Origin of the sequence: Photobacterium sp. Hal280 (assembly GCF_037162255.1) — a bacterium.
In the GTDB taxonomy this organism is placed as follows: Bacteria; Pseudomonadota; Gammaproteobacteria; order Enterobacterales; family Vibrionaceae; genus Photobacterium.
In genome coordinates this window covers 2,689,756-2,805,098 of record NZ_JARLUO010000005.1, presented here as the reverse complement: position 1 = coordinate 2,805,098, position 115,343 = coordinate 2,689,756, and the positions used below count along the sequence as shown (strand labels likewise).

The window sequence follows — 115,343 nt, the reverse complement described above, 5'->3', positions numbered from 1 at the left end:
TTTCGGAACGCGTGGCGTCTTGCTGTGGGGAAATATTGGATTCTGGTTCTTCCTGTTTCTCTAACTTGATCCAAAAGACAAACAGTTCATACCAAATCGCCAGAATGACTGCGCCGAGAAACAGGCCGGTCATACCGTAATACATCATGCCGCCAATGGCACCAATCAGGATGATGGGCATGGGGACAGCGACCCCGCGGCCCATTAACATCGGTTTGAGCACGTTGTCCGCCAGCGAACCGATAACGACCCAGACGGTAAACAGTGTTGCTGTGGTGGCATCCTGGGTCAGGTACATGTAAATGATCACGGGCAGCACGGCTATCAGAGCCGGCAACTGTGCGATACATAAAATCATCAGGAGCAAGGTCAACAGGCCTGCCGCCGGGATACCAAACACAAAGAAGCCGGCACCGATCAGCAGCGCCTGAATGGCCGCCACACCGACGACCCCAATCAAGACGCTTTTGATGGTTGCGGCAATCAGTGATGTCCAATGCGCGGCGTTGGTACCTGCGGCACGCACAACCACTGTTTTTAACGAGGCGGTAATCTTTTCTGAGTAAGTCATAAACCCGGCAGCAATCACCAGCGAGAGGATGAAGATCAGCATGTCGCCCAAGGCACCGCCCAGCACACCCACGAAAGCGGACAGGGCTGATTTGACTTGCGGCAGGAAGGTTTGAATGGCTTTTTCCAGGTTACTGGCAAACAACCCCCACATGTCGAACAGCTTCTCGCCAATCACCGGAATTTCCGCAATCCTGCTGTCTGGCCCCGGAAGAGCCACCTGGCCTTGTTGCAGTGTCTCCAGTACCTGGATTGACGCGTGGTAGACGGAAACCGAGATCATCACGAGCGGCGTCACCAAGAGCACAATCCCCAGCAGGGCAACGGTCGTCGCCGCTAATCCCCGGCGATTGCCATACCAGCGCTGGATTCTCAGCGTCAGTGGCATCAGCGCAACAGCGATAATCGCCCCCCAAATCACAGGGATGATAAACGGCCTGATGATGTCGTACGTGAACATCAGCAGTACCAGCAGCAAGCCGATACGGATCGCGGACTCCACCATATTACCGATGAAAACTTTGCTTTGATGCGGTTCCGGTTGTTTATCCATGTTGCTTCCTGCTGTTCAATGTTCGCGCTGATGGGGCTGGAAACGATTTTGCCTACAGTGGCCGTAATGATTCATGCTCACGACAGTGTTATCAGAATTTGATATCAGCACATTTCAAATGCAGGCTCAGGCAGATGGTAAAGGTCAGTACGTTAAACGGTATTAGTTCAGACTAGATCTGATACTTTCATTTGAAAAGAAGAGAGAATTGTAAAAGCAGAAAGCTGGAGACTACGCGGCATTCTGGGTGTTCAGCTGAGCGCTTTCGCCAGGCCAAAATACTTGCTGAAAGCATTCCACCCTTTTTCTGTCACTGTGACTTCTCTGTATCCCGGTACTTTTTCAATCCATCCGCTCTGTTCAAAGCACAGGAAGAGTGCCGCCCCGGCATGGCCGCCAAGGTGAAATTTCCGCTCACTCCAGTCTAAACACGCGCAGCACTGTTTACGTTTGGTCTTTGCATCCAGCATGCCCCCTAATTGACTGAATTGCGCCTTGCCTAAGGGAGTGAGTACATTGCCATCGCCGGTAATCCATGCATTCGCGAAAAGGTAATCGTAAATACCGACGGCGATTTCGCCTGCAAGATGGTCGTAGCAGGTTCTTGCCCGTTGCAACTCGGCCGGCACCCGTGTTTTGGGTGACTGCACCGCGCCAAAGGAAACGCCCATCATATTTTCAAGCAGGGCAGCAATACTGGCACTGTAGAGACGAAAATACCGGTGACGCCCTTGTGATAAACAAGTCACGAGATTGGCTTTCAGCAATCGGGACAGATGCGCGCTGGTGGTGGACGGTGCGATATCAGACACAGCGCTTAATTCAGTGGCTGTCCAGGCGCGGCCATCCATGAGCGCACAAAGAATTTTCATCCGTGACGCATCAGACAGAGCAGCCGCAAGGGCTGCCATGGATAATTCCTGCTGAAATTCTTCGTGTTCCTGCGGGACTTGCGGTTGAGGCTTCACAATCAGACAATCCAGTGTCGGGTTACTTTTTCAGCAACCTTATCGTCATCAGTGATGAGGATCAAACGGTTTGCGTGGTCGCTGTATTGGGTAATGATGTTGACGCCATTATCGGCCAGCACTCTGGCAATGGCCCCTAATTCGCCCGGCTGTTCCTGCTTGAGTTTTCGAATCAGTGGCCTGGAAATACCGATGACCTCAAAACCCTGTTCGATGAGTACCGCTCTGGCTTTTTCGCCCTCTTCTACTAAAAAGTGGGCGTGACTTTGCTGGTTGACGGAAAAGACGCCGCCACCTTCTAAGCCAACGTGATTCGCACCGAGTGTTTCGCCTAATCGCGCCAGCTCTCCCGGCAGATTCTTCAAAACGACATGAATGTCATACATAGCAATAGTTTCCTTGCTTACTGGGATGATGAATATTCTCTGATCAGGCTGAGCACCTGAATTTGATAAACAGAGAAAATGGACTCCTTTCCTTCATGCTGCGCCGATCGGTGCATCATGTTGTGCTTCCATTGCAAAATGGCCGCTTCGCTTTCCCACCACGACAGCGAGAGAAACTTTTCTGGGCTGGAAATGCTTTGAAAGCGCTCCACAGAAATGAATCCCTCCGCATGGCTCAGCAGCGGCTTTAACTGTTCAGCCAGTTCGAAATAACGAGCCTGCTTTTCAGGTACGGCTGTCGCTTCAAAAAGAACCGCGATCATTGTCTTATCCTTCTGAATGTCAGTGTGTTGGGCTCAATATAGCGCGGTGAAAAAAGGATACTTCGGTGATGGGCGAAATGTGGGTTTCTATCTTTTTAAAGAGAGGCTAATTATGTACGTAAATAATTAGTGACTGTTTTCCGAAAGTGTATAGATAGTTTTATTTTTTTAGGGTTAATTATTATATTGTTTGCATTGGTGATTTGTAAGTTTAGGAAATATTTTTGAAAATATAAGATCATTTTATATATGACAAGTAATATTATCCTGGTAATTAGTTGCTTTACAAAGAGGTTTTTAATATTCGATCATATAAATGAAGAGTTTTATTTACTTGGTTAAGGTTCAAGTGTAATGTTTTTATCTATCATGGTTATTTAAAGTGGCTAAATAACCAAAGAGATTTTCGAAGTGTTCCCTTGCAATTTATTGTAATAATCACTTAGCTTATTTGCTTTTGTTTTGTCGACGCTTTTTACGTATGCGATTATTCCCATACAGATTGATTCAAAACCTGGATCTTGATTCTTTTTTAATAGAAACATCTTTGTTCTATAATAATTAAATTTTTTTTTGCCAATCCCAAGCTTTTCATTTACAACGAGTCCAGTAACCTCTCTACGAACTCTTGGGCCAGAAAGTTTATTTTTTACTGGGTGGATAGTGAAACCTTCTTCGGAAATAATTTTGGAAACCATAGATCTCGCTTTCTTTATTATCGATAATTTATTGCCAGATATAGTAATGTCATCAGCGTATCGGGTATAAGTTAGAGCAAATTTTTCGCAATACTTCCCTATTCTATAGTCAAGTCTGATTGTTACTAAATTTGAAAGTGATGGTGAGGTTGGAGCGCCTTGTGGCAAGCTACCTTCTAATGTGCATATATTAGCTAACTGGAATGATAGGAGTGGGGAATAACCTAATGACTTGAATAATGCACATACGTTTTTAGCAGGCACCGATGAAAAAAATCTTTTAAATCAACATTTAAAACATACTGTTTGCTTTCGTGAGGTTTTGCATTCGCAATAAGATTTTGACCACGTATAAATCCTTTTGCGTAAGGTGATGGTTTTAACTTATCGAGAATATTCCGAAGTATCCAACGCTGAATTGCTTTAAGTTCTTGATTTGGCTTGCTTATGTCTCTAAACTGACCAGGTGTTTTTTTCTCTTCTTTAAAGTGGAAATAGTGGTGTTTATTGTTAGATACATATTTACATATGAGTTCTGGAGTAACTCGTATTAATTTTGCTAGATCATCAACGTCTTGTAATACAGGAAGGGATAGCAGACGTTGTGTGTATAATCCACTGTCAGAACTTTTAACCATAATATTCTTATCAGCTCGCTTCATGTAATTTACTTAAAGAGTTGAGTGGCTGGCTTCTAACGACTTAGTTAGTGCTAAGATACCCAAACACGACGAAGAGGAGTGTTTGGGGAGCGAAGCTCTCAGCAGGAAGTACAAGACGTACAATTGCTGAGAAAGCAAGTGTACGGCTTGATCATCCTGCCAAAGTTAAAGCTTCGAAGGGGGCGTAGAGAAATCTCTATCCGCTAAACTCTGTCAAATACCGATAAGGCCTTTGGTTTAGGACATCGTTTCTGCTTAGAAGCCAGCTAACTAAATCTAACAATTATTAGTCTGAATGTCTAGGTAACTTGCATTTGCATGTTCATTAATTTTATTCTAAGAGCCATTATTTTCGAAATATAGTGATATTTGTCATTGATGTATTTATAACCGAGTTCTGTAATCAAATAATGTGAGTCTAGTCGTTGTATGTGGCTTTTTCTAAGAAGTGAATGTAAAGCAGCTTTGTATGCTAATCTGTCTTTCGATGTTGTTTTTTCTTTAACATGTATTTTTATCATTAATTTTTCAATTGAATTTGTAGTCAATCCGTCAATTAGATAGACAAGAAGCAGTATTTGACTTGGGTAAGCCAGTAAATTATCTATCTTTTTCTTTTTTCTTCTTGTTCCAATCTTATCTTTAATAGACGTTATCAGTAATTGACTATGTTCTGGTTTTGCACTATCAAAATCGGGAGGGATGTCTACTACTGTTCCTTTATGTTTTTTTATCAGCCTTATTGGCCCATGATTGATGAAGCTTTTATGTGACTTAAATTTTGAGTTTCTAAAAACTATTGTTTTACTTGCAAGTGATTCTTGAGTAGAAAATGCACCTAACTCTGCAAACGAGCCTGGACTTTCAGGAATTAAAGCTATTAAATCTACTGCTTCAGCAAGTTGCTCCTCTAATGAGAGTAAGCTGTTCTCACCCTGACCCTCCAAAAGGTCTTCAAATAAATCTTCTGGATAAGTAAGTTCATAGCGGCGCTGACTTTCTAGAACTTTAGAAAATTTGAAACGAAGGCTTTCTCTATCACTTTTATCTGCACCACAAAGAAATATTATTCGGTTGTTCTCATTGATTCCTTTGTCGATGATATATTTAATCTCTTGTATTATGGTATCTAATTTTAATTCTGGAATACCTACTAATAAACTCATGATAGTTAGCCGAAATGATGTTTTGGCTATGTTACTGCTTTGTCGGGTATCAGCAAGTTTTTTAACATAGTTTTGCGGATACAACCATATAATGTCGAATTGACTGCAAATGAGAGCTACGAATTGCTTAAGGAATAAAAAAGCCGGATCAGTTTTCACTGTTCCGGCTTCTCTGCATCTGGTGGCCCCTCCCAGACTTGAACTGGGGACCAAGCGATTATGAGTCGCCTGCTCTAACCACTGAGCTAAGGGGCCAAATGTGCCACCGATTATATGGGATGGGTGGGGTATTGTCTACCTGCTAAGGGGCAAGTTTTGTTTGTTTCTTAGGCAGTTAAATGCAGGGCAAGCCCTTGCGCGGCAAGGGGTGTGAGCGGGGTCGCATGTGCGGCGGGCAAAGAAAAAGCGGGCTGTTGAGCCCGCTTTTTGGTGTGGTGTTACTGGTGAGTGGCTTACTCGTCCAGGAAGCTGCGCAGCACGTCGGAACGGCTTGGGTGGCGCAGTTTACGCAGGGCTTTGGCTTCGATCTGACGGATACGCTCACGAGTCACGTCAAACTGTTTGCCCACTTCTTCCAGTGTATGGTCTGTGTTCATGTCGATACCAAAACGCATCCGCAGGACTTTGGCTTCACGTGGCGTCAGGCCAGCCAGAACTTCGTTGGTAGCCGCACGCAGGTTGGTTGCCGTGGCAGAATCCATTGGCAGCTGCAGCGTGGTATCTTCAATGAAATCACCCAGATGTGAATCTTCATCATCACCGATTGGGGTTTCCATCGAGATTGGCTCTTTGGCAATCTTCAGCACTTTACGGATCTTGTCTTCCGGCATCTGCATGCGTTCAGCCAGTTCTTCCGGCAGGGGTTCACGGCCCATCTCCTGAAGCATCTGGCGAGAGATACGGTTCAGTTTGTTGATGGTTTCGATCATGTGCACAGGGATACGAATCGTCCGTGCCTGGTCAGCGATCGAACGTGTGATTGCCTGACGGATCCACCAGGTGGCGTAAGTCGAGAACTTGTAACCACGACGGTATTCAAACTTATCGACCGCTTTCATCAGACCAATGTTACCTTCCTGGATCAGATCCAGGAATTGCAGGCCACGGTTGGTGTATTTCTTGGCAATCGAAATTACCAGACGCAGGTTGGCCTCAACCATTTCTTTCTTGGCGCGGCGTGCTTTGGCTTCACCAATCGACATACGGCGGCTGATGTCTTTGATACGCTCAATCGACAGGCCGGTTTCATCTTCCAGGATGCGCAGCTTGAGCGAGGCACGACGCAGATCTTCTTCGTAGTTCTTCAGGCGCTCGGCATACGGTTTGCCTGAGTTCAGTGCTTGATCGATCCACGCAGAAGAAGATTCATTACCGCTGAACAGCTGAACGAAGGTCTTCTTCGGCATTTTGCTGTTGTCGACACACATACGCATGATCAGGCGCTCATTGGTACGCACCTTATCCATGGAATCACGCAGTGAGCTGACCAGACGGTCAAACTGTTTCGGGATCAGACGGAACTGTTTGAAAATTTCAGACAGCTCGGCAATCGCGACTTCAGTGTCCGGGTGATGACGGCCATTGGTATCGATGGCTTTGGCCATATTTTCGTAAGAGACACGCAGTTCTTTGAACTTCTCGCGTGCTACTTCCGGATCGATGCTGCCGTCGTCTTCTTCGCTTTCTGAATCGTCGTCATCGTCTTCAAGATCTTTGTCTTCATCTTCAAGATCAGTTTCGCTTAACTCGGAACCGATGTGCGTGGCTGTCGGAGCGGCTGTCTCTTCTTCGTTCGGATCCACGAAGCCTGAAATGATATCAGTCAGACGCAGCTCTTCTGCTTCAACCTTGTCAAACTGCTCAAGCAGATGCGAGATTGCTGACGGGTACTCAGCAACAGAACACTGAACCTGATTGATACCATCTTCGATGCGTTTAGCGATGTCGATTTCGCCTTCGCGGGTCAACAGCTCAACTGTACCCATTTCGCGCATGTACATACGAACCGGGTCAGTGGTACGGCCGATTTCGCTTTCTACGCTCGATAATGCCTGAGCCGCCGCTTCAATGGCGTCTTCATCGGCATTGTCTTCAGTCATCATGAGTTCATCGGCATCAGGGGCGGTTTCCACCACCTTAATACCCATGTCGTTGATCATCTGAATAATGTCTTCAACCTGATCAGAGTCAACAATGTCTTCTGGCAGGTGGTCATTAACTTCGGCATAGGTCAGATAACCTTGCTCTTTGCCTTTGGCAACAAGCAACTTTAGCTGTGACTGCGGATTTTGCTCCATAGACGATATCCAACTTAGGGTCTGAGTGAGAAAAAAGGATGCAGAAATGCAAACCAGTAATTATAACAAATGTCAGAATTGTTGACTACTTTTTAGACGGGGCGATTTAACAGCAATAGCTGAAGCTCCCGCTTCTCTTCGACTGATAAGCCGACGGTGTTCGATTTAGCCTGCAACTTCTCAATTTGTTGTGTGACGCATTGATCGATAACTTTATCCATCGCGTCAAAAAATACAGTGTGTAAACTGTCTTCATCGCTGCCGAGCGGTATGTCCCAACTGGCCAGACGGGCCATCATTGAGGCTTGCTCGGTCTCACGCCAATCTTCAAGCAACTGTCCAGTTGTGATATTGGGATGAAGTCGACATTTATCAACTATTGTCAGTAATAATTTTAAGCCAGCCAGTTCTGTGCCGGCGAAATCCTGGGTGTTTAAGCCCAGTTCAGCGGCAAAGCCCGGGTTTTGCAGCAGCAGCGCAATTGCGATCCGCATCGGCGTTCGTTTGATCGCGGGCTGAGCCGCTCTGACCGGCTTATTGTCTCCGTGTTCGCTGATCAGCTGTTTCAGCTGCGCTTCATCAGGAAGACCGAGTTTTTGTCCTAAAACTTTCCGTAAGTATAGTCTCAGGGTGCCGCCCGGCACTTTGTCAATCAGTGGCACTGCCAGCGTACTGAGCTTGGCTTTGCCTTCCCGGCTGCTGGTATCCACCTGTTGCAGCAGGGTGGTGAACAGAAAATCGGACAGGGTCATTGCCTGAGTGATCGCCTGCTCGAACGCTTCTTTGCCATGCTGGCGCACGTAACTGTCCGGGTCTTCGCCGTCGGGCAGGAACATAAATTTCAGCTGGCGGCCATCGTTCATATACGGCAGCGCTTGTTCCATCGCCCGCCAGGCCGCATCACGACCGGCGCGGTCACCGTCATAACAGCACACCACAGTACCGGTTTGCCGGAACAGGGTCTGAATATGCTCCCCTGTGGTCGAGGTGCCCAGCGAGGCGACGGCATAGTCGACGCCGTATTGCGCCAGGGCGACGACGTCCATATAACCTTCGACGACCAGAACGCGCTCAGGTTCCCGGTAAGTTTGCATCACCTGATACAAACCGTAGAGCTCACGGCCTTTGTGAAAAATCGGTGTTTCCGGTGAGTTGAGATACTTGGGCGTCCCTTCGCCCAGGACCCGGCCACCAAACCCGATCACCCGGCCGCGGCGGTCGTGGATCGGAAACATAATCCGGCCACGGAAACGGTCATAGCGACGGCCTTGTTCGTTTTCGATCAGCATGCCGGCGCTGACTAAATCTTGCTGTGCCTGTTCGTTGCGGCCAAAACGGCTGCGCACCAGATCCCATTGGTCAGGCACATAGCCGATGCCGAACTGTTTGACGATCTCGCCAGACAGTCCACGTCCTTTCAGGTAGTTAATGGCCACCTGCGCATCGCTCTGACGCAACAGCGACTGATAATATTGGGCGACCTGACCCATGAGGTCATAAAGGCTTTGCTTCTCTTGTCGCTTGATGCTGCTCTGGCCGCTGGTGCCTTGTTCGCGCGGAACTTCAAGACCCAGCTGAGATGCCAGTTCTTCAACGGCATCCACAAAGTCCAGCCGGTCGAACTCCATCACAAAATCGAGCACGTTGCCTTTCGCACCGCACCCAAAGCAATAGTAGAACTGTTTGTCGGGACTGACAGAAAAAGACGGGGTTTTCTCATTATGGAAAGGGCAGCAGGCACCGTAGTTCTTGCCTTGCTTTTTGAGTTTCACCCGCGCATCAATTACATCGACTATGTCATGCCGTGAGATGAGGTCATCGATGAATGAACGAGGGATCTTTCCTGCCATACAATGAGTGTTACCTGAAATTAACTGGGAAGAGATACAAACAAGCCGCGCATTCCCGAGAGGATAGCACGGCTTGCTGTAGAGTTGGGGCAGTTTTAGCCGAGTTTGGCTTTGACCAGTTGGCTAACTTTCCCCATATCGGCGCGGCCCTGCAGCTGTGGTTTAAGCACAGCCATCAGTTTGCCCATGTCCTGCATTGAGCTGGCCCCCGTGCTGGCGATAGCGTCTTCCAGCAGAGCGGCAACTTCGTCGTCGCTCAGCGGCTGAGGCATAAATTCTTCCAGTACGGCAATTTCAGCATGCTCAACATCGGCCAGATCCTGACGGCCTGCGGCTTCATACTGAGCCACAGAGTCACGACGCTGTTTTACCATTTTCGTCAGTACTGCCACGATGTCGTCGTCGGTCAGAGTGATCTTCTCGTCGACTTCACGTTGTTTGATGGCAGCAAGAACAAGACGGATAGCACCCAGGCGAGCTTTATCCTTCGCCTTCATGGCTGCTTTTTGTTCGTTCTTTATACTTTCGATCAGGGCCATTACGCTGTCCTTGTTCTCTGTAAATTAGTACAGACGAACGCGACGTGCGTTTTCGCGAGCCAATTTTTTCAGGTGACGCTTAACAGCCGCTGCTTTAGCGCGCTTACGTACAGTTGTTGGCTTTTCGAAGTGCTCACGACGGCGAACTTCAGAAAGGATACCTGCTTTTTCGCAAGAGCGCTTAAAACGACGTAGAGCTACGTCGAACGGTTCGTTTTCACGTACTTTGACTACTGGCATGTAATACTCACCTCAGAGTGATTCGATTAACGCTGATGATCAAAATTATCAGCTGATTAAAAATGGTGCGAAATTCTAATCTGATCCGGGGTCATTTGTAAAGCATTCTGCAAGTCAGAACTGGTGAAATTCTGTCAACAGCGGTAACATGCCCCTCCGACGTTCCGCACCGGCTTCGGCTTTCAGTGTGTAAGTATATAAGTATAGAGGTTGATATGCGTATCCTGGGCATCGAAACGTCCTGTGATGAAACAGGCGTGGCGATTTACGATGATGAGAAAGGCCTGCTGGCTCATGAGTTGTACAGCCAAGTGAAGCTGCACGCCGATTATGGTGGCGTCGTACCTGAACTGGCCTCACGGGACCATGTCAAAAAACCATCCCGCTGATCAAGCAGGCGCTGGCCGATGCCGGTTTAACCCCGGCGGATCTGGATGGTGTGGCTTATACCGCCGGCCCCGGCCTGGTCGGTGCTCTGTTAGTGGGCGCGACCATCGGCCGCAGCCTGGCGTATGCCTGGAATCTGCCTGCGGTGGCGGTACACCATATGGAAGGCCATTTGCTGGCCCCGATGCTGGAAGACAATCCCCCTGAATTTCCGTTTGTGGCGCTGCTGGTGTCTGGCGGCCATACCATGATGGTGGAAGTCAAAGGCATTGGCGAATACCGCATTCTGGGTGAGTCGATTGACGATGCCGCCGGTGAAGCCTTTGATAAAACGGCCAAGCTGATGGGACTGGATTATCCCGGCGGACCGCTGCTGTCGAAACTGGCCGATAAAGGCACCGCAGGGCGCTTTACCTTCCCGCGTCCGATGACGGATCGTCCGGGCATGGATTTCAGCTTTTCCGGCCTGAAAACATTTGCCGCCAACACCATCCGCGGCAACGATGATGACGAGCAGACCCGGGCAGATATTGCTTATGCGTTTCAGGAAGCCGTGGTGGATACGCTGGCAATCAAATGTAAGCGTGCGCTGAAAGAAACCGGCTTTAAACGTCTGGTGATTGCCGGCGGGGTGAGTGCCAACAAGCACCTGCGTGCCGAGCTGGCCGCCCTGATGGCAAAACTGGGCGGCGAAGTCTTTTATCCGCGGACTGAGTTCTGTACCGATAACGGCGCCATGATTGCTTATGCGGGCATGCAGCGTCTGAAAAATCAGGAAATCATGGATTTGAGTGTCAAAGCCCATCCGCGCTGGCCGATTGATACCCTCAAGCCCTTGCGCTGATCCGGCTGAAGCCGGGTCAGTGATCCCCAAAGAACACTGAACCGCCAGGACGAATCAGGGTTTCGACTGGCGGTTAAATTTATGCCATATCTTATATTCTTTGCCGTCCAGCAAGCGGCGGACATTCTCGTGATGGCGCAGAATGATCAGGCACGACAGCATCGCCACCGGCATGGTGTACTGAGGTTTGACCCACCAGGTAAACATGGGCGCGATTAGCGCGGTGATCATGGATGCCAGCGAAGAATAGCCGCACAGCACGGCCACCACCATCCAGGTTGCAATCAGCATCCCGCTTAAATCCCAGCCAATCGGGGCCAGCGCGCCCAGTGCCGTCGCCACGCCTTTGCCGCCACGGAAGTGGAAAAACAGCGGGTAAATATGCCCCAGACAGGCGGCAATGCCGATGATCCCCAGCAGAAAGGGATTAATCCCCAGAAAATAGCTGATCCAGACCGGCAGCATGCCTTTGAGGATATCGCAGACCAGCACCAGTGCCGCGGCACCCCGGCCGCCGATACGCAGGACATTGGTTGCCCCCGGATTCCCCGAACCGCTGTCTCTTGGATCAGGCAGGCGGAACAGGCGGCAAATCAGCACCGCACTGGACACAGAGCCCAGCAGGTAAGCAGCGATAATGATCAGCAGCACCAATGGTGTCATAGCATCTCCAGTAAGCCCCTGACGTTACTGTCATCCGGGGAGCGGGTGTTGATGAGCCTGTACGCCGTGGCCTTTTGGGTACCCATAAAAGTGGCAAAAATGTGATTACTCAGCGCCCACGTCTGATGACATTAGGTATAACAGCTGTGGTATAGTGCATCCACTTTCAGGAGGCTGGCGTGTTTGAAACGCTGGAAGCCTGTTTTCTGTCATCAATATGATGAACTCGTCCCGATAATACGCACTTTTGCTCACATTGGGTATCCGACCTCTACACAAAATTAGCGATGGAACATGGATTCAGTATTTATCGAACATCTTGATGTTATCGCCTCTATCGGGGTGTATGACTGGGAGCAGGAAATTAAGCAGAAACTGGTGCTGGACCTGGAAATGGCCCATGACAATCAGCCCGCGGCGCTCGCCGATGATGTGTCACTGGCGCTTGATTACGCCGCCGTCAGCCAGACAGTGACTGAGTTTGTGGAACAGGGCCGATTTCTGCTGGTTGAACGGGTGGCAGAGGAAGTTGCCAGCCTGATCATGACACGTTTCAACGTCCCCTGGATCAAAGTGACAGTGACCAAACCGGGCGCAGTGCCGAATGCGCGCGGTGTTGGTGTGGTCATTCAGCGGGGACGCCGTGACTGAGGTTTACATCAGCATCGGCAGTAATATCGATCGTGAGCACTATGTGCGCGCGGCGGTTGCTGAGCTGAAGCAGTTAGGATCCCAGTGTCGCGTTTCCCGTATTTTTGAAGCGGAACCTGTCGGCTTTGACGGTCCCGTTTTTTTCAATGGTGTGGTGGCTCTGAAGACAGATTTGTCGCTGAATGCCCTGCAGCACAGGCTGAAAGCCCTGGAAGTGCAGTATGGTCGCCAGCCGGATGCGGTGAAGAATCAGAACAGAACGCTGGATTTGGATCTGTTGCTGTTCGGTGATTGGATCAGCCCTGAAGCGCCTGCGCTGCCGCGGGCGGATATCTACAAGTTTGCTTTCGTCTTACTGCCGCTGTATGAGCTGAGCCCGCTGCTGGTAATACCGGGAGATGGACGCACGGTGGCGCAAATCTGGCAGGCCTTCGACAAGCAACAGGTATTAAGGCCGGTTGCACTGGATTTTGACACAGTTTGACAGCAATGCACTGAACTGTCAGGGAAACCAGGGGTCAATCCACTGGCGATACACTTTCTCGTATTATGTTTTCGAAGAGTTAAAGGTAAACAATGAGTCATTTTGAAGCGTTCATGTTGGCATTGATCCAGGGGCTGACTGAATTTTTGCCGATCTCCAGTTCGGCGCATCTGATCCTGCCGTCGCAGGTATTTGGCTGGGCAGATCAGGGTCTGGCTTTTGATGTGGCCGTGCATGTGGGGACGCTGGCGGCGGTTGTGATGTATTTTCGTAAAGAAGTGGTGTCTTTGCTGGCGGCCTGGTTGGCGTCTATCTTCAAAGGCCACCGCTGTCGTGAAGCCAGTCTGGCCTGGATGATCGTGCTGGCGACCATTCCGGCTTGTGTGTTTGGTTTCTTTATGGCTGATATCATTGAAGTGTATCTGCGCTCTGCGTGGGTGATTGCGGTCACCACCATAGTGTTTGGTCTGCTGTTGTGGTGGGTGGATCGCCGTGCGAGTCAAACCCGCGATGAGTACGATGCGAACGCCAAGCGCTCACTGTTTATTGGTCTGGCGCAGGCGGCGGCCATGATTCCCGGTACGTCGCGTTCAGGGGCGACCATGACAGCCGCGCTCTATCTGGGTTTTACCCGTGAAGCCGCTGCCCGTTTTTCGTTTCTGATGTCGATCCCGATTATCCTGCTGGCCGGCACCTATCTGGGGACCAAGCTGGTTGAGAGCAGTGCCCCGATTGATTTTGGCGGTTTAGGCATCGGTCTGGCGGTGTCTTTCATCAGCGCTTATGCCTGTATCCATGTGTTCCTCAAACTGGTCACGCGCGTGGGTATGCTGCCATTTGTGATTTACCGGCTGTTGCTGGGCTTTGGTCTGATCGCGCTGCTGTTGAGCCAGCAGTAATTCAGCCCGAGCGAAATCAAAGGAAGCCGGACTTTGCTCCGGCTTTTTTGTGCGCTGAGATGATGGACAGAGGTTGTGCGCTGAAATTCAGCGCTTTTTTAACGCCCCAGCACCTGCGATGCTGCCTCGGCGCGGCGGATGGCCAGTTGTTCCTTGATGGCTGCGCCCTGGTAGCCCGCTTCAATGATGGGTTTTACTTCGACGGTCTGTACGGCCGCGAAGACATCCTGAAGGATATCGGCCTGCGGGTAGGGATCGTCTTCAAACCCGGTCCGACCGCGGATATCCGCCCGGCAGCAAATGGCTAACTGTGCCACACGCTCTGGTTTTCGCCAGGCGTCTATCTGATCAAAGAGTCTGATAAAGGTAGCGGGGCGCATCTCTTGCGCGCGGTGTACTTTGGTGTGCTGCGCACAGACCATGAGCGCGGTATCGCGATAATGGTTCGGCACTCTCAGGCGCTGGCACAGCTGGCGAATCACATCCATCCCCAGCTGGCAGTGCAGCTTATGGCTGGGCAGCTCGGCTTTGGGCGACAAGGCTTTACCCAGATCATGCACTTGGGCACTAAAGCGGATCACCGGATCGTCACTCAGCAGGGCCGCCTGATAGGACACCATCAGGGTGTGGATACCAGTATCGATTTCCGGGTGCCACTTCTCGGGCTGCGGAACGCCAAACAGCGCGTCGATCTCAGGCATGACGATGCCCAGTGCGCCGCACTGGCGCAGCACGGTCAGAAAGATATCCGGGCGCTCGGTATGCAGGGCGCGTTCCCATTCCTGCCACACCCGCTCGGGCGTCAGGGCTTCCAGCTCACCGTTCGCCACCATTTCCTGCATCAGGGCCAGGGTTTCCGGTGCAACAGTGAAGCCCTGCGGGGCAAAACGGGCAGCGAAGCGGGCGACCCGCAAGACACGCAGCGGATCTTCAACAAACGCCTGCGACACATGGCGCAGCTGGCGTTTTTCGATATCCTGCTGGCCCTGATACGGGTCGAACAAGGTGCCGTCCTGCGCTTCGGCAATGGCGTTGATGGTCAGATCCCGCCGCATCAGGTCCTGCTCCAGCGTCACATCCGGCGCGGCATAGCATTCAAAGCCGGTGTAGCCTTTGCCCGATTTTCGTTCGGTACGGGCCAGGGCGTATTCTTCTTTGGTTTTGGGGTGCAGAAAGACAGGAAAATCGCTACCGACCTGGCTGAATCCTTGGTCCAGCATATGCTGAGGCGTGGTGCCGACGACCACCCAGTCTTTGTCTTTGACGGGTAATCCCAGCAGCCGATCCCGTACCGCGCCGCCAACCAGATAAATATCCACTTTTCTCTCCTCGTCTTTTGTCAGTCTTGCCCCCGAAGGGTATACAATCGGTGTCACGAACGCTAATGTATCTCAGTTATTTTACTTCATCCCGGACGAAGACATGTACAAGGCATTTTTTGGCCTGACCGAAGCCCCGTTTTCAATTGTGCCTAGTGCACGGTTTCTTTATCTCAGCGATCGCCACCGTGAAGCGCTCAATCACATGCTTGCCGGACTGGCTGATGGCGGGGGTTTTGGGCTGCTCACCGGCGAAGTCGGTACCGGCAAAACCACAGTGCTGCGCGCCTTGTTATCCAAACTGGGTGAGGAGACTCAAGTGGCTGTGGTCCTGAACCCGGCGTTATCGGCCCATGAGTTGCTGGAAAGCATCTGCGATGAGTTAGGACTGCCGGCGTCACCGCAAGACAGCTATAAGATCCTGACCGACAGATTGTACGCCCACCTCAAAGCCAATGATCAGGCCGGTCGCCATACGCTGTTGCTGGTCGACGAAGCGCAGCATCTGCTGCCGGATGTGCTGGAGCAGCTGCGCCTGCTGACCAACCTGGAAAATGACCAGCGCAAACTGCTGAAAGTGGTGCTGGCCGGTCAGCCTGAACTGCAGCAGTTACTGCAGCAGCCGGGATTGCGCCAATTGGCTCAGCGCATTACCTCACGCTATCACCTGCTGCCGTTAACCGAAGTGGAAGTGGCGGCTTATGTGCGTTTTCGGCTCGATCAGGTCGGTTGCGCGCACCAGATCTTCTCGCCTCAGGCGCTGAAGACACTGGCCCGGGTATGCGGCGGCATTCCGCGCCAGATCAACCTGGTGTGTGATAAAGCCCTGCAGCTTGCCTGCCGGGACAGCCGGTATCAGATTAATCCTGAGCACATCCGGCAGGCCAGTGAACTGGCGCTGGGATGGGCGGTCGCACAGCCGACACAGGTTGCGGGCCCCTCGCGCAACCGGCTGGGCTGGGCGATTGCCGCTGTACTGGCACCGGCGTTAATTGCGGCGGGCTACTGGGGCGGCGGCTGGGTAGCAGAAAATCAACTGGGCGTGGTCGTGCAGGAAACGGCTGTGGTGTCTGCGCCTGCCACTTCGGGCCCTTCGCCGGAAACGGATCAGGCCCAGGCACTGGAAAAACGCTGGCAAGCTGTGCTGGCCCTGCAGCCGACGGAAAGGCAAGCCATGCAGACCCTGTACCAGCTGTGGGGCTATGAAGTCTCGCCCAGTCAGGCGAACTGCCTCAGCAGCACGCGTATCGGTCTGACCTGCCAGCAAAGCAAAGGCGATCTTGCGCAGCTCAGTCTGATCAACCGGCCTGCCATCCTGCCTCTGACCAATGACGATGGCGAGCGCTTTTATGCGGTACTGTACGCCCTCTGGCCGGGCGAAGCCGAGCTGATGCTGGGCGGAGAGCGGCTCAGAGTCAGCCGGGAGTGGCTGCAGGCGCACTGGCAGCAAGACTTTACCCTGATGTGGCGTCCGCCCATGGGGGAGAGCACCAGCATTCGCTATGGTCAGCAAGGTGGCCGGGTGGCCTGGCTGGATCAGCAGCTCAACCGTTTGCTGGGCGAGCCGGGTATGGCCAGCAGAGACTTTGATCAAACTGTGCTCGAGAAGCTGCGCCGTTTTCAGCAGGCTCAGGGCTTGTTTGCCGACGGGATTGCCGGCCCGATGACGCTGATGGTGCTGGACACCGCCTTGTCGCTGCCCGGGCCGACACTGCATCAGGAGTACCGTACCGATGGGGATACCGTGAACGGCAGACACCCGATGTCCTTTTTACCGTTCCCCAAGTTAACGACTGAGTCCTTGCCTGCGCCGGGTTTGCCCTTATACGGCAATGCTGAGCGCAGTGCTTCTGAGGCCAGGCGGCCGTTCTACCATTCTGACGGTGAACAGCCCGCTGGCACAGCTGCCAGTGAGACAGCCATGGACACAGTCACCATGGATACCGCAGCCGGTGACAGCCAGATGAACTTTCTGGATTTGGATAAACTGGATTTGTCGGGCCTGTCGCCTGAGCTGGCCAATCGACTGCATCAGGCGATTGCTGCGACCGATCAGGCCGATACACCGGCTTTGGTTGATCCCAGAACGGTCACTGCGGCGGTGGTGAAAGAAAAACCGCATGTCGCAGAAAATGTCATGACGCTGGCAGACTTGCCTCAAGGCGTTCAGGCGCGTTTACCGGCCATCAATCTGCAGACTCATATCTACTCATCCAGTGCGGACAGTCGCTGGGTGAAGGTGAACAACCGTGAAGCTTACGAAGGGGATGAGGTCGCTCCGGGTGTGACACTGGAGAAGATTGAGCCGCGTAAGGTGATTTTAGATTTTGAGCATATCCGCTTTGAGATGGCGGCATTGTCTCAGTGGCCGTCAGGATAAGGCTCACCAGCATGACGGACACAAAAAAGGCAGCTCAGCTGCCTTTTTTGTGTTTGGAATGGCTATTAGCGTATGGCCTGGCAATCATGCCCAGCCATTGTTGCGTTTCTTACGACGTGGGATCAGGTGCGGTAGTACCAGACCAAACAGTAGCCCGCCGCCTGCAACCATGCCACCGTAGGTAAACCATCTCATCAGCAGATCGTCTGCCTGGGTATCCAATTTAGCGCGCAGTTCGCGGATTTCAGACTGGGAAGTCGACAGCTGGTCATTCAGCTTGGTGTTTCGATCTTCCAGGTCGGTGATCTGCTCAGTACGGTTCTCCAGTGATGACTGAAGCGTTGCATTGCGTTCATCGCTGGACTGCTTGGCATTGGCCAGGGCTTTTTTCACTTCGGTCAGTTCTTTTTCTAATTTTGGCAGGCGTTCTTTCAGGCCAACCTGGTTAGAAATGAAATCACTTTTGACCCAGCCTGTGCGGCCACGGTCGTCAACCACTTTACTGAAACCCGATTCTTTGTTGACTTCCAACAGGGTTACTTTCGTGCCAGCGTCTACGCTGCCCATAATTTTGAATTGCGTACTTGGCCCGCGATGCATGTAAGTAAACAGGTCATCGGAGATGTAACGCACCTGCTGAGCGTGTACCTGAGCTGTCATCAGAACGGTGATAGCGGCAAAAACTAAGCGGATAAGTTGCTTCACTCTGGGATCCTTGAAGGAGCTTGATTAATCGATGGAGCACAGATACTAAGAATTTTGCGGCGATGGCGCAAGAGGAGAGGGAGGCATAGCCTCCCTCTTTTGACCTTGTGCTACTTTTTTGTAAAGTTTACGGAAGACTGACAGAAATCAGCCAAAAGCCGCTTGCATTACATAGAAGAAAATGACTGCTAGCAGGGCGCCTGCTGGCAGGGTGACGATCCAGGACGCCACGATGTTACGCACAACACCCATGTTCAGGGCGGCAATACCGCGGGCAAAGCCTACACCCAGTACCGCACCGACCAGTGTTTGCGTGGTCGAGATAGGCAAACCGGTGCCCGACGCCAGTACCACGGTCGAGGCGGTAGCCAGCTGTGCCGCAAAGCCGCGGCTCGGTGTCAGCTCGGTAATACCAGTGCCCACAGTCGCCATGACTTTGTGACCCATGGTCGCCAGACCCACGACTATACCCAAACCGCCCAGCGGCAGAATCCACCAGGCAATGGCGGTTTTCGCAGACAGCTGGCCCATGTGCTCAACCGTCGAGACCACAGCAGACAGGGGACCAATGGCGTTAGCCACATCGTTGGAGCCGTGTGCAAAGGCCATAGCACAAGCGGTGACCACCATCAGCAGGCTGAATACGCGCTCAACGCCCGCGTAACCATTACTGCCGGACGATTGCTCAGCATCGGCATAGTTGCGACGGATGTATAGATAGCCGAATACCATCACGATCAGTGAAACCGCGATCGAAGCCAGCCAGGCTTCACCGGTCGACAAGTGCAGGCCAACATGTTTCAGACCTTTTTTGATCGTCACCAGTGCGATGACCATAGTGGTCAGGAACATATAGACAGGCACAAAGCGCTTGGCGTTGATGAGCGGGGTATCGGTATCAAATATCAGCCTCTGTGCACTGATAAAGATGACATAGGCAAAGATACCTGAGATCAGCGGGGTGATAATCCAGCTGCCCACGATGCCCTGTACCGAGCCCCAGTCAACCGCTTCCGTACCAACAGATACACAGGCAAAACCGATGATGGCACCGATGATAGAGTGCGTCGTGGAGACCGGCCAGCCCATGTAGGACGCCAGCAATAGCCATGAACCTGCCGCCAGCAGCGACGCCATCATGCCGTAAACCAGAACTTCAGGCTGATTGACGTAGTGAGAGGTGTCAATGACCCCTTTACGTATGGTATCTGTGACTTCGCCGCCTGCCAGATAGGCGCCGGCAAATTCAAAGATCATGGCGATAATAATCGCCTGTTTGACGGTCAGCGCCTTGGAACCGACAGAGGTACCCATTGCGTTAGCCACATCATTGGCACCAATACCAATAGCCATTAGAAAGCCAAAGAGGGCCGCCACCACGATGATCATGGTGCCATAATTAGCCAGGATTTCCATTGTAAAACCTTGTTGTATTTACCTTGCTCGTTATGAGCGGGATAGCATGATTTCGAGTCGCGAACCGACACGCTGAGCCTGGTCGGCGATACCGCCAATCCATTCGAAGATCTTATACATAAACATCACATCGATTGGATTGTACTGGTCTTCGACCTTACGGAGTTGCTGACGCAGGATAATCTGCATGCTGTCGGTATCATCTTCGATAACGTCAAGCTGATTGATCATTTCCGCCACCAGAGTCACTTCACGACCCTTAAAGCCGGTTTCCAGCAGTTCATCCAGTTCATGGATGACACGACTGGCCTGATTGGCAGCATCAAGGCAGCGTTGAACGTAGGCAAGAAAGTCTGGATAAAAGTGCTCAGGGATGTCTAACTGACGTCCGTAGACACGACCTGCAATATCTTTGGCCAGATTTGCGAGTTTGTCCTGCTGAGTGAGGAGATCCAGCATGTCAGTCCGGTCGACTGGCATGAAAAGACCACGAGGAAGCTTGAGACGGATTTCACGTTTGAGCACATCCGCATCTTTTTCAAGCTGCGAAATCTGTTCACGATACTGTCCGGCTTTTTCCCAATCTTTGGCGTGACACGCCTCGAAAAACGGAACAAGCAATTCACAACATTCATTCACACGAGTGACATGGCGTTGCAATGGTTTGATTGGGGATTTAGCAAAGAGCCCCATAATTGTATTTACTGGCATAGCCGATCAACCTAAAGATACCTGTAATAAAGGCGAAATCTTGAGCGATGGATCAGAGCCTGTTGCCTTTGGAGTATCGACCCGAAAAGAGGCGAGTTCTATGCTTTAAACAAGGCAGATATGATGTGGCGGAAAGAGAGCTAGAGAAAGAGGGTAACGTCATGAGCCAGAATTGTCCCCACCGCCCCATCAGGTTGAGGAGAACAAGCGCTTCTCTGCGTTACTCATCATTTATTTAGCGCACTAAACTCCATGATTCGTGCCTTGATTAGCGCTTTTTCAGCACTGGTTAGAGCTAATAGTCCAAAGGTCAACAGGCCCTATGGCGCGCATGTTAACGTATAACTTAGTACAGGGAAACACATTTTGTACGCCTATTTCTGGAGATTTCTTGCTTGCTACAGGCCGGATTAGCCAATATCCTTGGCTGGCTACCGTTTATAGGGACAATTATGGAAACCGAGATAGAACTGAAGTTTTTCGTCTCAGCGGATTTTTCGGGTCAGTTATTGCGGAAGATTGCTCAAGCCAAAATCTTGCAGCAAAGCAGTAAACGACTGGGTAACATTTACTTTGATACCCCTGAGCAAATTCTTCGTCAGCACGACATCGGCTTGCGGGTTCGCCGCATTGATGATGTTTATATTCAGACCCTTAAGACAGCCGGACGTGTGGTTGCAGGACTGCATCAGCGCCCCGAATACAATGCTGAACTCAACGGCCCGCAACCGGATTTAGCCTTACATCCGAGCGATGCCTGGCCTGAGCACTTTGATATTGCGGCTATTTCCAGCCAAATCTCGCCTTTATTCTCTACCGACTTTGAACGCCAGCAGTGGTTGATTGCCATGCCGGATGGCAGCCAGATTGAATTGGCATTCGATCAGGGTGAGGTGCGCGCCAATGACAGCAGTGAGCCGATTTGCGAAGTGGAGCTGGAACTGAAATCCGGCCAGACCGATGCCTTGTTCACCCTGGCTCGCGAACTGTGTGAAGACGGCGGTATGCGCCTGGGGAACCTGAGTAAAGCGGCCAGAGGCTATCGTCTTGCTGCCGGGCATCAGGGCGATGACGTGCTGCCTCTGTCTTATGTGCCCCTTGCTGCGGATGTTTCATCAGAAAATGCGTTAGTGATTGCCATGGAACATGCGCTGGCGCACTGGCATTACCACGAGCAGATCTATGTTGAGCGTCAGGCATTGCCGGCACTGACCGAGATCAGCCATTCGATTTCCCTGATCCGCCAGACCCTGGTGGTGTATGGCAGCATGATCCCTCGCCGGGCCAGCGCGCAGCTGCGTCAGGAACTGACCTGGCTCGAAGGTGAGCTGAGCTGGCTGCAGGAAGCAGATGCGATCCAACGCTGGCTGGCCGAAAAAGGCCATGCGCTGAAAAAGCTCAATGCCAGAAAATCGCTGGTCAAACAGCTGAAAGAGCGTCAGGAAGAACTGCCGGAGCCGGACGATATTCTGCGTCTGTTCAAATCGGCGCGTTACTGTAATTTGCTGCTCAACCTGAGCAGCTGGCTGCTGAGCCGCGGATGGCAACCTTTCCTGGACGAAAAAGCCAGAGAGCGGCTGGCGGCATCGGCGAAATCGTTTGCCGATTCGGCCTTGTCGAAAGCCTGGGAAGAGCTGGCAGAGGCCTTCAGTGAGAAGCGTGCGCTCAGCCGGGCAGATTATCTCGACCAGCAGGCAAGACTGCTGCGTAATCTGGTGGGCGGCCTGTGTTTTGCTTCTTTATATGAAGATGAGCGCCGCGAAGTGTTCCGCAGCCCGTGGCTGGATATTCTGCAGGGCATGGAAGACTTGCGTCAGCTTGAGCCGATTCGCTCTCTTCAGCCTGACTACGAAGATGAAGAAGATCGCAAGCAGATCGATAAATGGCTGCACCGCAAGGAAGACTCCTTGCTGCATGCGATGGATCAGAGCCGTCAGATAGGTCTGGCACAGCCGCCTTACTGGCCATAATCATTATCCCAACCGCCATTGCAGCCGTTAACGCCTTCTGATTCAGAAGGCGTTTTTTGTTGTTTCCCCTAAACCACCGCCTTTGGTGGTGGCTGGGCTATTTTTCTTTTTCGTTTTCTTTTCCGCGGTGCTGAGTCGATTCAGCCAGGCGCTGCTCAAGATCGTTAATCCGCTTGAGCAACAGATCCTGGTTATCAAGGATTTTGTTCCAGTGCGTTTGATCGTGGTGATGGAGGGAAGGTTTGTGTCTGTCGGGGTCTGACACAAACGAGCTGATCAAACCGGCCACCATACCGAACAGGCCAACGCCGCAGGTAATAATCAAAGTCGCCAGTATTTTACCCAGTGTGGTCACCGGATAGTGATCCCCGTAGCCCACAGTGGAGATGGTGACAAAGACCCACCAGATCGCATCATCGGCCGACAGAATATTGGCATTGGGATCGTGACTTTCAATGATAAGGATCAAAGAGGAACCGACGGTAACCAGTACAGTGAGAAGCAAGACAATAGTGGCTATGGTGGCTTCACGCCGGAATTTCAGGATATGCTGCAAAAGCTGCTGGCCGGAGCGGATCAGACGTATGACCCGGAAGATCTGCACCAGGCGCATAAAGCGTAACGGCTCTATGATAGGTATGCTGGCAAGGTAATCGGGCCAGTGTGTTTTCAGGAAGGCTTTTTTGTTTTGGCTTCGCAGCAGATCTCCGGTGAGCTGGAGCCAGAATACCAGACAGATCAGCGTATCTATGGTGATAAACAGTGAATAGACCCTGTCGCCACGCGGAATAAAGAACAGGCTGGTGACCAGAGCCAGTGACACGAATGACAATACGAGTGCCACTAGGCTCATGGGATTCAGTTCATGTTTGACACCATCGATCTTTTTCATCATTCAATTTCAGATATTTAATACAGGCATATATGATACTCGGTACCGCTGGCAAGTTGAATTTACTGGTGTTGTTGAGTCAATTGCAAGCCTGTTCTGAGCGCAGACGACGTTTTTGTCGGTTTGCAGACAACTGATTCAATACTGGTGCCTTGCCGCCAGGCCGATGATTCGAAGCGTTCGAGGACGGAACCGCTTGAGGATCAACAGATCCTAGGACAAAGGAGAGATAATAATGATGGCTGACATGGCTTTCAAACCCTGGGAAAAAGGGCTGAGTAATATCAGGTTAGTGCCCAAACTCATCGTACTGATGGTATTCAGTACCTGCTTACTGGTCGGGAAACAATTGTGGGACGCCAGTATTTTCTACCAGTCAGTCATTGATATTCAGAAAGAGCAAGTCAGGGAGCAGGCGCAAAAACAAGCGGCTATGTTTAGCAGCCTCTTGTCTCAGGGCGAGCAGGGACAGGCGATGGCCCTGGCTGCGGTACAGGCGCAAAAAGTGCGGATGGGGCGTATTACTATCTGGTCAACACAGAAAACGGCCGGGTACTGGGTCACCCGGGCGCTGAGCAGATCAAGGCGCTGAACCGCTCCGCCGAAGATGGTCAGCCGCTCGGCTCTGTGCTGTCTCAGTTAAGCAGTGAGCGCGCACTTATCCTGGACGGCGGCAAGCGATTTGAATATGCCGTGCCTCTGGGCGGCAGCACTCACTGGTTCGTGATTGCTTCGCAGTCTGCCGATGATGCGGACAGTTACTACAGTGCCTATATGGTGCAGATAGCCTGGCAGACGGCCCTGATGATTATCGCTTTCATGGTGTTGCTGTTAGGGGCAGCCAGCCTGATGCTGCGTCAGACCGGTTATCTGGCCGATGCCATTAAGCGTCTGGCCAACCGTGATCTTTCTCAGCCGATCGTGATGAACTGTCAGGATGAATACGGTGATTTGGCGCGCGAGCTGGAGCGTACCCGCATCCAGCTCAAAGAGGTGATTCAGAATCAACGCAGCGTTTCGGGTGAACTGCATGAGCTGGCGGATGTGATGTCCATGAGCATGCAGGAAACCAAAGAGTCGGCACAGGAAGAATTCCATGAGATTGACCAGCTGGCTTCAGCCATGAGCGAAATGACCTCTACGGTGCAAACCGTGGCCGAGCATGCGCGTGAAGCCTCCGGCGCCACTGAAGGGACGGCGAAACAGGCCCATCAGGGGCAGGAATTTGTGGTGAAAACGATCGCCACCATCGATCAGCTGTCCACCGATATCCGCGCCTCTGCTGAAGCCGTGACCCAGGTCGAAAACCGGGTTGAAAAAATTGGCAGCGTGATTGTCACCATTCAGGGCATTTCCGAGCAAACGAACCTGCTGGCACTCAATGCCGCGATTGAAGCCGCACGGGCCGGTGATGCCGGACGAGGATTTGCCGTGGTGGCCGATGAAGTGCGTAACCTGGCGCAACGCACCCAGGTAGCCACCGTCGAAATTCAGGACATGATTGGTCAGCTGCAAGACAGTGCCAAGCAGGCTGTCGGCCTGATGGAGCAAAGTGTGGTTGAGGCGGCAGAAGGGGTGGATCTGGTGACCAGCGCAGGCGGGGAGCTGGATAAGATTGTTCAGCAGGTTCAGCGCATCAATGATATGAACTTCCAGATTGCAACGGCATCTGAACAGCAAAGCGCGGTGGCGGAAGAGATGAACCAAAACCTCAATAATGTCAGGGAACTAGTAGAAGCTTCTGTGGTGGTCGTCACTGAGCTGACAGAAACGGCGGATACGATGAAAGGCCAGTCAGCCGATTTGGAACAGAAAATTCAGGCCTTCCGCATCTGACCGATCCCGGACTGTTCCTCGCTCCATGATTAGACTCAGACGCCCACCGACAGGTGGGCGTTGTTGTCGTAATCCGTTATCTTATTGCTTATACCTGAGAAACCTGACCAGGCTCGGGTGGTTGACTGCGATGCTGGGCGGGCAGCCCTGACTGATTGCCAAGGAATTGATATGACACACGCACTCTTGCAACACGCTGCTGAACGGGCTCTGGAAAAGCTGCAGCAGGCTCACCCTGATGCAGTGGCCCAGTGGCCATCGGATTTGAACGACGAACTGAATGCCGTACTCGGTCTCAGCGATTTCATACAGACTTCCCTGGTGCAGGATGGCGATTTACTGTCCTGGCTGCCTCAAACTTTGGCTGTCGCGGAGCGCGCCGAGCAATATCGTTCTGATCTCAAAGAGATCTTGTCAGCCGTGGCTGATGAGACAGCGCTGTTAAGGGCGCTGCGCGCCTTTCGTCGTCGTGAAATGGTGTGGATCGCCTGGCGCGACTTTACCGGCCGCGCCACGCTGAGCCAAAGCCTGTCGCACCTGTCCAGCCTTGCCGAAGCGCTGATTATGGAAGCGTATCACTGGCTCTATTCGCAGTGTTGTCAGGAATATGGCACCCCAGTCAATGCTGACGGTGAGCCCCAGCCGATGCTGATCCTGGGTATGGGCAAACTGGGTGGCGGTGAGCTGAATTTCTCTTCAGATATTGATTTGATTTTTACCTATCCGGAAAACGGCGAAACCCAGGGCGGACGCCGCAGCATTGCCAACGCCCAGTTTTTCACTCGCCTGGGACAAAGACTGATCAAGGCGCTGGATCAACAGACAGTGGACGGCTTTTGCTATCGGGTCGACATGCGCCTGCGCCCGTTTGGCGACAGTGGTCCGCTGGTGATGAGCTACGCGGCACTGGAAGATTACTATCAGGAGCAGGGCCGAGAGTGGGAACGCTACGCCATGATCAAAGCCAAAGTCATGGGGGATGAAAGCGCCGGCCATTATCAGACGCTGCGTCAGATGCTGCGTCCTTTTGTCTTTCGCCGCTATATTGATTTCAGTGCCATCCAGTCACTGCGCCGAATGAAATCGATGATCAGCTCAGAGGTTCGCCGTCGCGGTCTGAGCAATAACATCAAACTCGGCGCGGGCGGGATCCGCGAGGTGGAATTTATTGCGCAATCCTTCCAGTTAATCCGTGGCGGGCGGGAGCCCAGCCTGCGGCACCGTGGCCTGCGGGAAACGCTGGATGCCGTCAACGCCCTGGGATTATTACCGCCCGCACAGGTGCAGCACCTGGAACAGGGATATGCCTTTTTGCGCCGTCTGGAAAACCTGTTGCAAGCCATCAATGATAAACAGACGCAGACGCTGCCGGATACCGAGCTGGACAAAATACGGCTCGCGACCGCGATGGGATGCCCAGACTGGCACGACCTGCAGCAGCAGATTCAGCAGCACATGACTGAAATCCATCAAGTGTTCGACGAGATTATCGGCGTCGATGAGGAAGACAGTCAGGACGCCGCGGCGCAGCCTTATCATGAACTGTGGACCATGATTGAGGATGAGGAGCTGGTGACAGCAATTCTCAATGATGTTGCCGCCCCGGATACCGCCCGTCAGGCCGAAGTGCTGAGCCATATGAAAGCGGAGCTGGCCAAGCGCACCATCGGGCCGAGAGGCCGTGAGGTGCTTGCCCGCCTGATGCCGGAAGTGCTGGTGCGTATTGTCACCCGAGCAGATGCCCCTGTGGTGCTGGATCGTGTTGCCCGCCTGATTGTCCGCATCGCCACCCGGACCACCTATCTGGAATTGCTGAGCGAACACCCCGGCGCGCTGGATCACCTGGTCAGGCTCTGTGCGGCCAGCTCTATGGTGGCAGAGCAGCTGGCTCAGTATCCCATTCTGCTCGATGAATTGCTCGACCCTCAGCACTTGTACAATCCCGTGCCTTTGGATCAGTACCAGCCTGAGCTGCAAGAGTACCTGGCGCGCATCCCGGAAGAGGACATGGAGCAGCAGATGGAAGCCATCCGCCAGTTTAAGCAGGCGCAGTTATTGCGCATTGCGGCGGCGGACATTGCCGATGTGCTGCCGCTGATGAAAGTCAGCGATCACCTGACCTACCTGGCGGAAGCGATTATCAGTGCTGTGGTCAAGCAGGCCTGGTTACAGATGGTGGCGAAGTATGGCGAACCGTCACATCTGGCCGATTGTAACAGTACCGGGTTCGGTGTGATTGGCTACGGCAAGCTGGGTGGGCTGGAGCTGGGCTACGGTTCCGATCTGGATCTGGTCTTCCTGCATGACTGCCCGACCGAGGTATACACGAATGGCGATAAAGCCATTGACGGCCGCCAGTTCTACCTGCGGCTGACGCAGCGTATCGTCCATCTGTTTTCTACCCGTACCTCATCCGGTGTCCTGTATGAGGTGGATGTCCGTTTGCGTCCGTCCGGCGCATCCGGCTTGCTGGTCAGCCCGCTGGACGCCTTTGCGGCCTATCAGGCACAGGAAGCCTGGACCTGGGAGCATCAGGCACTGGTGCGTGCACGTATCGTGTATGGCGATCCGGTACTCAGGGCCGGTTTTGATCAGGTCAGAGCGGACATCCTGTCCCGCCCGCGTGACGCCGAGGCGCTGTGCCAGGAAGTGATGGCTATGCGCGAAAAAATGCGCCAGCACCTTGGCACGAAAAAACCGGGGCAGTTTGGCCTGAAACAAGATCCCGGCGGCATTACGGACATTGAATTTATTACCCAGTATCTGGTGTTACGCCATTGCGCCGATCAGCCGGCACTCACCCGCTGGTCGGATAATATTCGCTTGTTTGAAACCATGGCAGCCAAAGGGGTGCTGGAAGAGGATCAGGCGATGGCGCTGATTCAGGCCTACTGCACGCTGCGTGATGAAATTCACCGCCTCAACTTGCTCGGCCATGATGCCTATGTCGAGGACAGCCAGTTTACGGCAGAGCGACAGCTGGTGACGCAACTGTGGCAAACCATTTTTCGGCCTGAACCCAACACGGCACCCGAGTGTTAACCCGATGCCAGTGACAGGTCCTGCCTGTATGCAGTACAGGCTTTTATGCTAATATTCCGCTGTTTTTACCGTTCCGGAGAGAAGAATGAAACTGACACTGCCTGATTATGACCAAGCCAGTGTGCTGGTTGTGGGTGATGTAATGCTGGATCGCTACTGGACTGGCCCGACAGGACGGATTTCACCGGAAGCGCCGGTACCCGTTGTGAAAGTGGACCAGATTGAAGAGCGTCCCGGCGGTGCAGCCAACGTAGCTATGAACATTGCCGCCCTGGGCGGGCACGCCCGTCTGGTTGGCCTGACAGGCATTGATGATGCCGCACGGGCGCTCAATGAAAAGCTGTCATCGCTCAAAGTGCGTTGTGATTTTGTCTCCCTGCCGGATTATCCGACCATCACGAAACTGCGCGTGATGAGCCGCGGGCAACAACTGATCCGCCTGGATTTTGAAGAAGGTTTCCACGACGTGGATGCCGACCTGATTCTGCCACGGCTTGAACAGGCATTGCCGAACGTGAAGGCAATGATACTGTCCGATTATGCCAAAGGGGCGCTGGAACATGTCCGCGCGATGATCGAACTGGGGCGCCGTGCCGGCGTGGCAGTGCTGATCGACCCGAAAGGGACAGATTTCGAGCGTTATCGCGGCGCGACGATGCTGACCCCCAATCTGACTGAATTCGAAGCGGTTGCCGGTAAAGCGAAAACCGATGAAGAGCTGGTGGAGAAAGGGCTGGCATTGATCGAGCAGTTTGATCTGGAGGCCTTGCTGGTCACGCGTAGCGAGCATGGCATGACCTTGCTGCAGAGAGGCCAGGAGCCGCTGCACATGCCGACACAGGCAAAAGAAGTTTATGACGTCACCGGTGCCGGCGATACCGTGATTTCGGTACTGGCGGCGTCGCTGTCGGCCGGTAAATCCCTGTCTGATGCCTGCAAGCTGGCTAATGCCGCCGCCGGCGTCGTGGTCGGTAAACTGGGGACTTCAACCCTCTCGACCATTGAGCTGACCAATGCGGTGCACGGCAGCCAGGACAGTGGGTTTGGGGTGATGGCCGAAAGCCAGCTCAAACAAGCAGTGCTGGCGGCCAAGGTCCGTGGTGAAAAAGTGGTGATGACCAATGGCTGCTTTGACATCCTGCATGCCGGGCACGTTGCTTATCTGAACGAAGCGGCCAAGCTGGGTGATCGCCTGATTGTGGCGGTGAACGCCGACAGTTCAGTGCGGGCTCTGAAAGGGGCAGGACGACCGGTGAACCCGGAGGATCGCCGCATGGCCGTACTGGCCGGTCTGGCCGCGGTAGACTGGGTGGTGCCGTTCAAAGAAGAGACGCCTCAGCGCCTGATCAGTGAGATCCTGCCGGATCTGCTGGTGAAGGGCGGTGATTATAAACCTGAGCAAATTGCCGGTGGCCAGGAAGTGATTGCCAACGGCGGTGAAGTACGTGTACTGAACTTTGAAGACGGCTGTTCAACCACTGAAATTATCGAAGCAATTCGCGGCGGGAAAGGCTGATAGCCTGATCATCAAAACAAAAAAAGCGCCGTGCCGGCGCTTTTTTTGTTTCAGTATTGCAGTCTTTTTTGCGGTCTTATTTTTTGACCGGGATAAGACCTGTGTTGACATCCAGAATGTCCTGCTCATTGAGCGAGCCGACAGCCTGCTTGAGCTGCAGCTGGCTGATGATGTAATCGTAGCGGGCTGTGGCCAGCTGACGGTTGGCATCATATAAACGGCGGGTTGCGTCCAGCACGTCAACAATCGTCCGGGTACCGACATCAAAACCGGCTTCGGTGGCTTCCAGTGCTGAACGGGCTGAGATCACCGACTGCTGGTAAGCTTTCAGAGCGCCGATCGAGGCATTGATGTTGTTATAGAAAGCCCGCACATTTTTGACGACGCCGCGGTAAGTTTCTTCCAGGGTCTCACTGGAGGAGACGTAAGCGTATTGGGCTTGTTTCACTTCAGAGGTGACCCGACCACCCGTGTAAACCGGCAGATTCAGGTTAATGCCTGCAGAAATGGTTCCCTCATCGCTGCTTTGGCCTTGCTGCATGTCGTTGTAGCTGTAGCCGGCATCAAAGCTCAGGGTTGGCAAATGACCCGATTCAGCCAGTGCAATCCGGTCGCGCGAGACGTCCTGGGCAATACGGGCGCTCAGCAGTGTCAGGTTTTCGCTTTCTGCGTTTTCAAGCAGGGTGCGCACTGTATTGTTCGGGCTGCTGGCGGAGAAGCGCTGGGTATCCAGGACAGAAAGATTTTTATGGGCCTGACCTGTGATTTCACGCAGTTCTTCATAGCTGTTGGTCAGGGCGTTTTCTTTCAGGATTTCATCGGCCAGCACGCTGTCGTACTGAGCCTGCGCATCGTGCACGTCCGTGATGGCAGACAGGCCGACTTCAAAACGCTGTTTGGTCTGTTCCAGCTGACGGCCAACGGCCGCTTTTTCAGCACGAACGAATTCTAAATCGTCCATCGCACGCAATACTGAGAAGTAAGCGGTGGATACACGCAAAATCAGGTTTTGCTGCGCGACGGCATAGCTGGCATCACTTTGACGGGCTTGTTTCTCGCTGATATCAAGGTTGACCCAGCTGGCGCGATTATACAGCGACTGGCTCAGGCTCAGGCCACCGGTAAACCCTTCATCATCATAGTCCAGGCGGGTGGCCTGCAATCCGGCAGTCAGATTGATTTGAGGCAATAGTGTACTGCGGGATGAATTAATCGCTTCGAAAGCGGTATCTTTATCAGCCGCGGCCCGTAGCAGCTGAGGGTCGTTCTGTTTGGCTTGTTCATAGATATCGGCAAGATCGTCAGCCATGGCAAATGGGCTGAGGCTACCCAGTGCTAAGCCTAGATAAAGCGGAAGCAATTTTTTCATGAATGCTTTTTCCTGGTCCTGACAAAATAATGTGCAATGTTCAGTTTACCTGATGATACCTTGCTTGAAACTGATCAATTGTGATTTTTTTGTGCAAATTTAACAAAAGAACATGCTGTTTATTGAAGGAAATTGCAATCTTTTTGTACAAGCGTCGCAACGGTAGTGGTTGATTTCCATCATTAGCCAGCAAAAATTTACTTGTAAGAAAGTAATATTGTACCAGTTTAACATTAGTCGCCAGATCACGGGTGTTCATTTTCGAGTCTGGTTAAATATTACTGCAACATTTATCAAAAAAGTTGAGCTTAGCCATTGCGTCATAATAGCGATGAATGAAAAAATGCCGTTTTGGTTTACTGTGACCCCGAGTGAGCCTGAGCGATAATCGTGAAAGGTCCATGACATGGAGATGACTGATGTCTGACTCGTCCAGAAATAATCCGGGAGCGCTCGGCGTGAAGGATGTCGAAGTGGCGCATGAAGAAACGCTTTATCAGGGTTTCTTCAGCCTGAAGGGATTCCGTTTCCGCCATCGCTTGTTTGCCGGCGGCTGGAGCCAGACTCTGAGCCGGGAACTGCTGGACCGCGGTCATGCGGCGGCCCTGCTGCCGTATGATCCTGTGCGCGATCAGGTGGTCCTGGTGGAGCAGTTCCGAATTGGCGCCCTGGCTGGCGATTGCCAGCCCTGGCAGCTGGAAATTGTGGCCGGGATCATTGAGCCGGGCGAAAACCCGGAAGAGGTGGTCAGCCGGGAAGCGGTGGAAGAAGCGGGCATCCAGGTTGATCAACTTGTTCATATCACCCGTTATCTGTCCAGCTCAGGCGGGTGCTCGGAAACCCTGAGCGTCTATGCCGGTTGTGTCGACAGCCGCCTGGCTGCCGGTATTCACGGGCTTGAAGACGAAGGTGAAGATATCAAGGTGCATGTGGTCAGCCGTGAAGAAGCGTATGATTGGGTGGTGTCTGGTAAAATAGAAAATGCAGCCAGCATCATTGCGCTACAATGGTTGCAATTACACTATCACCAACTGCAGGCCGATTGGGTTAAGGACGAGTTGTGAACAGAAGGTACACGGTCGATCTCGCGGGTATCATGCGTTTATATGAAACCAACTATGCGAAGTTGCTTCCATTACTGCCAAAAAGTGAAGCGGTAGGGGAGGAGTGTGCCTATCAGGTCGGCGGCCATGATTATAAGCTCAGGATATTGGAATCAACCCGCTACACCACGCTGATTCAGCTGCAAATGGAAACCGATGCAGGCTTGCCTGAATATCTGGTGCCTACCTTTAAAGTGCGGCTTTATCATGACGCCAGGGTGGCAGAAGTGTGTTCTATTCAGCAGATTTCACGTTTGAAGCCAAGGTATGATTACCCCAATATGCGGATGCACCAAAAAGATGAAAAACATCAGGTTAATCGCTTTTTGGGAGATTGGCTGGCTTACTGCCTGAAGAACGGTCTCAGTAAGCAATCGGTTTATTAACGATTTCATTCAACAAGGTTTTGACGTTTTGCAGACCTATTCTCTGCCGCAGGATAATTCAGATAGTGTACTTTTGCTGCAACTGACCGACACCCATTTGTTTGCGGATGCCAAGGGCAGCCTGCTGGGCGTCGCAACAAAAGACAGCTTTCATGCCGTACTCGACGAAGTGGCGGCCCAGTTACGCCCGTTTGATGCCATTATTGCGACGGGTGATATCTCGCAGGATCACACACCGGCCTCCTACCAGCGCTTTGCCGATGGGATCGGACGCTGGGTGCAGCCCTGCTTCTGGCTGCCCGGTAATCACGACTATCAACCCAGCATGAAAAGCGTGCTGCCTTCACCGCAGATCAAAGCCTGTGATCAGGTGCTGGCCGGTGAGCGCTGGCAGGTGATCCTGCTCGACAGTCAGGTGGTGGGCGTACCGCACGGTGAATTAAGTCAGGAACAGCTTCAGATGCTGGATCAGGCTCTGGCCGCCCACCCGGACCGCCATGCGCTGGTGCTGCTGCACCATCATCCGCTGGCAGCCGGCAGCCGCTGGCTGGATCAGCATCAGCTGAAAAATCATCAGGCTTTTTGGCAGGTCGTTTCTGAGTATCCTCAGGTGAAAGCCGTCTTATGCGGACATATCCATCAAGAACTGGATGTGCTGCATCAGGGGGTTCGGGTGCTGGCCACGCCGTCGACCTGTATCCAGTTTAAACCTGACTCCAACGATTTTGCTCTGGATCAGTCTAATCCCGGATGGCGCTGGCTGCGCCTGCAAGCGAACGGCGAGATTGATACCAAAGTCGAGCGGGTGCGCCAGCGCAGTTTCTCGCCGCAGTTTGACGCCGCAGGTTACTGATGGAATCTTTGCTGCTTTATCTGCACGGTTTCAACAGCTCGCCGCAATCAATGAAAGCCCGGCTGATGGCAGAATACTGCCAGGCGAGCCGGCCTGATATCCGGCTCGAGATCCCACAATTACCCGCTTACCCGAGCCAGGCAGCACAGTCTATTGATACATTAGTGACTGAATTAAAGCCGACGTATCGCATTGGCCTGGTGGGTAGCTCGCTGGGCGGCTATCTGGCCACCTGGCTGAGCCAGCGGCATCATTTGCCGGCTGTGCTGGTCAACCCGGCCGTGAAGCCTTTTGAGCTGCTGGCAGATTATCTGGGTGAGCAGGTCAATCCGTATACGCAAGAAAAGTACGCCTTGTCGCCGGTTCACATGGATGAGCTGAAGCTGCTTGAGATGCCTGAGCTGGTTCAGCCGGATTTACTGTGGTTATTGCAGCAGGAAGGTGATGAGGTGCTGGACTACCGTCAGGCGGTGGAAAAGTATGCAGCCTGTCGTCAGACGGTAGAACCGAACGGCGATCACAGTTTCATTGGATTTAATCGTTATCCCGCCGATATTGTCCGCTTTTTAGGTTTATAACTGTTTCGCAGCGTGCTTCTTGGCACGGCATTGTTTATTGACTCGTATTAGCCTCAGCTTGACATCAAGGCTGAGGTTACTGACTATTGTGGCAACATTTTCTCGTAACTTTCCGAATCTATGACAGACCAAAGCTATAACGCTGGAGCCATTGAGGTTCTGAACGGCCTAGAGCCGGTTCGACGTCGCCCTGGCATGTATACCGACACGGCGCGGCCAAACCACCTGGGTCAGGAAGTCATCGACAACAGTGTCGATGAAGCCCTGGCTGGCCATGCCAGGAAAGTCGAAGTGATCCTGCACGATGATCAATCGCTTGAGGTGATTGATGACGGTCGGGGTATGCCTGTGGATATTCACCCGGAAGAAGGGGTATCCGGGGTCGAGCTGATCCTGTGTAAACTCCACGCAGGCGGCAAATTCTCGAACAAAAACTACCAGTTCTCAGGCGGCTTGCACGGGGTCGGTATCTCTGTGGTGAACGCCCTGTCTAAGCGCGTCGAAGTCACGGTCAAACGTGACGGACAGGTGTATCAGATTGCGTTTGAACACGGTGACAAGGTCAGTGAACTTGAAGTCATTGATACCTGTGGTCGCCGCGCCAAGGGAACGCGTGTCCATTTCTGGCCGGACGGTCAGTATTTCGACAGCCCGAAGTTTTCAGTCAGCCGCCTGAAAAGCGTGCTGAAAGCCAAGGCGGTATTGTGCCCTGGCCTGGAAATTGTCTTCACTGACAAATTAGCCAACGAAACCTTGCGCTGGTGCTATGAAGATGGCCTGAAAGATTACCTGTTTGAAGGGGTGAAGGGTTATACCCTGCTGCCGGAATCTCCCTTTACCGGCGTTTTTGCCGGACAGACTGAAGCGGCCGACTGGGCCGTGGTCTGGTTGCCGGAAGGCGGTGAACTCATCACTGAAAGCTATGTCAACCTGATCCCGACAGCGCAGGGCGGCACGCATGTGAACGGCCTGCGCCAGGGCTTGTTGGATGCGATGCGGGAATTCTGTGAATTCCGTAACCTGCTGCCGCGCGGCGTGAAGCTGACGGCGGACGATATCTGGGAGCGCTGTGCCTATGTGCTGTCGGTGAAAATGCAGGATCCGCAGTTTGCCGGCCAGACCAAAGAACGCCTGTCATCCCGTCAGTGTGCGGCCTTTGTTTCGGGCGTGGTCAAAGATGCATTCAGCCTGTGGCTCAATGAGCGCCCGCAAATCGCGGAACAGCTGGCGGAATTGTGCATTGCCAACGCCCATCGGCGGATGCGGGCCAGCAAGAAAGTGGTGCGCAAAAAAGTCACCAGCGGTCCGGCGCTGCCAGGCAAACTGGCCGACTGTTCACAACAGGATCTCAGCAGAACGGAACTGTTTCTGGTGGAGGGGGACTCCGCAGGCGGTTCCGCCAAACAGGCTCGTGATCGAGTGTTTCAGGCCATTATGCCGTTGCGCGGTAAGATTTTGAACACTTGGGAAGTGTCGGCGGATCAGGTACTGGCCTCACAGGAAGTCCATGATATTTCAGTGGCGCTGGGGATTGATCCGGACAGTGATGATCTGAGCGGCCTGCGCTACGGTAAGATCTGTGTGCTGGCCGATGCCGACTCGGATGGTCTGCATATCGCGACTTTGCTGTGCGCACTGTTCATGAAGCATTTTGAAGCCCTGGTACGAGCCGGTCACGTCTATATCGCCATGCCGCCTTTGTACCGGATCGATCTGGGGAAAGAAGTGTATTACGCCCTGGATGAGGCGGAGAAAGAAGGCATTCTGGATCGTCTCAGCGGCAAACGCGGCAAAGTGAATGTGCAGCGCTTTAAAGGTCTGGGCGAGATGAACCCCATGCAGCTGCGTGAAACCACGATGGATCCCAATACGCGCCGCTTGGTGCAGCTGACTGTCGACGACGACGAACAGACGCTCCAGATGATGGATATGCTGCTGGGTAAAAAGCGCGCGGAAGACCGCCGCAGCTGGCTGCAGAGCAAGGGTGATCTGGCCGACGTGGAAGTCTGAGCCTCGCCAATTGATGATTTCCGCCTGCCGGTCAGACCGGCAGGTATCAGGACAACACGGATTTAGCCACCATGACTGATGTCTCAATGGAAGGTATCGAGCAGCTGCCGCTGCGCAAGTTTACTGAAGATGCCTATCTGAATTACTCCATGTACGTAATCATGGACCGGGCCCTGCCGTTTATCGGCGATGGCCTGAAACCGGTACAACGCCGGATTATTTACGCGATGTCAGAGCTGGGCCTGAGCGCCACAGCCAAATACAAGAAATCGGCCCGGACCGTCGGTGACGTACTGGGTAAGTACCATCCGCACGGCGACTCGGCCTGCTACGAAGCCATGGTACTGATGGCGCAGCCCTTCTCATACCGTTACCCGCTGGTGGATGGTCAGGGGAACTGGGGTGCCCCGGATGATCCGAAATCCTTCGCCGCGATGCGTTATACCGAATCGCGCCTGTCCCGTTTCTCTGAAATCCTGCTGAGCGAGCTGGGCCAGGGCACGGTGGAGTGGGGGCTGAACTTCGACGGCACCATGAAAGAGCCGACTATGCTGCCAGCCCGGCTGCCGCATATTTTACTCAATGGGGTGACAGGGATCGCCGTGGGGATGGCGACTGATATTCCGCCGCACAACGCCCGCGAAGTCGCCAATGCCGTGGTGCATCTGATCGAGCATCCGCAGGCGGATCTGGATGCCCTGATGGCTTTCGTCAAAGGCCCGGATTATCCGACGGAAGCGGAGATCACCTCCTCCAGCGAAGATCTGAAAAGAATTTACCGGACCGGTAAAGGCAGCGTGAAGATGCGAGCTGTGTGGTCGAAGGACAACGGTGAAATCATTATCACCGCCCTGCCGCATCAGGTGTCCGGTTCTAAGTTGCTGGAGCAGATTGCCGGCATGATGCGCGCCAAGAAGCTGCCGCTGGTGGAAGACTTGCGTGACGAGTCGGATCATGAGAATCCGACCCGCATTGTCATTGTCCCGCGTTCCAACCGTGTTGATGCCGAGCAGCTGATGGAGCACCTCTTTGCCTCGACCGATCTGGAAAAGAGCTTCCGGGTGAACCTCAATATGCTGGGTCTTGATGGCCGTCCTCAGGTCAAAGGCCTGGTGACTATCTTGTCAGAATGGCTGGTGTACCGCCGTGAAACCGTGCGCCGTCGTTTGCAGCACAGGTTGGATAAAGTGCTGGCGCGCCTGCACATTCTCGAAGGCTTGCTGGCGGCTTATCTCAATATCGACGAAGTGATTGAGATTATCCGTACGGAAGACGATCCGAAAGCTGAGCTGATCAGCCGCTTCGGGCTGAGTGCGACGCAGGCCGAAGCCATTCTTGAGATCAAATTACGCCAGTTAGCCAAGCTGGAAGAGATCAAGATCCGCGGCGAGCAGGATGAGCTGAGCAAAGAGCGTGAGAAGCTGGAACAGCTGCTGGGCTCTGAGCGACGCATGAACACTTTGCTGAAGAAAGAAATTCTGGCCGATGCAGAAACCTACGGCGATGATCGCCGTTCGCCGCTGGTTGAGCGGGCTGAAGCCAAAGCAATGACTGAGCGTGATTTGCTGCCGAGTGAAGCGATCACTGTGGTGCTGTCTGATAAAGGCTGGATCCGCCACGCCAAAGGGCACGATGTGGATCCGAGCAGCCTGAACTTTAAGTCCGGCGACAGTTACCTGAGCCATGCCCGTGGGAAGAGTAACCAGCCTGCGATCTTGATTGGCAGCGATGGCCGCAGCTATGCGCTCGAATCCCATACGCTGCCCTCGGCACGAAGCCAGGGGGAACCTGTGACCGGTCGTCTCAATATTACGGCCGGCAGCAGCGTGCGTCAGGTGCTGATGTCCGAAGAGGAGCAATACTGGCTGATGGCCTCAGATGCCGGTTATGGCTTTGTCTGCAAGGCCAGCGACATGATCTCCAAGAACCGCAATGGGAAGGCTTTGCTGTCGGTACCTGCGGAATGTGAGGTGATGCCGCCCCAGCCGATCTCGGATCTGAGCAAAGATCAGGTGCTGGCGATCACCAATGAAGGTCGCATGCTGATCTTCCCGATCCAGGATCTGCCGCAACTGGGTAAAGGCAAGGGCAACAAGATCATCAACATTCCTTCGGCCAGAGCCAAAGCCAGGGAAGAGTTTCTGTCTCACTTGCTGGTCTTACCGGCAGGCAGCGAGCTGACCCTGTACGCTGGTAAACGCAAGCTTGGCCTGAAAGTGTCGGATCTTGAGAATTTCTACGGTGAGCGTGGCCGAAGAGGCGCGATGTTGCCTCGCGGGCTGCAGCGGGTCACCAGTTATGAAATTGCGTATCCGGACCAGAATGAAGACAGCTGATTGCCATTTGCCGTCAGCGCATCAAACCCGATAAGCCTCGTTCAGAGGCTTATTTTATTTGCGCTTTACCGAACGGAAATGGCGTCAGGATCAAACAAAAAAGCTGTGATAAGGGTGTAATTTCCCTTTGACTGAGTATACTAGCGCACGCTTGTACGCTGAGGAGAATCTGATGATTGCTGTATTACGACTGTTGGCACTGACGCTGTTTGCCATCGTCATGTTTGTGTTTGGCTGTGGTTACTGCCTGTTCAGTCCGCGTAACCCGAAACACGTCCACACGATTGCGCTGTATTTCGCGAAAATGGCTCGCTTTCTGGGCATTAAACTGGAATTACGGGTTGCGGACGCCGCGCGGGAAGTCGGTCCGAGCGTACATATAGGCAACCATCAGAATAACTATGATCTGTTTACGATTTCAGGCGCCGTGCTGCCACGCACTGTGACGGTTGGTAAGAAAAGCCTGCTGTGGATGCCGTTATTTGGCCAGTTATACTGGCTGACCGGCAACATTCTGATAGATCGCGCCAATCGCAGTAAAGCGATGGGGACGATTGGTCAGGTGGTGGCTAAAATTAAAGAGCGCAAGGTCTCGGTCTGGATGTTCCCGGAAGGGACCCGCTCCCGTGGCCGCGGTCTGCTGCCTTTCAAAACCGGTGCTTTTCATGCCGCCATCGCGGCCGGTGTGCCTGTGGTGCCGATTGTGTGCAGCTCTACCGACAAGGTGAAGTTTAACCGCTGGAATAACGGCGTGGTGATTGTAGAAGTGATGCCGCCGGTCTCAACAGACGGCATGAGCAAAGAAGATGTCCGTGAGCTGTCAGAGCATTGCCGCAATCTGATGGCGGCTAAGCTGGATGATCTGAACGCCGAAGCGCAGGCCCGCTCAGCCAAATAACCGTCTTGGATTGCGTCAAATTGTCAGGAAGGCAGGCCATCAGGGCCTGTCTTTGTTTTTTCAGGGCAGTACGCCCTGAGCCGTCGGAGGGGTGAGTGATGAGCCGGGAATATGTGATATTAGTGAATCAGGCCGGTGAGCATCTGGGCCTGGCGGAAAAAATGCAGGCTCATCGTGACGGCAGGCTGCATCTGGCGTTCTCTGTCCTGCTTTACCGCCAGACGGAATCCGGCCTTGAATTTCTGCTGCAACAGCGGGCGTTAGGTAAGTATCACAGCGGTGGGTTATGGACCAATACCTGCTGCTCACATCCTCGCGACGGTGAGAGTCTGCAGCAGGCTGCAATACGCCGGTTGGGCGAGGAAATGGGGATACGCGAGGTGGCGCAGTTGGAACAGGTCACCCGCTTCATTTACCGCGCTGAACTGGATAACGATCTGACAGAGCATGAACTGGATTATGTTCTGGTGGCGGAAACCCCGGATCTGCACATCGTACCGAACCCGGAGGAGGTCATGGCTTATCGCTGGTGGCCGCAAGCGGAGTTAACGGCATGTCTGAACCGCCAACCGCAGCAGTTCACGGCCTGGTTCGGTCCGGTGTACCACAAGGTGCTGGCAGCACTTAAATAAAAAAAGACGGGCTTACCCGTCTTTATTTGTATTTTTTACTGTGCGGGGAAGCCTCAGGCTTTGCGAACCGCAATGGCTTCAATTTCGATTTTGACATCTTTTGGCAGGCGAGCCACTTCCACACAAGAGCGCGCCGGGTAGGAGGCGTGGTTTTCATCAAAGAAATTGCCGTACACTTCATTGACTGTGCCAAAATCGTTCAGATCCTTCACAAATACCGTCATTTTCACAATATCCGCCACTTTCAGCCCTGATGATTCGACGACCGCTTTGACGTTCTCCAGCGACTGGCGAGCCTGAGCGGCGATATCTTCCGGCACTTCTCCCGTGACCGGGTTGACCGGGATCTGGCCCGAGGTCAGAACCATGTTACCGAGATCAACACCCTGAACATATGGTCCGATAGCGGCAGGTGCTTTGTCTGTGTGCAGTACTTGAGTCATGTTTGATCCTTTTTGGCTTCAACAGAAATGCTTACGGCCTCTAGTGTGCAATGCCTTGACGAACAGGTCAAAAGGTTTGCTAGCGGAACGTGGGATCATTGCTCAGGTTTTGGATGACCTCGGCCGGCGAGCGGCTGGTATCGGTTTTTTCTTCCTGATAGATAGTCGTTCTACTGTGCTGCAGGGCGACATGATGACTGTTTTCATCCGACGGCGGGAATGAGCCGGACACTGGCGTAGCATAGCTGGTGAGCGGGGAGGCGGCCGCTGCATTGTGAGGGGTGTTAAGGGGGGCCAGGCCATTGCTGCCGGGGTTCTGCTCGGGCAGCCCCAGTGAATCGGGCACCTTTGTACTGCGGTTGAGGCGATTAACATAAGGCGAGACCTGGGCGCTGGCCAGCGCCGGACTGGCAGAGACAGGCCGTATGCCCAGTTCCTGCAGCCAGTCAAAAATCAGCGTGGCAGGGACAAACTGGCTGTATCGTGCGGCCGGGCGCAGGTTAGCGAGATCTTCCGGGTTATCGACAATGGCGACTGTAATCCCGACAATTTCCCCGGCGTCATTGAACACAGGGCCGCCGCTCATCCCTGACATGACCGGCGCATCACTCAGTGAATACAGGCAATTGTTATTGGTGTCTATAACATCCTGCAGGTACTTGCCTTTCCCTTCAATGCTGGTTCCGAGCAGAGAGTGGCCCTGATGGACCACGGGCTGATCCGGAAAAATTAACCCCCAGGTCGGTACCTGAGCAGAATCGGTGCGGATCAATGCCAGATCGCACAGCGGGTGATAAATCACATCCCGGTTCCAGGAATAACGTGCCACATGCTTGGCCGTCACCTGCAAATGCGGGGTGACAGGCACGGCTGAGCCAAATCCGCCCAGCAAAATGGGCACGCCGATCACAACCTGCTGGTTGGCCAGATGTTCCGGTGCATCAAAGACGTCCCCGTTTGTCGTCACGCAACCGGACAGGATCAAACCGGCCAGAATGGCAGGCCGGACGGGGACAAAAGGCCAGAGATAACGATGACAAAACTGCGCACAGATATTCATGCTATGTTCTCGTTGTTGGTCACACTTTCTTTTACAGAACGGGTCGATATCCGTTCGGTACGGATTTTGACATTAAGCGGCACTCTGGCTGTCAAAGAGGCCAAAAGTGGCACTTTTCCTGAGTCTAGAGACGGGGTGCGGGAAAGTATGTTGTCGAACTGAGAATGGCGGAACGGAGGCCGTAAAAGGGGAAAAACGTGAAAGCCGGCTCAGGGCTGAGTCGGCTTTCTTATTTTTGTCACAAGCGGTTTTTCAGGCATGAATGCCGGAAAATCAGTGGTAATCGGTCACGATGTCGCGCGCGAATACTTTTTCACAGTACTTGCACTTCAGGCGGACTTCATCATGTTTGGTCACCACTTTAAAGCTGCTGTCCACCGGCTCATTGTGAGTAATGCAGTTTGAATTCGGGCACTTAAAGACGGCGTTGATCTGTGACGGCAGCGACAGGGTCAGCTTCTTCACTACTTTATAGTCTTCTATCTGGTTCACTGTCGCCTTGGGGGCGTAGAGCGCCAGCTGGTTAGCCAGCTCCTCATTGAGGAACACATTTTCGATTTTGATCAAATCTTTGGTGCCCTGTACCGAGGAAGGCAGATTGAGGCCAATCGTGACTTTTTCTTCGGCCTGATGCAGTTGGAACAAACGCAGCACTTTAATCCCGACATTGGCAGGGATGTGGTCAATGACAGTACCGTTCTTAATGGCTTCAACCTGAAGTTGGGACTCTTTTGTCATGTGATATTCTCCTGCTTAAATGTCTTGATTGAGGACCAGTGCCAGCAGTGCCTGCCGGGCATAGACGCCATTTTCCGCCTGCTGGAAATAATAGGCATGCGGGGTTTTATCGACATCCGTGGTGATTTCATCCACCCGTGGCAGCGGGTGCAGTACTTTGAGGTTTTCACGGGCATGGGCCAGCATGTCAGCACTCAGGATATAAGCCGCTTTCATGTGCGCATATTCGGATTCATCAAAGCGCTCTTTTTGCACCCGGGTCATATACAGCACGTCCAGCTCGGGGATCACTTCTTCCATCTGGGTGTGCAGGCTGTACGCAATACCGGCCTCATCCAGCTCTTCGCAGATGTAATCGGGCATCGCCAGCGCTTCCGGGGCGATGAAATAAAAACGGATGTTGTTGAACTTCGACAGCGCCTGCGTCAGTGAGTGCACCGTCCGGCCGTATTTCAGATCGCCCACAAAGGCGACATTGAGATTGTCCAGGCGGCCCTGGGTTTCGGCGATACTGAACAAATCCAGCAGGGTTTGGGTCGGGTGCTGGTTGGCACCGTCACCGGCATTGATCACCGGCACTTTGCCAGAGAACTCTGACGCCAGACGGGCGGCCCCTTCTTGCGGATGGCGCATCACGAACGCATCCACGTAAGAGGTAATGACCTGAACCGAGTCGATCAGGGTTTCGCCTTTTTTCGCCAGTGAGGTATTACCGCCATTATCGAAACCAATCACGCTGCCGCCTAAACGCTGAATCGCCGTTTCAAACGAAAGGCGGGTACGGGTAGATGGCTCAAAGAAACAGCTGGCAATCACTTTGTGCTTGAGCAGCTCAGGATTTGGCTGTTGCTTCAGCTGGGCCGCGGTAGCTACGATCAGCTCGAGTTCGCTGCGGCTAAGCTCGGGGATGGAAATAATGTGCTTATGATATAGCGAATTCGCCATGGCGCTCTTCCCTCTTTTGGTCTGGATCAGGTGGCTTTGGGTCTGTCTTGGCTATCGTACGGGTAAAAAAAGCCCCCTGAGATCAGGAGGCTTTCGGATGACGATCCGGAGTAACAAAAACGGCACGGCACACCGTTAACCGGCGGCGTCGCTGCACAACTGTGATCGCGGATTGGGCCATTTTTGGTACTCGCTAGACAAATTGCGGAGGATTATACCGCCATTTCTCTATGGCGCAAGCGTTTGCCTGTACCGAATCTGGCCCTGTCGGTTACGCATATGTCAGTGCTATTGACCTAAAGTCGCGACCATCACGGCTTTAATGGTGTGCATTCGGTTTTCGGCCTGATCGAAAACGATAGAGTGGGCTGACTCGAAGACCTCTTCGGTCACTTCCAGGCCAGACAGACCGTACTTTTCGGCCACCTCTTTACCTATTGTGGTTTCATCATTGTGAAACGCAGGCAGGCAGTGCATGAATTTCACATTGGGATTGCCGGTTGCCTTGAGTGTTGAGGCGTTCACCTGATACGGCAGCATGGTTTTGACCCGCTCGTCCCAGGCCGATTGTGCTTCACCCATTGAAACCCAGACGTCGGTATACAGATAATCACAGCCTTGCACACCTTCCTGCACCGACTCAGTCAGGGTAATACGGGCACCTGTCTCACTGGCAATCGCCAGACACTGGGTGACCAGATCGGCTTCCGGCCAGTAGTCTTTTGGGGCAACCAGCCGGATGTCCATGCCCATTTTGGCCGCGCCGACCATCAGGGAATTGCCCATGTTGTTACGGGCATCACCCAGATAGGCAAATTTGATGTCCTGCAGCTGTTTGTCCGGGCAGTGTTCCTGCATGGTCAGAAAATCGGCCAGAATCTGAGTGGGATGGAATTCATCGGTCAGACCGTTCCAGACTGGCACACCAGCATATTGCCCCAGCTCTTCAACCACAGACTGACCGAAACCCCGGTACTGGATACCGTCGTACATCCGGCCAAGGACACGCGCCGTGTCTTTCATGGATTCTTTGTGGCCGATCTGACTGCCGGACGGGCCTAAATAAGACACACGGGCACCCTGATCAAAGGCGGCGACTTCAAAGGCACAACGGGTACGGGTTGAGGACTTTTCGAAAATCAGGGCGATGTTCTTACCGCTCAGGCGCGGCTGTTCATAACCGCCGTATTTGGCTTTTTTCAGTTCTGCGGAAAGCGACAACAGGTGCCCGATTTCGCGCGGGGTGAAATCCAGCAGCTTGAGAAAATTCCGGTTGCGCAGATTAAATGCCATATCTCGTCCTCGTGTTCATGACTTCAGCGAACACTGATCGCTGCGTTATGTATGAAAATTGATGCTTTATGAATAATTACCCATAAAATATGAAATTATATATACCTGTGTCAATCGTAAAGCCGTAAGTAAATGCGGGAAAAATCGCCTTCTGAATGAGAGAAGCAGTATTGTGACTTTCGCTGAACAGAGAATGGGGCGGGAAATCGTGACTGAGGATGGAAATTCGCGGGGATCCGTGCCATATTGGCGGCCAATTTCATACATACTAGTGTGGCTGGTGCCCCTATTTGGAGAGACCTTATGTCTTACGCAGAATTGATTGAAGAGCAGAAGGAAGAGACTCGCGAGATCATTGAGTCCCTGCTGGAAGATGGCAGTGATCCGGATGCGCTGTATTCGATTGAACACCATTTTTCTGCTGATTCATTTGCTCAGCTGGAAGGTGCCGCTGCTGAAGCCTTCAAGATGGGCTTTGAAGTGATGGATGCCGAAGAGCTGGAGCTGGATGAAGAAGACGGTGGCGGTACAGTCGTTTGCTTCGATGCAGTGATGGAGTCAGCTCTGGATGCAGAACTGATCGATGAGCAGGTACTCAGGCTGGTAGAGCTGGCGCAGAAGTACAACATCGATTACGACGGCTGGGGAACGTACTTCGAGTCTGGTGAAGACGACGAAGATTAATCCCCCTCAGTGCTCAGGAAAAAGCTGGCTTGCCAGCTTTTTTCTTGTCTGTCATTTGCGAAATAGCCGAGGGTCAAAACCACTTCACCATCCGGATCTCACAGGCGTCGTGCCCTGTGTTGCCCATAGGTTCTTTGGTGTGTTCAAAACCTAACGATGCATACAGCGCGATGGCTTCTGTCAGATTGGCTGTGGTTTCCAGATAGCAGGCCCGGTAGCCGTGTTCCCGGGCAAAACGCAGGGCTTTGACCGCGAGCTTACGTGCCAGTCCCAAGCCGCGTAACTCAGGCAGGAAATACATTTTCTGCAGCTCGCAGATGTTTTCTTCGCCTGCCAGTCTGGCGATACCGCCGCCCCCAAGTACCCGGTGACGGTGTTCAATCACCCAGTAAGCATGCCCTTCAGGCTGGTAAACCTCACTCATGCTGTCCAGGGTGGGATCGGCCACGCCATAGCCCTTGTCTGCTGTCAGTCCGTATTCAGCAGAGACTTTTCGGATCACGGCTGCAATCGATGCATTGTCCAGTGGCGTCAGCGGACGTATCTCGTAATTTTGCTGTCTGCCCGCCATCACCATGGCTTTGCGGTATCGCTCCAGACTTTTGCCCAGCTGTTCGATTTCATCCATGTCCATTTGCGCCAGAAAGCCATCGACCTGCTGATTGAGCCTCTGGTGCAGTTCAGCCAGTCTGGACTGGCCTGCCGCGGTCAGGCTGGCAATCTGGCTGCGTTTATCCTCAGGGTGCGGATGACTGACGATCAACCCGCTGTTGCTCAGTACCGCCAGTGTGCGGCTGGCGTTGGATTTATCCACATTGAGCAGGGCGGCCATCTCATTGACTGTGCAGGGATTCGCGTCCAGTTCAATCAGGGCATGGGCCTGAACCGGGGTGAGATCCATGTTGCCGCACTGGCTGTCGAGCATGCCGAGCTGGCGCACAAGCTGACGGGATAACTGACGAAGTGTCTGGGCATCCATGTTGATTTGTCCATATTGTTGTGGTTTGCAACTAAATGTAATTGCGAATCACAACTATGTCAACAGGGAGCAAGTTAATGGATGAGCGAGTGATGCGGGCAGGATGAGAAAGCGGCTTTTTGCCGGCTTTGTTCTTTTCGTTGCCAGACCGTTTCATGCGCCAGATAAGCCAGCGTATTGATTGACGGTTCGATCAGAGCCATCACGCCACCGACCATCCAGCTGCCACTCAGCAAGTACGCCACACTGAAGGCCACACTGAAGTGGATCACCGCAAAACTCAGGGTTTTATTGGCAGGTTTGCCAAAGCGGGACTGTTTCAGCGCCGGCCATTGCCAGGCTTTCTCGTGAAAATAAAAAGCCACTGTATTGACCATAGGCTCAATCATGGCGATCAGGCTGCCCAGGATCACATCACCCGTCAGCAAATAGGCAATGCTGAAGGCAACAGTAAAGTGAATGGCAGCAAAGCTGAGTGTCTTTTTCATAGTCAAACCCTCTGTAGATGTTCTCAGTATGGGGGCTACCATTCAATCAGTAAAAGCGTTTGATTCTATCCAATCAATAGTTAGATTCTATGGCTTGATATAAATAAACATGAATAATGACTTATCGTCGCTTTATGATTGAGAGTGCTGTTTCTGAACTCAACGGCGAGCAACAACTTTATGCTGTCAGTTGCATTTGTTTGATTTATATTGAAGCACCACTTTTTCCAGCGATGGGCTGGTTTTTTCACATTTTTTGCGAAGACTTAGGATAAAACAATGGAAAACAAGGTTAGGTTTCACGGTCAGGGAGGCGAATTTTTCGGTATCTGGATCGTGAACATTCTGCTCTCTGTCATCACTCTTGGGATTTATTCTGCCTGGGCGAAAGTCCGCACCAAGAAATATTTTTACGGGAACACTGAGCTGGCCGGGGATCGGTTTGATTATCATGCGACCCCGAAGCAGATCCTGATTGGCCGTGTCATTGCCTCTGCCTGTGTACTGGTGTGGTTTACGGCCAGCAATTTTATGCCGCTTTTTGCCCTTGTGCTGATGCTGGCTTTTTTTGGCGTGTATCCATTGCTAGCCCGCAATAATGCCCGTTTTGATGCCCGCATGAGCAGCTACCGCAATGTACGTTTCAACTTTAACGGCTCGGTGAAAGGGGCATATTGGGCCATGATGGGATGTGGTTTGGTTTCCATGATCCCGCTGGTGATCCTGTTTGCGATCACTGCCATAGTGTTTGATAAATCTATGTTAGTCGGCGGGCTGTTTGCGTTGCTTTCGGTCGCGGCATACCTGTATGTCTTTGCCAATGTTACGGCCACGATCACCCGCTATTTTGCCAATGGCTACCAGTATGGTGATCGTCAGTTCAGCGCCGAGATAGGCACAGGTTTTTTTGTGAAAACCACTGTGCTGGCGGCTTTGCTCGGGTTGGGGCTGTTTGTGGCACTGATTGGCTTGTTTGTGCTGGTGGCAGGTGCGGGGGCGGTGTCATCCATTGCCAGCGGGCAGTTTGCAAATCTGCAGGGCGGGGCACTCTGGCCTTTCCTGGCAATATTTATCGTCTACACAGGTATGCTGCTGGTGATGGTTGCCGTATCGGCATTTGTCAAAGCCCGCACCCGCAATTACACCTTTGCTCAGCTGAAAGCAGCCGGTGAGCCAGAGTATGGCTTTTCCTCTTCGCTGCGAACCCCGGCGTTTGTCTGGCTGATTGTGTCGAATATCCTGATGCAACTGCTGACACTGGGACTGGCACGCCCCTGGGCCATGGTGCGTACCCAGCGTTATCTGGCCGATAATACGGCTGTGATCGGTGATTTGTCTCTGCTTAACGTGACGGGTGAAGCCTTCGATGACGGTGCGGCCATTGCCGACGAAGTGGCTCAGGCCTTTGATGTCGGAGTAGGCATTGGATGATCATCAAAGGCTTCTGCCACCCGCCGCTCAGTTCTGAGCGGCGGGAAGCTGAGCTGGACTGTACTCAGACAGGTCAGGTGACATTGCGCTGCGGCGAGCATGTTGTCATGACTTCCGTGGCCGAGTTGCAGATCTCGCCGCCTTTGGGCGCCTTGCCCGCCAGCATTGATTTTGCTGATGGCTGGCAGTTTAAAGCGGCTCAGGATCATGAGCTGGTTGAGTGGGTTCGCCTCAACACGGTTCAGCCGCAGCGCTGGGTACATCGGCTGGAGCGAAACTGGCTGGCAATCGTGGCCAGCGCTGCACTGGTCGCCGTATTGTGTCTGGGCGCTTATCGTTACGGTATTCCGGCCGCCGGTCATATGCTCACCCGTTTACTGCCGCAAGCTGTGCCTGTTTATCTGGGTGAGCATGTCCTGGAAACGCTTGATGATCACATGCTGTCACCTTCCCAGCTCAATGCTCAGGAGCAGTGGCAGATCCAGGACAGATTTGCTTTATTGCAGGACAACCTGCCGCCGTTGCCTTTTGAGCTGAACATCGTGTTTCGGACCTGGCCCCATGGCCCGAATGCCTTTGCCCTGAGCGATGGTACTGTGGTCGTGCTGGACTCACTGGTGGAAATGGCCACCACACCCGCCGAGTTGGACAGTATTTTGTTGCATGAGGTCGGGCATGTGTATCATCAGCATGTGATGGAATCTGTAGTGCAATCGGCGCTGATTTCTGTGGCCACCGCACTGATAGTCGGCGACAGCTCTGGGATGGCGGATATGCTGACCAGCACGGGGGTATTCGTTGCCTCCAGCGGCTACTCGAGGGATGCCGAGCGCGAAGCGGATCAGTTTGCGGCCGAGCAGATGTTGAAAAACTATGGCACCACAGAACCGATGGCCGCCATGTTTAACCGTTTTATGGAACACTATGGCGACAGCGATTTACCAGAATGGCTGCAAAGTCACCCCGAACTGGAGCAACGGATTCAGGCCTTGAAATAGTATTCATCCGATTCAGGCCGGAGATTCGGCTGAAAATTGTGGCATAAAAAAGCGACCGAGATCGGTCGCTTTTTTTGTCTGAGTAAACCGAAACTGCTTACAGCGCTGCGATGGTCGCTTTGTGTTCAGATAAGAACGCAAAACTCAATCAGGTGCATCAATCAGATATTGCAATGCATTGTATATGCAAGGTATCTTTCGCCTCCGGAATATTAATAAATCAGTAGCATATTTAAATACCAAGCCTTTCTCCTGATAACGCAGGGGACGTGCTGACTATCCTGTTGCTGAATAAGGGTTTATCACTGTGCTTTCTTATTGGATTGCGTCATAAAACGGAAATGGCGATGCTGACATATTCAAACATCAAACAAATAGTGTTACTTGCAAGTGTGATTTTTCTGACTGCCTGTAACGGCGGAGGCAGTGACAGCACCAGTGGTGATAAAAAATCGGATAAACCGCCGGTTGAAGATGCATCAACCAGGGTAAGCGGGCAGGTATTTAAAGGTCCGGTTGCATACGCGACCGTCACCGCGTTTGATGCCGATGGCAAAGAATTGGCCAGTACGGTGACCGATAATCAAGGTTTTTACACCCTGTCGCTGGACGCGTCTTATCGTGGGGTTGTGCAGATTGATGCGACCGGCGGGGACTACATTAACGAAGCAACGGGCATACGAATGCCTCTGACTGAAACGCTCCGCTCCGTGAAAGTACTGACAGAGAAAGACTCTGTCATGAATGTGACGTTACTGACGGAAATGGCTGTGCGCGAGCTGCCTTTTTTAGTGCCTGAGTTTGTCGCAGCAGCAAACCGCAAGGTGGCAAAAGCCATGCTTTTAGATCTGGACATTGTCAGCGAAGCGCCAGTCGATCTGCTGGATGAAGCGAACGTGGGCGAAACGGGCGGAAGAGTCGACTATGCGCTGGTCATCGCCGGGATGACGAAAGCCGCCGAAGCGGAGGAAATGAAACTCAGTCACTTGATGTTCGAACTGAATCAGGATATTGCGGACAACAGCAAGCTTGATGATGAGCTGCAACTCACCCGGTTAAATCAAGGGATCAATGCTTTCCTCGATTCAGCGCAGAACAAAGTGGTGGTGAACAAGGCGCAACATTATCGCAATACTTATCCTGTTGTGGCCCCGTTAGACATGCTGTCTGTCTATGCAAATCATCAACTGCGCATAGCACCTGACATCACCGATGATAAAGGGCAACTGTTTTATCACTGGCGTCAGGTGATGGGGCCGACAGTGTTGATGGAAGGTGCTCACACCGAGGCAATGTTTTTCAAGGCAGCGGACACGGTAAAAAAACAGACTCTGGCATTCGAGTTAACCGTGACTGACATAGATGGCTTAAGTGTCAGTCAAACTTACTATGTCAGGGTGTTGCCGATTCCTGTGATTTCCGGTGTGGCGTTCAAAGGGCCCATTAAGGGGGCAAGGGTCAAAATCACCCAAGTTGACGGTACCCTCATCGGGGAAGCCACTACTACATCGGATGGCTGGTATCAGATCAGGAATAACAATGTTTATCAGGGATTGGTCATCGCTGAGGTGACGGGTGGTACGTACGTCAGCGAAGCGACGGGAAAGACAGTGCCGCTAGAGTCAACTTTACATGCTGTCACCCACCTGAAAGCCACTGATCAATCGATTCATATCACTCCCTTCACTGAGCTGGCGTTTCGCCGGGCCAAAAACTTGGGGGAGCACTTTACTCAAACCACGGTAGAACAAGCAAACCAAGAGGTGACAAACGCATTGAGTGGGTCAAGTGTGGTCGGCACTGAACCTGTAAACCTGATGGATCCCTGGAACAAGATCGAGCGCTTCAGTGCTGAGTCTGATTATGCACTCTCTCTGGCTGCGGCTATGGTTGCCATGCACACACATTCACAGAGTTTAACCGACTGGCTGGATCGGGTGTCTGAAGACTTATCCGATAACGGACAAATAGATGATATTGAGACACTGAATGCTTTGTATCGAGGGGTAAACAGTTTTATCCGCTCGCCTCACAATCATGTCAGAATTACAGAGCTGGACAGTAATCTAACGCGGAGATTTTATCGCAGTACGTCACCTGAAATACTGTTAATTTCTTCCAGTGATGGTTATGAAAGGGCGCAAATCAATGTGTTGGTGCAGGCTCAAGACACAGGGATAGGTGGGATCCATTTTTATTCTTTACGGCAGCTCAGTGGGCCGGCAGCGAAATTCACAGAGAAGCAATCCAGAAACTCTTTCAGAATTAGCTTGCCTGAACTCAATGGAGAGCTCGCTGAAACTCTGACCTTCGAAGTCACGGTCAGCGATTGGGATGAACTGACCGCTTCAGAGATCTTTTCGATTGAGGTACAGCCTTACCCCAATGTTGTACTGGATAAAATTATCGATCCGCAACTTCGCCAATGTATTGAGTCACACTCTTCGAAAGTCCTCGATATAGAGGATATCAGGCGTCTTGAATGCGGTCCGGATTACGCGGGGATCAGCCAGTTGGATGGGATGGAACAATTGACCTATCTGACTTATTTGGGCGTGTTGGCGCAAAACCAGATCACGGATGTCACCCCCTTAGCGAGCTTACCCAAACTGCGTAGTCTCGCTATTGAACAGACAGTGATGACGGATCTCACGGCATTCACTGTCCTGAAACTGGGGCAGTTAAGCCTCAAGAACAGTCCGTTGTTGACCGACTTTAGTGCTCTGCCTCAACTGACTGAGCTGTATACCGCGAATTTTTATGGCACAGGACTGACTGATGGCTATCTTCTGGATAAGTTCCCCGGCCTGAGATATCTCAATGTCGGTCATATACAGAGCACAGATCTGGGTTTTATTTCTGACTTATATGATTTGTACGGATTGGTGATTGCGGACTCAGGGCTCACCCGGCTTGATCCTCATTGGTTTGACAATAAACCGGACCTCTTAATTTTGGATATTTCCGGTAACCCAATCACGGACATTTCAGAACTGTTTGGGTTAACGAGGTTACGTAAGCTGAATCTATCGAAGACTGACATTTCAGATTTATCGCCTTTGCGAAAATCAATGAATTTAAGAGAAATCGATATTTCATATACTGAGGTAACGGATTTGTCTGTTTTTCTCCGTTTTACACTCGCGGAGCAGATTCTCTTGCAAGGTTTTCAGGGGAGGGATATCAGCCCGCTGATTGAACTGAAGAAAGGGGATATCGACAAGGTTTTAAGAAGGGTAGATCTCACCGGGGCGGTTGTTGTGCCTTGTTCACAAATGACTGAACTGAGAGGTTTGGGCGTCAATATTGCTGTTGATGTCCAGCCCGGGGTGACGTGCCCAGCAGACTTTCCTGCGGATTTATAGCGTCGTCAGCATGCCGAAAACGGTATAAAAAAAGAGGCCATCCGGCCTCTTTTTGATGTCTTGATGTCAACCGAAAACCGCTTACAGCGCCGCGATGGTCGCTTTCTGCTCTTCCAGTTTAATCAGGGTTTCTTTGTAACCTTCCAGCTTCTCGCGCTCTTTGGCTACGACGGCTTCCGGGGCTTTGGCCACGAAACCTTCATTGCCCAGTTTGCCCGCGATGCGCTTGATTTCACCCTGTGTTTTGGCCATTTCTTTGTCCAGACGCGCCAGCTCGGCGTCTTTGTCGATCAGGCCGGCCATTGGGATCATCAGGGTCGACTTGCCGACCAGCGCCGTAGCGCAGGCTGGGGTTGCTTCGCCGTCTGCCAGTACACGCAGGCTGTCCAGTTTCGCCAGCGCCACCAGAACGGCCTGGTTTTGCTGCAGGCGGGCCGCCTCTTTGTCGTCAGCAGCTTTGAGCATCACATCCAGGCCTTTGCTTGGTGCGATGTCGTACTCGGCACGCAGGTTACGGATGCTGGTGATGAATTGCTTCACCCACTCAATATCAGCCAGGGCATCCGCATTGAAGTTTGCATCATCATACTGAGGCAGTGCCTGCGTCATGATGGTGTCGCCTTCAACACCTTTCACCAGTGGCTTGACGCTCTGCCAGATGGTTTCCGTGATGTACGGGATCACCGGATGGGCCAGACGCAGGGTCTTCTCCAGCACCGTAATCAGAGTACGACGGGTTGCACGTTGCTGCGCTTCGCTGCCTTTCCACAGAACTGGCTTGGTCAGCTCCAGATACCAGTCACAGAACTGGTTCCAGATGAACTCGTAGATCGTGTTGGCGGCCATGTCCAGACGGAAATTGTCAATGTGGGCATTGAACTCTTTCGCGGCCAGCTCGAACTGCGACTCGATCCACTTGTCTGCCAGTGAGTATTCCAGCTCGGCACCGTCGGCAAAACCGCAATCCTGATCTTCAGTGTTCATCAGTACGTAGCGGCTGGCGTTCCACAGCTTGTTACAGAAGTTACGGTAACCTTCCAGGCGTTTCATGTCCCAGTTGATGTCACGGCCGGTAGACGCCATGGCTGCCAGGGTGAAACGCAGGGCATCGGTGCCGTAAGGTTCAATGCCGTTTTCGAACGTCTTGCGGGTATTTTTTTCGATCTTCGCCGCCAGTTGCGGCTGCATCATGTTGCCGGTCCGTTTCTGTACCAGGGACTCCAGATCAATCCCGTCGATCATGTCGATCGGGTCCAGCACGTTGCCTTTCGATTTCGACATCTTGTCGCCGTTCTCATCACGGATCAGACCGGTGACATAAACGGTTTTGAACGGAACCTGGGCTTTGCCGTCTTCGTCTTTGCAGAAGTGCATGGTCATCATGATCATGCGGGCAACCCAGAAGAAGATGATGTCGAAACCGGTTACCAGCACATCTGACGGGTGGAAGACTTTCAGAGCGTCCGTCTGCTCAGGCCAGCCCTGGGTGCCGAAGGTCCACAGAGCCGAGGAGAACCAGGTGTCCAGCACGTCATTGTCTTGTTTCAGGACCACGACAGGCGCCAGGCTGTACTTCTCACGCACTTCTTCTTCGGTACGGCCCACATAGACCTTGCTGTCGTTGTCGTACCAGGCCGGGATGCGGTGACCCCACCACAGCTGACGGGAAATACACCAGTCCTGCACGTCACGCATCCAGGAGAAGTACATGTTCTCATACTGCTTCGGCACAAATTTGATATCGCCGTCTTCAACCGCTTTCACGGCGGGGGCTGCCAGCGGGGCAGTGCGCACGTACCACTGGTCAGTCAGCATCGGTTCGATCACCACGCCGCCACGGTCGCCATAAGGGACGGTCAGGTCGTGATCTTTGACTTCATCCAGCAGACCCAGCTGATCGAACTCGGCCACGATGGCTTTACGCGCTTCGAAACGTTCCATGCCCTGATAGGCCGCCGGAATGTCGGTGCTGTAGGCATCTGTGGGTTCGCCATTGGTGTTAAAGACTTCAGCTTCGTTGCGGATGTTGGCATCGAAGGTCAGGATGTTAATCATCGGCAGGCTGTGACGTTTACCGACTTCATAGTCGTTAAAATCGTGCGCCGGGGTGATCTTGACACAACCTGTGCCTTTTTCCATGTCGGCGTGCTCGTCACCCACGATCGGGATACGACGATTCACGATCGGCAGCAGGACGTGCTGGCCAATCAGATCTTTGTAGCGAGGATCTTCAGGGTTCACCGCCACACCGGTATCACCCAGCACAGTTTCCGGGCGGGTGGTCGCAACCACGATGTAGTCTTTCCCGTCTGCGGTTTTGACACCGTCGGCCAGCGGGTAGCGGAAGTGCCACATGTGGCCCTTCTTGTCTTTGTTCTCAACTTCCAGATCGGAAATCGCGGTGTGCAGTTTCGGATCCCAGTTAACCAGGCGTTTGCCGCGGTAAATCAGATCGTCTTCATACAGGCGCACGAAGACTTCACGCACGGCGTTCGACAGGCCTTCATCCATGGTGAAGCGTTCGCGATCCCAGTCAACTGAGGCGCCCAGACGGCGCAGCTGCTTGGTAATGGTGCCGCCGGATTCGCCTTTCCATTCCCAGATCTTGTCGATGAAGGCATCACGACCGTAATCGTGCTTGGTTTTGCCTTCTTCTGCGGCGATCTTACGCTCCACAACCATCTGAGTCGCGATACCCGCGTGGTCAGTACCGACCTGCCACAGGGTGTTTTTACCTTTCATGCGCTCACAGCGGATCAGGGTATCCATGATGGAATCCTGGAACGCGTGGCCCATGTGCAGGCTGCCCGTGACGTTTGGCGGTGGGATCATGATGCTGTAGGCATCTTTCGTCGTGTCACCGTGAGGCTTGAAGTAACCTGCCTCTTCCCAGCGCTTGTACAGCGCTTGTTCAATCGATTGTGGGTTGTATGTCTTTTCCATAGCGCTCTTGATGGATCTAGGTGGAATTAGGGCGATTCAGGCGCAGGTGTGGTCTGCAATTGAATGCCTGCCAACCGGTACGCTTTATAGCGTTCGCGGGCCTGCTGCTTGAGTTTTTCATCGCAAGGCACGAAGTCTACCACTTGTGCAAAGGTCACGGCAAAATTTGGTGCATCCTGACTGAGATTGATCAGGATTGCCCGGCGGCCGCTGTGTCGCAGGCCGGGCCAGCCGATTTCAACCGGAGAACCCTGTCTGGGGCCTTCTCCAATCAGGTTGTGGGGCACGAAGTTGTCGGGATCTTGCTGCCAGAGGTATTCGTCCAGCCATTCGGCCTGCGCACGGGTTTCCGCCAGCAGGAACACAGACTGGCCTTGCTGATACCACCATGCTGCTTGCTGACCGGCCAGTTTCAGCCTCGCCTCCGGTGCGGCGTCGTCAATGATATAAAAGGTAGCATGGCTCATAATGTCTTATCCGAAAAAGGGGCCGGCTGGCCCCTCTGTCGATGATGGTTAATCGAGGTTTTCCAGCCCGGCCCGGTTGAGCAGGAACTGGACCAGCAAAGGGACCGGACGTCCGGTGGCGCCTTTGTTTTTGCCGCCTGTCCAGGCCGTCCCGGCGATATCCAGGTGCGCCCAGTTATACTTCTTGGTGAAGCGCGACAGGAAGCACCCCGCGGTAATCGTACCCGCGCCCGGTGTACCAATGTTGGCCAGATCTGCAAACGGACTTGCCAGCTGTTCCTGGTATTCATCGTTCATTGGCAGACGCCATGCGCGGTCACCGGCCTGTTCAGAGGCGTTGACCAGCTCATGGGCCAGCGGGTTATGGTTCGCCATCAGACCGCTGATGTGATTGCCCAGGGCGACCACACAGGCGCCGGTCAGGGTGGCGACGTCAATCACGCACTCAGGCTCGAAGCGCTCAACGTAAGTCAGTGCGTCACACAGTACCAGACGGCCTTCGGCGTCGGTATTGAGCACTTCCACGGTTTGTCCTGACATGGTGGTCAGAATGTCACCCGGACGGTAGGCATTGCCGCCCGGCATGTTTTCACAGCCTGCCAGCACGCCGATCACATTGATGGGCAGATTCAGTTTCGCCAGGGAGCGCATGGCACCGAAGACGGTTGCCGCGCCGCACATGTCGTATTTCATTTCGTCCATGTTGGCTGACGGTTTGATGGAAATACCGCCTGAGTCAAACGTCAACCCTTTACCGACCAGCACCAGCGGCTTGGCATTCGGGTCCGGATGGCCTTTGTACTCAATGATCGACATCATGGCTTCATTTTTCGAGCCCTGGCCCACGGCCAGATACGAGGTCATGCCCAGCTCTTTCATTTCCTGCTCGCCAATGATTTTGGTGCTGACGGTGTCGAAGTCGTCTGCCAGTCGGCGGGCCTGGGAGGCCAGGTAGGCTGGATTCGCCACGTTAGGCGGCATATTGCCCAGATCTTTCGCTGCGCGGACACCTGAAGCGATCGCCAGACCATGGCTGATAGCACGCTCACCCAGTGACAGTTCGCGGCGGGTCGGCACATTGAACACCAGCTTGCGCAGCGGGCGGCGGGTTTCCGGCTTGGTGCTCTTGAACTGGTTAAAGGTGTAGAGGCTGTCTTTGGTGGTCTCAACCGCCTGACGGACTTTCCAGTAGGTATCGCGGCCTTTAACGTGCAGTTCAGTCAGGAAGCAGACGGCTTCCATTGACCCGGTTTCATTCAGCGTGCTAATAGTTTGCTTAATAATTTGTTTGTACTGACGTTCATCCAGTTCACGCTCTTTACCACAGCCAACGAGCAGAACACGCTCGGAAAGAACATTCGGGACATGGTGAAGCAACAGCATCTGGCCAGGTTTTCCTTCCAGATCACCACGACGCAGCAGGGAACTGATGTAACCCTCACTGATCTTATCCAGTTGTTCAGCAATTGGAGAGAGGCGGCGTGGTTCAAAGACGCCAACGACGATACAGGCACTGCGCTGTTTCTCGGGGCTACCACTTTTTACACTGAACTCCATGCGTACTCCTACATCCTATAAAGACAATTAGGGCTAAATGTTAGATAATGCCGCACTTACTTGTTGGTTCTTGAATTCAGGTTAAGATCAAAGTGCAGGCTGACAGTTAGCCGAAAGATAAAAAAATAACTGATTTACCGGAAAATTATAGTGATTCCAGCAAAAAAACAAGTTTTCTATGGGTATATAACGCGTGATTATTGTTCGTTATTTGACACGTGAGACAATCAAGAGCCAGGTCGCGGTCCTTTTTGTATTGTTTCTTATCTTTATCAGTCAGAAGTTTATCCGCATTCTGGCTGATGCGACAGACGGATCCATTCCCGGTGATCTGGTCCTGACCCTGATGGGGCTTTACATGCCCTCGATGGCGATGCTGATGCTGCCGCTGAGTTTATATATCGGGATCCTGCTCACTTTTGGACGATTATATGCCGAAAGTGAAATCACAGTCATGAATGCAACCGGTATCGGTAATACTTTCCTGATCCGGGCAGCATTGTGGCTGGCGATTATCACAGGGGCCATTGCGGCGTTCAATGCGCTGTGGCTGGCTCCCTGGAGTGCCGAAAAAGAAACCCAGGTCATGGAGAAGGTGGAAGCCGATTCGGGGCTGGATCTGCTGGTCAAAGGTCAGTTTCAGGGCGCGCCGGATGGCCGTGGCGTGGTCTTTGTTGATGATATTACCGACAAGGGCGGCAAGCTGCATCGTGTCTTTGTGGCGCAGCCGACCGCCAGTGACACCTTGCGCCCGAGTGTGATGTTTGCCAACAGCGGCACTGTGGATGTGCTCAAAGATGGCCGGCAAGTGCTCGATCTGCAGGACGGCGTCCGTTATGAAGGGCTGCCGACCCGACTGGACTATTCCATTACGGATTTTGACAATTATCAGGCGGTGATTGGCCAGCGTGCGATCAAAGAAAAAAACCGCGACTGGGATGCGCTGCCCACTCTGGCCCTGATGCAGCGGCCAGAACTGGCGGCACAGGCTGAGTTTCAGTGGCGGATGTCCCTGGTGATCTGTATCCCGCTGCTGACTATGGTGGTGGTGCCTTTATCGGCGGTGAATCCGCGTCAGGGCCGTTTTGCCAAACTGGTGCCTGCAGTGCTGATCTATCTTTGTTATTTCCTGGCGATCAGCGCGGCGAAATCGGCGGTGGAAGATGGCGGACTGCCGGTCGGTATTGGCTTGTGGAGTATTAATATTCTCATGCTGTTCGTGGCGATTGGACTCAATAGCTGGGATTCGCTGCCAATGCGACAATTCAGAGACAAATTCCGGAGACGCGGCTGATGTTTAAAATTCTCGACTGGTACATTGGCCGTACCATTATTGCCACTTCTGCCCTGACGCTGTCGACCCTGGTGGGCCTGTCAGCCATCATCAAATACGTGGAACAGCTGCGTAAAGTGGGCGACGGGACGTACGATCTCTGGAAAGCGCTGCTCTTTGTGCTGCTCAGCGCGCCACGTGATATCGAAATGTTCTTCCCGATGGCGGTGTTGCTGGGAGCGCTGATCGGTCTGGGGACACTGGCGTCCAGCTCAGAGCTGGTGGTTATGCAGGCCGCAGGCTTTTCTAAGCTGGATATCGGCTTGTCGGTACTGAAAACCGCCGTGCCACTAATGCTGCTGGTCATGGTGCTGGGGCAGTGGGGAGCACCGGAGGCGCAGAAAGCGGCCCGGGAATTACGGGCGATCTGGACCTCTGGCGGTAATGTGTTTTCAGTACAGCGCGGGGTCTGGGCTAAAGATGATAACGACTTTATTTACATTGGCCGGATTCACGAGCAAACCAATCTCAACGCGATAAACATCTGGGAATTTGATGAAAAAGACGTGCTGAAAGACAGTTTGTTCGCCCGCTCTGCGACTTTTCTCGACGGGCAAGGCTGGGAGCTGAAAGATGTCACTGTGACCCATATTGGCGAAGAAAAGCAGGAAAATACCCATTACGATACCAAAATCTGGCAGACCAGTCTGACCCCGGATAAGCTGGCGGTGGTCACAGTCAAACCGGAGGAACTGGCCCTCTCTGGCGTCTATGACTATGTGCAGTATTTAAAAGACACCAAGCAAGATGCTTCCCGTTACGAGCTCGCTTTCTGGCGTAAAGCCCTGCAGCCGTTCTCAATCGCCGTCATGATGCTGCTGGCGCTGTCTTTTGTTTTCGGTCCGTTACGTTCCGTAACGATGGGCGCGCGGGTGCTGTCCGGGGTGATCTTCGGGTTTGCTTTCTACATTTCTAATGAAGTGTTCGGCCCGCTGAGTATGGTGTACCGTTTGCACCCGGTGATTGGCGCGTTGGGGCCGAGTTTAGTGTTCCTGTTTATTACCCTCTATCTGCTGCGGCGCAAGCTTTAGATGCAATCGCAGTAACGCAAAAGGCGCCGTTTGGGCGCCTTTTTTGTGCATTTGATCTGCCGATCAGTTGGGCTTTGGCAGTAACAGCATTTCACATTCGGCCATCAAATCCTGCAGCGACTGTTTGGTGTGGCTGAAAGGCACCAGCAAATTGCCCAGACCAAAGGCTGATGTTGCCATGCGGATCAGGGCCTGGGTAAAACGGATATTCGAACCATCGGCATTTTGAATGCGCAGCTTCCAGGCGCGCATGCCCAGCGTCTGGCCAGCCTTACACCAGAAATAGCCAAAGAAGGCGACGATGGTTCCCCCCAGATACACAGAGTATATCGGTGCAGCAACCGGGTGTCGGGTGAGGTATTCACTGGCATCGGCATAGTTCCCCAGGCTCAGTGCGCCGCTGCTGAGCAGCAGCGCAATCACGGCCATGGCAAGACCACCTGCCAGCATCAGCACCGCAGCGACGACCAGTGCGTCATAAATCCAGGCCCCGATGCGGCGAAACAGCCCCGGGTATTGTTTGGTTTGCGTCATGTCCTTTTTCACTGTTGTTGCCATGGTTCCACCACAAAGAGTAAAGAGAGCAGGCAAGCCTACCTGCCCTAAAAAACTGCGGCACAGTGTAGCAATAGTTCCAGGCTCAGGGTACTCAAGTTGCGCGTTACCGTGCGATTGCAACAGATAGTGTCGATTGGATTGGCAACGGAATGCTGTGAAAAATGCCGGAGCGACGAAAAAGCAGCAAACGATCGATCGCTCTTCATAAAGTCGCTTGCACATCAACACCGTATACGTATAATCAGCGTCATTGCCCGGGTGGCGAAATTGGTAGACGCAGCGGATTCAAAATCCGCCGGTGGTAACACTGTGCCGGTTCAAGTCCGGCCCCGGGCACCAACTTCAACGACAAAGCCTCGACGAAAGTCGGGGCTTTGTCGTTTCTGCCGCTCAAAAACTTACGCTCGCTTTTTTCTTGTCATCAACCTGCGAGAAGCGAGCTTAAGCCCTTCTGGTTATCTGCTCACTCATTGCTGTTCTTTGTGTATATATTGGTTATCTGACCTTAGTTATTTCTATTCAATGTGTTAGCTTTTATTCTATTGTGAGAATTGATTTTTCTCTGTATTTAGTCGTACACACTTAGTAGGCGCTGGGTTAAAAACTAATGGATGAAGTCTTTTTTGAAAAATTTCATTTTTGCGATGGGTGAGCGAATGAATATCCTCCCATGTGGAGGTATTTTAATCAGTTCGAGTGACATAAATTAATTATATTTGGAGTTATTAGGATCATGATGAAAGCGTTAGTATTTTCTTTAATGTTGATGATGAGTTGCTTAGTTCAGGCTGCAGATACAATTGATTGTGGAAAGGTAGATTTGCAAACTGTTTACGTTCAGGCTGACCGTGGCGATGGCTCTTTCCATGCAAACAAAATGCTTATTTTGATGGGGGCGGGCAAGGAAGCGGCTTGTAGTGATATCACTTTTGCTTTCCTTGAAAATAATGATGATGCTTACGATAGTACATTGTCGATGGCTATTTCTGCTTATATGGCAGGCAAGAAGCTCAGAGTTGTTGTTGAAGATATACCAGCCCAGGCTGATGCAAAAAGGATTGCTTGGATTAATTTTTGAGTTGCACCGAAAAGGCCTAGTGGTGGGAGATCGGATCAGTCCGTCATGATCCTCTAGATATGTGGAAGCCCCGGCTTGGAATCGCCGGGGCTTAAGTGTTTCTGCGGGCCACTGACCTGTGGCCGTTGATGACGGAATAAACACCGCATCTTGTTGATAAGTGAATTAATGACAGTGCTGTAGCGCACAAAACTGATTCCCAAAAAGCATATTTATGCAAATATCAGATCAGGGCGAAAGAATGTGCAATGCCAACACCCTAAGATGTTTATACATTGATTTACATGAATTTATTAAAACTCTATGCATAGGATGTGCAGGCAGTTGGCTGCTTTAGGGATGAAATACATGGTCTTCTTAATGGGTATGCTTGTGTTCGGTAAACACTGTGAGTGCCCATGAGTAGCGTTTACTGTATGCCTGACCTGCATCATGGACTTGATGAGGAAGAATGATGCTAAGAATGTCGGGCCGTTATCTGGTGCTTTTTGCGTGTTTGGTCGCTGTTCTGGGTTACTTTGCTGATCAGATCTATGCCAAACAACTGGCCTTAACCAAGAATAAAGCCCGCAGTGAAATCATCGTGGCGGGCAACAATATCCGCACCGTGATGGAGCAATCGCTCAATGCATTACATACCCTGGTTGCTGTGGTAGATCAAAGCCATGGTAAGGTGGAGCAGTTTGAGGCACTGGCAGCCAGACTGCTGCCGCTTCATCCGGGCATTCTTTCGCTGCAACTCGCACCGCAGGGGCGTCTGAACTACATTTACCCGCTTGAGGGTAATGAAGCCGTCCTCGGGATGGATTTGTTTGCGTCCGCCCGAACCCGGCCTGGTGCCATGCAGGCCTACCGCTCAGGGACGATTGTCATGGACGGTCCTTATCAGTTGCTGCAGGGCGGCTATGGTGTTCTGGCGCGTTTACCGGTTTATGTTTCATCGCCTTCTCTGCCGAATTCTCAGTCCGAACAGGCATCCCGAACTTTCTGGGGGCTGGCGATTGCCCTGATCCGTTTCCCTCAGGCGCTGGAAGGCAGCTCGCTGGCTGATCTAGCACAACTGGGATATCAATATCAGCTCTGGACCCAAAATGCACAGACAGGTCAGCCTTTAGTGATTTCAAACAGCCAAGGCAATCTGCAGTGGCAAGCATTAGCAGACAGCATTCATTACGACTTTCAGATCAGTGGCCGCACCTGGTCACTGGCGATGACCCGGTCGCAGGGCTGGGGCAATCCATTGCTGTTCAGTTTGTTACTGTTACTGACCTTGTTGCTGGCTTTTATCGTGACCCGTCTGGTCTATAGCGCTCAGCATTCGAAAATCAGTGCGCGTCATTTTGAAGGGCTGGTGAGCATCAGAAATGAGCAACTACGCCAGAGTGAAAAAGAATTGCACCGGGCGCAGGAAGTCGCCGGCATTGGCTCATGGTGCTACGATTGTGTTAAAAACGGCCGTGTGCTGACGCCGCAAGCCAGAGCTGTGCTGAACTGGCCTTCTGAGGTCATGACATTCAGGCAACTAATGGCACGAGTTCCGGAAGCCTACCATGATACTGTGGCGGCGGCCTGGTTTCATGAACCCCCTCAAAAGCAGAAATTGGTGGAGTATCCGGTTGTGGTGAATCAACAGGAACGGTGGCTCAGAGAGTTTTCTGAAAGCCGGGTCACCACTGTGGGTGTTGAGCTGATAGGTACAGTGCAGGACATCACCGAATCCAAATCGCAACAGGAAATGATTTGGCGACAGGCTCATTACGACAGCCTGACGGGGTTACCCAATCGCTATTATCTGCTCAAGCTCATGAAAGAATATATGGCGTGGGCGCAGGAAAGCGGCCAGTCTTTCGCCATCATTTTTGTTGATATTGATGACTTCAAATGGGTGAACGATGCCTTGGGGCATTTGGAGGGCGATAAAATACTGCAAATACTGGCTGAGCGTTTGAGCCTGTTATTGCCGCCAGACAATGCAGTCGCTGCACGGGTCAGCGGGGATGAGTTCGTGATTCTGATGCGTCTGGTGCCGACAGGCGGTGATGTGGAAGTATTTCTAAGCGCCTTGCTATCGGCTTTTGAACAGCCGGTGCAAGCGGTGCATCGCCAGGTACAGGTGTCCTGCAGCGCCGGTATCGCTGTTTATCCGGATGACGGTTTAAGTGCTGAAGAGCTGCTGGGTAAGTCTGATTTAGCAATGTATCACGCGAAAAATCAGGGCAAGCACAACTTCAGCTTCTTTACCCGTGACATGGCGGCAGAGGCTAATGAAAAGCGCCACCTTGAGGCGGAGCTGAAAGCCGCGATAAACAATCAGGATTTTGAGCTCTATTATCAGCCGATTATAGAAGCCGACACCGGACGCATCGTGGCTGTGGAATCCCTGATTCGCTGGTTTCACCATGAAAAAGGTCCGATCTCACCGGGCTGGTTTATTCCTGTTGCAGAGGAAAAGGGATTTATCCTTGATATTGGCCGTTGGGTGTTGAAGCAGGCGTTGTCAGATATCCATGGGTTAAATGGTGAATTGGGCACACAGCTGGCAGTGACGATCAATATATCCAGACGTCAGTTACAGGATGAAACCTTTTATTTACAGCTGCAGGGCTTGATGGCGGAGCTGCCTGTGTCTGCCCAACAAATTGTCTTGGAAATCACCGAGTCTGCCCTGGTTGACAGTCACCAGAAACTGATCGAACAGCTATACCGGATTCAGCAATTGGGTATCCAGTATGCGCTGGATGATTTCGGCACGGGCTACTCTTCCCTGGCCAGTGTGCGCGATTTCCCATTATCTACCCTTAAGATAGATAAATCTTTTATCAGGGACTGTCCGCAGGATGAGCAGGCCAATAAAGTGGTTGAAGCTATCATTCATATGGCGAATGCGCTGGGTATTCAGGTGGTGGCTGAAGGGGTTGAGCAGATTGACCAGGTCAGGTTTTTAAAGAGGCTTCAGTGTACCTACGCCCAGGGCTTTTATTACCACAGGCCGATGCCGCTGGATGAACTGCGTCATCTGATGCAATCGGGCACAGCCGCCCGGAAGCATCACGAGAGTGGGCCCGAATCCGCCGCTTTGGCAGATATGATCGAGTGATCCAGCAATGATCAGTGAACGTCAGGATAAAAAATGACATGGGTTTCTGCACGCTGAAGACAAGGAAGCGATATGATCGATCTGGTGACTTTGGGGGTAACTGTGTTCATGGGCTTTTTTGCCATCATGAACCCGATTGCCAATACGGCGGTATTTACCGGGCTGACCGCCAGCCAATCCCCGCATGAAAAGAAGCAAACGGCCATCAAGGCGCTGACCGCTGCGTTTTTCATTGTTGCGGCGTTCAGTCTGCTCGGAAAAGGGATATTCCAGCTGTTCGGGATCACTTTACCGGCGCTGAGAATGGCCGGGGGAATATTAGTCTTTATGGTGGGTTATCACATGCTGCAGGGAAGCAGTTCTTCCTTGCAGACACAGAGCCCCAGCAAGGCGGCTGAGGACGTCTCTATTTCGCCGCTGGCGATCCCGATTCTGGCGGGGCCGGGCACCATAGCAACCGCCATGAACTACTCAGCCGCAGAAAGCCTGCTGCATATTCTGATCACGATTTCTGCGTTCGGGGTGCTGTGCCTGATTACCTTGCTGTGCTTTTTGTATGCCCCAAAGCTGGTGGCATTTCTGGGGAAAGACGGCGTGAATGTGATCACCCGAATCATGGGGTTACTCCTAACGGTCATTGCGATGCAGATGCTGATTCAGGGGGTGCATGATGCGATGCATCTGTTTACGCCTGCGGGCGGGCCGTGAACTTCAAAAATCATGAACACTGAGAAAAGATAATGAGCGACAGATCTGAGCATGCGTTGTATTGAAATTGGGATTGTGTGAAAGGCAATGACATTCTTTCGTCTGTTACGAATAAAAACCCCTGTGTTTTATTTTTTTATTTATTTGATTTTATTTAGTTTTATATTTTTATCGCCTGAGTTTGATTTACATCAAGTCTGATGCCTGACGCATTTCCTCCCTCTTATTATACTTATACCTGATCAAATCGTCGGGGGTGAATCTTCTGTGTGGAAGGAGGTTGAAAATGCGTACTGACGTTAAAAAAAGTGGTTTCCCTTCACTGCTGGACAATGATTTTGACAACTTGTTTCAAGGCTTCTTCCGGCCGGTGCTCGGCGGTGATTTTTTGAATCAAGCCAGTCAATTGCCTGCGGTGGATATTCATGAAACCCAAGACAATTATGTTCTGACTGCAGAGCTGCCTGGATTCAGTAAAGAGGATATTCAGGTATCGTTCCACAACGGTAAATTAACCATTGCCGCTGAACATAAGGAAGAAACCGAGAAAAAACAGGAAGGACAAGCTGTTTTGACAGAACGGCGCTACAACAGCTATTCGCGCACTTTCCAGTTCGGATCGAATATTGCTGAGCACGACATCGATGCGGCCTATCAGGATGGTGTATTGCGTCTGGTGATGCCAAAAACAGCGATAAGTGAGCCTGAAGTCCGGAAAATTGAAGTCCGTTAAACTTAGGGCGATATCATAAACATCAGGTGCGGGCAGCAATGCCGGCACCTGCTTCCAGTCAGACAGGGCGTTTGCCCTGATATCGGAGGTCTGGAAAATGAAAACTTTTGTTCTCACCGCGTTATTTGTGACGATTGCAGGGCTGTCGGGATGTGACAGATCCAGTCAGGGCTTTAGCTTACCCCAGGGCAATGCTGAGCTGGGCGAACAGGTTTTTGTGAAGTACCAATGTCTCAGCTGTCATACGATGGCCGGTTATGAAACAGATACGGAGAACCTGCCCGGTTCGATGGAAACGCCGGTAGCGCTTGGTGGACAGGTGAGCCGCATCCGGACTTATCCTGAGTTGGTGACTTCGGTGATTAACCCTTCGCACAGACTCGCCGAAGGTTATGAGGCAGAGAGTGACCAGTCTGTGATGCCGAGTTTTAACGATGTGATGACGGTGACTGAGCTGGTGAATCTGGTGTATTTTCTGGAAGACCATTATGAGTTAGAACCCTATCCGCGTACAGACTATGTCAGCCCTCACTGAGTGTGTGTCTGCGTGGCTCACTGCTATTGCTACAGCGATTCGGCTGGAATAGCAAAAAGCACCACCAGCGCCAGAATGATGACCAGCAGAGTGAAAGCACACCTGAGCCATCTGCGCTTTGTGGTTGCCTGAATTTCCCCTGCCAGTAACCAGGCAGTCATGCATTGGGTGAGGTAGAAGAGCGCGAAGGCTTGCGAGGCGAGCGTGATGATTGAAAACAGGTTGGTACTCCAGATCAGGACAATGGCAAGACAGACGGCAACCGTGTAGCCTGTGCGCTCGCTGTGCTTTTTCTTGATCGCCTCATGAAATAACCCGCCAAAGCCTGCTGTGTCTGCAACGGCAGCACTGAACTGGCTCATCACGGCAGCCACAGTCAACAAAATGGGCAGCAATAAGCTTACCTGCTGGCTCATGGTGATAATGGCTGTTTCTGACGGTGAACTGTTGCTGATTGGAAGCAGAGAATGCGCCAGAGTGACAAAAACAAGGTATATCAAAGCGGATAACCACTGGGCATATTTCATTGTTTGGATGCGGTGTCTGGCTGAGTACGCACTGCCAAGGTAACGTGAGGTTTCAAATCCTTGAACCACCAGGAGCATGCCTGCGAGCAAACGCAATGCGTGGATAGGATCGCTGACGGGGGCCGAGGGAATAAATAATGACTCGGCAGGCGTTTGGAACTGATAGGCCGTCAGGCCAACCAGCAGGGCTGCGATGATACTGAGTTTGATGCTGACCGCAAATTCTTCAGCGACTTCCATGCCACTCAAGCCCCGGAAGACACCAGTGATAGCGATGCACAACAGGCAAACTGTTGCGATTGAGTTGGCGATGGCTATATGGGTGCTCATGTTGAATGCATGCAGCACGAAAGAGGCAAGTAACCTGATGTAAAAAGCGATAGAAATCAGGTAGGCAATGGAAAGTGTGAATTTGCTGGTATGTTCTATGACTTTTAATAGCGGCGCTGCCGGGTTGGCGTCTTTATCCAGCTGAGCAATGTTGAACCGAATGACCCAACCAATGCAATAAGCCAGCAAGACAATCAGTAGCATTGCAATTGTGCTCCAGGAGCCGACGGCATAGCCGAGTAGTGGTGCAATCACCAGAAAGCCGCTGCCTATGATTGAGGCAAGTGGTGTCAGTGTGGCCCGCCAGATTTTGTTCTTTCGCATGCCCGGCAGTAGCAGTCCTGAGAGTACCATGGCCATGGTCAGCAGTAGCACGGCGTTCAGTAAAATACATCCCCCTTGATTTAAAGGTGTCTCTCCTTAAAAGGCAGAATTTTTAAGATCTTATGGTATTCAGTATAGGGTGCGAACAGGTGTCGCAAAGGTAAATTCAGGAAATTGTTAGGGGCAGATCATTGGTCAAGCGTAATCCGCTTTACAAGCCAAGGCGCAATGGGCGAGACTTCACCTGATATTATTATGGTCAATATTGTGTGCTGTCAGCTGCTGTGCGTGACACGACAATCGACTAAACAGGTTGAATGCTAATTATGTGGATCCCCTTACTGGACAATCTAGAACAAGTAGTAACCTACTTTTTAACACATAAGTTGTTGTTAAGTTTGTGTCTTATTCTGCTTGTGATCTTACTTCGCCGGATAACAATTACCCGGATTCGTGGTGAGGCCAATTTTCTCAGTGAAGATCAGCGAAAATGGATCTCGCGCACCAAAAATGGTGCCTTCACTTTATTGTTACTGACGCTTTTTCTGTTATGGGAATCGGAAATCAGCAAGTTTGCCCTGTCGCTGACCGCTATCGCGGTGGCCCTGGTGGTGGCATCGAAAGAGATCATTCTCTGTATGACCGGCTCTCTGCAGCGCGCCAGTTCCCGTTCGTTCCGCATCGGCGACTGGATTGAAGTGGGACCCGTCTGCGGCGAGGTGATCGAGCATAATCTGATGGCCTCTGTGATTCAGGAAATTGCCCTGCAGCAAGGCCAGTACCATTACACAGGGAAAACCATCACCTTGCCGAACAGTATGTTTTTCACCGTGGCGGTCAAGAACCTGAATTTCATGAAACGTTACGTTTATCATGGCTTTACTGTGACGATAAAAGAAACGGTGAACCTCTATCCTATGGTGCCTGTGCTGCTGGACAAGATTGACGAGCATATCGCCGACTTTATCGATATCGCCCGGCGTTATAACCATATGATAGAACGTCATGCCGGGGTCGATTTACCCGGTTCGGATCCGCATATTCATATCACGACCACAGCGACGGGCGAGCAGCAGGTGCACTTTAAGCTGTTTTGTCCGACGGTGCAGGCGGCTGAACTGGAGGCAAAAATCCGGGAAGACTTTATGACCCTGTACTGCGAACAATATTTGCCTGTTGCCGCCAAAACCGTTGAGCTGGAATACCAATCAGCCTGATCTGCATCGGATCATTTCCAATATGCACGCATAATATAAAAGCAGCGCCCTGAGGCGCTGCTTTGCTTTGGCACAAACTGATTTTTTTGAACACAACACAGTTCGGGTGGTGAATGATCACCGCGATCAGTAAAGCAAGTTGCAGGCCAGAATGTGCTCAGTTTCAAGTCTTTGAAAGTTAACGCAAGAAAAAGGCTCAACTCGGAGTTTCGCTCTGGCAATTGCATTTTGCAGTTGCTTCTTGCAACCCCACTCAGGATTTGCAATTTGAAAAGGCACAAGGCATTGTGCTACCGGATGTATAAGTATTGAAGGATGACATTGATGTTCAGTCAGACCGTTGATCAGGATATCGAACTGGTTCTGGTCCAGCCGTCTTTCGCAGCCCGTTATGTCGAGCTGGTGAATGCGCATTATGATTATTTGTCTCAGTGGCTGGCCTGGCCGCCACACTGTAATACCGAGGCGGATTTCACCGATTTTATCCGTCGCTCGTTGCATGATTACGCCGAGGGAAAATCCCTGGTGTGCAGTATTTTTTTCCAGGGACAACTGGTCGGCAACTGCAGCTTTAATACCATAGATAACAGCCTGAAAACGGTCGATATCGGATATTGGCTGGCGGCCGATTTTCAGGGACAGGGTATTATTACCCGGGTATGCCGTCATCTTTGCCGCCTGGCGTTTGACCATTTTGCGATGGAAAAAGTGGTCATTTCAGCCGCGGTTGACAATACGGCGAGCAGAGCGGTCGCAGAACGTCTGGGCATGACGCTGGAAGGGGTGATCACCCGTAGTGAGAATCTGAACGGTCGTACTCTTGACCATGCGATCTATGCCCTCCATCGTGATTCAGCACATTCATGATTGTAAGGAGAAATAATGAGTGAAGTGATTTACCCCATTTACGGCGCTTGCCAGTGTGGTGGCGTGACCTATACCTTGCTTGCCCCACCCAGCATGGTGGTTGCCTGCCATTGCAAAGAATGCCAGAAACTCTCGACCAGTGCGTTCAGTATTACCGCGATGGTAAACGCTCAGGATGTGGTGTTCGAGGGAGTCATGGCTGACTGGTCCCGACCTGCTGACAGCGGTAATACCAGCGCCGCGAAATTCTGCCCGACCTGCGGCAACCGTATCTACCACTTTAATCCCGAACAACCGGATGCCATTAAACTCAAACCCAGTAATCTGAGTGACACCCGCGTGATTCAGCCCACCGCGCATGTCTGGGTCAGTGAAAAGCAGGACTGGTTCTCCATTCCGGATGGCGTGAAGCAATTTGCCAGGCAGCCGTAAACTCTGACAATGCAGGCGGCCACACTAAAGGGCGCACTTAGCCTGAATAAATCGGGGCTAAGTGCGTTTTATATCGCTTTGGCGCGCTTTACCGGTCATGTGAAAGAGACGACTGAACAGTATCACGACCATCAGGGCATGTATGGCAAGCCTCCGCCGCAAGGCAATCAAAGACAGGGTTCGCCATAGCAAGCCAATGCTTGATTAGAGAGGTGAAAAAGGGGCTGCGAAAGCCCCTTTCGTGGATCTGTGTGAGCGGCATTACTGTGGTGTAATCGAGGTCATCACAGACTGGTAAGAGGCTTTGCCGTTATAAACGGCCCCCACCGTATTGCTGCTGCGCTCGAAATCCAGAATGAATTCAGGGTTGTATTCATAGCTGTAACCCACAGCAGATTTCACCTGATTCTGAATCATGTCATCCAGTAAAGTCCGGTAATGATCCTGATACAGGATGTCGTTATTTGAGATTGTCCGGTTCTTCTTGTAACCGGTATACAGGGCGGCATCCGGATTGAAACTGAGGGTGTAATTTTCAGTGGCCGGATACCAGATGAAGGTGTCACCGGCATTGAGATAGTGCGTGGTGATATCGCGGATCCAGAAAGGGGTTTCCTGTACCAGACTGGCGGTTGCGTTATCCGCAATATAAACCCCGTTCTGACCCACGACAGACATGGACACCGGTGCGTCCGGCGTTAAAGGCTGGCTGACGATGAGTGCGGTGGTTTCATCCACCCCAAAGCCAAAGCGGACGCCCTGTTGATGGGCCAGTTTGATCAGCCGGGTCTGACGTGCACGTTCGGAGAAGTGCGTATCCGCCACGCCCCAGTTGAAGACCCCCAGGCCGCCTTCGGTATTCATCAGATGGGCCGGATAGCCGGACGCCAGGACATCATAAGCTGTACCGCCATCAATCATCGGGTTGATGGCATCATTCGGCGTCAGCCTGCCGCCGCCCTGAACTGCCGCACCGGCACTGGTTCCGCCGATCACCAGTGCTCCCTGCTCGAACCGGCTTCGGATGGCAACCATTTCCGGGCTGTCTGCGCCGTTGCTGATCAGGCTTTCCAGCGTGCGTAACTGACTACCACCATTGATAAATAAACCATCGGCAGACTGGATCATCGACAGCACGGTTTCCGGATTGTCACAGGCGGCCTGCGCCTGGCTGGCATAGTCGGCAAAATAGATATCCTGGTGCGGTTTTCCGGCCAGCACATCGTGTGTGAGCTGCAGATCGTCACACTGGTTTTGATCGACACTCTGGCGGTAGGCCCGATCGACCGGGAACCAGGTGACGGTCGCCCCCGCCTGTTCAAATAACTGAACATAATAATCTGCAACGTCATAGTGATTATTGGAAGAGGAAGTCATCACCAGGATGTGGGGCTGGCCATTTTCACCAGAAGCTGCTTTTGCCATCTCGACAAACGTGTTATAGGCCGTGACAGAGTCGCTGCTCAGGGAATCATTCAGGGCCACATATTCAACCGGACGAGTGTATTGAGGCACATTACGATACAGGCGTAGTACCCTGAACTGGTCTTCAATGCTGAGGTTATTGTAGGTGCTGCCAATGGCGGTAATGAAATCGATATAGGTCAAGCTGGTATTTTCCGGCAAGGTCGCGAGTGCATTGAGCAGTCCGGTCTTTCCGGAAAAGGCTTCTGCCGCCGCATAATCACGGCTGGCCGTCCGGGTATAAGTGATCAGCCCGTCATCCTTTTTCAGGTAGGCCAGGGCATCCCATTGATCTGAACTGGCGTCGTACCACAGATATTCACCGTCGATCGGGGTGCCATTGACGGTGACATTGATGTCAGAAGCCGTCAGTGCCAGCATGGCGGTTTTAAAGTCATCCCAGGACGGAATCGGCTGGCTGTTGTACTGCTGCTGGAGGGCATGCAGGGCGTTTGAAATCGCCTGCTGCATTTGAGGATCCGCTGCCCAGGGCGCGGCATTGATCACGCGGTCAATGTAAGCGTCGGATGTGGCGACCGGTTCTTCTGTTGGGGTACGGATGTCAGCATCGGTCAGGTTGGCCAGTGCAGATTGCCGGTAACTGTCCCAGTCAGCACATTCCCCCTGGGTCATTGACGAGCAAACCACTAAATGTCCGCCGCCCATAAAGAGCTGCTTTGCCGGGGACGATTCAGCCTGACAGCCAACGGAAAGTGTCAGTGCCATGCCGGCAGCCAGTGTCGGTATGTTGAAGCGCTTGTTCATTGTGTTGCCTCCATTGAGACCTCTCCGGTGATGCCGGAGGACAACGTCCGTATTGATTGAGTGTCGTAAGTTCAGGCTGCCAGCCCTTGTTGTTGGACGGGGCAGGCAGCCTGATAGGTTAAGCGGCGAAGTACAGCATGGCGCATGAACTGAGCAGGACAGCCCCGAGATAAGGCATGACCCATTTCAGGAAGCGGCCATAGGGAATATTGGCCATGGCCAGGCCGGCAACAACCGTTGCGGCTGTGGGTGCAAACAGATTGATCCAGCCGGAGCCGAGCTGATAAGCGGTGACGATCATGTCCCGGCTGACACCGGCAAAGTCACTCATGGGCCCCATCAGCGGCATAGAAACGGTTGCCAGGCCTGAGCTGGATGGAATGAAAAAGGCCAGAATAATGTGTGCCAGATAACTCACCACGGCAAATACGCCACTGTCTAAACCGACCACCAGGTGCTCAGCCCAGCTCAGAATGGTGTCCGTGATATTGGCGTTGTTCATGATGACATTGATGCCTTTGGCCACTGCAATCACCAGCGCCACACCGATCATGTCACGGCAGCCAGCAATGAAAGCACTCACGAATGTCGCTTCCGGCATGCGGTTGATCAGGCCAATGAGGATAGCTGCGGTCAGGTAGATAACCGAGATTTCTTTCAGCCACCAGTTCAGCGCCGGCACAAAGGTGACCCCGATATCTTCCCAGGGAATCACGCTGTAGATCATCAGCGCAAAGGCGCCGAAAAACACCGTCATGGTCAGTTTGTGGCGCGTGGTGAATGCCAGGGCGGCAGGCGCCTGAGAAAACTGATCATCAAAGTCGATATCGTGCAGCAGCGACGCTTTGGGATCGGCTTTGACTTTCGCGGCATAACGCATAATGAAAGCACTGGTGATCACATAGAGCACGACAAAGGTCAGCAGCCGGAACAAAATGCCGTCGCCTAACTGAATGTCAGCAAAGCGGGAGGCGACCCCGGTCGCAAACGGGTTCACCGTACTGGTTGCAACACCGATCCCGCTGCCGAGCAGGATGATGCCTGCGACGACCATGCGGTCGTAACCGGCAGCAATGAAAAAAGGCAGCAGGATAACCCACAAACTCACGGTTTCTTCGCTCATCCCATAAGTACTGCCGCCAACCGCGAGAATGAAAATCAGCAAAGGGATCAGCCAGTGTTCTTTGCCTGCAAATCGCTTGGACAAAGAAGCAATGCTGGCATCCATCGCGCCGGTTTTGATCGTGACATTCAAAAAGCCACCAATCATCAGAACAAACAGGATAATTGAGCTGGCATCGGCAAAGCCTGCCAGCGGTGCCGCCAGAATATCGGACAGCCCCTGTGGGTGACTTTCAAGTGCCGTAAAGGAACCGGGTACTGGCAGTAAACGTTCCCCGCCGCTGTAATCAGCAACGTCTGCCGCTTTCACCAGTGTGTTGGAATCACTGGTGATGTAGTCATATTTACCCGCCGGCAGCAGCCAGGTGAGCAGCGCGACGGCGATGGTGATAAAGAAGAGGAGCGTATAGACAGTCGGCATGTTCCATTTGCGCTTGCCAGCTCCGGTCGTTGATTGCATTTCCATATCCATAGTGATTTCCCTCATTTTGATTGGACATGACGATTAAATTCTTGGAACACCCTGGCTCCAGACTTGTTTGATGTGCATGTTGTCAGGCTGGATCAGCACCAGATCGGCATCGAAGCCCGGCTTGATGTATCCCTTGTTGTGCAACCCGAGCGCCTTGGCCGGGGTGGAAGTAATGCATTGAATGGCCAAATCAAACGGCACACCGTACCGGGTGACAGCGAGCTGAACGCCCTCATACAGTGAAGCGATCCGGCCGGTATCTACGCCTATGGTGTTGCCATCGGCATCGAATCTCGGCAGGCTGGCGTTGGCATCTGAGCTGAAACTGATCCGCTCAACCGGTACGCCGGCCTGTAATGCCTTGGCCAGAGCTTCGGAACAGAAAACTTCACCGTCATCCAGCAGGCCCTGATTGGTACTGGTGGTGATGTCGATATATCCGCCGGCTCTGGCATAGCGGATCCCGGCGGTAAACAGCGCCGGGTTACGGTTGATGTGGGTGGGCACAAACAGGGAGTAAGGCAGTTCGGTTTTCTCAATCAGATCCTCAAGCAGGGTTAACTGATCTGGGTGATCGCCAATGTGGCAGAACACCACGCCTTTTTTACCGGCCAGGTTGGCGCTGGTCCGTACCCGGCGGGCAATGGCGTAGAGATCATCAAACCGGATCACGGAACCCCGCAGATCGGACAGCGCCAGCTCGCCAATACCAATAATTTCCGGGATGTACAGCAGATCGGTTTCAACACTGCCGGTGAGTGTTGTGGGTGGCAGGTGGTAAGAACCTGTATAGAAGTAACTGTCGATCCCTTTTGCTGACAGTTCACGACATTTACCCAGCAAATTAGGTAAATTTCGCGTGATTGCATCTGTCCCTAACGCTGAAACGGCTGTGGTAACGCCGTTTTTGAGCATGTCATCGGCATGGATTTCCGGTGTGCGGTTGATAAAGCCGCCTTCGCCGCCGCCGCCGACTGAATGCACGAGTCCGTCGATGAACCCCGGGACAAGCCACATGCCCTGGCCGTCAATCACATCAGCCAGGTCTGGGGGAATGGCAGGTAAAGTCTTGGAAACCGAATGGATACGGTTGCCACAAATCACAAGGTGGCAAATACCCTGATCTTCAGGCGCAAACAGCCTGACATTTTGAATCATACGTAACATAAAACACCACGAACTGAATGGAGTAAGTTCAGGTTCAGGCGTGCGGAAGCACATCGACAATCCGATGAAATCAGATCACCTTGCTGTGCCTGAAGCAGGCCGGAAACTGAATGAAAAAATTCAGAAGCGTGGGGGTTTTATTCGTTACACCATTCGCTCAGCGCAGTACGGCTGAGTTTGTAGTAGCTGAACAGAAGGGTAGGCGCATGAGCAGAAGCCGTGTTCAGAACACAAGGGGCAGCGTCGAATTGTTGATCTATTTGCCAAGCCATTTGCTGTCTCTGAAGGATACACGGTTGAATTTATCGTAATGCGGTATTCAGATAGTGCAAGCCATAAGTTGATTGAAGCTGAGAAGCGATCTTAATTTAAAATCAATGAAAGTGACTTAATATTCGATTTCGGAGGGGTTTTTTATCTTTTTTAGGTTGAATAAGCAAAATGACGAATGTGATAGTTTTGTTAATTAATTTGAGTGCTCTCACACTTGGTAGGGTGTGAGAGCATCAGGATCGGTATGACAGCGGTGGCTGTGCTTACACTTTGAAGTGGCCTGCCATTTTTTCCAGCTGGGCAGAGAGGGCGGACAGTTCTTCGCTGCTGGCTGATATCTGTTCAACTGCACTGCTGGTGTCGCGCGACATCATATAAATGTTGTTGATATTATTGCTGATTTCTTCTGACACAGCGGATTGCTGCTCAGATGCTGCCGCGATCTGCGAGGTCATATCAGCGATATGTTCCACCGATTGCACCACTTGCTGAAGGCGCTGAGTGGCGTGGGTGGCCTGTTCGGAGACGCGGTAGGTGTGATCAATGCTGCGGGTCATCACATCGCTGACGTCACGGCCGTGGTTGAGCAGGGTTTCCAGCATGCTGGCGGTGTCGCTGGTGGCATCCTGAGTGTGTTGCGCCAGATGCCGCACTTCTTCGGCGACAACGGCGAAACCGCGCCCGTGCTCACCGGCCCGGGCGGCTTCTATCGCGGCATTGAGCGCAAGCAGGTTGGTCTGTTCAGCAATGTTGCGTATGGTGTCCAGCACCTTGGTGATCTCATCGGAACTTTGGCGCAGCAGGCCCAGCTTCTCATTGGCTTCCTGCATGTCGTTTGACATGTCACTCAGCCTTTCCGTACTTTGCATCAGCAAGCCAGCACAGTCCGTCACTTGGGTGTTGGCCTCGTTGCTGACCGTGGCAACTGTTGCGATATTACCTGAGATGTCTTTGGCAGTGGCGCTCATTTGATCAATAGCTACCGTCAGTTGTGTGGTCTCCTGCTCCTGCCGCGAGACAGTTTCTGCCGTCTGCACCGCACTGGCGGCTAATGCCTCCGCTTCACTGCGCTGCTGACCGGCTGCGATTTTCAGTTGATGGATGATCTCGCTCAGCTTACCGGACATGGTTTTCATCGAGGCATACACCCCGGTCGCCGGTTTATCGTCATTCATGTCCAAACGCAAATTGCCGTCGGCAATGGCACTGGCAATGTGTTCCATGTGCTCAGGCTCTCCGCCTATCGGTCTGGTAATGCTGCGGCTGATCAGCAGGGCGGCAGGAATGATCAGTGCCAGCATAGCCAGAATGACGAAAAAACCGCTGATGTTGAGCTGGCTGATGGCGGCCAGCGCTTCAGCCTGGTCGATCTCTGCAACGATAACCCAGCGAATGGCCCCGAGCTGAACCGGCGCAAACGCGGATAGCACGGCGTTGCCTTTATAATCGCTGATGGCATCAATATTGGTTTCACCCGCCAGTGCGCGGCGCACGGCTTCGGTATCAATACTGCCTTTGTCAGGATGCAGGAAAGAAGCATGTACTGAGTGGTTCACAGGATCGATATAGGAGTTGGAACGCATCAGCTTGTCAGGCCCGACAAGGTAAGTTTCCCCGCTGTCACCCAGTCCGGCCCGCACGCCCATGATGGCCGTCAGGCGATCGATCGGAAACTGAATGACCAGCACGCCAGACAGACTTGAGCCCTGATAAACCGGGGCCGCGATGAAACCGGCCGGAGCATGGTAAGAGGGCAGATAGAGACTGAAATCAATCAGCGCGGTCTGGCCTTTCTCCAGTGCCATCCCAGCCTGGAAGGCATGGCTGAGCAAACTGTCACTGAAAGGGCCGTGATTCAGTGAGGTCGCAAAATCCACTTCCTTGTAGACGCTGTACACCACCTGTGTCGTTTGTGCATCGATCAGAAAGAGATCGTAATAGCCTGAGGTTTCAATCAGCTCCCGAAAGAATGGGTGATAGGCAGCATGGGCCTGATCGTAGGCTGAATCACCGCTTTGATCGAGCCGTTGCTTCTCACCTAAAGGATAGGGACTGTTCGCCAGATAGCTGGCTTGCAGCGAAACAGCGGCAGGAGAAAGCTGGCGAAATAACGTGTCTGCCGATACCTGAAGATCCGGCGCGTTCGCCTTCAGCTTGGGGATGAATTGCTCGGCGTAAAACTGTTTGACCTGATGACGCGCAGTTTCATCGACCGGCGGCAATGCTGCGATTCCCTGGCGTAAAGCGTCCAGGGCCTGTGCCGTGAACGGGTTGTTGGCTTCAAGTGTAATTTGCTGATTGAGTGCGGAAAAGTAACGCTCTACCGCGTCCAGTTTTACTTCCCGTAATGATTCCAGCTGGTTATAGGCCTGCAGTTTTAGCGAGTCTCCGGCCTGATAGGTGGCAATGATCATCATAGCCAGTGCCGGAACCAGTCCTGACAGGAGCAAAGCGGTGAGTATTTTTTGCTGCAGTTTCATGGTTTGCCTCGTAGAAGCGACGCTGCTGTAATTCGAAATTAGTTCACGTTTTGTACGACGACGTCAGTTAAATGCGAGCAAGCGTGCGTTTTGTGATGTGAATCAAGTGTAATAATGTGAGTGTTGAATAAGCGCATTCAGGGCAAGGGCACGGATGGATAATCAGGACAATCGTCCCAAAAATAAATGAATCAGTGGTCAGTCTGGAGGCGGGCAGGCAATTCTTTTTCTGATCGCTAAGATTCCGTCGCCCTAACTAGCAGTAATGAACTTAGTCAGGAGAGTGTTTTGATGGCAAAAGTGACAACGCTGAGTGCAGAAGAGAAGCAAAATCTGGTGAATGAACTGAAACAGCTCATTGCCCTGCGCATGGGAAAATCGGTCAGTGTGACGCATCAGTTCAATGATGAACAGGGCTTAGTCGTAGCCTTTGCTGTTGAAGGACAACGCTGTATGGAAGTGGCCTTTTAGCCACCAGTTGCCCGCGCTGCGCCAGCGACGGGCCGCTGATAGATTACACCGGATCAAACGTGGCCAGCGCCAGAATCTGCTCGATCGTGCGGGGAAAGTCGAGACCGATTTCGCGGCTGGCCATCGGAAAGACGCTGCGCTGGGTCATCCCAGGTGAGGTATTCATTTCAATGGGGTAGAGCTTGCCGTCGTCGCCGAGAATCACATCCAGCCGGGCCCAGCCGCGGCAGCCTAATGCCTGAAAGGCGGACAGTGAAAGTTGCTGAATCGCCCGTTCGGTGTCGGTGTTCAGATCGCTGGGGCAATGATAGGTCGCAGTCTGGGCGCCGAACTTGGCTGTCCAGTCAAAGAAAGTCTCAGAGCGAATCTGCACCACGGGCAGTGCGGTGTCACCCAGAATGCCGCAGGTATATTCCCGGCCGGAGATGAACGCCTCAAGCAGGATATCGTGGTCGTATTCAAAGGCCTGCATCACTGCGGCTTCCAGCTGGTCATAAGAGTCCACTTTCGATACCCCGATGCTGCAACCCTGAGAGCTGGGTTTGACGACCAAAGGGTAGCCCAGGGCATTGGCTGCCGACTGAATCTCTTGCAGCGATTGCTGGCGATGAACGGCGACCCACTTGGCATAGTGAAAGCCGTGCTGGGCCAATATCTGGCGTGTGCGCAGCTTATTGAGACACAGTGCCGAGGTGGCCAGGCCGCTGCCGGTATAAGGAATTTTCAGCCAGTCCAGCAACCCCTGAATATGGCCACTTTCTCCCAGGCTGCCATGCAGGGCAATAAAGACTTTGTCGACCGACTGTAATGCTTCCAGGGTGCCGTGCAGGCTGTCGGGATCAATCGCCATTACTTCATGTCCTAACTCACCAATGGCTTCGCAGACGGCCTGGCCAGAGCGCAGTGATACACTCCGCTCGCTCGACTCCCCACCCATTAATACACCGATACGCATAATCAACCCCTTCCATAAGTCCGTAAGCTCATATATTAACGAATTCAGCATGTGATACAAAACTATTGATTTACAAAACAATAATGAAATATGACCTTGGTTCGGTAAATTACAGTTCAATCATTTACTTACCTTAAGACAAAAAATCGTGACAGCGGATAAACGACATCAGATCGCATCAGGTGGCATTGTTGTGATGATCTTCAAAGACAGCCCTTCTTTTTCTCTGTTAGCATTTGTGCTCAAAGTTACCGGTAACATAACAACAAACAGCCGGTCATTAACGACAACGACGTGATGAATAACAATAGGACTGTACCTGATGAAAAAGCTCACCTGTACTCTGCTCGCTGCCTCACTGGCCGGCACCTTTACTGCTTCCGCACTGGCGGCTGACTACACCTTTAAATTCCAGTCGTCTGACCCGGCGGGCGATAAAAACTTTCAGGTTCAGCAAGCCTGGGCGGAGCGCGTTGAAAAAATGTCAGCCGGCCGTATCGACATTGACTTACTGCCTGTGGGCAGTGTGGTGAAACACACTGAAACTCTGAACGCGATCAAACTGGGGATCCTGGACGGCCACATCACAGCAACCAGCTATTTTTCCGGTAAAGATCCTGCGTTCGGCCTGATCGGTAACACAGTCGGCGCCTGGTCTGATACCACTCAGCTGCTGCAGTACGTCAATTACGGTGGCGGTTATCAGCTGATGACTGAACTGTATGCGCCTTATGGGGTGAAATTCATTGGCGGTTCAACGACTGGGGTGGAGTCTTTCGTCTCTAAAGTGCCGGTCAATGGCGTGGCCGATCTGAAAGGCCTGAAACTGCGTGCCCCGGAAGGGCTGGTGCAGCAGGTGTTTGCGGCCGCGGGCGCCTCGCCGGTCAACCTGCCGGGTTCTGAAGTCTTTACCGGTCTGAGCAAAGGCGTAATAGACGCTGCCGATTACACTGTCTTTTCCACCAACCAGAAAGCCGGTATGAACGATGTGGCCACACATCCGGTCCAGCCGGGTTTCCATTCTCTGCCGCTGATCGATATTTCGATGAGCCAGAAAAAGTGGGACAAGCTGCCAGCGGATCTGCAGGAAATCCTGACCACTTCGGTGCGTGACTTTGCCTATGACATGACCACGCAGCTTAAGATCGCCGATCAGCAGGCAGTGAAAGAAGCGCAGGCGAATCCGGACATCACCATTCACAACTGGTCGGACGAAGAGCGCAAGAAGTTCCGTGAAATCGCCCGCGAGCAATGGAAAGTCTTCGCCAAAAAGTCGCCAAATGCAGAGAAAGTCTACCAATCTGTGACGAAGTTCCTGGAAGACAACGCACTGCTGTAATCCTCAAACAGCTAGTCTGACACGCACCATGAATCCCCCTGTGAGAGGGCTGCCATCAGCCCTCTGTATCTGATGTAGCAAGAGTTGTGAACTGTCATGAATACCAATCCAACCCCCGCAGAACATGATGAGGACAAGCCGAAAAATGGCTTGGATGCGGCCATCGTCAAAATAGGCAATGCGCTGAGCCTGCTGTTTATTTTTACGGTGATCATTTCATTTTATGAAGTACTGATGCGCTATGTGTTTGATTCTCCGACGATCTGGGTGCATGAAACCGCGTCGTTTCTTGGCGGTTCTCTCTTTATTGTCGGTGGCCTGTATGCCATGGCGACCAACAAGCACGTGCGTGTGGTGCTGTTGTACGACATGGTGTCACCCCGCACGCGTCAGTACCTCAATGTGTTCCATCATCTGATGGGACTGCTGTTTTCCGTGCTGATGTCATGGGCCTCGTACACCATGGCCCGCGAAGCCTGGCTCACCCCTTGGGGCGAAATGCGTCTGGAAACCTCAGGCTCAGCCTGGAATCCTCCGTTTCCCGCTTTGCTCAAAGGGATCATTTTTATCTGCCTGTGTGTATTGTCTGTGCAGTTTTTGTTGCACCTGATCGCTGAAATCCGTGGACTGAGGAAGAAAGATGTTTGAGTTATCGTCAATGGGGATCGGCTACGGCAGCCTGCTGATGCTGGGGCTGATGATTGCCTTACTGCTGACCGGGATGCAACTGGCATTTGTCACCGGCCTGGTGGCACTGATCTTTACCCTGGGCTGGTTTGGTCCGGATGCCCTGCCGCTGGTCACCAGCCGGATGTATTCGTTTGTCGACGGCTATATTTTCCTCGCCGTGCCTATGTTCGTGCTGATGGCGGCGCTGCTGGATCGCTCCGGCATCGCCCGCGATCTGTTTGATGCCATGAAATCCGTCGGCCGCCGTGTCCGTGGCGGGGTTGCGGTGCAGACCTTGCTGGTGGCCGTGGTGCTGGCATCCATGTCGGGCGTGATCGGCGGCGAAACCGTGCTGCTGGGTATTCTGGCATTGCCGCAAATGCTGCGTCTGGGCTATGACCGCAAGCTGGCGATTGGCACCACCTGCGCCGGCGGCGCGCTGGGCACCATGCTGCCGCCGAGTATTGTGCTGATCATCTATGGTCTGACGGCCAGCGTGTCGATTGGCGATCTGTTCAAAGCGGCTTTCCTGCCCGCCCTGCTGCTGGCGCTGATGTACATCGGCTATGTTCTGATCCGCTGCAAGCTCAATCCGGCGCTGGCCCCTTTGCCAACCGAGGCAGAGCTGGCGGAAGATGCCGCCAGGGATATCAGTTATTTCAAAGCTTTATTTTTTCCGCTGCTGTCGGTCGGTGTCGTGCTCGGCAGTATTTACACCGGTGTGGCGTCAGTTACGGAAGCCTCTGCGCTGGGTGTGGTCGGCATTATGATCAGCGCTGTGATCCGGCGCGAAATGAGCTGGAACATGCTCAAAGACAGTGCCATTGCGACTATGCGTACCTGCGGCATGATCATGTGGATTGGCATCGGCGCCAGTGCGCTGGTCGGTGTATACAACCTGATGGGTGGCATTGATTTCGTTGAAGAAACCATTCTGGCCTTCAGTGGCGGCAGTCCGACCATGACCTTATTGATCATGATGGTGATCCTGCTGGTACTGGGGATGTTCCTGGACTGGGTCGGGGTTGCGCTGCTGACCATGCCTATCTTTGTGCCCATTATTACCGGGCTGGGCATGGATCCGATCTGGTTCGGCGTGGTGTTCTGCCTCAACATGCAGGTCTCTTTCCTGTCTCCGCCTTTTGGTCCGGCAGCTTTCTATCTCAAATCGGTGGCGCCAAAAGATATCAGTTTAGGCGAAATCTTCAGCGCTTTGCTGCCTTTTATCGGTCTTCAGCTGATTGCACTGACGCTGGTGATTGTTTTCCCGCAGCTTGCGCTGTGGTGGCGTTAAGACAATAACAAGAACAATAAGGAACTGCCCTGCGCTGTGAGCAGGGCTGGGATAATGGCGATGAAACCAAAAAAGATAATTGTAATGGGCGTATCAGGGTGCGGTAAAAGCCTGATCGGCAGCACGCTGGCGACGGCACTGGGGCTGAGTTTTTTGATGGTGATGATTTTCACTCGCCGGACAATGTCCGCAAGATGAGTGAGGGCGTACCGCTCAATGATGAAGACAGGGCTGAGTGGCTGGCGCGGCTCAATCAGTTGTTACGGGATGCCCCCGATGCGGTGCTGGCTTGCTCTGCGCTGAAACCTGAATACCGCCGCCAGTTGCGCGCCGGAATCGACGGGCTGGAAATGGTCTACCTTCAGGGGGATTTTGACACGATCTGGAACCGGCATCAGCAACGTGCGGATCACTATTTTAACGGCCGTGCCATGCTGGAAAGCCAGTTTGCGACTCTGGTCGAGCCTGAGCAGGATGAAGCACTGTTTATCGATATCCGCCAGTCTCAGCACGAGGTGCTGCAGGATATTCTCACCCGACTGTCACCGGCCTGAACAGGCAGGGCGATTTTGAGTCACTGATTGCAGGAAAGGAAAAAGAATGACATCCACCCAGTGCAATATTGCCATGATTGGTTTAGGCGTAATAGGGCGAAACCTGACGCTGAATCTGCTGGAACACGGTTTTACGGTGGCCGGCTTTGATCTGCAGGCCTCCCTGGTGCAGCAAACAAAGCAGCAGGCTGAAACGCTGGCGAAAGCGCCGTTCACAGCCTGCGAATCTCTGAATCAGGTATTGGCGGCGTTGCAGACGCCGCGGGTGATCGCCTTGTCTGTCCCGGCAGGAAAAGCGGTCGATGCCGTGATATCGGATTTGCTGGAGGCCGGACTGGAACCACAAGATACTGTGATTGATACCGGCAACAGCTTGTGGACGGATACCCTAGCCCGTGATAAGCGGTTTCAGGGCCAGTTCCAGTTTTTCAGCACAGCCGTCTCTGGCGGTGAAGAAGGTGCCCGCCATGGCCCGGCTTTGATGGCCAGCGGCAGTGCCGCGGCCTGGCGTCAGGTTGGCCCGATGTGGACCGCGATTGCCGCGCAGGTTGACAGCGCGGGTCAGCCGTTACCGCCACTGAGTCAGGGCGAAGCCTGCGCGGCTTACCTGGGACCGGATGGTGCCGGCCATTACGTGAAAATGGTCCATAACGGTATTGAATATGCCGACATGCAGTTGATCTGCGAGGTCTATCAGTTCCTCAGTCAGCAGCTCAAAATGCCTGCCGCCGAGATAGGCGAGATCTTTGCCAGCTGGAACCAGGGTGTACTGAACAGCTATCTGATGGAAATCAGCGCCGATATTTTGCAGCAGCAGGATCCGGACTCCGACCGGCCGCTGGTGGAAATGATCCTGGATAAAGCCGGGCAAAAAGGTACAGGTTTGTGGACGGCCGTCAACAGCCTGGAAGTCGCCAGTCCGGCGCCGACGATTGCCCAGGCGGTGTTTGCCCGTGCGATGAGCGGGATGAAGTCCCTGCGTGTGCAGGCGGCCAAATCACTGCCACTGGTCGCGGATGACGCTGAGATCCTGGATAAAGCCGAGCTGATCGCCCAGCTGCATGATGCACTCTACTGCGCCAAGCTGTGTACCTACGCACAGGGGTTTGCGCTGATGAAAACCACCGCCGCCGGGCAGGGATGGCCGCTGGATTACGCCGTGATTGCCGGGATCTGGCGCGCCGGCTGTATTATTCGCGCCATTTTCCTGCAGGATATCAGCCGCGCCTTCGAGCAGCAGCCGGATCTGGACAACCTGCTGCTCGCCGATCACTTCCGCACTCAGCTCACCGAGCGTCAGTTAAACTGGCGTAAAGCGGTTGCGGCTGCCAGCCTGGCCGGTGTGGCCATGCCGGGGATCAGCTCAGCGCTGCAATACTTTGACACCCTGCGCAGTGAAGTGCTGCCGGCCAATCTGTTACAGGCCCAGCGCGATTACTTTGGTGCCCACAGCTATTCGCGCATTGACCAGCCTGAGGAGGACGCTTTCCATCTGAGCTGGAGTCAGTCCCCGCGCGTGCAACGCAAAGTGTAATGCAAACAGGCCTCAGGGCCTGTTTCTTTTTGCGCCAGGTTACAAATCACAACAGGCGCTTGTGGTAATCTTGGGACTGTTGAGCCCAACCCGACACATGAAAAATACCATGACAACCAAAAATAAACGCCCGACTTTGCAGGATGTTGCGAACCTGGTCGGAGTGACTAAGATGACGGTCAGTCGTTACCTGCGCGATCCCAGTCAGGTTTCTGCGGCCTTGCAGAGCAAAATTGCCGCCGCTGTCGAGGATCTGGGATACATTCCCAATCGCGCCCCCGATATTTTGTCCAATGCCAAAAGTTATGCCATTGGCGTGCTGGTCCCCTCACTCACCAACCAGGTCTTTGCTGAAGTGATCCGGGGCATTGAAAAGGTCACCGGTCCTGCCGGCTATCAGACCATGCTGGCACACTATGGTTATAGCGCTGAAATAGAAGAGAAAAACATCGCCTCCCTGCTGTCCTACAATGTGGATGCCATTATTCTGTCAGAAAGTGTGCATACCGAACGGGCGCGAAAAATGCTCGATACAGCCGGGGTGCCCGTGGTGGAAATCATGGACTCGGTTTCCCCGGCCATTGCTCAGGCGGTGGGGTTTGATAATCAGGCCGCCGCAGAGGCGATGACAGAGCAGATGATCGCCCGCGGTCGCCGGCATATTGTGTATTTTGCTGCCCGGATGGATGCCCGGACCCACTTGCGCTTTACCGGTTATCAGCAGGTGATGCAAAAACACGGGCTGGTGCCACGCAGCATTCAGACCGAGGAAGCCTCCTCGTTCAGCTTAGGCGCCGGTTTATTGCGGCAGTCATTGGCAAAATATCCGGATGCCGACGGTATTTTCTGTACCAATGATGACCTGGCCATCGGGGCGATTTATGAATGCCAGCGGTTAGGGATTCAGGTGCCGGCGCAAATGGCGGTAGCCGGTTTTCACGGCCATGACATCAGTCAGGTGATGGTGCCGCGTCTGGCCACTGTGATCACACCGCGTGAACGGATTGGCTATGTCGCTGCCGAGCAGATTCTGCAGCGGCTGCGTGGCGAGCCGGCGGCAGAAAAGGTGATTACCCTGGATGTGAAAATTGAGCTGGGCGAGAGTATTTAACGGCCCTGAGTGCGGGTGATTTACGCCACACCGAGCCAATCATCCGGCCGGTGGCAGAGGTAAAAAAGGGGACCAAAGGTCCCCGAACTTATTGCCAACACAACCATATAGGATGTAAAAGACACTTCACGACACACGACAGAACCCACCCGCAGCTCACCACTGTGACGGGCTCTGGACATGTTCTGTTAACCCTGACGGTAGTTCACTCCCACCCGGTCTAAATAGTGCAGCTGGCCATGCAGGCGGGCTCTGAAATCATCCCAGTCACGCTGATCCGGCGGGCACCAGCACACTTCACTGACCGCCAGCAGGCGAGGATAGAGCAGGTATTCAAACCTTGCCTGGCTGTAGACATGCTCACACCATAACGCGCACTGAATCCCCATGATTTGATTCAGTCTGGGATCGTTTGGCTCCAGCTCAGCCAGCGGACGATAGCTGTACACGGTTTCCAGCGGTAAGATCCCGGCCCAGTTGGCTCCGGCTTCCTCGGCGGCATGTCCCTGCGCCAGATCCAGATAAGTGTACTGCGCGGGCTGCATAATCACCTGGTAGCCGTTGCCGGCACAGTCCAGTCCGGCTTGCTCATTCATCCACGGCATCACGATGGTGTTTTGACTGACTTTGTCGCCTTTGACCACTTCCTGCCAGCCGAGCATGCGCTTGCCTTTTTGGGCCAGGTAGTTTTCAACAAAGCGTAAAATATGGCCTTGCAGCTCAAACGGGTCTTCATAGCCCTCTGCGGCCATCAGCTCGCGACACGCCGGGCTGTCGGTCCAGACCCCGTTGGGCACTTCGTCTGCCCCTACATGCAGGAAAGGGGCCGGGAACAACTCGCAGACTTCATCCAGCACAGTGGTCAGGAAGGTGTAAGTGCCAGGCAGAGCCGGTGACAGAATGTTGTCCGAATAATTCTGGATGCTGCGGTACTGCGAGCGATCCGCTTCATCAACCAGCAGCTCCGGCAGCGATTTAATGGCTGCCCGGCAATGGCCGGGAATATCGATTTCCGGGATCACCTGAATGCCGCGATCAGCCGCATAGGCGACGATATCCCGGATTTGCTGCTTGGTGTAAAAGCCGCCGTAACGGCGATCAACGGTCGAAAACTGCGGAACCAACTGCTCTTGCGGTCCGCGCCATGCCCCGATCTCAGTCAGGGCAGGGTAGGCTTCTATCTCGATGCGCCAGCCTTCATCGTCGGTCAGGTGCCAGTGGAACGTATTGAACTTATAGCGGGCAAGCTGATCAAGCAGTTTTTTGATCCGGGCAACGGAGTGAAAATGACGCGCACAATCCAGCATCATGCCGCGGTGGCCGTATTGCGGCTGATCGTTAATTTCCACCATAGGCACGCTGAGTGAGTGCTCAATCTGATGCGCCGGCTGAGCGGGCAGCAGCTGCAGCAGACTGGCTGTGGCATGGCTGAAACCGGCGGCTGAGCTGGCTTCGAGCCAGATGTGATCGTGTTCGACCAGCATATGGTAAGCGCCTTCAGCCAGATCGGCGCGCGCCTGATAGTGGATATTGCCGCCGGAGCTGACCTGCAGTGGTGTGTCGAGCCAGTGGGCCAGTTCCTGTTGCAGCCAGTTCACACTGCCCTGTGCGGCGTCAGGAAATTCCGCCAGCGCGGTATCGCGGGTAAAACGGAATTCGCCCGGCAAGGTTTTCAGACTGGCAGGAGCCGGGATCAGGTTAATCGGTTTGGGCGCAGGCAAGGCGACCGTCTGTCTGTCCTGCACCGGGTGTTTGAGGTTCACCGGGGTCACAGTGACCGGCAGTGCTTCGCCTTGCTGATTGGCATACAGGCAGGCATCGATCACGCCGTCACCATGCAGGGTGAGTGGCGGGGTCTTGATGGAAAACTCGGTATAGAAATGGCTGTTGGGTGCCAGCGCGGCAGCGTCTGAGGCTGACAGGGTACAGTAGCTGCCAATCTGCTGCAGTACGCCGCGAGAGACCGAAGCCGGTTCAATCCAGCGACTGAGGATAAAAGCCAGGGACCAGGCTTCCAGCGCCTGTTCCCCCAGATTGTGTAAGGTCAGCGCGAAGCGGGATTCCGTATCGGTTTGATTGATAACAGTTAAATCAAGGCGATAGCTCATGATAGCCCCTTATAATGGATACAGGTTATGATCGCCCTGGGCGATCAGTATTGCGCCATCCATGGCATCTCCCTGCGGAGCAGCCAGTCGGCGTTGAATAGCGGGGTCAGCCAAGGGGCGATGCGCTCGCCGATGCCGCCCATCAGACACACCTGCTCTGCACCGCGTGCCAGCAGAGCGTTGAGCCACATCTCGATATCTGCGGCCGTCTGCTGAAGCAATGCCACCGCCAGGCTGTCGTTTTGCGCTGACAGTTGGAAAATCTGCGGCGAAAACTGACCATAATCACAAGGACGAGCGGTTTTTGACCATTCGACAATCGCATCGACATCCTGTCCGAAGTGCGCCAGTACATGGCGGACCAGTTCGGTCTGAGGCACGATGCCGTCAATGCTCAGCAACACTTGCTGAATGAGCCGCAGGCCCATGATAGCGCCGCTGCCCTGATCGGAAATCGGAAATTCCCGCCCGCCCAGCACAGTGATCTCCTTGCCGCGGCGCAGAATGCCGACAGAGCCGGTACCGGCAATGAAAATGGCGCCGTCCTGCCCGTTCCAGGCACCCAGACAGGCGCCGTAGCCGTCAGTATTAAGCACCATCCGGCCATAGGGATGCGGCTGGGCCATGAAGTCGTACCAGGCTTTGCGATGTTCAGCACCTGCCAGGGCCAGACCGACAGCCATGTGAGAAAAGTCGCCATCGGTCAGGCCGGCTTTTGCCGCGGCGGTCGCAATCGCATCTTGTATCGATGCCATAGCAACTTCAGCGCCGAGCAGAATATTGGCACTGCCGGTTTTCGCTTCAGCCAGTATCCGGCCGTTTTGATCGCAAAGCCGTGCCCGGCAAGAAGTGCCGCCGCCGTCAATACCGACCAGAAAACGCAAATTATCAGCCATGGTGGCGCTCCTTACATTGCATCACGATCGCTAGCAGATACCAGGCGGCATGCGGGATCCATTGCTCCCCCAGCGCCAGTTCTGCAGCATGTCATTGGCCTGGGCCGGCGGCGCAAAGGCAATGTCCGCTTCATTGTCAAATCCCGAGGTAATGCCATTGCAGATGCCGCCTTTGGCATTGAAAAACCCTAGCTCAGGCAGATAGACAGGATTATTGCGGCCGTGTCCGTCCAGCATGCTCATATCAAAGGGATTCAGGCCCAGCACCCAGTTCAGGAGCTGCTGACCGTAATCTTTCAGCCGCTGGCTCAGCTCACTGCTGTGCACAACCGGGGCGGCCATGAAGGCCATGGCGGCGAGAGAGCCGAGTCTGGCATTTTCTCCCTGCCACCAGTAGCCGCTTTCATTGTTGTGCGGAATAAAGAACGCACTGTGCTTGTCGCCATCCACGGCTTTGACATACTGGCGCGGATAGCCAAAAGGATTCGCAGCCGATTGCGTGATGTTCAGTTCAAAATGCAGTGCATTGTCCAGCACTTCTTCTATGGCGTTCAGGCGGTGCTGATCCGATTCAATCGGTAAATACTGCAGCAAACTGATGACCGGCAGACCCGCTTCGGCGGCATGAAAATATGGCCGGCTGCCATCAGCGTTCGCGCTCCAGTAATGCTGCTGCTGGTGATCGGACTGCTGACGGGCAGCCAGCCGATCTGCCCAGTCACGGGCTTCGCTGAGATAGCGGTTTTGTTCGGTGGCTTTGAACAGCTCAACCGCCGCCAGCAGCGCGCAATATTCGTCAATGATGTTTTCTTCGCCATTATCCAGATACTGGCAGTTGTGGGTTTTCAGATGCCAGTAAGCGGTCTGGGCAGATTCCAGATAGGCGTCGGTATGTTTTATCTCGCCCAGATCCAGTTTTTCCATGGCCGGACTGCGTACCAGCCTGGCCGCAGCGGCCAGAGCGGCGATCGCAATGCCGCCACCCTGACGAAAAGCGGCCTGATAGCTGTCAGCTTTGATGCCCTCCTGAGTTGAATAGCTACAAATCTCCCGTTGCCCGGTGGATTTACTCCACTTATCGAACACTGTCATATAAAAATAACCCTGCGGTGCATGCATCCGCAGTAAAAAATCCGCGCCAAAAAGTGCCTCTTCAATCAGGCGGACGCGGGAAAAATCCGCAAAAGCGGGATCACCCTGCAGCGACTCAAAGGCGGTGAGCATATTCCACACCACCATAGGCGTCTGCTGCGGATTGAGGTAATTGGCATAGGACAAGTGACTCAGGTATTTACTGACATCGCCCGAGGCGTCGTACCAACCGCCATGGGCGTCGACGACTGTGTCCTGATGGCCAAACAGCGGGACGGCATGATCGTGCTGATCAAACTTGCCGCCACAGCGCTGGGATTTGAAATAGTGAAGCACATCACTGAAAGTGCGCTGCATCAGCAAGCCGTCTGCGATCTCAAAGTCTGAAGACTCAAGATCACCGAAGCGGATCCGGTAGCGTCCTGCTTCCTGCCAGGCACTGAAATCGATGGGCGTTGCCGTGCCTGTGTGCCACTGATCTGTGCGCTGGCTTTGAGAGAGCGGCAGTTGCATCACAGCTTGTCGGTCATCACTGCGGATCAGGCTCGCCTGCGTCAGGGATAAAGCGCCCTGATGCTGAACGATGGCAACTTTATGACCTGTTCGTTCATAACCGAGATGGTTGATTAACAACTGCATAGCTTTCCCTTGTTGTTGTGAGTGATTATCGGTTTTTCAGCGATGTTCGCTGTGATTCGTGACCTAAGCTGCCATCAGCTATCGAACAGATAGCAGCGGACAAAATGGTTTTCTGCCAGCTGTGTGACTTCCGGCAGGCGTTGACGGCACTGCTCGGTCGCATGGACACAACGTCCTGCAAACGGACAGCCGACACTGTCTGGTGTCCACAGCGGGATATCCCCTTTGTTACCCGCTAACGGCTCATGGATCGACTTGCTCGGATCCGGCACCGCTGAGACCAGCAACTGGGTATAAGGGTGCTGCGGGTGATGGATGATCTCTTCGGTATCTCCCCATTCCACCATGTGGCCGACGTACATCACGGCCAGATCTTCGGCGATATAACGCGCAGTGGCGATGTCGTGAGTGATATAAAGCAGCGCCATCTCGCGCTCAAACTTCATTTCTTCCATCAGGTTCAGGACACCGGCACGAATCGAGACATCCAGCATGGAGGTCGGTTCATCGGCCAGCACCACTTCGGCGCCGACCGCGATATTGCGGGCCAGGTTGACGCGCTGACGCTGTCCGCCGGAGAGCTGGTGCGGGTACTTTTCGGCTGTGGCTTTGGGCGGGATCAGCCCGACTTGCTCCAGCAGTTCATAGACTCGCTCTTCCAGCTCTTTTTTATTGCCCCGGCTGACTTTGTTGTGGATCAGCAGGGGACGGGCCAGATGGTGAAAAATCGTATGGGTCGGGTTGAGCGATCCGAACGGATCCTGCCAGACCATTTGTACCCCCTGACGGTACTGCATCAGCTCGCTTTTTTTGGTGATGTCCTGAATATCACGACCAAAATACTCGATTGCCCCTGCCGTGGGCTCGTACATTTTGGCGATCATTTTCGCAGTGGTGGATTTACCGGAACCGGATTCTCCCACGACGGCCAGACCGCGACTTTTGTACATTTTGAACGACACCTGATTCAGTGCCCGCATCTTGGATTTTTTCAGCGAGTTACTGTTGACCGAAAAGTCTTTGACCAGGTTCTTCCCTTCGATAATGGGTGTTCCGACTGGATTGCTCATTTTGCCTCCGATCCTTCTTGTTATCACTTGTTGTACAGGTGGCAGTTGCTAAAACGGCCGGGTTCCAGTTGGCGAAGCTGTGTGCTTTGCGAGAAGCAGGCGTCGTGCGCTTGGCTGCAGCGCGCCTGAAAACGGCAGCCCTGAGGCACTTCCAGCAGGTTGAGCGGATTGCCCGGAATGCCGGTCAGACGGGTTTTGGGCCCGGTCAGTGGTGGAAACGAGCTGCCCAGCCCCTGGGTGTAAGGGTGGTACGGGGTTTCCAGAATCTGCTTTGACGGCGCGACTTCGACCAGTTCACCGGAATACATGATGCCGATGCGATCAGAGAACTCGACCATCAGAGACAAGTCATGGGTGATGAACAAAATCGCGAAGCCGAATTCTTCTTTCAGGGCATAGATCTTTTGCAGGATCTCGCGCTGGACCACCACATCCAAGGCTGTCGTCGGTTCGTCCATGATGATCAGTTTGGGGTTCAGTGCCAGGGCAATGGCGATCACCAGGCGCTGGCGCATACCGCCGGAAAACTGGTGTGGGAAATCACTCAGTCGGTCCGGGTGGATATCAACGATCTCCAGCAGCCCCTGAGCGCGGCGCACGGCCTGCTCCCGGGTCATGTTGGTGTGACGCATGATCACATCGCAGAACTGCTCTTCCATGGTCAGTACCGGGTTGAGGGCGTTCATCGCACTCTGGAAGACCATAGAAACCTCACTCCAGCGAAAGCTGTTGAGCTTCTGATCGCTGAATTTCAGGATATCGCCGTGGCCGTCGAACAGCACTTCACCACCCGTAATAAACGCAGGCGGCTTGTGCAGACGCATCAGGGAAAAGGCAACGGTGGATTTACCACAGCCAGACTCACCTGCCAGCCCGAACACTTCACCTTTACCAATGTCAAAGCTGACATCGTTGACGGCGCGGACATCACCGGCGTCGGTAATATAGTCGACGCACAGGTTGCGAATTGAAATTTGTGGAGTCGTCATTACTTCTCTCCTCCTTGCAGTGCAGGCTGAACGGTCGTCGCGGTGGCAGGCTGTGCCTGTTGGTTTTTCTTGGCCATGTTCTGCCAGCGGCGCAGGCCTTTGTGTGAACGCAGCTGCGGGTTGGCAATTTCATCGACGGCGAAGTTCAGCATCGCCAGTCCGATGGCAATCAGCGTCAGGGCCACGCAGGGTGCCAGCAGCTCCCACCAGGCGCCAACCAGCATGGAGGAAGAGGTCTGTACGTTGTACAGCATCACGCCCCAGCTGATCGAGTTCGGATCGCCCAGGCCAAGGAAGGACAGGGTGGCCTCTGTCATGATGGCGAGCATCACAGAGCCGATGAAGCTGGCGCCGATAATCGAAATCAGGTTCGGCAGAATTTCGACAAAGATGATGCGCCAGGAAGATTCGCCCAGCACTTCAGCCGCTTTGACAAACTCTTTTTCGCGCAGTGACAGGGTTTGCGCCCGGACCACTCGTGCGCCCCATGCCCAGGAGGTCAGGGCGATGACCACGGCAATTGTCAGCGGTCCGGCCTGGCCGATAAAGGCGGCGATGACGAACAAAATGGGGAGCTGAGGCATCACCAGCATGATATTCATCGCAGCGGTCAGGGTGTCGTCGATCCGTCCGCCAAAGTAACCGGCAGACACACCGATCACCGTGGCCAGGAAACAGACCATCAGACCGGCACCAAAACCAACCGCCAGAGAGGTACGGGCGCCGTAAACCAGCTGAGACCAGATATCGCGGCCCATACGTGAGGTGCCCAGGACATGGTCGGCTTTTTTCGATAACCGCAGGGTCCGGCTGTTATCGGCCAGATTCTGCGCCACCCAGCTGTCGGGATCGTTTTGTGCTGCTTTCACAATGAAGGCCGGATACTCGTGCGGATTGCCGGTACGGCGGTCAGGCTCATGCTTCGTGATCAAAGGGGCAAACACAGCGGCCAGGATAAAGAGACTGATAATGATTAAGCCGGCCAGGGCTTTATTGTTGTTTGAGAGTAGTTTGATTAAACCTTTCATGATTATTTGCCTCCCTTACGCAGGCGAGGATCCAGTGCCACGATCAGCAGATCGGCCAGGAAGTTAAAGAACAGCATAAACAGTGTCATGATCAGCAGCTGACCTTGCAGGACCTGATAGTCACGGGCGTGAATGGCGTTGAGCATCACAGTGCCCAGGCCCGGATAGTTAAAGATGATCTCGACAATCAGCTGACCGCCAATCGCCATCCCCAGCGCCATGGACAGGGCTGTCACGCTTGGCAGCATGGCATTACGGGCGGCATAGTTGAAAACCACGCGGTTTTCATTCAGTCCCTTGCCTTTGGCCATGGTGATATAGTCTTCGTTGAGCAGGTTGATCATGTTATTACGCATGCTGATCAAAAAGCCGCCGATCTGAATGGCTGTGGCACACAACAGCGGCAGGACCGCGTGGTACAGAACGTCTTTATAGAAGGCCCAGCTGGTCCAGTCTGGCAAAGTACCAGGCGTGTAGGCATAGCTGGTCGGGAACCATTTCAGGCCAAGTCCGAAAGTGAACAGCACCAGCATGGCAATCACCACAGGCGGAACGGCCTGAATCACCAGCATACCGGGAGACACAAAGGCATCATATTTACTACCGCGCTTCCAGGCGGCGAAAATACCCAGCACAGAGCCGATGCAGAAGGCCAGGATGACCGCAGAACCTGCCAGGAACATTGACCAGCCGACCGCCCCGCCCAATATTTCGGTCACGGTCTGCGGATAAAATTTGATTGAAATACCCAGATCCCAGTTGAGGATACTTTTGATATAGGTGAAATATTGTTGGTACCAGACCTGGGCTTCATCAAAACCAAGCAGTTTTTTCATCGCTTCGATACGCTCGGCAGTCACCTGAACGGAAGCATTGGCAAACATCATTGTCACCGGATCGCCGGGCATCGCCCGGGGAATTGCGAAGTTCAACGTGGCTGCAAACAGCAAGGCAACCAGGTAGAACGATAAACGACGTAGAAAAAATCCCATAACTCACACCTTTCCCAACCAGTGACTTACGACTCTGGGCTGAACTCTGGACGAAAAACCCCCTGACGCCAGGCGCCATACTTTATACAGTGGGGGAAGAGGCGGTGCGCAGAACACGCACCGCAAATTAAGCAATAATTATGATTTTGGTTTCAGGTCAAGCACTTGAAGCAAACGCTCTGGAACACCAGCCCAAACCATCGGACGACCGTTCGGGTGTTTCTCGTTCCACCAGCCCGAGAAGCGGGTCGTGTTGTACTGGAACATATCAGCACTGGACATCACAGGGATGGTGATCTGATTTTCAGCAATGATTGCCTGAATCCGATGCGCCATGTTCTTCTGTTCATCTTTGTTGGCTGTTTTATAGAAACCGTCCAGCAGTTTGTCTAGCTCGGCATTCTTAAAGAAGTGCATCGCAAAACGCGGGTTTCCTTCGCCCTGCAGGCGGGAGTTGTAACCACTGTTCCAGTACAGATGCGGATCCGCACCGTGGAAGTAGTTGGTGTACGCCACATCATAGGTCCCTTTAATCATGCCTTCGTTATACACAGCGAAGTCAGGGGTCCGTGCGTTCGCCTTGATACCGGCTTCCTGCAGTTGTTCAACCGCCAGTTGTACTGTGTTGTTGAAGTCGGTCCAGCCGTTCGGAGACTGAACGTCCAGCTCAATCTTCTTACCGCTTGGTGTTTCAACGAAACCGTCGCCATCGAGGTCTTTAAAGCCGGCTTTTTTCAGCAGTGCTTTTGAGCCTTCAAGGTTGTAGGTGTTGAAATCTTTGTACTTGTTGTAAACCGTATTGTCAGACCATGCTTTGAAACCGTCACCCAGGCCAGACGCATAGTGGTTTGGTGTACCGCTGCCGTAGAAGGCAATGTCGATGATGGTTTGACGGTCAATCGCCATCGAGAAAGCACGACGGAAGTCTACGTTGTTGATAGCTTCGTTGTTCCCTTCTTTTGGCGACTTGAAGTTCAGCATGAAAGTCTGGGTACCAGACGCCGGATACCAGTATTTGTGGTTCTGATTAGACGCCGCATAGGTGCTGTCGATGTCCGGGATGAACGAGGATGTCCAGTCCAGCTCAGAAGCAATGACTTTGCTCAGCAGCTGGTCATTATTGGCAATCTGAGGCATACGAAGACAGTCAACATCCAGGTTAGCGTTGTCCCAGTAGTTCGGGTTACGGCATTGGATGTACAGCTGAGGTGTGAAAGTGTCGATTTCAGTAAACGGACCTGTACCGACCGGATTTTCGTTGGCAAAGGTTTCAGGCTCTTTCACTTTGCTCCAGATGTGCTCAGGAACGATAGAAACGAAAGACATTTCATAAGGCACGTTGGAGTTGGCTTCAGTCAGATCGAAAGTGATTTTGTCGCCGTTAACTTTGACGTCTTTTACCCATTTGCTGATACCGCGCTGGTCAAGTGCCGGGTGGTTTTTCAGCAGGTCATAGGTGAATGCCACGTCTTTGGCTGTAAAAGGTGTTCCGTCAGACCATTTCACGCCGTCACGAATCACGAAAGTGACTTGCATCAGGTCGTCAGACATATAGAAATCTTTTGCCAGACGCATCACAGGCTCGTTGCCGTGCATTTGGTTAAAAATAACCAGTTGCTCAAAAACGAAGTCTGTCGTTGTACGCAGGTTGGTTTGCAAATATGGGTTGAAGTTACGTACCAGAGTCGGATAAAAATCAGGCACGATGGTCAGCTCACTGCGCTCAGCACTCATCGCAGGAGAAGTCATGGCAGCGGCAGCCGCGGCCAGGATGGCAAGTGTTACCTTTGTTTTCTTTATGTTGGCAAGCATAGCTGTTCCTTACTCTTTGCTTTGTAGGGTTTACGTTTCACTTAGGTTCCCCTCCATCAATGGTGGGGCTGGTCATCCACTCTGGACCGGTTGAGTAAAGCGACCTGGTGCAGATGGCCTGTGGACACTCAGTGCCCTAAGGAAACGACTTCGGGCGTGAATCGTCAATTGCATTGCACGTTAAAAACGTCAAAAACGCTGAGCTTGCTGTCAAAAACGTAAAAATCGCCCGCTATTCTACGGAAAAATGACAGCCATTCTAGTCTTGAAACGAATTGATAACTATCCTCACGTGAGTGCTTACTATCGAAGTATTCTTTTATTATTAATGGTTTAATTTTTATTTAAACAATGAATCTCACTGGCGTTGAACGGAAAAGCCCTTATTTTCAAACGGAAATTTTTTGTGAAGATTTTGTTGTGATTGGCGTCTCATATCATGAAATTTATCATTAGCCGCCCTTGGTTTGTGGCGCTTCAGGCTGTTTTTTCATCATCACCTGGTGGCAGTTTGTACTTTATGTTGGATGAAAAGTAAGCTTATTTTTCGTCACGAGAATACACTGACGAGCGATTTAAGGGCGGGGACTGTGGCATGAGCCGCGACCTGAAAAATGCGCAGGGTACGGGGTATGGCTGAACGGCTGATGGCGAATGGGAGCTTGATGGCGTGGCGTACGGATGGTGGCGGAAAATGCATTTTTCCTTGCTGTCCGGGCCGCAGAGTGACACAAATCAGCCTCTAATCAGAGAGGGCTATTTAGCCCATAGATGGCGGTTATCCCCCCGCTGCGGGATCTTTCAGGGGAGTTGCTCACGGTTCGGGTTGAAACGGCGGAATTTACTGACTGATCATACGCTGAAGCCGGTTGCGCATCTCAAGGATCGCTTCCCTGTCCCGGCTTACTTTGGGACAGCGTTCCAGGACAAAATCCAGCGTGTTGAGCACGGTGCGCCAGCGCGGTGTTTTCGGCAGGGTTTCCAGCTGTAAATATTTGTCCAGAGTGCGGGTTTGCAGTGTGCTCCTGTCGAGGTACACGCGCCACAGGCCACTTTCTTCAGCCAGATCAAACTTGGTTTTTCCGGTGGAGGTTTCCCAGAACTGCAGGCAGTCTTTCATCACATCGACCAGCATTTGTCTCAGCTGATCGGCTTTATCAGGCTGAGCGTGATCCAGCCGGTCTGCCAGCTGGCTGAACTCGCCGCCCATGTCGCGTAAACGCTGCAGGCTGTGCTTGTCGCCATCTGTCGCGAAGCCGGAGAGCACATCCACAGCATTTTCCAGTAACGCAATTCGTTGTACTGAGCTGGGCCCCTGACTGTCAAAGATAAACATCTGACTGAGCCCGGACTCGGCGGGCAGCTGGATGAGATCGGTCGCCAGAGTCTGCTTGCTATCTTGAATCCGATAGCTCAGTTCGCCGCTGTAATGGCGGTTCTGTTCGATATCTTCAGGCAGCTGGGTCAGCAGCAGATCCTGAATCGACAAGCGTTCCAGCTGTTCCGGCGCGCGCTGAAACAGCTGGCCGGCGGCATTGTTGGCATAACGGATACGGCCATCTTCGCGGGTACACAGGATGGCCTCACTGGTGGATTCCAGCAAGCCCAGCAGGCGTGTCTGGGTATCCAGCAGGGCCAGCTGTACCTGTTCACGGTGGCGAATTTCCTGCTGCAGCCATTGATTTTCAGTGCGCTGTCTTTCAGTCTGGGCGGCTTGCAGGTGGGCTCGGATCCGGGCGGTCAGCTCGTCTTTATTAAAGGGCTTGGTCAGGTAGTCGTTGGCACCAAATTCAAAGCCTTTCACCCTGTCCCTTACTTGCCCTAATGCAGAGAGCATGATGACCGGCAGTTCAGTTAAACTGTAGCGGGTCCGTAATTGCTGACACACTTCATAGCCGCTCATGCCCGGCATCATCACATCCAGCAGGATCAGTGACGGTTGATGCGCTTCCATCAGACGGAGGGCTTGCTGACCGTTTTCCGCGGTGATCACCCGATAGCCGGCAATGCGCAAAAAGCTGGTAACGACCTGTAAGTTCACCGGTTCATCATCGACGACCAGTAAGAGCTCGCCATCCGGGTTATCGGGCAAGTCATCCATATTGACCGTATTGGCATCCTGACGCGGTGCCTGGAAATGACCCTGTTGCGGCGCGCTGAGCTGGCTGCGGGCAATGTCTTCTTTGGTAGCCAGCGGCAGGGTGAAGCTGAAGGTCGTCCCTATCATTGGCTGGCTGCTGACATACAGGCTGCCGCCCATCAGCTCAATCAGCTGACGGCTGATGGACAGTCCCAGCCCGGCTCCCTGGTGATAGTTGGCTGAGCCAGTGTTGGCCTGCACCAGGGGTTCAAAAATGTGCTCCAGTTGCTCGGCGGGTATGCCCTGACCGGTATCGACCACCTGGATGCGGACCTGACTTTCCAGCACAGTGGCAGAAAGAATGATTTTGCCCTCTGAGGTGTACTTAATGGCGTTGCCCACCAGGTTGTACAAGATTTGTTCCAGGCGTTGTTCATCAGCAATCACCAGAGGCAGATCCGGCGGGATCTGATTGATGATACGCACAGGCTTGCCATCAAGCAGGTGTGCCGACAGTTCAAGCACTAAGCGGTTGGCCGCGGCCAGATCGACTGCGTGGGGCTGGATATCGAGATCGCCATAGCGCATTTTATGGTAGTCGAGCAAATCGTCGACCAGCTTGGTCAGGCGCTGCCCACTGCTGATGATCATATCCAGCTGACGTTGCTGATCCGGCTGGATCGGCCCGTTGGCACCGGCCAGCATGGCTTCGGCGATACCGACCATGCCGTGCAGCGGGGTGCGCAGTTCATGGGAGGTGGTGGCCAGAAATTCGTCTTTGAGCTTGTCTGCGGCCTGCAGTTCTTCGTTCTGTTGCCGGATGACGGCCAGATTGTGTTCCAGCTCGGTATTTTGCTCGCGGATCAGGGTAATTTTTTCGCGAATAGAGCGTTGCATTCTGGCAAAGCTGATCGCCAGCCGGCCAATTTCATCACGGCGATCGGTCGAGGTGATCTTTTGATCCAGATCGCCGGCTGAGACTTGCTCGGCGGCCCAGGTCAAACGCAGCAGCGGGGCGGTGATGTAATTGGACAGCCAGTGCGCCGTGATGGTCACCAGGATAACGGCTACTAAGATGGCAAGGAGGAAAAATTCCTCTAACTGGTGGATACGGGAGAAAGCTTCCTGCTCGGGCAGCTCAACCACCAGGGCCCATTTGTTGCCGAGCACGTCAATCGGAGCATAAGCACTGAGCACTGGAATCTTGTTGAAGTTCAGCAAGCTGCCGACACCAGCCTGGCCTGCCAGGGCGTGATCAATGCCGGCACTGGCCAGTTCTGCCGGTAAATCGCCGTCGTTGGGCAGGCGCAGGTTATGGTCCTGCCCGATGAGCAGGGTCTGGACGTACTGATTGGCCTCACTGCTGCTGGACATGACGTCGGCAATAGTGCGGTTACTGAGTTTAAAGAACGCGAAGCTGTGCAGGTAACCATGCTGAATAATCGGGGCAGCGAACCAGGCGGTGGCTTCCCGGTTATCGCCATCGGCGGCAAAATCGGTAAAGGCGATAGGCATTTGTTCCGGTTCGCGATCACTGGTTTCCCTGTGGCTATCGCGAGATTGACGATCTCTGAACTGAGCGGTCAGGGTTTTGATGGTGCTGTAGGTCTGGCTGAGCGCCGGATATTGCGAGTTGCCGGCCCCTAATTTGGCTGCAAACAAATCCGGGCTGCGAGAGGTATACACCACATGACCATCCAGATCGACCAGCAGCAGGTCGCTGAAATCAGAGCGTTTCAGGTATTCCTCATAAGCCCAGTGATAGCGTTTGTAGATCAAACGATACCTTTCCTGAACGATAAAATCAGGGGAGGTGTTATCGACTTCGCTGGACGGGGGTCGCGAGATCAGGGTACGGCTGAAGTATTCGCCGTTGGTGGTGCCTTTGCTGAGGCGGTTGATGTCTCCTAACTGGCGGAATGCGCCGACTATGCCGTAAAAGCGCCCCCACTGGCATTGGCCAGTTCAGAGCGGACAAAGCTCTGTATTTCAGATTCTTTCGCGGTAAAAAAGGCACTGAGCTGCTGGCGCTTGTTATCACGCAATGACGCCAGGTGGCTGGTACTTTGTTCGGCCAGATCCCGGGTGTGTGAATGCAGGAAAAACAGGGAAGACAGGGTGAGCGGGATCAGGCTCAGCAACAGGAAAGCCAGCATCAGCGTATGCTGGAGGCGTTTAAAACGGGTGGTATTTTGCATGTCCGGCTGACCTTTGATCTGCTGATACAAATCTGTCTGTGATGCTATCAAAAGCGCTCACTGGCATTTTGCCAAAACGAAACCGGCCGTTTTGACGGTGAACAGGCAGGTTAAGCGGGGCTTTTGCAGCTGAGTAACCGTTTATACTGAGTTTTTTTCACAATCAAGGAAGTCATGGGTGAAGCGTGTGCTAAGACACAATTTTGACGGTATTGACGTATTTTACGTTAAAAAGCACCGAAATTTTGCCTGTCACTGTCAGAGTGACAGGCAAAATAATTCATTTTTTCGCGTGATAAATTGAGAACTTATTGTTCTTGGCGCGAATATCATAGCCACCCAGGCAACGTTCCAGCAGTGGCGGATACTGCAGAAAATTATTGGCCACGATGACCAGTTCCCCGCCTGCTGTCAGATGATCCGGAGACTGCTCAATAAACTGCTCTGTGGCAGCGTAGAAGGTTTTCAAACCGGCATGGAAGGGCGGGTTGCTGATGAGAAAGTCGTATTGCTCCGGCAGCGAATGGTAGACATCGGTGGCAATAAAACACCCTTCCAGGTGGTTGACGCGGAAGGTTTCCCGGGCAGATGCAATCGCCAGGGCACTGATATCGGCCAGATCCAGAGTGATGTCCGGATAACGGGTTTTCATCACCGCGCCAATCACGCCGGCACCGCAGCCGAAATCCAGCACGCGTCCGGACAGATCCGGCAGGTTGTCCACCAGAAGGCGGGATCCCTGATCAAATTCGCCCAGGCTGAACACGCCCGGCAGTGAACGAATCGTCAGGGTATGCTCACCAATCGTCAGGGTGTAACTGCGGAACCAGTCCTCAAGCTTGAACTCGGATGCCTGCTCCTGACAGCGCCCCCAGTAAAAGCTGCACCGCCTGGCGGTATCGTATTTGTTGAGCGGGCCGTAGGAGGCAAACATTTTTTCGGCACTGCGAACGCCACTGCGGTTTTCACCGACAATGCAGATCTCGGTTTCCGGTCCGCAATGCGCCAGCAGCATCGCCAGCAGATACTCGGCTTCAGCTTTGGCTTTCGGCCAGTAGAGCAGGATCATGTCAACCCCCTGCGCATCGTCGGCTGACAGTTCGGCACCAAAATGGCTGCTAATCTTGCTGGAACGGCTCAGGCTGAGATGCTGGCCATAGTGGGTGGTGAAGACCCGGACACTGCTGGCGACGGCTGCCAGTTCGATCGGATAGAGATCGTCCAGTTCCCCGGCGACCAGCACATGGCGATCGGTAAAAAAGTCGATTTGACGGGCAACTACCTGGCTGGCAGCACTATAGGTCGACGCATTGGAAGACATGAGAGCCTCTGTGGTGATTCTGATTCCGGGCGCGAATTGTTCCACAATTCCGGCCGTATGAAAAGGCAGCCGTTGGTGCGGCTGCCGACGGGTGACTAGCTCTGATCCTGTTGGTCGAGAAAGTCTTTAAACTCGGTTTCATAGAGTTTAAACAAGACTAAGGTGACCGCGAAAATGATCGGTCCGTATATCAGGCCAATCAGACCAAACAGATGCAGACCGCCCAGAATAGAGAAGAAGATCAGCAAGGTATTCATGCCTGAGTTGCCCTGCATCAGCAGCGGACGAACGAAATTGTCGATCGAGCCGACCACAAGAATGCCCCAGGCGATCAGAAACACCGCCCATTCCCATTGATCGATCAGCAGGAGATATAAGGACGCCGGCAACCAGATCAGTGCTGTACCGAACACAGGAATGAAGGAAGCAAACGCCATCATCGATCCCCAGAACAGTCCGGGGAAACCGGCCAGCCACATGGCAAAACCGCCGGCGACGCCTTGTGCCAGCGCCGTCAGGAAAGATCCCATGACGGCGGATTTCGCCACCTGCTCGACTTCGGTCAGCAGGGCATCTTCCTGGCTGCGCGATAAAGGCAATACATGGCGCAGAGTGGCGACGATTTTGTCGTGGTCACGGAGCAGAAAGAAGAGCACAAACAGCATCAGCAGAAAGCTGAGCACAAAGTTCGTCGCATCGCCCAGCAATTTGGCACTGATATTCAGCAGCTGGGTCCCCAGTTTAGAGGCCGCTGACGCCAGTTTCTGAACGATGGAATGCACGTCCAGGCTTTCAAAAGGAGACCATTTGTTGATGGTATGCAGCACAGTTTGCGCATAAGGATGCGACAGGACTTCCTTGGGCCCACCGGTTGTCAGCCAGGCATAGCTGTCTTTGGAAAAGGCGGATCCTTGCTGAACGATGGACGCGAAGACGATCAGCACCGGGATCACGATGATAAAGGTCAGTATGGTGCAGGATAAAATGGCAGAGCGGTTTGGCCGGCCAAAGCGTTTTTCAATTCTGGCGTGCAGCGGATAGAACAGCAGGGAAATGATAAAGGCCATGACGATTGGGCCGAGGTATGGCTCAATCAGCCGGTAACTGGCATAGGTGGCCACTGCCAGCGCAGCCATGAGCATCCAGTGTCTCGACTGGGCTTGAAAAGGTTTTGGCACGGAATTGTCCTTCAGCAGAGTTGCAATCTGTTTATCATTGCATCCGGTTGAGGTGCTGGCAATGGCGTCAGTGAGTATTTCTGTGATATTTCAGTGACATCTGTCCGGAAGAAAAAGATGTTCATTCTGTAGCAGGGGCTGGCTGCAGAACGTATCTGGGGCGGTGCAAGTGGCAGAGCAAAAAAAGGGCAGGATTTCTCCTGCCCTGACGGAATCATGATGGGGGACGCGTTTTACTGGGCTTCTTGTGCCAGCGTGGCAAACGCGTATTCCGCGGCTTCCAGTGTGGCGTCGATTTCTTTCTCGCCGTGTGCCAGAGACGTAAAGCAGGCTTCGAATGCCGAAGGCGCCAGATACACGCCTTTTTGCAGCATCAGATTGAAGAAACGCTTGAATCGCTCAACATCACAGCGGGCAACGTCCTGGTAGCTGTGCACATTTTGCTGATCGGTAAAGAAGAAACCGAACATAGCACCGACCTGATTCGTCACCAGCGGGATGCCATATTTGTCGGCCAGCGTCTGAAAACCTTCGGCCAGACGCTGGGTGGTTTGCGCCAGACGCTTCTCATTGCCTTCCTGGGTCAGGATCGTCAGGCAAGCGTAACCGGCAGCCATGGCAACCGGGTTACCCGACAGCGTACCGGCCTGATAGACAGGGCCGGTTGGCGCAATATACTGCATGACCTCGCGGCGGCCGCCGAACGCACCGACAGGCATACCGCCGCCGATGATTTTACCCAGAGTCGTCAGATCCGGTTTGACGTCGTAGTAAGCCTGAGCGCCGCCGTGAGCGACACGGAAACCTGTCATTACTTCGTCCAGGATCAGCAGGGCACCGAACTCGTCACAGATCTCACGCAGCCCTTGCAGGAAGCCCGGTACAGGTGGAATGCAGTTCATGTTGCCAGCCACAGGTTCCACGATGATGCAGGCAATTTGTTCTGGGTGTTCAGCAAAGGCTTCACGCACCGATTCCAGGCTGTTAAAGGTGCAAGTCAGTGTGTGTTTGGCGAAATCGGCCGGCACACCCGGTGAGCTTGGCTGACCTAAGGTCAGGGCGCCGGAACCGGCTTTGACCAGCAGGCAGTCAGCATGGCCGTGGTAGCAGCCTTCGAATTTGATGATTTTGTCGCGGCCGGTGAAACCACGGGCCAGGCGAATGGCACTCATGGTGGCTTCGGTGCCAGAGCTGACCATGCGCACCATTTCCATGGACGGCACCAGTTTGGACACCAGCTCGGCCATGGTGATTTCCATCTCGGTTGGTGCACCGAAGCTCAGACCCTGACGGGCAGCATCGATCACCGCATCACGGATGGCAACATGGTTGTGGCCAAGGATCATAGGTCCCCAGGAGCCGACATAGTCGATGTAAGCTCTGCCATCGGCATCAAAAATATAGGCACCGTCGGCACGATCAATAAACAGCGGATCGCCGCCCACGCCAGCAAACGCGCGGACCGGAGAGTTGACTCCGCCAGGAATGGTGTGTTGTGCTTTGGCAAATAATTCAGCCGATTTGCTCATGGTTATTTCCTGTCATCCTTTGGTGATAAGGGCGCCATTGTACGTAAATGCGAATTCAATGGCGAGAGGGCATTTTGATTGGACAGGCCACTGATACGACGCGTTTGTGGTCAATACTTGAACGCAGCAGTCAGGTATTAGATAATCGTCCCAAAGGTCAGTTGACCCACATGAAGATGAATTGAGAGGTTGCTAATGAGCGATGCCAGTTTCCCGCTGAACTTTTCGGATGTTGCAGCGAATAAGGTGAAAGCGCTGATAGCGGAAGAGGAAAACCCTGAGCTGAAATTGCGTGTGTATATCACAGGTGGTGGCTGCAGTGGCTTCCAGTACGGTTTCACCTTTGACGAAAAAGTGAATGACGGCGATACCACCATAGAGAACAGCGGTGTCACCCTGGTGGTTGATCCGATGAGTCTGCAGTATCTGATTGGCGGTACGGTTGATTATACCGAAGGACTGGAAGGCTCCCGTTTCTTTGTGAGCAACCCGAATGCCACCACCACTTGCGGCTGCGGTGCATCCTTTAGCGTGTAAAGCGCCGCTACAGCTGTTGCCAAAAAAAGCCGTCACTTTGGGTGACGGCTTTTTTGTTTGCCCATGGGTGATCTCAATATCAGCTTCTGGACGGTATTAAACTGGCATTGCTATTGGTGGCCAGTAATTGTCGCAGTTGCGTCAGCTGCGCCAAACGTTCATTGGCTTGCTGCTTGAAGGCGGCTTTGTCTTTGCCTTTCAGCGAATCAGACTGAGGCAGAGACACGGTTCTGGGGTTCTTGTGTACCCCGTTCACCAGAAATTCATAGTGCAGGTGAGCCCCGGTCACCCGGCCACTGCTGCCCAGTTTGCCGATGGTTTGTCCCTGTTTCACCCGCTGGCCGGTTTTGACCAGGCGCTTGCTCAAATGCAGGTATTTGGTGACATAGGTCGAACTGTGACGGATAAAGACGTAATTACCGTTGAACTGGTTGTAGGACGATTTCATGACCACACCGTCACCGGCTGACCAGATAGGCGTCCCCACCGGAGCCACGTAATCGGTGCCGCGGTGCGCTTTCACCTGGCCGGTCACCGGGTGCAGACGGCGCGGGTTAAAGTTGGAACTGACGTAGCGGAAGTTCACCGGTGAGCGCAGGAAGGCTTTTTGCATCGCCCGGCCATCCGGATCGTAATATTTGCCGTCGCTGCTGTTTCTGACCGCGGTGAAGGTCTGACCCAGGTTGGAGAAGGTGGCGGCAAGAATATTGCCGCGACCTATGGGCTCGCCTTCGACATAGCGTTCTTCAAACAAGACTGAAAAGGTATCGCCTTCGCGGATATCCAGGGCAAAGTCGATATCCCAGCCAAAAATACCGGCAATTTCCATGATCTGGTTCGGCGTCAGACCAGCATCTGCTGCGGCGTTCCAGAAGCTGGAGGTGATCACCGCCTGGGCAAAATTGAGCTGAGTATCGACCTTCTTCACTTCTGTTCTGGAATGGAAGGTGTCGCCTTTGCGTGTGATATAGAGGGTTTCTGTGGCATTGATCGGCTGAATGAGCTGAATCAGATCTTTGTTGTCATCAAGCCCGAACCGCAGTTTGTCGCCGGGACGTAATGTGATCAGAGATTTGGTGCCTTCATCGGCATTGATCAGGCGGTACAGTGTGGCCGGGCTGAGGCCGACTTTATCAAAGACCAGCGCCAGACTTTCACCCGGTTTGATCACATGCTCCGTCCAGACCAGTGGAGGCGGTAACAAGGGAGGAGTGACGCCGTTTGCCTGCAGCTGAGGCCCGTTGACCTTGATGTCGAGCGGATAGAGTTTGCCGATTTCAAACTTTTGCTCAGGCTTCTCCATCTCCTCTGCGCCCGGCAGCAGGATCAGCAGTACAGTCACCGCACTGATAATGGTGATGAGAATCTGATGTATCCTTGGCAAACGGGAAAATTTTGATATTAGCATTTGATAATTATTTTGATGTTTTTTGCGCATAAGAGAAAAATAAGACAAGGCTAAGTCTAACTGGTTTCAAAAAACATCGCTATTCAAGTAATATTGCCCTTTATCATATTTATGCCAATTTTGTGGGAGTGAACAGGAATGGCCAGCATTGAGCATGCGTTAGCGGAAATTAAACGCGGGGTCGACGAACTGATCCCGGAAGAAGAGTTGATTGCCAAACTGAAGGAAAATCGTCCTCTGCGAATTAAACTGGGGGCGGATCCGACAGCGCCGGACATTCATCTGGGCCACACTGTCATCCTTAATAAGCTGCGTACCTTCCAGGAACTGGGCCACGAAGTCACTTTCCTGATTGGAGACTTCACCGGTATGGTGGGTGATCCGACCGGTAAGAACACCACACGTCCTCCCCTGACCCGTGAAGATGTACTGCGCAATGCCGAAACCTATAAAGAGCAGGTTTTCAAGATTCTCGACCCGGCCAAAACCAAAATTGAATTCAATTCTACCTGGTTGTCTGAGCTGGGCGCAGAAGGCATGATCCGCCTGGCTGCCAGTCAGACGGTTGCCCGCATGCTGGAACGTGATGACTTCAAAAAGCGCTATAACGAAGGCCGTCCGATTGCCATTCACGAATTCATGTACCCGTTGCTGCAGGGTTATGACTCGGTGGCAATGAACACCGATGTTGAGCTGGGCGGAACGGATCAGAAGTTCAACCTGCTGATGGGCCGTGAGCTGCAAAAGGCGGAAGGTCAGAAACCTCAGGTGGTGCTGACCATGCCACTGCTGGTGGGTCTGGACGGCGTGAAGAAGATGTCTAAATCGGCCCATAACTACATTGGTGTGGCTGATGCTCCGACCGAAATGTTCGGCAAAATCATGTCGATTTCTGATGAGCTGATGTGGAACTACTATGAACTGCTGTCTTTCCGTCCGCTGGAAGAGATTGAGCAGCTCAAGCAGGAAATGGCGAACGGCCGTAACCCGCGCGATGTGAAAATTTTGCTGGCCAAAGAAATTATTGCCCGCTTCCACTCCGAGGCGGATGCTGACGCGGCTGAGCAGGATTTCATTAACCGTTTCCAGAAAGGGGCGATGCCGGATGAAATGCCTGAGTTCGAATTTGCAGCCGGTGTGGCAATTGCCAACCTGCTGAAAGATGCTGATCTGGTCAATTCAACCTCTGATGCACTACGGATGATCCGCCAGGGCGCGGTGAAAATCGACGGCGAAAAAGTGGACGATACCAAGCTTGAGCTCAGTGCTGGTACGGCTGTGTATCAGGTCGGTAAGCGCAAGTTTGCCCGTATTACCCTGAAATAACAGCTGGTCATCCCATGAGAGAAGGCGCCGTGATGGCGCCTTTTTTGTCTCTGTCAGGCCAGAGACGGCACAGGCGCGCCGGTCACGACCGGCTGGCTTTGCAGGAGTGCCGCCACCCGCTGGCCCAGATGAGCCGCGGTTTTCACGTCGGCGTCACTGAGCTGTCCGGTCGGGGTGTGGCCACTGGCCCCCAGCTGGCGGCCCATCGGATTGATGCTTTTGTCGTCATAGCCATTGGGCATATCCATACCGACCCACAACATGCCATGCTGCATCGCCAGCACGAAGAGGTAGTTCAGGGTGCTGTCCTGCTCGCCGCCCAGACTGCCGCCGACGGTAAATCCGGCGGCCAGCTTGTTACGCCAGCCTTGTCCGCTCCAGCTGTCGCTGCTGGCATCGGCAAACGCTTTGAACTGAGCGGCGGGGCCGCCCATATAGGTTGGGCTGCCAAAGATAATGGCATCGGCCTGCTGCAGGCTGGCAAACAGATCCGGGTCGCTGAAGCGGCCGTGTTCAATATCTTCCCCGGCAATGCGGTAGCGCATGACCTGAATACCGGGTTGGGTTTTGGCGCCATGGGTGATCGCCTCGGCCATGTGATGGGTCGTGCCTGAACCGGAATAGTAAACCAGAGCTATGGTTTTCATCGATTGATTCCTTATGCTTATTCTTCTTCGTGGGTGGCCAAGCGCATCTGAATGGCCGCCAGATATTCGTTGAACTGAAAAATCTGATACAGACGGCTGCAGCTGTAGGTCAGTTTGATGCTGTGATCGTCGGACAGGGGGTCACTTTGCTAAACCAGCCAACCCAGTCCGGTACAATGTCGCTTGGTTGCGGGTGGTTCGGGCGCGGGCGATCCGGCGTGGAGCAGAAAGCAGCGACATACGCCTGCCAGTAGTAGGCCAGCGCCAGTCGGCGGTCCGGCAGGAAAGGCATGAGTTGCAGCAAGGCATCAAACCCGGTGACCCCGTGCAGCAGGGTAAAGTCCCCACTCGCCAGATAAGCCCGAACCGTGAGGCGGGCAATCTCAGGTTCGGTGAGATCGTCAGGCACAGCGGCGATGGACCGATAAGCAGATTGATGAACCACTTCATTCACGCGATCAACAATGATACCGGGTTGAAACCGATAGTCTCTGAAAGCCTGGTACGCCTGCTCGAGCTGAGTTTCAGCCTGATACTGATCGGAGAAATGCAGTTCACCTAAGGCCTGATACTCACTGGCCCAGTAGGCAAGTGAAACGGCAATTTCATTGGGTTCGCCCGTTTCTACAGCATAGCTCAGGCGGATCAACCCGTGAAACGCGCTGCTGGCAAGGCCGGGCAGTAAGATCGGCAACCATTTCCGCAGTACCGTATCTGTGCCCTGAAGAGCGATTTGCTGACGAAACTGCTGGTGAAAGGCCGGAAAACTGTCGCGATCCGCCAGTGCTGGTGTTGTGTGCCGGGGTGGGATCGTCTGACGGATCGGCCGTAAATTCGGCGCATATGCCTGATAAAAATGCTCCAGTTGGTGAGGATTGGCACCGCAGCGTGCCAACGCGATGAGTGCCATGGGTAAATGATTCGACAACTCAGGCCTGTAGATGGGGTCAAATTGCAATCCCTTGTCAATCAAAGCCAGACATTCGGCGTGAATGGGCGCATACATTTTCAGATCTCCTGTCCTGAGGGGTTAGAGGGAATAATCATTACGCAGTAATGGATCGTCACTCAGATACTGGGTGAATTCCCATTCAATACCGTCCCTGTCATAAAAGTAGATCCGCTGGCGCCAGGGGTGACTGGTTTCCAGCTCATTTTCCCGGTATCCCGCGCTGAGCAGCCGCTCACGGACCTGCATGACATCATCAACTCCCAGACCGATATGGTTGATCCCCAGATCCCGGTAAGGCGTGCGATCGATCTGATCGCGAGCAACCACTTCCTGCAGCGCCAGATAAGTGTCTTCTGTACCGATATGACACCAGCGATACATAGGGTGTTGTCCCTGATGGCGGACGGAGAACTCCGGGATAGCGGTTTGCAGAAATTCGATGGTGTTTTCCAGCCGACGGACAGTGAGGTTGGCGTGTTCGACGTAGGGTTTCATAGTGCCTCCTGGCTTGAGCGGTGCTTTTATTAGTAAATCATTTTGTTTACATATTAGTATGAAACCCGATTAAGTAAAGTTTTTTGTTTATTTAAGGATGGCGATGCTTTCTCATCTGCCTGATTGGGTATAGCATGGAGTGCGCTTGTGAATTTGAGGAGAATGGCATGGAGCATCTGGTACAGGAGCTGGCGCCGCTGATGCAGGAATACGGTTATGCTCTGCTGGGTCTGGCTATCGCGGTTGAAGGTATCGGGATTCCGGCTCCGGGACAGTCTTTGCTGATCGTTGCCAGTTATCTTTCCGTCAGCGGGACATTTTCCCTTCCCGTTGTGCTGGCCGTCGCTGGAAGCGCCAGCTGGCTGGGGAATACTGCCGGCTATGTGATGGGATCAAAATTTGCTCATGTCGTAGAGCGCCGGGGTTGGTTAAAGCCAGCTTCGGTTGAGAAGGTACATGGGTTTATTGATAAGTACGGGGTGCTGGGGCTGGTGATGAGCCGCTTTCTGGAAGGGCTGAAACAATTGATGTGCCTGGGCTGTGGCATGGCACAAATGCCAAGGCATCACTTTTTGATGGGGAATACCCTGGCGGTCGGGATCTGGCTGACGGTATTTGGTTTAGGTCCGGCTTTTTTTCACGAAGAGATCGGGCGAATTGGCCTGTTTTACCATCATCATCAGCAGGCTTTCTGGGCGGTGGCGGTGTTGGCGGGACTGGCATTGCTGATTTGGCTATTTCGCAAGCGCAGTCCCGGCAACTGATTTCTGTCGATCAGTTGTGCCTGAGCGAAAAAGTTGGCAGTGACAGGTGCCAGCGAATGGCCGCCAGCCGGATCGACAGGGTCGTGGCAATACCGCACAAACTGGCGGCCGCGGTTTCCAGCCCAAAGTGTAACCCTACGGTGTGGACAATACCGCCCAGGATGCATGCCGTGGCATACACTTCGGTTCTCAGCACCATGGGAACTTCACGGGCCAGTACGTCACGGATCACCCCGCCGCCGCACCCTGTGATCACGCCCATGATCACGGCGACCATAGGGGAAGCACCAAAGCGCAGCGCTTTTTCCACCCCAATGGCGACGAAAACCGCCAGACCAATGGCATCGGCCACCGGCAGGAAATACCAGGGCATTTTACGCGGATTCTGGATCGCCAGCATCGCCAGCAGACAGGTTGCAAAAATTACCCACAGGTAATTGGTGTCGGTGATCCAAAATACCGGCGTGGCCCCCAGGGCCATATCGCGGATAGTGCCGCCGCCAATGGCAGTGACACAGGCCAGCACCACGACCCCGAACGGGTCCATCCTTAATCGGCCTGCCAGTAAGATGCCGGAAATGGCAAATACAGCGGTGCCAAACATATCAAGCGTGTAAATCAGCATAGTGCCCCTGCACACAACCAGTGATTAAAACCCGCGCCACCTGACTGAAGGGGCCGAGCGAAAAAGCGCTGAGATTGTACGGTGAAATGTAACGCGCACAACCGATAACTTTGTCTTTGTGAGCTCATTCACATCCTATTGGTGATGATTTTTGCGCACTTCATCCAGTTGCTTACAAATTTCTTGAGCGGCCAGTAAGGCTCTGGGGGTCGGGCGGTTCAGCCAGTCCGCCTGGGTCTGGTACAGGTGCTGCTCCCGGACGGCGGGCAATTGTTCGTGCCAGGGCAACCAGAGGTTGAAGGCGTTGGCATCGGGGCCAGCACTGCCATGGGGGGTGAATATCGCTTCAGGGCGGCGGACGATCACTTGCTCTTTCGACACCTGCGGGTACGCCACGGGACTGTCGGCAAAAATATTTTCACCACCGCAGAGCGCGAACACCTGACTGGGCCAGCTTTCGCCGGACATGCTCATGAGCGGCGAGATGCCCAACTGGTAAAAATAGCGTACCGGTTTTTGATGTCCGTACTGCTGATTCAATTGCGCCATGGTGTGACGGAAAGCCGAGGCAGCCTGATTGGCTGTAGCCGGATCCTCGGCAAAGCTGCCGAGTGTTTCCAGGCTGTCGGCAATCGCATCAAGCGTGGTGGGATGGGAATAAAAGATCCGGATCCCTAACTGTTCCAGTTTTGCCATTTCTCTGGGCGGGTTGCCGCCTTGCCAGGCCAGCACCAGATCAGGCTTCAAGGCCAGAATGCGTTCCAGCTTGATGCCGCGGTAATTCGCAACCCGCTCCAGTGCCAGAGCCTGCGGCGGGTAGTCGCTGTAATCACTGGCAGCGATCAGCTTGCTGCCTAAACCTGCGGCATAGGCCAGCTCAGTGGTGTGCGGTGCAAGACTGATAATACGCTGAGGCTTGCTGCCAGTGGCCTGGGCTTCATTGGTTTGTGCTGTTTTGCCATATACTGCCGTGACGACCAAGGTCAAAGGCATCAGCAGGGCAATAAGCAAAGGTCTAAACAGATTCACAACAGACTTCCCATCAGAAACATACACACACTTTGCAGCGCTACCCAGGCCCATAACCGCTGTTGCAGCAGACGATCAATTTGCGATAAATGCAGGGCGGCAGGGGCGATGCGTCCACCGAGCCGCGGACGTTCGAGCTTGCTGGTATCGTAGATAGCCGGACCGCCTAAGGCCAGCTGCAGCTTATGGCCCGTGGCGGTGAGCAGCCAGCCCGGTCCGGGCAATTGCCAGTTTTCACCTTGTTCACGTAAGCCGCGAAAAGCCTCACGGCTGTTTCTGCCCACACTGATAGCCACAGCGAGCAGACGCAGGGGGACAATATCCAGTGTGGCCAGAATACGGATCGCAGGCAGGCCAAAGTACTGGTATTGCTTGCGGCTGGGAGACCAGCAACGGGCCAGACTGACGGCCAGCCGGTAAAGAATGGCACCAAAACCGCCTGCCACCGCATACCAGAACAGCACGGCAGCCACCTGGCGGCCATAACTGAGTAACTGGGTTTCGGCACAGGCTTTACCCAGGCCAAGCAGTGACAGCGTGTCCGTGTTTCGGTTGAGGGCGACAGCGAGCTGTGCTTTGCAACTGGCCTTATCTTCCCGGCTGTAAGCCTGAATAAAATGCTGGCTGAAGCGGCGGCTGTCACGCCAGCCGAGTGCTATCCACAGCAGCACCAGATGAAACAGGCTGTCTATCCACACCAGCTGATAAAAGGCGATCAATAGGATCAGAATGGTCATCCACATCAGTGCCCAGGCCAGGGCACCGGATAATATCCGCTGGCGCGGTGTATCTGTGGCTTTGTTCACCCGGGCTGCCAGCTCAATGGCAATCTGTTGCCAGATCAGCAAAGGCTGGATACTGGCTGGAATGGGCAGCAGCCAGTGTAATGCCAGCGCTCCCCACATCGCCAGCAGGGTTGGATGTTCACTGAGGAGCACAAGCAAATCGTTCATTAGCGGTTCAGCAGCGCCGCCATTTGAACCACCATGGCGGAAGAACTTTTCGCCGCCAGCGGCAGAAACTCTTCGAAACTCATCGGCGATTCCTTATCAGCCACGTCTGAGATGGCACGCACGACCACAAAAGGGACCTTGAACTGATGGCAGGCCTGGGCGATGGCTGCGGCTTCCATTTCAACTGCGATTACCTGTGGGAAGTGAGTCCGTATGCGTTGCTGCTGTTCTGCGCTGCACACGAACGCATCGCCAGTGCAAATCAAACCGCGGACCGCGTGGGTGTTTTCATCGAGCTGAGTCAACGCCTGCTCTGCAACCTGCATCAGCTTTTCGTCAGACTGGAAAGCGGCAGGTTGCTGCGCCATCTGGCCAATTTCATAACCAAAGGCGGTGACATCGGCATCGTGATAACGTACTTCGGTAGAGATAACCACATCACCGACATTCAGGCTGGAATCAAAGCCACCGGCTGAACCTGTATTGACGACCAGATCCGGCTCGAAAATTTCCAGCAAAATGGCAGTCCCCACGGCGGCCGCGACTTTACCGATACCAGACTGAAGCAAGACAACTTCCGCACCATTGAGGGTGCCGGTATAAAAGGTGCAGCCACCTTTTTGCAAAGCAGTACAGTTGTCGAGCTGGTTTTTCAGGATCACGACTTCCTGTTCCATTGCCCCAATAATGCCGATTTTCATTGATGTTATCTCTTTCTTAAAGTGAACCTTACGGTGATTGGATGCGATTGTAACAATGCCAGACAATGTGGGGAAGCCTAAAGAAAAGGCGGCAGAACGACAGGGAAACTGAAAGAAAAAAGCGAGCGGGGGAGAGCCGCTCGCTTGGCCAGGTCTGCTGACAGTGTCATCAACAGACCGTTATCGCATCACAAACCTAGGTAGCCCAGAATCCCATCGGCAGCGCGACGGCCTTCATCGATGGCGGTGACCACCAGATCCGAGCCGCGTACCGCGTCACCACCGGCAAAGATCTTGCTGTTGGTGGTCTGGAAGGCATGCTCGCCGCTGGTTTGAATGCGACCCCACTGATCCAGTGCCACATCAAAGCTATCTAACCAGGGCATCGCATGGGGCTGGAAACCAAAGGCCATGATCACCGCATCAGCTTCCAGCACATGCTCGCTGCCAGCAACAGGCTCAGGACGGCGACGACCGGCGTCATCAGGTTCACCCAGGGCGGTTTGCACCACTTTCACCCCTGTCACCTGGCCGTTGCCATTGACGACCACACCCAAAGGCTGCAGGTTAAACATAAAGTTCACCCCTTCCTCGCGGGCATTTTTCACCTCACGACGTGAACCCGGCATGTTGGCTTCATCGCGGCGGTAGGCACAGACAACATCGCTGGCACCCTGACGGATGGAGGTCCGCACGCAGTCCATCGCGGTGTCACCACCACCTAAGACCACCACACGTTTACCTGCCATGTCGATATACTCAGGGGCATTGTCTTCCAGATTCATCACCTTGTAAGTGTTGGAAATCAGGAAAGGCAGTGCATCGTAGACACCGGCGGCATCTTCATTTTCCAGACCGGCCCGCATGTTTTTGTAAGTACCCACACCCAGGAAAACCGCGTCATATTCGTCGATCAGATCCTGAAGCTGTACATCAGTACCGACTTCTGTATTGAGGCGGAACTCGACCCCCATTTCGGTAAAGATCCGGCGACGGTTGATCATCACCTCT

The 115,343-nt window shown here is 53.2% G+C and carries 92 protein-coding genes, 2 tRNA genes and 6 pseudogenes (2 of these 100 only partly in view); 42 read left to right on the top strand and 58 right to left on the bottom strand.

Going from position 1 to position 115,343, the window contains the following annotated elements:
• The 12 genes from P4S53_RS22090 to rpsU form a co-directional block, all read right to left on the bottom strand.
• Window positions 1-1,123 carry the 5' portion of an AI-2E family transporter gene (locus tag P4S53_RS22090; RefSeq protein WP_337114395.1) on the bottom strand. The gene continues 14 nt to the left of window position 1, outside the view, so the window shows 1,123 of its 1,137 coding nt (coding positions 1-1,123); its start codon is at window positions 1,121-1,123; the stop codon falls past the left edge of the window.
• Between the two features lie 251 nt (window positions 1,124-1,374).
• Window positions 1,375-2,091 carry an ArsR/SmtB family transcription factor gene (locus P4S53_RS22085; protein ID WP_442958678.1) on the bottom strand — a complete coding sequence of 239 codons (717 nt, stop codon included), beginning with the start codon at window positions 2,089-2,091 and terminating at the stop codon, window positions 1,375-1,377.
• A 2-nt stretch (window positions 2,092-2,093) separates the two neighbouring features.
• Window positions 2,094-2,477: an amino acid-binding protein gene (locus P4S53_RS22080; protein ID WP_337114394.1), complete on the bottom strand. Its 384-nt coding sequence runs from the start codon at window positions 2,475-2,477 to the stop codon at window positions 2,094-2,096.
• A gap of 17 nt (window positions 2,478-2,494) precedes the next feature.
• Complete coding sequence (locus P4S53_RS22075) at window positions 2,495-2,800, bottom strand: antibiotic biosynthesis monooxygenase family protein (RefSeq protein ID WP_337114393.1); 306 nt, start codon at window positions 2,798-2,800, stop codon at window positions 2,495-2,497.
• Between the two features lie 386 nt (window positions 2,801-3,186).
• Window positions 3,187-3,762 (bottom strand): reverse transcriptase family protein, encoded by a 576-nt coding sequence (locus tag P4S53_RS22070; RefSeq protein ID WP_337114392.1) that lies wholly within the window; start codon window positions 3,760-3,762, stop codon window positions 3,187-3,189.
• Window positions 3,723-4,160: a hypothetical protein gene (locus tag P4S53_RS22065; RefSeq protein WP_337114391.1), complete on the bottom strand. Its 438-nt coding sequence runs from the start codon at window positions 4,158-4,160 to the stop codon at window positions 3,723-3,725. The genes P4S53_RS22070 and P4S53_RS22065 overlap by 40 nt, the downstream gene beginning before the upstream one ends.
• A 299-nt stretch (window positions 4,161-4,459) precedes the next feature.
• The gene (locus P4S53_RS22060; protein ID WP_337114390.1) at window positions 4,460-5,485 is read right to left on the bottom strand and encodes a retron St85 family effector protein; all 1,026 of its coding nucleotides are present in this window, start codon (window positions 5,483-5,485) and stop codon (window positions 4,460-4,462) included.
• Window positions 5,486-5,505: 20 nt separating this feature from the next.
• Window positions 5,506-5,581, bottom strand: a tRNA-Ile gene (locus tag P4S53_RS22055).
• A 197-nt stretch (window positions 5,582-5,778) separates the two neighbouring features.
• On the bottom strand, window positions 5,779-7,623 hold the full coding sequence (gene rpoD / locus P4S53_RS22050; protein ID WP_337114389.1) for an RNA polymerase sigma factor RpoD: 1,845 nt from the start codon (window positions 7,621-7,623) through the stop codon (window positions 5,779-5,781).
• Window positions 7,624-7,715: 92 nt separating this feature from the next.
• Window positions 7,716-9,473 (bottom strand): DNA primase, encoded by a 1,758-nt coding sequence (gene dnaG / locus P4S53_RS22045; RefSeq protein ID WP_337114388.1) that lies wholly within the window; start codon window positions 9,471-9,473, stop codon window positions 7,716-7,718.
• A gap of 95 nt (window positions 9,474-9,568) precedes the next feature.
• Window positions 9,569-10,012, bottom strand: coding sequence for a GatB/YqeY domain-containing protein (locus P4S53_RS22040; protein WP_120511756.1), 444 nt, complete (start codon window positions 10,010-10,012; stop codon window positions 9,569-9,571).
• Between the two features lie 24 nt (window positions 10,013-10,036).
• On the bottom strand, window positions 10,037-10,252 hold the full coding sequence (gene rpsU / locus P4S53_RS22035; protein WP_002537656.1) for a 30S ribosomal protein S21: 216 nt from the start codon (window positions 10,250-10,252) through the stop codon (window positions 10,037-10,039).
• Between the two features lie 215 nt (window positions 10,253-10,467).
• Here rpsU and tsaD point away from each other — a divergent pair.
• Window positions 10,468-11,483: pseudogene (tsaD, locus tag P4S53_RS22030) on the top strand (tRNA (adenosine(37)-N6)-threonylcarbamoyltransferase complex transferase subunit TsaD).
• A 54-nt stretch (window positions 11,484-11,537) separates the two neighbouring features.
• Here the strand turns inward: tsaD and plsY are convergent.
• Window positions 11,538-12,146: a glycerol-3-phosphate 1-O-acyltransferase PlsY gene (gene plsY, locus P4S53_RS22025; protein ID WP_337114386.1), complete on the bottom strand. Its 609-nt coding sequence runs from the start codon at window positions 12,144-12,146 to the stop codon at window positions 11,538-11,540.
• Between the two features lie 294 nt (window positions 12,147-12,440).
• Here plsY and folB point away from each other — a divergent pair, with 294 nt between their 5' ends.
• The 3 genes from folB (at window position 12,441) to P4S53_RS22010 (ending at window position 14,180) form a co-directional block, all read left to right on the top strand.
• A complete protein-coding gene (gene folB / locus P4S53_RS22020) occupies window positions 12,441-12,797 on the top strand; it encodes a dihydroneopterin aldolase (RefSeq protein ID WP_046222375.1) in 357 nt (118 codons plus the stop codon).
• The gene (gene folK, locus P4S53_RS22015) at window positions 12,790-13,281 is read left to right on the top strand and encodes a 2-amino-4-hydroxy-6-hydroxymethyldihydropteridine diphosphokinase (protein ID WP_337114385.1); all 492 of its coding nucleotides are present in this window, start codon (window positions 12,790-12,792) and stop codon (window positions 13,279-13,281) included. The genes folB and folK overlap by 8 nt, the downstream gene beginning before the upstream one ends.
• A gap of 92 nt (window positions 13,282-13,373) precedes the next feature.
• Window positions 13,374-14,180: an undecaprenyl-diphosphate phosphatase gene (locus P4S53_RS22010; protein WP_337114384.1), complete on the top strand. Its 807-nt coding sequence runs from the start codon at window positions 13,374-13,376 to the stop codon at window positions 14,178-14,180.
• A gap of 98 nt (window positions 14,181-14,278) precedes the next feature.
• On the opposite strand, the gene P4S53_RS22005 is transcribed toward P4S53_RS22010, so the two are convergent.
• Window positions 14,279-15,499: a multifunctional CCA addition/repair protein gene (locus tag P4S53_RS22005; RefSeq protein ID WP_337114383.1), complete on the bottom strand. Its 1,221-nt coding sequence runs from the start codon at window positions 15,497-15,499 to the stop codon at window positions 14,279-14,281.
• 103 nt (window positions 15,500-15,602) lie between these two features.
• Here P4S53_RS22005 and P4S53_RS22000 point away from each other — a divergent pair, with 103 nt between their 5' ends.
• Complete coding sequence (locus P4S53_RS22000) at window positions 15,603-17,879, top strand: AAA family ATPase (protein ID WP_337114382.1); 2,277 nt, start codon at window positions 15,603-15,605, stop codon at window positions 17,877-17,879.
• Between the two features lie 84 nt (window positions 17,880-17,963).
• On the opposite strand, the gene P4S53_RS21995 is transcribed toward P4S53_RS22000, so the two are convergent.
• From P4S53_RS21995 to P4S53_RS21985, 3 genes are all read right to left on the bottom strand, one after another.
• Entirely contained in the window at window positions 17,964-18,539 is a 576-nt protein-coding gene (locus tag P4S53_RS21995; RefSeq protein ID WP_442958704.1) for a TIGR04211 family SH3 domain-containing protein, read from the bottom strand.
• A gap of 192 nt (window positions 18,540-18,731) precedes the next feature.
• Window positions 18,732-20,000 (bottom strand): inorganic phosphate transporter, encoded by a 1,269-nt coding sequence (locus P4S53_RS21990; RefSeq protein WP_337114380.1) that lies wholly within the window; start codon window positions 19,998-20,000, stop codon window positions 18,732-18,734.
• Window positions 20,001-20,030: 30 nt separating this feature from the next.
• On the bottom strand, window positions 20,031-20,711 hold the full coding sequence (locus tag P4S53_RS21985; protein WP_027251923.1) for a TIGR00153 family protein: 681 nt from the start codon (window positions 20,709-20,711) through the stop codon (window positions 20,031-20,033).
• A gap of 452 nt (window positions 20,712-21,163) precedes the next feature.
• On the opposite strand from P4S53_RS21985, the gene P4S53_RS21980 reads away from it, so the two are divergent.
• Complete coding sequence (locus P4S53_RS21980) at window positions 21,164-22,681, top strand: CYTH and CHAD domain-containing protein (RefSeq protein WP_337114379.1); 1,518 nt, start codon at window positions 21,164-21,166, stop codon at window positions 22,679-22,681.
• A 97-nt stretch (window positions 22,682-22,778) separates the two neighbouring features.
• Here the strand turns inward: P4S53_RS21980 and P4S53_RS21975 are convergent, their stop codons facing one another.
• The gene (locus P4S53_RS21975) at window positions 22,779-23,573 is read right to left on the bottom strand and encodes a potassium channel family protein (RefSeq protein WP_337114378.1); all 795 of its coding nucleotides are present in this window, start codon (window positions 23,571-23,573) and stop codon (window positions 22,779-22,781) included.
• Window positions 23,574-23,811: 238 nt separating this feature from the next.
• Between P4S53_RS21975 and P4S53_RS21970 the strand changes: the two are divergent.
• From P4S53_RS21970 to hldE, 3 genes and pseudogenes are all read left to right on the top strand, one after another.
• Window positions 23,812-25,409 (top strand): annotated as a pseudogene (locus P4S53_RS21970) (methyl-accepting chemotaxis protein).
• Window positions 25,410-25,574: 165 nt separating this feature from the next.
• Window positions 25,575-28,451, top strand: coding sequence for a bifunctional [glutamate--ammonia ligase]-adenylyl-L-tyrosine phosphorylase/[glutamate--ammonia-ligase] adenylyltransferase (gene glnE, locus P4S53_RS21965; RefSeq protein ID WP_442958703.1), 2,877 nt, complete (start codon window positions 25,575-25,577; stop codon window positions 28,449-28,451).
• An 85-nt stretch (window positions 28,452-28,536) separates the two neighbouring features.
• Window positions 28,537-29,967 carry a bifunctional D-glycero-beta-D-manno-heptose-7-phosphate kinase/D-glycero-beta-D-manno-heptose 1-phosphate adenylyltransferase HldE gene (hldE, locus tag P4S53_RS21960; protein ID WP_337114376.1) on the top strand — a complete coding sequence of 477 codons (1,431 nt, stop codon included), beginning with the start codon at window positions 28,537-28,539 and terminating at the stop codon, window positions 29,965-29,967.
• A gap of 76 nt (window positions 29,968-30,043) precedes the next feature.
• Here the strand turns inward: hldE and tolC are convergent, their stop codons facing one another.
• Window positions 30,044-31,336 (bottom strand): outer membrane channel protein TolC, encoded by a 1,293-nt coding sequence (gene tolC, locus P4S53_RS21955; RefSeq protein WP_337114375.1) that lies wholly within the window; start codon window positions 31,334-31,336, stop codon window positions 30,044-30,046.
• Between the two features lie 419 nt (window positions 31,337-31,755).
• On the opposite strand from tolC, the gene nudF reads away from it, so the two are divergent.
• From nudF to idi, 8 genes are all read left to right on the top strand, one after another.
• Window positions 31,756-32,400 (top strand): ADP-ribose diphosphatase, encoded by a 645-nt coding sequence (gene nudF, locus P4S53_RS21950; RefSeq protein WP_337114374.1) that lies wholly within the window; start codon window positions 31,756-31,758, stop codon window positions 32,398-32,400.
• Window positions 32,397-32,825 carry a DUF1249 family protein gene (locus P4S53_RS21945; RefSeq protein ID WP_337114373.1) on the top strand — a complete coding sequence of 143 codons (429 nt, stop codon included), beginning with the start codon at window positions 32,397-32,399 and terminating at the stop codon, window positions 32,823-32,825. The genes nudF and P4S53_RS21945 overlap by 4 nt, the downstream gene beginning before the upstream one ends.
• A 28-nt stretch (window positions 32,826-32,853) precedes the next feature.
• Window positions 32,854-33,678, top strand: a complete 825-nt coding sequence (gene cpdA / locus P4S53_RS21940) for a 3',5'-cyclic-AMP phosphodiesterase (RefSeq protein ID WP_337114372.1) — start codon at window positions 32,854-32,856, stop codon at window positions 33,676-33,678.
• On the top strand, window positions 33,678-34,256 hold the full coding sequence (gene yqiA, locus P4S53_RS21935) for an esterase YqiA (RefSeq protein ID WP_337114371.1): 579 nt from the start codon (window positions 33,678-33,680) through the stop codon (window positions 34,254-34,256). Before cpdA ends, yqiA begins: the two co-directional genes overlap by 1 nt.
• A 120-nt stretch (window positions 34,257-34,376) precedes the next feature.
• Window positions 34,377-36,266 (top strand): DNA topoisomerase IV subunit B, encoded by a 1,890-nt coding sequence (parE, locus tag P4S53_RS21930; RefSeq protein WP_337114370.1) that lies wholly within the window; start codon window positions 34,377-34,379, stop codon window positions 36,264-36,266.
• A gap of 71 nt (window positions 36,267-36,337) precedes the next feature.
• Window positions 36,338-38,602 carry a DNA topoisomerase IV subunit A gene (parC, locus tag P4S53_RS21925; protein WP_337114369.1) on the top strand — a complete coding sequence of 755 codons (2,265 nt, stop codon included), beginning with the start codon at window positions 36,338-36,340 and terminating at the stop codon, window positions 38,600-38,602.
• A 172-nt stretch (window positions 38,603-38,774) separates the two neighbouring features.
• Window positions 38,775-39,500, top strand: coding sequence for a 1-acylglycerol-3-phosphate O-acyltransferase (locus tag P4S53_RS21920; protein WP_337114368.1), 726 nt, complete (start codon window positions 38,775-38,777; stop codon window positions 39,498-39,500).
• Window positions 39,501-39,598: 98 nt separating this feature from the next.
• Window positions 39,599-40,132 carry an isopentenyl-diphosphate Delta-isomerase gene (gene idi, locus P4S53_RS21915; RefSeq protein ID WP_337114367.1) on the top strand — a complete coding sequence of 178 codons (534 nt, stop codon included), beginning with the start codon at window positions 39,599-39,601 and terminating at the stop codon, window positions 40,130-40,132.
• Between the two features lie 53 nt (window positions 40,133-40,185).
• Here idi and P4S53_RS21910 read toward each other — a convergent pair whose 3' ends face one another.
• From P4S53_RS21910 to argF, 5 genes are all read right to left on the bottom strand, one after another.
• The gene (locus P4S53_RS21910; protein WP_027251909.1) at window positions 40,186-40,575 is read right to left on the bottom strand and encodes a Rid family detoxifying hydrolase; all 390 of its coding nucleotides are present in this window, start codon (window positions 40,573-40,575) and stop codon (window positions 40,186-40,188) included.
• Window positions 40,576-40,654: 79 nt separating this feature from the next.
• Window positions 40,655-41,635, bottom strand: a complete 981-nt coding sequence (locus tag P4S53_RS21905; protein ID WP_337114366.1) for a trypsin-like peptidase domain-containing protein — start codon at window positions 41,633-41,635, stop codon at window positions 40,655-40,657.
• Window positions 41,636-41,908: 273 nt separating this feature from the next.
• Entirely contained in the window at window positions 41,909-42,373 is a 465-nt protein-coding gene (gene pyrI, locus P4S53_RS21900) for an aspartate carbamoyltransferase regulatory subunit (RefSeq protein WP_337114365.1), read from the bottom strand.
• Window positions 42,374-42,388: 15 nt separating this feature from the next.
• Window positions 42,389-43,318 (bottom strand): aspartate carbamoyltransferase, encoded by a 930-nt coding sequence (gene pyrB / locus P4S53_RS21895; protein ID WP_337114364.1) that lies wholly within the window; start codon window positions 43,316-43,318, stop codon window positions 42,389-42,391.
• Between the two features lie 288 nt (window positions 43,319-43,606).
• A complete protein-coding gene (argF, locus tag P4S53_RS21890) occupies window positions 43,607-44,611 on the bottom strand; it encodes an ornithine carbamoyltransferase (RefSeq protein ID WP_337114363.1) in 1,005 nt (334 codons plus the stop codon).
• Between the two features lie 303 nt (window positions 44,612-44,914).
• Here argF and rraB point away from each other — a divergent pair, with 303 nt between their 5' ends.
• Window positions 44,915-45,295: a ribonuclease E inhibitor RraB gene (rraB, locus tag P4S53_RS21885; protein ID WP_337114362.1), complete on the top strand. Its 381-nt coding sequence runs from the start codon at window positions 44,915-44,917 to the stop codon at window positions 45,293-45,295.
• A gap of 73 nt (window positions 45,296-45,368) precedes the next feature.
• Here rraB and P4S53_RS21880 read toward each other — a convergent pair whose 3' ends face one another.
• Together P4S53_RS21880 and P4S53_RS21875 are read right to left on the bottom strand one after the other, a co-directional pair.
• The gene (locus P4S53_RS21880) at window positions 45,369-46,274 is read right to left on the bottom strand and encodes a bifunctional helix-turn-helix transcriptional regulator/GNAT family N-acetyltransferase (RefSeq protein ID WP_337114361.1); all 906 of its coding nucleotides are present in this window, start codon (window positions 46,272-46,274) and stop codon (window positions 45,369-45,371) included.
• 74 nt (window positions 46,275-46,348) lie between these two features.
• Window positions 46,349-46,762 (bottom strand): DUF2061 domain-containing protein, encoded by a 414-nt coding sequence (locus tag P4S53_RS21875; RefSeq protein WP_337114360.1) that lies wholly within the window; start codon window positions 46,760-46,762, stop codon window positions 46,349-46,351.
• 279 nt (window positions 46,763-47,041) lie between these two features.
• Here P4S53_RS21875 and P4S53_RS21870 point away from each other — a divergent pair, with 279 nt between their 5' ends.
• The 3 genes from P4S53_RS21870 (at window position 47,042) to P4S53_RS21860 (ending at window position 52,556) form a co-directional block, all read left to right on the top strand.
• Window positions 47,042-48,193 carry a YjgN family protein gene (locus P4S53_RS21870; RefSeq protein WP_337114359.1) on the top strand — a complete coding sequence of 384 codons (1,152 nt, stop codon included), beginning with the start codon at window positions 47,042-47,044 and terminating at the stop codon, window positions 48,191-48,193.
• A complete protein-coding gene (locus tag P4S53_RS21865; RefSeq protein ID WP_337114358.1) occupies window positions 48,190-49,191 on the top strand; it encodes a M48 family metallopeptidase in 1,002 nt (333 codons plus the stop codon). The genes P4S53_RS21870 and P4S53_RS21865 overlap by 4 nt, the downstream gene beginning before the upstream one ends.
• 347 nt (window positions 49,192-49,538) lie before the next feature.
• Complete coding sequence (locus P4S53_RS21860) at window positions 49,539-52,556, top strand: leucine-rich repeat domain-containing protein (protein WP_337114357.1); 3,018 nt, start codon at window positions 49,539-49,541, stop codon at window positions 52,554-52,556.
• Between the two features lie 81 nt (window positions 52,557-52,637).
• Here the strand turns inward: P4S53_RS21860 and P4S53_RS21855 are convergent, their stop codons facing one another.
• The 3 genes from P4S53_RS21855 to pepA are packed head-to-tail and all read right to left on the bottom strand — an operon-like array spanning window position 52,638 to window position 57,523.
• Entirely contained in the window at window positions 52,638-55,499 is a 2,862-nt protein-coding gene (locus tag P4S53_RS21855) for a valine--tRNA ligase (RefSeq protein ID WP_337114356.1), read from the bottom strand.
• A gap of 26 nt (window positions 55,500-55,525) precedes the next feature.
• The gene (locus P4S53_RS21850; RefSeq protein WP_337114355.1) at window positions 55,526-55,966 is read right to left on the bottom strand and encodes a DNA polymerase III subunit chi; all 441 of its coding nucleotides are present in this window, start codon (window positions 55,964-55,966) and stop codon (window positions 55,526-55,528) included.
• Window positions 55,967-56,014: 48 nt separating this feature from the next.
• Window positions 56,015-57,523 carry a leucyl aminopeptidase gene (pepA, locus tag P4S53_RS21845; RefSeq protein WP_120511720.1) on the bottom strand — a complete coding sequence of 503 codons (1,509 nt, stop codon included), beginning with the start codon at window positions 57,521-57,523 and terminating at the stop codon, window positions 56,015-56,017.
• Between the two features lie 193 nt (window positions 57,524-57,716).
• On the opposite strand from pepA, the gene lptF reads away from it, so the two are divergent.
• Both lptF and lptG read left to right on the top strand, forming a co-directional pair.
• Complete coding sequence (gene lptF, locus P4S53_RS21840) at window positions 57,717-58,817, top strand: LPS export ABC transporter permease LptF (RefSeq protein WP_337114354.1); 1,101 nt, start codon at window positions 57,717-57,719, stop codon at window positions 58,815-58,817.
• Entirely contained in the window at window positions 58,817-59,887 is a 1,071-nt protein-coding gene (gene lptG, locus P4S53_RS21835) for an LPS export ABC transporter permease LptG (RefSeq protein ID WP_337114353.1), read from the top strand. Before lptF ends, lptG begins: the two co-directional genes overlap by 1 nt.
• A 63-nt stretch (window positions 59,888-59,950) precedes the next feature.
• Here the strand turns inward: lptG and P4S53_RS21830 are convergent, their stop codons facing one another.
• Window positions 59,951-60,445: an RDD family protein gene (locus P4S53_RS21830; protein WP_337114352.1), complete on the bottom strand. Its 495-nt coding sequence runs from the start codon at window positions 60,443-60,445 to the stop codon at window positions 59,951-59,953.
• Window positions 60,446-60,697: 252 nt separating this feature from the next.
• Between P4S53_RS21830 and P4S53_RS21825 the strand changes: the two genes are divergently transcribed.
• From P4S53_RS21825 to P4S53_RS21800, 6 genes are all read left to right on the top strand, one after another.
• A tRNA-Leu gene (locus tag P4S53_RS21825) sits at window positions 60,698-60,784 on the top strand.
• A 397-nt stretch (window positions 60,785-61,181) separates the two neighbouring features.
• Window positions 61,182-61,523 (top strand): hypothetical protein, encoded by a 342-nt coding sequence (locus tag P4S53_RS21820; protein ID WP_337114351.1) that lies wholly within the window; start codon window positions 61,182-61,184, stop codon window positions 61,521-61,523.
• A gap of 454 nt (window positions 61,524-61,977) precedes the next feature.
• Window positions 61,978-64,620 (top strand): bifunctional diguanylate cyclase/phosphodiesterase, encoded by a 2,643-nt coding sequence (locus tag P4S53_RS21815; RefSeq protein WP_337114350.1) that lies wholly within the window; start codon window positions 61,978-61,980, stop codon window positions 64,618-64,620.
• Between the two features lie 72 nt (window positions 64,621-64,692).
• Window positions 64,693-65,328, top strand: a complete 636-nt coding sequence (locus tag P4S53_RS21810; RefSeq protein WP_337114349.1) for a MarC family protein — start codon at window positions 64,693-64,695, stop codon at window positions 65,326-65,328.
• A gap of 286 nt (window positions 65,329-65,614) precedes the next feature.
• Entirely contained in the window at window positions 65,615-66,061 is a 447-nt protein-coding gene (locus tag P4S53_RS21805; RefSeq protein WP_337114348.1) for an Hsp20/alpha crystallin family protein, read from the top strand.
• Window positions 66,062-66,158: 97 nt separating this feature from the next.
• Window positions 66,159-66,596 (top strand): c-type cytochrome, encoded by a 438-nt coding sequence (locus P4S53_RS21800; RefSeq protein ID WP_337114347.1) that lies wholly within the window; start codon window positions 66,159-66,161, stop codon window positions 66,594-66,596.
• A gap of 29 nt (window positions 66,597-66,625) precedes the next feature.
• Here the strand turns inward: P4S53_RS21800 and P4S53_RS21795 are convergent, their stop codons facing one another.
• Window positions 66,626-67,828: a hypothetical protein gene (locus P4S53_RS21795; protein ID WP_337114346.1), complete on the bottom strand. Its 1,203-nt coding sequence runs from the start codon at window positions 67,826-67,828 to the stop codon at window positions 66,626-66,628.
• A 290-nt stretch (window positions 67,829-68,118) separates the two neighbouring features.
• On the opposite strand from P4S53_RS21795, the gene P4S53_RS21790 reads away from it, so the two are divergent.
• From P4S53_RS21790 to P4S53_RS21780, 3 genes are all read left to right on the top strand, one after another.
• On the top strand, window positions 68,119-68,994 hold the full coding sequence (locus P4S53_RS21790) for a mechanosensitive ion channel family protein (protein ID WP_337114554.1): 876 nt from the start codon (window positions 68,119-68,121) through the stop codon (window positions 68,992-68,994).
• Window positions 68,995-69,318: 324 nt separating this feature from the next.
• On the top strand, window positions 69,319-69,861 hold the full coding sequence (locus P4S53_RS21785) for a GNAT family N-acetyltransferase (RefSeq protein WP_337114345.1): 543 nt from the start codon (window positions 69,319-69,321) through the stop codon (window positions 69,859-69,861).
• 24 nt (window positions 69,862-69,885) lie between these two features.
• Window positions 69,886-70,293 (top strand): GFA family protein, encoded by a 408-nt coding sequence (locus tag P4S53_RS21780; RefSeq protein WP_337114553.1) that lies wholly within the window; start codon window positions 69,886-69,888, stop codon window positions 70,291-70,293.
• A gap of 261 nt (window positions 70,294-70,554) precedes the next feature.
• On the opposite strand, the gene P4S53_RS21775 is transcribed toward P4S53_RS21780, so the two are convergent.
• From P4S53_RS21775 to P4S53_RS21755, 5 genes are all read right to left on the bottom strand, one after another.
• Window positions 70,555-72,522 carry a cyanophycinase gene (locus P4S53_RS21775; RefSeq protein WP_337114344.1) on the bottom strand — a complete coding sequence of 656 codons (1,968 nt, stop codon included), beginning with the start codon at window positions 72,520-72,522 and terminating at the stop codon, window positions 70,555-70,557.
• 118 nt (window positions 72,523-72,640) lie between these two features.
• Window positions 72,641-74,116, bottom strand: a complete 1,476-nt coding sequence (locus P4S53_RS21770) for a YfcC family protein (RefSeq protein WP_337114343.1) — start codon at window positions 74,114-74,116, stop codon at window positions 72,641-72,643.
• A gap of 33 nt (window positions 74,117-74,149) precedes the next feature.
• The gene (iadA, locus tag P4S53_RS21765) at window positions 74,150-75,283 is read right to left on the bottom strand and encodes a beta-aspartyl-peptidase (protein ID WP_337114342.1); all 1,134 of its coding nucleotides are present in this window, start codon (window positions 75,281-75,283) and stop codon (window positions 74,150-74,152) included.
• Between the two features lie 137 nt (window positions 75,284-75,420).
• Window positions 75,421-75,555, bottom strand: a complete 135-nt coding sequence (locus P4S53_RS21760; protein WP_276131394.1) for a hypothetical protein — start codon at window positions 75,553-75,555, stop codon at window positions 75,421-75,423.
• Window positions 75,556-75,819: 264 nt separating this feature from the next.
• Window positions 75,820-78,036: a methyl-accepting chemotaxis protein gene (locus P4S53_RS21755; RefSeq protein ID WP_337114341.1), complete on the bottom strand. Its 2,217-nt coding sequence runs from the start codon at window positions 78,034-78,036 to the stop codon at window positions 75,820-75,822.
• Between the two features lie 291 nt (window positions 78,037-78,327).
• Here P4S53_RS21755 and P4S53_RS21750 point away from each other — a divergent pair, with 291 nt between their 5' ends.
• Complete coding sequence (locus P4S53_RS21750) at window positions 78,328-78,507, top strand: hypothetical protein (protein ID WP_192015495.1); 180 nt, start codon at window positions 78,328-78,330, stop codon at window positions 78,505-78,507.
• Between the two features lie 43 nt (window positions 78,508-78,550).
• On the opposite strand, the gene P4S53_RS21745 is transcribed toward P4S53_RS21750, so the two are convergent.
• Window positions 78,551-79,462, bottom strand: coding sequence for a D-alanine--D-alanine ligase (locus tag P4S53_RS21745; protein WP_337114339.1), 912 nt, complete (start codon window positions 79,460-79,462; stop codon window positions 78,551-78,553).
• 322 nt (window positions 79,463-79,784) lie between these two features.
• Between P4S53_RS21745 and P4S53_RS21740 the strand changes: the two genes are divergently transcribed.
• The 6 genes and pseudogenes from P4S53_RS21740 to gntR all read left to right on the top strand — a co-directional run bounded on the left by P4S53_RS21740 (window position 79,785) and on the right by gntR (window position 85,963).
• Window positions 79,785-80,801 carry a TRAP transporter substrate-binding protein gene (locus tag P4S53_RS21740; protein ID WP_337114338.1) on the top strand — a complete coding sequence of 339 codons (1,017 nt, stop codon included), beginning with the start codon at window positions 79,785-79,787 and terminating at the stop codon, window positions 80,799-80,801.
• Window positions 80,802-80,897: 96 nt separating this feature from the next.
• On the top strand, window positions 80,898-81,449 hold the full coding sequence (locus P4S53_RS21735; protein WP_337114337.1) for a TRAP transporter small permease subunit: 552 nt from the start codon (window positions 80,898-80,900) through the stop codon (window positions 81,447-81,449).
• Entirely contained in the window at window positions 81,442-82,764 is a 1,323-nt protein-coding gene (locus P4S53_RS21730) for a TRAP transporter large permease (protein WP_337114336.1), read from the top strand. Before P4S53_RS21735 ends, P4S53_RS21730 begins: the two co-directional genes overlap by 8 nt.
• 60 nt (window positions 82,765-82,824) lie before the next feature.
• Window positions 82,825-83,318 (top strand): annotated as a pseudogene (locus tag P4S53_RS21725) (gluconokinase).
• Window positions 83,319-83,364: 46 nt separating this feature from the next.
• Entirely contained in the window at window positions 83,365-84,852 is a 1,488-nt protein-coding gene (gndA, locus tag P4S53_RS21720; RefSeq protein ID WP_337114335.1) for an NADP-dependent phosphogluconate dehydrogenase, read from the top strand.
• Window positions 84,853-84,961: 109 nt separating this feature from the next.
• The gene (gntR, locus tag P4S53_RS21715) at window positions 84,962-85,963 is read left to right on the top strand and encodes a gluconate operon transcriptional repressor GntR (protein WP_337114334.1); all 1,002 of its coding nucleotides are present in this window, start codon (window positions 84,962-84,964) and stop codon (window positions 85,961-85,963) included.
• Between the two features lie 188 nt (window positions 85,964-86,151).
• Here the strand turns inward: gntR and P4S53_RS21710 are convergent, their stop codons facing one another.
• From P4S53_RS21710 to hemL, 12 genes and pseudogenes are all read right to left on the bottom strand, one after another.
• Window positions 86,152-88,071, bottom strand: a complete 1,920-nt coding sequence (locus tag P4S53_RS21710; RefSeq protein ID WP_337114333.1) for a beta-N-acetylhexosaminidase — start codon at window positions 88,069-88,071, stop codon at window positions 86,152-86,154.
• Between the two features lie 9 nt (window positions 88,072-88,080).
• A pseudogene (locus P4S53_RS21705) lies at window positions 88,081-88,967 on the bottom strand (BadF/BadG/BcrA/BcrD ATPase family protein).
• A pseudogene (locus P4S53_RS21700) lies at window positions 88,960-90,698 on the bottom strand (glycoside hydrolase family 9 protein). The pseudogenes P4S53_RS21705 and P4S53_RS21700 overlap by 8 nt, the downstream one beginning before the upstream one ends.
• A 74-nt stretch (window positions 90,699-90,772) precedes the next feature.
• Entirely contained in the window at window positions 90,773-91,768 is a 996-nt protein-coding gene (locus tag P4S53_RS21695) for an ABC transporter ATP-binding protein (RefSeq protein WP_337114332.1), read from the bottom strand.
• 23 nt (window positions 91,769-91,791) lie between these two features.
• Window positions 91,792-92,757, bottom strand: coding sequence for an ABC transporter ATP-binding protein (locus tag P4S53_RS21690; RefSeq protein WP_337114331.1), 966 nt, complete (start codon window positions 92,755-92,757; stop codon window positions 91,792-91,794).
• Window positions 92,757-93,785, bottom strand: a complete 1,029-nt coding sequence (locus P4S53_RS21685; protein WP_337114330.1) for an ABC transporter permease — start codon at window positions 93,783-93,785, stop codon at window positions 92,757-92,759. Before P4S53_RS21685 ends, P4S53_RS21690 begins: the two co-directional genes overlap by 1 nt.
• A gap of 2 nt (window positions 93,786-93,787) precedes the next feature.
• Window positions 93,788-94,777: an ABC transporter permease gene (locus P4S53_RS21680; RefSeq protein WP_337114329.1), complete on the bottom strand. Its 990-nt coding sequence runs from the start codon at window positions 94,775-94,777 to the stop codon at window positions 93,788-93,790.
• A 138-nt stretch (window positions 94,778-94,915) separates the two neighbouring features.
• On the bottom strand, window positions 94,916-96,589 hold the full coding sequence (locus tag P4S53_RS21675) for an ABC transporter substrate-binding protein (protein ID WP_337114328.1): 1,674 nt from the start codon (window positions 96,587-96,589) through the stop codon (window positions 94,916-94,918).
• Between the two features lie 841 nt (window positions 96,590-97,430).
• Window positions 97,431-100,867: pseudogene (locus tag P4S53_RS21670) on the bottom strand (response regulator).
• A gap of 280 nt (window positions 100,868-101,147) precedes the next feature.
• Window positions 101,148-102,188, bottom strand: coding sequence for a 16S rRNA (guanine(1207)-N(2))-methyltransferase RsmC (rsmC, locus tag P4S53_RS21665; RefSeq protein WP_337114327.1), 1,041 nt, complete (start codon window positions 102,186-102,188; stop codon window positions 101,148-101,150).
• A gap of 95 nt (window positions 102,189-102,283) precedes the next feature.
• Window positions 102,284-103,366, bottom strand: coding sequence for an AI-2E family transporter (locus P4S53_RS21660; RefSeq protein WP_337114326.1), 1,083 nt, complete (start codon window positions 103,364-103,366; stop codon window positions 102,284-102,286).
• Between the two features lie 233 nt (window positions 103,367-103,599).
• A complete protein-coding gene (hemL, locus tag P4S53_RS21655) occupies window positions 103,600-104,895 on the bottom strand; it encodes a glutamate-1-semialdehyde 2,1-aminomutase (RefSeq protein ID WP_337114325.1) in 1,296 nt (431 codons plus the stop codon).
• Window positions 104,896-105,090: 195 nt separating this feature from the next.
• Between hemL and erpA the strand changes: the two genes are divergently transcribed.
• Window positions 105,091-105,432: an iron-sulfur cluster insertion protein ErpA gene (gene erpA, locus P4S53_RS21650; RefSeq protein WP_027253150.1), complete on the top strand. Its 342-nt coding sequence runs from the start codon at window positions 105,091-105,093 to the stop codon at window positions 105,430-105,432.
• 79 nt (window positions 105,433-105,511) lie between these two features.
• Here erpA and P4S53_RS21645 read toward each other — a convergent pair whose 3' ends face one another.
• A complete protein-coding gene (locus P4S53_RS21645; RefSeq protein WP_337114324.1) occupies window positions 105,512-106,840 on the bottom strand; it encodes a peptidoglycan DD-metalloendopeptidase family protein in 1,329 nt (442 codons plus the stop codon).
• 138 nt (window positions 106,841-106,978) lie between these two features.
• Here P4S53_RS21645 and tyrS point away from each other — a divergent pair, with 138 nt between their 5' ends.
• Window positions 106,979-108,166, top strand: coding sequence for a tyrosine--tRNA ligase (gene tyrS / locus P4S53_RS21640; protein ID WP_192015514.1), 1,188 nt, complete (start codon window positions 106,979-106,981; stop codon window positions 108,164-108,166).
• A gap of 53 nt (window positions 108,167-108,219) precedes the next feature.
• On the opposite strand, the gene P4S53_RS21635 is transcribed toward tyrS, so the two are convergent.
• From P4S53_RS21635 to P4S53_RS21625, 3 genes are all read right to left on the bottom strand, one after another.
• Window positions 108,220-108,813, bottom strand: coding sequence for a flavodoxin family protein (locus P4S53_RS21635; protein WP_337114323.1), 594 nt, complete (start codon window positions 108,811-108,813; stop codon window positions 108,220-108,222).
• Between the two features lie 109 nt (window positions 108,814-108,922).
• On the bottom strand, window positions 108,923-109,819 hold the full coding sequence (locus P4S53_RS21630; protein WP_337114322.1) for a questin oxidase family protein: 897 nt from the start codon (window positions 109,817-109,819) through the stop codon (window positions 108,923-108,925).
• 24 nt (window positions 109,820-109,843) lie between these two features.
• A complete protein-coding gene (locus P4S53_RS21625; protein WP_337114321.1) occupies window positions 109,844-110,260 on the bottom strand; it encodes a VOC family protein in 417 nt (138 codons plus the stop codon).
• 167 nt (window positions 110,261-110,427) lie between these two features.
• On the opposite strand from P4S53_RS21625, the gene P4S53_RS21620 reads away from it, so the two are divergent.
• Complete coding sequence (locus P4S53_RS21620; protein ID WP_337114320.1) at window positions 110,428-111,024, top strand: DedA family protein; 597 nt, start codon at window positions 110,428-110,430, stop codon at window positions 111,022-111,024.
• Window positions 111,025-111,034: 10 nt separating this feature from the next.
• Here P4S53_RS21620 and P4S53_RS21615 read toward each other — a convergent pair whose 3' ends face one another.
• From P4S53_RS21615 to P4S53_RS21595, 5 genes are all read right to left on the bottom strand, one after another.
• Window positions 111,035-111,649, bottom strand: a complete 615-nt coding sequence (locus tag P4S53_RS21615; protein WP_337114319.1) for a TRIC cation channel family protein — start codon at window positions 111,647-111,649, stop codon at window positions 111,035-111,037.
• Window positions 111,650-111,784: 135 nt separating this feature from the next.
• Window positions 111,785-112,672: a vitamin B12 ABC transporter substrate-binding protein BtuF gene (btuF, locus tag P4S53_RS21610; RefSeq protein WP_442958702.1), complete on the bottom strand. Its 888-nt coding sequence runs from the start codon at window positions 112,670-112,672 to the stop codon at window positions 111,785-111,787.
• Window positions 112,673-112,674: 2 nt separating this feature from the next.
• Window positions 112,675-113,631, bottom strand: a complete 957-nt coding sequence (locus tag P4S53_RS21605) for a cobalamin biosynthesis family protein (protein WP_337114317.1) — start codon at window positions 113,629-113,631, stop codon at window positions 112,675-112,677.
• Entirely contained in the window at window positions 113,631-114,332 is a 702-nt protein-coding gene (gene mtnN, locus P4S53_RS21600) for a 5'-methylthioadenosine/S-adenosylhomocysteine nucleosidase (RefSeq protein ID WP_337114316.1), read from the bottom strand. Before mtnN ends, P4S53_RS21605 begins: the two co-directional genes overlap by 1 nt.
• Window positions 114,333-114,520: 188 nt before the next feature.
• Window positions 114,521-115,343, bottom strand: partial view of an FAD-dependent oxidoreductase gene (locus P4S53_RS21595; protein WP_337114315.1) — the 3' portion only. The gene runs 587 nt beyond the window's last position; 823 of the gene's 1,410 nt are visible here — the last part of the coding sequence; its start codon lies off the right edge, out of view; it ends in the stop codon at window positions 114,521-114,523.

Coding starts and splice junctions, on each gene's coding strand:
- P4S53_RS22080 (WP_337114394.1), bottom strand. CDS start 2,477: ATGTATGACATTCATGTCGTTTTGAAGAATCTGCCGGGAGAGCTGGCG.
- P4S53_RS22075 (WP_337114393.1), bottom strand. CDS start 2,800: ATGATCGCGGTTCTTTTTGAAGCGACAGCCGTACCTGAAAAGCAGGCT.
- P4S53_RS22065 (WP_337114391.1), bottom strand. CDS start 4,160: ATGAAGCGAGCTGATAAGAATATTATGGTTAAAAGTTCTGACAGTGGA.
- rpoD (WP_337114389.1), bottom strand. CDS start 7,623: ATGGAGCAAAATCCGCAGTCACAGCTAAAGTTGCTTGTTGCCAAAGGC.
- dnaG (WP_337114388.1), bottom strand. CDS start 9,473: ATGGCAGGAAAGATCCCTCGTTCATTCATCGATGACCTCATCTCACGG.
- P4S53_RS22040 (WP_120511756.1), bottom strand. CDS start 10,012: ATGGCCCTGATCGAAAGTATAAAGAACGAACAAAAAGCAGCCATGAAG.
- rpsU (WP_002537656.1), bottom strand. CDS start 10,252: ATGCCAGTAGTCAAAGTACGTGAAAACGAACCGTTCGACGTAGCTCTA.
- plsY (WP_337114386.1), bottom strand. CDS start 12,146: ATGACACCATTGGTGCTGCTGATCATTATCGCTGCTTACCTGCTGGGC.
- folB (WP_046222375.1), top strand. CDS start 12,441: ATGGATTCAGTATTTATCGAACATCTTGATGTTATCGCCTCTATCGGG.
- P4S53_RS22010 (WP_337114384.1), top strand. CDS start 13,374: ATGAGTCATTTTGAAGCGTTCATGTTGGCATTGATCCAGGGGCTGACT.
- P4S53_RS22000 (WP_337114382.1), top strand. CDS start 15,603: ATGTACAAGGCATTTTTTGGCCTGACCGAAGCCCCGTTTTCAATTGTG.
- P4S53_RS21995 (WP_442958704.1), bottom strand. CDS start 18,539: ATGACAGCTCAGGTACACGCTCAGCAGGTGCGTTACATCTCCGATGAC.
- P4S53_RS21990 (WP_337114380.1), bottom strand. CDS start 20,000: ATGGAAATCCTGGCTAATTATGGCACCATGATCATCGTGGTGGCGGCC.
- P4S53_RS21985 (WP_027251923.1), bottom strand. CDS start 20,711: ATGCCAGTAAATACAATTATGGGGCTCTTTGCTAAATCCCCAATCAAA.
- P4S53_RS21980 (WP_337114379.1), top strand. CDS start 21,164: ATGGAAACCGAGATAGAACTGAAGTTTTTCGTCTCAGCGGATTTTTCG.
- P4S53_RS21975 (WP_337114378.1), bottom strand. CDS start 23,573: ATGAAAAAGATCGATGGTGTCAAACATGAACTGAATCCCATGAGCCTA.
- hldE (WP_337114376.1), top strand. CDS start 28,537: ATGAAACTGACACTGCCTGATTATGACCAAGCCAGTGTGCTGGTTGTG.
- tolC (WP_337114375.1), bottom strand. CDS start 31,336: ATGAAAAAATTGCTTCCGCTTTATCTAGGCTTAGCACTGGGTAGCCTC.
- nudF (WP_337114374.1), top strand. CDS start 31,756: ATGTCTGACTCGTCCAGAAATAATCCGGGAGCGCTCGGCGTGAAGGAT.
- yqiA (WP_337114371.1), top strand. CDS start 33,678: ATGGAATCTTTGCTGCTTTATCTGCACGGTTTCAACAGCTCGCCGCAA.
- parE (WP_337114370.1), top strand. CDS start 34,377: ATGACAGACCAAAGCTATAACGCTGGAGCCATTGAGGTTCTGAACGGC.
- parC (WP_337114369.1), top strand. CDS start 36,338: ATGACTGATGTCTCAATGGAAGGTATCGAGCAGCTGCCGCTGCGCAAG.
- P4S53_RS21920 (WP_337114368.1), top strand. CDS start 38,775: ATGATTGCTGTATTACGACTGTTGGCACTGACGCTGTTTGCCATCGTC.
- idi (WP_337114367.1), top strand. CDS start 39,599: ATGAGCCGGGAATATGTGATATTAGTGAATCAGGCCGGTGAGCATCTG.
- P4S53_RS21910 (WP_027251909.1), bottom strand. CDS start 40,575: ATGACTCAAGTACTGCACACAGACAAAGCACCTGCCGCTATCGGACCA.
- P4S53_RS21905 (WP_337114366.1), bottom strand. CDS start 41,635: ATGAATATCTGTGCGCAGTTTTGTCATCGTTATCTCTGGCCTTTTGTC.
- pyrI (WP_337114365.1), bottom strand. CDS start 42,373: ATGACAAAAGAGTCCCAACTTCAGGTTGAAGCCATTAAGAACGGTACT.
- pyrB (WP_337114364.1), bottom strand. CDS start 43,318: ATGGCGAATTCGCTATATCATAAGCACATTATTTCCATCCCCGAGCTT.
- argF (WP_337114363.1), bottom strand. CDS start 44,611: ATGGCATTTAATCTGCGCAACCGGAATTTTCTCAAGCTGCTGGATTTC.
- rraB (WP_337114362.1), top strand. CDS start 44,915: ATGTCTTACGCAGAATTGATTGAAGAGCAGAAGGAAGAGACTCGCGAG.
- P4S53_RS21880 (WP_337114361.1), bottom strand. CDS start 46,274: ATGGATGCCCAGACACTTCGTCAGTTATCCCGTCAGCTTGTGCGCCAG.
- P4S53_RS21875 (WP_337114360.1), bottom strand. CDS start 46,762: ATGAAAAAGACACTCAGCTTTGCTGCCATTCACTTTACTGTTGCCTTC.
- P4S53_RS21870 (WP_337114359.1), top strand. CDS start 47,042: ATGGAAAACAAGGTTAGGTTTCACGGTCAGGGAGGCGAATTTTTCGGT.
- P4S53_RS21865 (WP_337114358.1), top strand. CDS start 48,190: ATGATCATCAAAGGCTTCTGCCACCCGCCGCTCAGTTCTGAGCGGCGG.
- P4S53_RS21860 (WP_337114357.1), top strand. CDS start 49,539: ATGCTGACATATTCAAACATCAAACAAATAGTGTTACTTGCAAGTGTG.
- P4S53_RS21855 (WP_337114356.1), bottom strand. CDS start 55,499: ATGGAAAAGACATACAACCCACAATCGATTGAACAAGCGCTGTACAAG.
- P4S53_RS21850 (WP_337114355.1), bottom strand. CDS start 55,966: ATGAGCCATGCTACCTTTTATATCATTGACGACGCCGCACCGGAGGCG.
- pepA (WP_120511720.1), bottom strand. CDS start 57,523: ATGGAGTTCAGTGTAAAAAGTGGTAGCCCCGAGAAACAGCGCAGTGCC.
- lptG (WP_337114353.1), top strand. CDS start 58,817: ATGTTTAAAATTCTCGACTGGTACATTGGCCGTACCATTATTGCCACT.
- P4S53_RS21830 (WP_337114352.1), bottom strand. CDS start 60,445: ATGGCAACAACAGTGAAAAAGGACATGACGCAAACCAAACAATACCCG.
- P4S53_RS21820 (WP_337114351.1), top strand. CDS start 61,182: ATGAAAGCGTTAGTATTTTCTTTAATGTTGATGATGAGTTGCTTAGTT.
- P4S53_RS21815 (WP_337114350.1), top strand. CDS start 61,978: ATGCTAAGAATGTCGGGCCGTTATCTGGTGCTTTTTGCGTGTTTGGTC.
- P4S53_RS21810 (WP_337114349.1), top strand. CDS start 64,693: ATGATCGATCTGGTGACTTTGGGGGTAACTGTGTTCATGGGCTTTTTT.
- P4S53_RS21805 (WP_337114348.1), top strand. CDS start 65,615: ATGCGTACTGACGTTAAAAAAAGTGGTTTCCCTTCACTGCTGGACAAT.
- P4S53_RS21800 (WP_337114347.1), top strand. CDS start 66,159: ATGAAAACTTTTGTTCTCACCGCGTTATTTGTGACGATTGCAGGGCTG.
- P4S53_RS21785 (WP_337114345.1), top strand. CDS start 69,319: ATGTTCAGTCAGACCGTTGATCAGGATATCGAACTGGTTCTGGTCCAG.
- P4S53_RS21775 (WP_337114344.1), bottom strand. CDS start 72,522: ATGAACAAGCGCTTCAACATACCGACACTGGCTGCCGGCATGGCACTG.
- P4S53_RS21770 (WP_337114343.1), bottom strand. CDS start 74,116: ATGGATATGGAAATGCAATCAACGACCGGAGCTGGCAAGCGCAAATGG.
- iadA (WP_337114342.1), bottom strand. CDS start 75,283: ATGTTACGTATGATTCAAAATGTCAGGCTGTTTGCGCCTGAAGATCAG.
- P4S53_RS21760 (WP_276131394.1), bottom strand. CDS start 75,555: ATGGCTTGGCAAATAGATCAACAATTCGACGCTGCCCCTTGTGTTCTG.
- P4S53_RS21755 (WP_337114341.1), bottom strand. CDS start 78,036: ATGAAACTGCAGCAAAAAATACTCACCGCTTTGCTCCTGTCAGGACTG.
- P4S53_RS21750 (WP_192015495.1), top strand. CDS start 78,328: ATGGCAAAAGTGACAACGCTGAGTGCAGAAGAGAAGCAAAATCTGGTG.
- P4S53_RS21745 (WP_337114339.1), bottom strand. CDS start 79,462: ATGCGTATCGGTGTATTAATGGGTGGGGAGTCGAGCGAGCGGAGTGTA.
- P4S53_RS21740 (WP_337114338.1), top strand. CDS start 79,785: ATGAAAAAGCTCACCTGTACTCTGCTCGCTGCCTCACTGGCCGGCACC.
- P4S53_RS21735 (WP_337114337.1), top strand. CDS start 80,898: ATGAATACCAATCCAACCCCCGCAGAACATGATGAGGACAAGCCGAAA.
- P4S53_RS21730 (WP_337114336.1), top strand. CDS start 81,442: ATGTTTGAGTTATCGTCAATGGGGATCGGCTACGGCAGCCTGCTGATG.
- gndA (WP_337114335.1), top strand. CDS start 83,365: ATGACATCCACCCAGTGCAATATTGCCATGATTGGTTTAGGCGTAATA.
- gntR (WP_337114334.1), top strand. CDS start 84,962: ATGACAACCAAAAATAAACGCCCGACTTTGCAGGATGTTGCGAACCTG.
- P4S53_RS21710 (WP_337114333.1), bottom strand. CDS start 88,071: ATGAGCTATCGCCTTGATTTAACTGTTATCAATCAAACCGATACGGAA.
- P4S53_RS21695 (WP_337114332.1), bottom strand. CDS start 91,768: ATGAGCAATCCAGTCGGAACACCCATTATCGAAGGGAAGAACCTGGTC.
- P4S53_RS21690 (WP_337114331.1), bottom strand. CDS start 92,757: ATGACGACTCCACAAATTTCAATTCGCAACCTGTGCGTCGACTATATT.
- P4S53_RS21685 (WP_337114330.1), bottom strand. CDS start 93,785: ATGAAAGGTTTAATCAAACTACTCTCAAACAACAATAAAGCCCTGGCC.
- P4S53_RS21680 (WP_337114329.1), bottom strand. CDS start 94,777: ATGGGATTTTTTCTACGTCGTTTATCGTTCTACCTGGTTGCCTTGCTG.
- P4S53_RS21675 (WP_337114328.1), bottom strand. CDS start 96,589: ATGCTTGCCAACATAAAGAAAACAAAGGTAACACTTGCCATCCTGGCC.
- rsmC (WP_337114327.1), bottom strand. CDS start 102,188: ATGTCTTCCAATGCGTCGACCTATAGTGCTGCCAGCCAGGTAGTTGCC.
- hemL (WP_337114325.1), bottom strand. CDS start 104,895: ATGAGCAAATCGGCTGAATTATTTGCCAAAGCACAACACACCATTCCT.
- erpA (WP_027253150.1), top strand. CDS start 105,091: ATGAGCGATGCCAGTTTCCCGCTGAACTTTTCGGATGTTGCAGCGAAT.
- P4S53_RS21645 (WP_337114324.1), bottom strand. CDS start 106,840: ATGCTAATATCAAAATTTTCCCGTTTGCCAAGGATACATCAGATTCTC.
- tyrS (WP_192015514.1), top strand. CDS start 106,979: ATGGCCAGCATTGAGCATGCGTTAGCGGAAATTAAACGCGGGGTCGAC.
- P4S53_RS21635 (WP_337114323.1), bottom strand. CDS start 108,813: ATGAAAACCATAGCTCTGGTTTACTATTCCGGTTCAGGCACGACCCAT.
- P4S53_RS21630 (WP_337114322.1), bottom strand. CDS start 109,819: ATGTATGCGCCCATTCACGCCGAATGTCTGGCTTTGATTGACAAGGGA.
- P4S53_RS21625 (WP_337114321.1), bottom strand. CDS start 110,260: ATGAAACCCTACGTCGAACACGCCAACCTCACTGTCCGTCGGCTGGAA.
- P4S53_RS21620 (WP_337114320.1), top strand. CDS start 110,428: ATGGAGCATCTGGTACAGGAGCTGGCGCCGCTGATGCAGGAATACGGT.
- P4S53_RS21615 (WP_337114319.1), bottom strand. CDS start 111,649: ATGCTGATTTACACGCTTGATATGTTTGGCACCGCTGTATTTGCCATT.
- P4S53_RS21605 (WP_337114317.1), bottom strand. CDS start 113,631: ATGAACGATTTGCTTGTGCTCCTCAGTGAACATCCAACCCTGCTGGCG.
- mtnN (WP_337114316.1), bottom strand. CDS start 114,332: ATGAAAATCGGCATTATTGGGGCAATGGAACAGGAAGTCGTGATCCTG.